The 115,343-nt window shown below is 71.6% G+C and carries 97 protein-coding genes, 3 tRNA genes, 1 pseudogene and 1 riboswitch (2 of these 102 cut by a window edge); of the genes and pseudogenes, 40 read left to right on the top strand and 61 right to left on the bottom strand.

The window, feature by feature from the left end; translation table 11 throughout:
* Positions 1-286: the 3' end of a DUF6716 putative glycosyltransferase gene (locus EDF47_RS08405; protein WP_133936819.1), read on the top strand. 1,298 nt of this gene lie to the left of the window's left edge; the window shows 286 of its 1,584 coding nt (coding positions 1,299-1,584); its start codon lies off the left edge, out of view; it ends in the stop codon at positions 284-286.
* On the opposite strand, the gene EDF47_RS08400 is transcribed toward EDF47_RS08405, so the two are convergent.
* Positions 230-490, bottom strand: a complete 261-nt coding sequence (locus EDF47_RS08400) for a thioredoxin family protein (RefSeq protein ID WP_133936821.1) — start codon at positions 488-490, stop codon at positions 230-232. The two genes, EDF47_RS08405 and EDF47_RS08400, sit on opposite strands and share 57 nt — an antisense overlap.
* A gap of 29 nt (positions 491-519) precedes the next feature.
* Positions 520-810: an oligoribonuclease gene (locus EDF47_RS08395; RefSeq protein WP_111086801.1), complete on the bottom strand. Its 291-nt coding sequence runs from the start codon at positions 808-810 to the stop codon at positions 520-522.
* An 81-nt stretch (positions 811-891) separates the two neighbouring features.
* On the opposite strand from EDF47_RS08395, the gene EDF47_RS08390 reads away from it, so the two are divergent.
* From EDF47_RS08390 to EDF47_RS08370, 5 genes are all read left to right on the top strand, one after another.
* Positions 892-1,332 (top strand): MarR family transcriptional regulator, encoded by a 441-nt coding sequence (locus tag EDF47_RS08390; RefSeq protein WP_123294015.1) that lies wholly within the window; start codon positions 892-894, stop codon positions 1,330-1,332.
* Complete coding sequence (locus tag EDF47_RS08385) at positions 1,329-2,570, top strand: MFS transporter (RefSeq protein WP_131878453.1); 1,242 nt, start codon at positions 1,329-1,331, stop codon at positions 2,568-2,570. The genes EDF47_RS08390 and EDF47_RS08385 overlap by 4 nt, the downstream gene beginning before the upstream one ends.
* 762 nt (positions 2,571-3,332) lie before the next feature.
* Positions 3,333-3,971, top strand: a complete 639-nt coding sequence (orn, locus tag EDF47_RS08380) for an oligoribonuclease (RefSeq protein WP_123294017.1) — start codon at positions 3,333-3,335, stop codon at positions 3,969-3,971.
* A 75-nt stretch (positions 3,972-4,046) separates the two neighbouring features.
* Positions 4,047-4,122, top strand: a tRNA-His gene (locus EDF47_RS08375).
* A 125-nt stretch (positions 4,123-4,247) separates the two neighbouring features.
* Positions 4,248-4,592, top strand: a complete 345-nt coding sequence (locus EDF47_RS08370; RefSeq protein WP_123341128.1) for a metallopeptidase family protein — start codon at positions 4,248-4,250, stop codon at positions 4,590-4,592.
* A gap of 137 nt (positions 4,593-4,729) precedes the next feature.
* Here the strand turns inward: EDF47_RS08370 and EDF47_RS08365 are convergent, their stop codons facing one another.
* Together EDF47_RS08365 and EDF47_RS08360 are read right to left on the bottom strand one after the other, a co-directional pair.
* On the bottom strand, positions 4,730-5,995 hold the full coding sequence (locus EDF47_RS08365; protein ID WP_133936823.1) for an acyl-CoA dehydrogenase family protein: 1,266 nt from the start codon (positions 5,993-5,995) through the stop codon (positions 4,730-4,732).
* Positions 5,992-7,425 carry an LLM class flavin-dependent oxidoreductase gene (locus EDF47_RS08360; RefSeq protein ID WP_133936825.1) on the bottom strand — a complete coding sequence of 478 codons (1,434 nt, stop codon included), beginning with the start codon at positions 7,423-7,425 and terminating at the stop codon, positions 5,992-5,994. Before EDF47_RS08360 ends, EDF47_RS08365 begins: the two co-directional genes overlap by 4 nt.
* Before the next feature lie 102 nt (positions 7,426-7,527).
* Here EDF47_RS08360 and EDF47_RS08355 point away from each other — a divergent pair, with 102 nt between their 5' ends.
* Positions 7,528-8,895 carry an MFS transporter gene (locus tag EDF47_RS08355; protein ID WP_133936827.1) on the top strand — a complete coding sequence of 456 codons (1,368 nt, stop codon included), beginning with the start codon at positions 7,528-7,530 and terminating at the stop codon, positions 8,893-8,895.
* 84 nt (positions 8,896-8,979) lie between these two features.
* Here EDF47_RS08355 and EDF47_RS08350 read toward each other — a convergent pair whose 3' ends face one another.
* The 4 genes from EDF47_RS08350 to EDF47_RS08335 all read right to left on the bottom strand — a co-directional run bounded on the left by EDF47_RS08350 (position 8,980) and on the right by EDF47_RS08335 (position 13,316).
* Positions 8,980-9,576, bottom strand: coding sequence for an ATP-binding protein (locus EDF47_RS08350; RefSeq protein WP_133936829.1), 597 nt, complete (start codon positions 9,574-9,576; stop codon positions 8,980-8,982).
* Positions 9,569-12,148 (bottom strand): ATP-binding cassette domain-containing protein, encoded by a 2,580-nt coding sequence (locus EDF47_RS08345; protein WP_208320940.1) that lies wholly within the window; start codon positions 12,146-12,148, stop codon positions 9,569-9,571. The genes EDF47_RS08350 and EDF47_RS08345 overlap by 8 nt, the downstream gene beginning before the upstream one ends.
* Before the next feature lie 2 nt (positions 12,149-12,150).
* Positions 12,151-12,789: an ECF transporter S component gene (locus tag EDF47_RS08340; protein ID WP_123294023.1), complete on the bottom strand. Its 639-nt coding sequence runs from the start codon at positions 12,787-12,789 to the stop codon at positions 12,151-12,153.
* A riboswitch (TPP riboswitch) is annotated at positions 12,785-12,896 on the bottom strand. Its footprint overlaps the gene before it by 5 nt.
* Positions 12,897-12,995: 99 nt before the next feature.
* Positions 12,996-13,316: a hypothetical protein gene (locus EDF47_RS08335; RefSeq protein ID WP_111086838.1), complete on the bottom strand. Its 321-nt coding sequence runs from the start codon at positions 13,314-13,316 to the stop codon at positions 12,996-12,998.
* A gap of 129 nt (positions 13,317-13,445) precedes the next feature.
* Here EDF47_RS08335 and glgX point away from each other — a divergent pair, with 129 nt between their 5' ends.
* From glgX to treZ, 3 genes are read left to right on the top strand one after another with little or no spacing between them, the layout of a single operon-like run.
* Positions 13,446-15,680, top strand: coding sequence for a glycogen debranching protein GlgX (glgX, locus tag EDF47_RS08330; protein WP_123294024.1), 2,235 nt, complete (start codon positions 13,446-13,448; stop codon positions 15,678-15,680).
* The gene (gene treY / locus EDF47_RS08325) at positions 15,677-18,178 is read left to right on the top strand and encodes a malto-oligosyltrehalose synthase (RefSeq protein ID WP_133936832.1); all 2,502 of its coding nucleotides are present in this window, start codon (positions 15,677-15,679) and stop codon (positions 18,176-18,178) included. Before glgX ends, treY begins: the two co-directional genes overlap by 4 nt.
* Entirely contained in the window at positions 18,175-19,929 is a 1,755-nt protein-coding gene (treZ, locus tag EDF47_RS08320; RefSeq protein WP_133936834.1) for a malto-oligosyltrehalose trehalohydrolase, read from the top strand. The genes treY and treZ overlap by 4 nt, the downstream gene beginning before the upstream one ends.
* 186 nt (positions 19,930-20,115) lie before the next feature.
* Here treZ and EDF47_RS08315 read toward each other — a convergent pair whose 3' ends face one another.
* From EDF47_RS08315 to EDF47_RS08280, 8 genes are all read right to left on the bottom strand, one after another.
* Positions 20,116-20,910, bottom strand: coding sequence for a polyprenol monophosphomannose synthase (locus EDF47_RS08315; RefSeq protein ID WP_133936836.1), 795 nt, complete (start codon positions 20,908-20,910; stop codon positions 20,116-20,118).
* A gap of 45 nt (positions 20,911-20,955) precedes the next feature.
* Entirely contained in the window at positions 20,956-21,672 is a 717-nt protein-coding gene (locus EDF47_RS08310; RefSeq protein WP_166673204.1) for a class F sortase, read from the bottom strand.
* The gene (locus tag EDF47_RS08305; RefSeq protein WP_133936840.1) at positions 21,669-22,823 is read right to left on the bottom strand and encodes a glycosyl hydrolase family 8; all 1,155 of its coding nucleotides are present in this window, start codon (positions 22,821-22,823) and stop codon (positions 21,669-21,671) included. The genes EDF47_RS08310 and EDF47_RS08305 overlap by 4 nt, the downstream gene beginning before the upstream one ends.
* A gap of 101 nt (positions 22,824-22,924) precedes the next feature.
* Positions 22,925-23,746 (bottom strand): DUF4397 domain-containing protein, encoded by an 822-nt coding sequence (locus tag EDF47_RS08300; protein WP_123294030.1) that lies wholly within the window; start codon positions 23,744-23,746, stop codon positions 22,925-22,927.
* A gap of 182 nt (positions 23,747-23,928) precedes the next feature.
* Positions 23,929-25,917, bottom strand: a complete 1,989-nt coding sequence (locus EDF47_RS08295) for a glycosyltransferase family 39 protein (protein ID WP_131878439.1) — start codon at positions 25,915-25,917, stop codon at positions 23,929-23,931.
* Positions 25,914-27,452, bottom strand: coding sequence for a glycosyltransferase family 2 protein (locus tag EDF47_RS08290; RefSeq protein ID WP_207913219.1), 1,539 nt, complete (start codon positions 27,450-27,452; stop codon positions 25,914-25,916). The genes EDF47_RS08295 and EDF47_RS08290 overlap by 4 nt, the downstream gene beginning before the upstream one ends.
* A complete protein-coding gene (locus tag EDF47_RS08285) occupies positions 27,449-27,919 on the bottom strand; it encodes a GtrA family protein (RefSeq protein ID WP_235036072.1) in 471 nt (156 codons plus the stop codon). Before EDF47_RS08285 ends, EDF47_RS08290 begins: the two co-directional genes overlap by 4 nt.
* Positions 27,920-28,201: 282 nt before the next feature.
* Complete coding sequence (locus EDF47_RS08280) at positions 28,202-29,206, bottom strand: aldo/keto reductase family protein (protein WP_133936842.1); 1,005 nt, start codon at positions 29,204-29,206, stop codon at positions 28,202-28,204.
* 495 nt (positions 29,207-29,701) lie between these two features.
* Between EDF47_RS08280 and EDF47_RS08275 the strand changes: the two genes are divergently transcribed.
* From EDF47_RS08275 to EDF47_RS08255, 4 genes and pseudogenes are all read left to right on the top strand, one after another.
* A complete protein-coding gene (locus EDF47_RS08275) occupies positions 29,702-30,634 on the top strand; it encodes a hypothetical protein (RefSeq protein WP_131878437.1) in 933 nt (310 codons plus the stop codon).
* A 109-nt stretch (positions 30,635-30,743) separates the two neighbouring features.
* Positions 30,744-31,304, top strand: coding sequence for a YceI family protein (locus EDF47_RS08270; protein WP_111086826.1), 561 nt, complete (start codon positions 30,744-30,746; stop codon positions 31,302-31,304).
* A 590-nt stretch (positions 31,305-31,894) separates the two neighbouring features.
* Positions 31,895-32,461, top strand: a complete 567-nt coding sequence (locus EDF47_RS08260; RefSeq protein ID WP_111086825.1) for a TIGR03086 family metal-binding protein — start codon at positions 31,895-31,897, stop codon at positions 32,459-32,461.
* A pseudogene (locus EDF47_RS08255) lies at positions 32,458-33,490 on the top strand (aldo/keto reductase). The gene EDF47_RS08260 and the pseudogene EDF47_RS08255 overlap by 4 nt, the downstream one beginning before the upstream one ends.
* A gap of 94 nt (positions 33,491-33,584) precedes the next feature.
* Here the strand turns inward: EDF47_RS08255 and EDF47_RS08250 are convergent.
* Positions 33,585-34,508 (bottom strand): oxygenase MpaB family protein, encoded by a 924-nt coding sequence (locus EDF47_RS08250; RefSeq protein WP_131878431.1) that lies wholly within the window; start codon positions 34,506-34,508, stop codon positions 33,585-33,587.
* A 126-nt stretch (positions 34,509-34,634) separates the two neighbouring features.
* On the opposite strand from EDF47_RS08250, the gene EDF47_RS08245 reads away from it, so the two are divergent.
* Positions 34,635-36,320 (top strand): long-chain-fatty-acid--CoA ligase, encoded by a 1,686-nt coding sequence (locus EDF47_RS08245; RefSeq protein ID WP_131878429.1) that lies wholly within the window; start codon positions 34,635-34,637, stop codon positions 36,318-36,320.
* Between the two features lie 29 nt (positions 36,321-36,349).
* Here EDF47_RS08245 and EDF47_RS08240 read toward each other — a convergent pair whose 3' ends face one another.
* From EDF47_RS08240 to EDF47_RS08225, 4 genes are all read right to left on the bottom strand, one after another.
* Positions 36,350-37,318 (bottom strand): EamA family transporter, encoded by a 969-nt coding sequence (locus EDF47_RS08240; protein WP_131878427.1) that lies wholly within the window; start codon positions 37,316-37,318, stop codon positions 36,350-36,352.
* The gene (locus EDF47_RS08235; RefSeq protein ID WP_243834035.1) at positions 37,315-39,216 is read right to left on the bottom strand and encodes an amino acid transporter; all 1,902 of its coding nucleotides are present in this window, start codon (positions 39,214-39,216) and stop codon (positions 37,315-37,317) included. The genes EDF47_RS08240 and EDF47_RS08235 overlap by 4 nt, the downstream gene beginning before the upstream one ends.
* Before the next feature lie 155 nt (positions 39,217-39,371).
* Complete coding sequence (locus EDF47_RS08230) at positions 39,372-39,644, bottom strand: hypothetical protein (RefSeq protein ID WP_131878423.1); 273 nt, start codon at positions 39,642-39,644, stop codon at positions 39,372-39,374.
* Between the two features lie 11 nt (positions 39,645-39,655).
* Complete coding sequence (locus EDF47_RS08225; RefSeq protein WP_165932312.1) at positions 39,656-41,059, bottom strand: PspC domain-containing protein; 1,404 nt, start codon at positions 41,057-41,059, stop codon at positions 39,656-39,658.
* Between the two features lie 114 nt (positions 41,060-41,173).
* Between EDF47_RS08225 and EDF47_RS08220 the strand changes: the two genes are divergently transcribed.
* The gene (locus tag EDF47_RS08220; protein ID WP_133936846.1) at positions 41,174-42,430 is read left to right on the top strand and encodes an ATP-binding protein; all 1,257 of its coding nucleotides are present in this window, start codon (positions 41,174-41,176) and stop codon (positions 42,428-42,430) included.
* Positions 42,427-43,089 (top strand): response regulator transcription factor, encoded by a 663-nt coding sequence (locus EDF47_RS08215; protein WP_131878417.1) that lies wholly within the window; start codon positions 42,427-42,429, stop codon positions 43,087-43,089. The genes EDF47_RS08220 and EDF47_RS08215 overlap by 4 nt, the downstream gene beginning before the upstream one ends.
* 70 nt (positions 43,090-43,159) lie before the next feature.
* Here EDF47_RS08215 and EDF47_RS08210 read toward each other — a convergent pair whose 3' ends face one another.
* The 9 genes from EDF47_RS08210 to EDF47_RS08170 form a co-directional block, all read right to left on the bottom strand.
* Positions 43,160-44,008, bottom strand: a complete 849-nt coding sequence (locus tag EDF47_RS08210) for an ABC transporter permease (protein WP_123294045.1) — start codon at positions 44,006-44,008, stop codon at positions 43,160-43,162.
* Complete coding sequence (locus EDF47_RS08205; protein ID WP_133936848.1) at positions 44,005-45,006, bottom strand: ATP-binding cassette domain-containing protein; 1,002 nt, start codon at positions 45,004-45,006, stop codon at positions 44,005-44,007. Before EDF47_RS08205 ends, EDF47_RS08210 begins: the two co-directional genes overlap by 4 nt.
* 61 nt (positions 45,007-45,067) lie before the next feature.
* Complete coding sequence (locus EDF47_RS08200; protein WP_243648888.1) at positions 45,068-45,889, bottom strand: hypothetical protein; 822 nt, start codon at positions 45,887-45,889, stop codon at positions 45,068-45,070.
* 430 nt (positions 45,890-46,319) lie between these two features.
* Positions 46,320-47,918 carry an inositol monophosphatase family protein gene (locus EDF47_RS08195; protein ID WP_133936850.1) on the bottom strand — a complete coding sequence of 533 codons (1,599 nt, stop codon included), beginning with the start codon at positions 47,916-47,918 and terminating at the stop codon, positions 46,320-46,322.
* Entirely contained in the window at positions 47,915-48,991 is a 1,077-nt protein-coding gene (locus EDF47_RS08190; protein ID WP_235036063.1) for an ABC transporter ATP-binding protein, read from the bottom strand. Before EDF47_RS08190 ends, EDF47_RS08195 begins: the two co-directional genes overlap by 4 nt.
* 26 nt (positions 48,992-49,017) lie before the next feature.
* Positions 49,018-49,830, bottom strand: coding sequence for an ABC transporter permease subunit (locus EDF47_RS08185; RefSeq protein WP_132099616.1), 813 nt, complete (start codon positions 49,828-49,830; stop codon positions 49,018-49,020).
* Positions 49,827-50,867 carry an ABC transporter permease subunit gene (locus EDF47_RS08180; protein WP_123294050.1) on the bottom strand — a complete coding sequence of 347 codons (1,041 nt, stop codon included), beginning with the start codon at positions 50,865-50,867 and terminating at the stop codon, positions 49,827-49,829. The genes EDF47_RS08185 and EDF47_RS08180 overlap by 4 nt, the downstream gene beginning before the upstream one ends.
* A complete protein-coding gene (locus tag EDF47_RS08175; RefSeq protein WP_131878411.1) occupies positions 50,864-52,021 on the bottom strand; it encodes an extracellular solute-binding protein in 1,158 nt (385 codons plus the stop codon). The genes EDF47_RS08180 and EDF47_RS08175 overlap by 4 nt, the downstream gene beginning before the upstream one ends.
* 285 nt (positions 52,022-52,306) lie before the next feature.
* A complete protein-coding gene (locus tag EDF47_RS08170) occupies positions 52,307-53,257 on the bottom strand; it encodes a hypothetical protein (RefSeq protein WP_131878409.1) in 951 nt (316 codons plus the stop codon).
* Between the two features lie 121 nt (positions 53,258-53,378).
* Here EDF47_RS08170 and EDF47_RS20045 point away from each other — a divergent pair, with 121 nt between their 5' ends.
* Positions 53,379-53,801 (top strand): DUF3054 domain-containing protein, encoded by a 423-nt coding sequence (locus EDF47_RS20045; RefSeq protein ID WP_235035981.1) that lies wholly within the window; start codon positions 53,379-53,381, stop codon positions 53,799-53,801.
* The gene (locus EDF47_RS08160) at positions 53,798-54,811 is read left to right on the top strand and encodes a LacI family DNA-binding transcriptional regulator (protein ID WP_131878405.1); all 1,014 of its coding nucleotides are present in this window, start codon (positions 53,798-53,800) and stop codon (positions 54,809-54,811) included. Before EDF47_RS20045 ends, EDF47_RS08160 begins: the two co-directional genes overlap by 4 nt.
* 108 nt (positions 54,812-54,919) lie before the next feature.
* On the opposite strand, the gene EDF47_RS08155 is transcribed toward EDF47_RS08160, so the two are convergent.
* The gene (locus EDF47_RS08155) at positions 54,920-55,573 is read right to left on the bottom strand and encodes a spermidine/putrescine ABC transporter substrate-binding protein (RefSeq protein ID WP_133936852.1); all 654 of its coding nucleotides are present in this window, start codon (positions 55,571-55,573) and stop codon (positions 54,920-54,922) included.
* 71 nt (positions 55,574-55,644) lie between these two features.
* Positions 55,645-56,589, bottom strand: coding sequence for a DUF3097 domain-containing protein (locus EDF47_RS08150; protein ID WP_123340804.1), 945 nt, complete (start codon positions 56,587-56,589; stop codon positions 55,645-55,647).
* Between the two features lie 78 nt (positions 56,590-56,667).
* Between EDF47_RS08150 and EDF47_RS08145 the strand changes: the two genes are divergently transcribed.
* The 7 genes from EDF47_RS08145 (at position 56,668) to EDF47_RS08115 (ending at position 64,920) form a co-directional block, all read left to right on the top strand.
* Positions 56,668-57,717: an alcohol dehydrogenase catalytic domain-containing protein gene (locus EDF47_RS08145; protein WP_123673174.1), complete on the top strand. Its 1,050-nt coding sequence runs from the start codon at positions 56,668-56,670 to the stop codon at positions 57,715-57,717.
* 137 nt (positions 57,718-57,854) lie between these two features.
* Positions 57,855-59,096 (top strand): ROK family transcriptional regulator, encoded by a 1,242-nt coding sequence (locus EDF47_RS08140; protein WP_133936854.1) that lies wholly within the window; start codon positions 57,855-57,857, stop codon positions 59,094-59,096.
* Positions 59,097-59,239: 143 nt separating this feature from the next.
* A complete protein-coding gene (locus EDF47_RS08135; RefSeq protein ID WP_243834027.1) occupies positions 59,240-60,598 on the top strand; it encodes an extracellular solute-binding protein in 1,359 nt (452 codons plus the stop codon).
* On the top strand, positions 60,598-61,638 hold the full coding sequence (locus EDF47_RS08130) for a sugar ABC transporter permease (RefSeq protein ID WP_207913218.1): 1,041 nt from the start codon (positions 60,598-60,600) through the stop codon (positions 61,636-61,638). The genes EDF47_RS08135 and EDF47_RS08130 overlap by 1 nt, the downstream gene beginning before the upstream one ends.
* Positions 61,638-62,528, top strand: coding sequence for a carbohydrate ABC transporter permease (locus tag EDF47_RS08125; RefSeq protein ID WP_133936856.1), 891 nt, complete (start codon positions 61,638-61,640; stop codon positions 62,526-62,528). The genes EDF47_RS08130 and EDF47_RS08125 overlap by 1 nt, the downstream gene beginning before the upstream one ends.
* An 8-nt stretch (positions 62,529-62,536) precedes the next feature.
* Positions 62,537-63,844, top strand: coding sequence for a 6-phospho-beta-glucosidase (locus EDF47_RS08120; RefSeq protein ID WP_123340745.1), 1,308 nt, complete (start codon positions 62,537-62,539; stop codon positions 63,842-63,844).
* On the top strand, positions 63,832-64,920 hold the full coding sequence (locus tag EDF47_RS08115; RefSeq protein WP_243692378.1) for a BadF/BadG/BcrA/BcrD ATPase family protein: 1,089 nt from the start codon (positions 63,832-63,834) through the stop codon (positions 64,918-64,920). Before EDF47_RS08120 ends, EDF47_RS08115 begins: the two co-directional genes overlap by 13 nt.
* A 177-nt stretch (positions 64,921-65,097) precedes the next feature.
* Here the strand turns inward: EDF47_RS08115 and gap are convergent, their stop codons facing one another.
* Positions 65,098-66,102 carry a type I glyceraldehyde-3-phosphate dehydrogenase gene (gene gap, locus EDF47_RS08110; RefSeq protein ID WP_133936858.1) on the bottom strand — a complete coding sequence of 335 codons (1,005 nt, stop codon included), beginning with the start codon at positions 66,100-66,102 and terminating at the stop codon, positions 65,098-65,100.
* A 111-nt stretch (positions 66,103-66,213) separates the two neighbouring features.
* Positions 66,214-67,164: a DJ-1/PfpI family protein gene (locus tag EDF47_RS08105; protein WP_133936860.1), complete on the bottom strand. Its 951-nt coding sequence runs from the start codon at positions 67,162-67,164 to the stop codon at positions 66,214-66,216.
* 93 nt (positions 67,165-67,257) lie between these two features.
* Here EDF47_RS08105 and EDF47_RS08100 point away from each other — a divergent pair, with 93 nt between their 5' ends.
* Together EDF47_RS08100 and EDF47_RS08095 are read left to right on the top strand one after the other, a co-directional pair.
* On the top strand, positions 67,258-67,701 hold the full coding sequence (locus tag EDF47_RS08100) for a prevent-host-death protein (protein ID WP_133936862.1): 444 nt from the start codon (positions 67,258-67,260) through the stop codon (positions 67,699-67,701).
* On the top strand, positions 67,694-68,140 hold the full coding sequence (locus EDF47_RS08095; RefSeq protein WP_208320941.1) for a cytotoxic translational repressor of toxin-antitoxin stability system: 447 nt from the start codon (positions 67,694-67,696) through the stop codon (positions 68,138-68,140). Before EDF47_RS08100 ends, EDF47_RS08095 begins: the two co-directional genes overlap by 8 nt.
* A 3-nt stretch (positions 68,141-68,143) precedes the next feature.
* Here EDF47_RS08095 and EDF47_RS08090 read toward each other — a convergent pair whose 3' ends face one another.
* The 9 genes from EDF47_RS08090 to mnmA all read right to left on the bottom strand — a co-directional run bounded on the left by EDF47_RS08090 (position 68,144) and on the right by mnmA (position 81,146).
* Entirely contained in the window at positions 68,144-68,866 is a 723-nt protein-coding gene (locus tag EDF47_RS08090; RefSeq protein ID WP_133936864.1) for a methyltransferase domain-containing protein, read from the bottom strand.
* The gene (locus EDF47_RS08085) at positions 68,863-69,942 is read right to left on the bottom strand and encodes a type III polyketide synthase (protein WP_133936866.1); all 1,080 of its coding nucleotides are present in this window, start codon (positions 69,940-69,942) and stop codon (positions 68,863-68,865) included. The genes EDF47_RS08090 and EDF47_RS08085 overlap by 4 nt, the downstream gene beginning before the upstream one ends.
* Positions 69,943-70,075: 133 nt before the next feature.
* Positions 70,076-71,581, bottom strand: coding sequence for an Asp-tRNA(Asn)/Glu-tRNA(Gln) amidotransferase subunit GatB (gene gatB, locus EDF47_RS08080; RefSeq protein ID WP_123340738.1), 1,506 nt, complete (start codon positions 71,579-71,581; stop codon positions 70,076-70,078).
* The gene (gatA, locus tag EDF47_RS08075) at positions 71,581-73,125 is read right to left on the bottom strand and encodes an Asp-tRNA(Asn)/Glu-tRNA(Gln) amidotransferase subunit GatA (RefSeq protein ID WP_111085022.1); all 1,545 of its coding nucleotides are present in this window, start codon (positions 73,123-73,125) and stop codon (positions 71,581-71,583) included. Before gatA ends, gatB begins: the two co-directional genes overlap by 1 nt.
* On the bottom strand, positions 73,122-73,421 hold the full coding sequence (gene gatC / locus EDF47_RS08070; RefSeq protein ID WP_111085021.1) for an Asp-tRNA(Asn)/Glu-tRNA(Gln) amidotransferase subunit GatC: 300 nt from the start codon (positions 73,419-73,421) through the stop codon (positions 73,122-73,124). The genes gatA and gatC overlap by 4 nt, the downstream gene beginning before the upstream one ends.
* Before the next feature lie 145 nt (positions 73,422-73,566).
* A complete protein-coding gene (locus EDF47_RS08065; protein WP_133936868.1) occupies positions 73,567-75,888 on the bottom strand; it encodes a transglycosylase domain-containing protein in 2,322 nt (773 codons plus the stop codon).
* Between the two features lie 201 nt (positions 75,889-76,089).
* A complete protein-coding gene (locus tag EDF47_RS08060; RefSeq protein WP_123938932.1) occupies positions 76,090-77,457 on the bottom strand; it encodes an alpha/beta hydrolase in 1,368 nt (455 codons plus the stop codon).
* Positions 77,458-77,639: 182 nt separating this feature from the next.
* Positions 77,640-79,973, bottom strand: a complete 2,334-nt coding sequence (gene ligA, locus EDF47_RS08055) for an NAD-dependent DNA ligase LigA (protein WP_132099604.1) — start codon at positions 79,971-79,973, stop codon at positions 77,640-77,642.
* A 66-nt stretch (positions 79,974-80,039) separates the two neighbouring features.
* Complete coding sequence (gene mnmA / locus EDF47_RS08050) at positions 80,040-81,146, bottom strand: tRNA 2-thiouridine(34) synthase MnmA (protein ID WP_133936870.1); 1,107 nt, start codon at positions 81,144-81,146, stop codon at positions 80,040-80,042.
* 56 nt (positions 81,147-81,202) lie between these two features.
* On the opposite strand from mnmA, the gene EDF47_RS08045 reads away from it, so the two are divergent.
* The 3 genes from EDF47_RS08045 (at position 81,203) to EDF47_RS08035 (ending at position 83,573) form a co-directional block, all read left to right on the top strand.
* Positions 81,203-82,495: an MFS transporter gene (locus EDF47_RS08045; RefSeq protein ID WP_133936872.1), complete on the top strand. Its 1,293-nt coding sequence runs from the start codon at positions 81,203-81,205 to the stop codon at positions 82,493-82,495.
* 177 nt (positions 82,496-82,672) lie between these two features.
* Positions 82,673-82,753 (top strand) — tRNA-Leu (locus EDF47_RS08040).
* A gap of 118 nt (positions 82,754-82,871) precedes the next feature.
* Positions 82,872-83,573, top strand: a complete 702-nt coding sequence (locus EDF47_RS08035; RefSeq protein ID WP_123294071.1) for a DedA family protein — start codon at positions 82,872-82,874, stop codon at positions 83,571-83,573.
* Positions 83,574-83,637: 64 nt separating this feature from the next.
* Here the strand turns inward: EDF47_RS08035 and rdgB are convergent, their stop codons facing one another.
* The 3 genes from rdgB to murI all read right to left on the bottom strand — a co-directional run bounded on the left by rdgB (position 83,638) and on the right by murI (position 85,870).
* A complete protein-coding gene (gene rdgB, locus EDF47_RS08030; RefSeq protein WP_133936874.1) occupies positions 83,638-84,228 on the bottom strand; it encodes an RdgB/HAM1 family non-canonical purine NTP pyrophosphatase in 591 nt (196 codons plus the stop codon).
* Complete coding sequence (gene rph / locus EDF47_RS08025; RefSeq protein WP_123340732.1) at positions 84,225-84,956, bottom strand: ribonuclease PH; 732 nt, start codon at positions 84,954-84,956, stop codon at positions 84,225-84,227. Before rph ends, rdgB begins: the two co-directional genes overlap by 4 nt.
* Before the next feature lie 74 nt (positions 84,957-85,030).
* Positions 85,031-85,870 carry a glutamate racemase gene (murI, locus tag EDF47_RS08020; protein ID WP_131878384.1) on the bottom strand — a complete coding sequence of 280 codons (840 nt, stop codon included), beginning with the start codon at positions 85,868-85,870 and terminating at the stop codon, positions 85,031-85,033.
* Positions 85,871-85,986: 116 nt separating this feature from the next.
* Here murI and EDF47_RS08015 point away from each other — a divergent pair, with 116 nt between their 5' ends.
* Complete coding sequence (locus EDF47_RS08015) at positions 85,987-87,276, top strand: nicotinate phosphoribosyltransferase (protein WP_133936876.1); 1,290 nt, start codon at positions 85,987-85,989, stop codon at positions 87,274-87,276.
* 98 nt (positions 87,277-87,374) lie between these two features.
* On the opposite strand, the gene EDF47_RS08010 is transcribed toward EDF47_RS08015, so the two are convergent.
* The 3 genes from EDF47_RS08010 to EDF47_RS08000 all read right to left on the bottom strand — a co-directional run bounded on the left by EDF47_RS08010 (position 87,375) and on the right by EDF47_RS08000 (position 90,584).
* Complete coding sequence (locus EDF47_RS08010) at positions 87,375-87,635, bottom strand: DUF3039 domain-containing protein (RefSeq protein ID WP_111033217.1); 261 nt, start codon at positions 87,633-87,635, stop codon at positions 87,375-87,377.
* Between the two features lie 61 nt (positions 87,636-87,696).
* Entirely contained in the window at positions 87,697-89,268 is a 1,572-nt protein-coding gene (locus EDF47_RS08005; RefSeq protein ID WP_133936878.1) for an ABC transporter permease, read from the bottom strand.
* Entirely contained in the window at positions 89,244-90,584 is a 1,341-nt protein-coding gene (locus tag EDF47_RS08000; RefSeq protein WP_243834026.1) for an ABC transporter ATP-binding protein, read from the bottom strand. The genes EDF47_RS08005 and EDF47_RS08000 overlap by 25 nt, the downstream gene beginning before the upstream one ends.
* 297 nt (positions 90,585-90,881) lie before the next feature.
* Here EDF47_RS08000 and EDF47_RS07995 point away from each other — a divergent pair, with 297 nt between their 5' ends.
* The 4 genes from EDF47_RS07995 (at position 90,882) to EDF47_RS07980 (ending at position 93,635) form a co-directional block, all read left to right on the top strand.
* Positions 90,882-91,577, top strand: coding sequence for a phosphocholine cytidylyltransferase family protein (locus EDF47_RS07995; protein WP_111085011.1), 696 nt, complete (start codon positions 90,882-90,884; stop codon positions 91,575-91,577).
* 68 nt (positions 91,578-91,645) lie between these two features.
* Entirely contained in the window at positions 91,646-92,446 is an 801-nt protein-coding gene (locus tag EDF47_RS07990; protein WP_123939022.1) for an ABC transporter permease, read from the top strand.
* Complete coding sequence (locus tag EDF47_RS07985) at positions 92,446-93,216, top strand: ABC transporter ATP-binding protein (RefSeq protein WP_133936880.1); 771 nt, start codon at positions 92,446-92,448, stop codon at positions 93,214-93,216. The genes EDF47_RS07990 and EDF47_RS07985 overlap by 1 nt, the downstream gene beginning before the upstream one ends.
* A gap of 116 nt (positions 93,217-93,332) precedes the next feature.
* Positions 93,333-93,635: a hypothetical protein gene (locus EDF47_RS07980; protein ID WP_111085009.1), complete on the top strand. Its 303-nt coding sequence runs from the start codon at positions 93,333-93,335 to the stop codon at positions 93,633-93,635.
* A 17-nt stretch (positions 93,636-93,652) separates the two neighbouring features.
* Here the strand turns inward: EDF47_RS07980 and EDF47_RS07975 are convergent, their stop codons facing one another.
* The 5 genes from EDF47_RS07975 to EDF47_RS07955 all read right to left on the bottom strand — a co-directional run bounded on the left by EDF47_RS07975 (position 93,653) and on the right by EDF47_RS07955 (position 100,024).
* Positions 93,653-94,885, bottom strand: a complete 1,233-nt coding sequence (locus EDF47_RS07975; RefSeq protein WP_133936882.1) for a CDP-glycerol glycerophosphotransferase family protein — start codon at positions 94,883-94,885, stop codon at positions 93,653-93,655.
* Between the two features lie 54 nt (positions 94,886-94,939).
* A complete protein-coding gene (locus tag EDF47_RS07970; RefSeq protein WP_243698044.1) occupies positions 94,940-95,848 on the bottom strand; it encodes a glycosyltransferase in 909 nt (302 codons plus the stop codon).
* Positions 95,849-95,919: 71 nt separating this feature from the next.
* Positions 95,920-96,741: a CDP-alcohol phosphatidyltransferase family protein gene (locus tag EDF47_RS07965; protein WP_123294078.1), complete on the bottom strand. Its 822-nt coding sequence runs from the start codon at positions 96,739-96,741 to the stop codon at positions 95,920-95,922.
* Between the two features lie 4 nt (positions 96,742-96,745).
* Complete coding sequence (locus EDF47_RS07960; RefSeq protein WP_123294079.1) at positions 96,746-97,789, bottom strand: glycosyltransferase family 2 protein; 1,044 nt, start codon at positions 97,787-97,789, stop codon at positions 96,746-96,748.
* A 183-nt stretch (positions 97,790-97,972) separates the two neighbouring features.
* Entirely contained in the window at positions 97,973-100,024 is a 2,052-nt protein-coding gene (locus EDF47_RS07955; protein WP_243698029.1) for a trypsin-like peptidase domain-containing protein, read from the bottom strand.
* Positions 100,025-100,215: 191 nt separating this feature from the next.
* On the opposite strand from EDF47_RS07955, the gene EDF47_RS07950 reads away from it, so the two are divergent.
* Positions 100,216-101,418, top strand: a complete 1,203-nt coding sequence (locus tag EDF47_RS07950) for an aminotransferase class I/II-fold pyridoxal phosphate-dependent enzyme (protein ID WP_131878376.1) — start codon at positions 100,216-100,218, stop codon at positions 101,416-101,418.
* A gap of 54 nt (positions 101,419-101,472) precedes the next feature.
* Here the strand turns inward: EDF47_RS07950 and EDF47_RS07945 are convergent, their stop codons facing one another.
* From EDF47_RS07945 to EDF47_RS07930, 4 genes are all read right to left on the bottom strand, one after another.
* On the bottom strand, positions 101,473-102,342 hold the full coding sequence (locus tag EDF47_RS07945; protein WP_131878375.1) for a carbon-nitrogen hydrolase family protein: 870 nt from the start codon (positions 102,340-102,342) through the stop codon (positions 101,473-101,475).
* A gap of 100 nt (positions 102,343-102,442) precedes the next feature.
* Positions 102,443-102,519 (bottom strand) — tRNA-Met (locus EDF47_RS07940).
* Positions 102,520-102,582: 63 nt separating this feature from the next.
* A complete protein-coding gene (locus EDF47_RS07935; RefSeq protein ID WP_207913217.1) occupies positions 102,583-105,552 on the bottom strand; it encodes a UPF0182 family protein in 2,970 nt (989 codons plus the stop codon).
* Between the two features lie 165 nt (positions 105,553-105,717).
* Complete coding sequence (locus tag EDF47_RS07930) at positions 105,718-106,827, bottom strand: S16 family serine protease (RefSeq protein WP_243649853.1); 1,110 nt, start codon at positions 106,825-106,827, stop codon at positions 105,718-105,720.
* Between the two features lie 152 nt (positions 106,828-106,979).
* Here EDF47_RS07930 and EDF47_RS07925 point away from each other — a divergent pair, with 152 nt between their 5' ends.
* Both EDF47_RS07925 and EDF47_RS07920 read left to right on the top strand, forming a co-directional pair.
* Entirely contained in the window at positions 106,980-108,446 is a 1,467-nt protein-coding gene (locus EDF47_RS07925; protein ID WP_243649851.1) for a zinc-dependent metalloprotease, read from the top strand.
* 75 nt (positions 108,447-108,521) lie between these two features.
* Complete coding sequence (locus EDF47_RS07920) at positions 108,522-109,379, top strand: hypothetical protein (protein WP_131878373.1); 858 nt, start codon at positions 108,522-108,524, stop codon at positions 109,377-109,379.
* On the opposite strand, the gene EDF47_RS07915 is transcribed toward EDF47_RS07920, so the two are convergent.
* Together EDF47_RS07915 and nudC are read right to left on the bottom strand one after the other, a co-directional pair.
* Positions 109,270-111,084 carry an ATP-dependent helicase gene (locus EDF47_RS07915; protein ID WP_243834025.1) on the bottom strand — a complete coding sequence of 605 codons (1,815 nt, stop codon included), beginning with the start codon at positions 111,082-111,084 and terminating at the stop codon, positions 109,270-109,272. The two genes, EDF47_RS07920 and EDF47_RS07915, sit on opposite strands and share 110 nt — an antisense overlap.
* A complete protein-coding gene (gene nudC, locus EDF47_RS07910) occupies positions 111,081-112,016 on the bottom strand; it encodes an NAD(+) diphosphatase (protein WP_131878371.1) in 936 nt (311 codons plus the stop codon). Before nudC ends, EDF47_RS07915 begins: the two co-directional genes overlap by 4 nt.
* Positions 112,017-112,145: 129 nt before the next feature.
* On the opposite strand from nudC, the gene EDF47_RS07905 reads away from it, so the two are divergent.
* On the top strand, positions 112,146-113,144 hold the full coding sequence (locus tag EDF47_RS07905; RefSeq protein ID WP_123938945.1) for a phosphotransferase: 999 nt from the start codon (positions 112,146-112,148) through the stop codon (positions 113,142-113,144).
* Between the two features lie 377 nt (positions 113,145-113,521).
* Here EDF47_RS07905 and EDF47_RS07900 read toward each other — a convergent pair whose 3' ends face one another.
* On the bottom strand, positions 113,522-115,343 hold the 3' portion of the coding sequence (locus EDF47_RS07900; protein ID WP_131878369.1) for an ATP-dependent DNA helicase. It continues 1,418 nt past the right edge of the window; the window shows 1,822 of its 3,240 coding nt (coding positions 1,419-3,240); its start codon lies off the right edge, out of view; its stop codon occupies positions 113,522-113,524.

Below are 115,343 nucleotides of genomic sequence, written 5' to 3'. Positions count from 1 at the left end.
CTGGGAGCGGAAGAACGCCCTGGGCGGATCGGACCGCTCGGCGCTGGGCTGGCTCGCGCTCGTGATCGGGGCGCCGATCCGGACGACGAAGCGGCTGGCGCGGAAGGCCAGGGCGCTGGTCGACCCGCCGGAGCCGGTCGTGGTGGCGGCGCCGACGTCGCAGCGGGCGGCGGGCGGCGCGGTCGGCGAGCGCGTGGCGGCCGCCGGCAGCGCTGCGGGCGCAGCCGGGTCAGAGGGCCTTGGCGATCGCCAGCAGGAGCTGGTCGCGGGTGGGGACCCCGGGTGAACGGAAGACCTCGACCCCGTCCTCCCGCCGCACGATGATCGTGGGCGTGGAACGGATGCCGAGGTCCTCTGCGTCGTCGGGGTACGACGCCACGTCGCGTTCGGTCACGGCGAGCCCGGGGACGAGCGCCGACGCCTCGGCCGACACCCGGCGGGCGGCGGCGCACGGCGCACAGAAGGCGGACGTCCAGAGGTCGAGCTGCATGTGACCGTGCAACGCGTCGGCGCGGGGTTCTACTCCCGGTCGAACTCGCCGCTGCGGTCGCCGCGGTCGGCGAGGTCGTCCACCGGGTCGGACTCCCCCGGCTCGTACGTGAACTCGACCGAGGTCTGGTCGAGGACCTGACGGGACTTGGTGGCGCGGTAGGTGAAGGCCGTCTGCAGGCCCTCGACGTCGGCGAACACCGTGACCTCGTCGTCCAGCGCGTCGCTCGTCGCGGTGCGGGTGTCGGTCGTGCCGTCGAAGGGTCCGCCGTGGAAGATCGCGGTGTACTCGTCGCCTTCGTGGATGGTGATGTCGCTCATGCGTCCCTTCTACCAGGCGGTGCCTGTTGCGGCCTGTTCCGGTCTGTTGCGCAATGCATAGCATTGCTATATAGTTCAGCTATGGAAACAACGCGTGCGCAGACGATCGAGACGCTCCTCGTCTCCGTCAACCGCCTGATCCGCAGCGCCGCGCAGTCGACGGGCAACACCACGTCGGCCGCGGTCTGGCGCACGCTCGGCATCCTCGAGTCCGACGAGCCGCTCCGGCTCGGTGAACTCGCGGCGGCCTCGCGCGTGGCGCAGCCCACGATGACCCGGCTCGTCACGGGCATGCTCGCCGACGGTCTGGTCACGCGGAGCGTCGACCCCGACGACTCCCGCGGCCAGCTCATCGAGATCACCGACGCGGGCCGCGCCCGGCTCACCGCCTGGCGCGCCACGCTCACCGACACGGTCGGCCCGTTGTTCGCCGACCTCACCGACGACGACTGGGACGTGCTGCACCACGCGTCCGTCCTGATCGCCCAGCGCACCACCACCAGAACGGAGACCACCGCGTGAACGCCCACGCACCTGCCGGCCAGTCCGGCTCCATCCTCAAGCAGTCCTCAGCGGTCTGGGCGATCGCCTTCGCCTGCGTCGTCGCCTTCATGGGCATCGGCCTCGTCGACCCGATCCTCCCCGCGATCGCTGGATCGCTCAAGGCGACCCCGGCGCAGACCGAGCTGCTCTTCACGAGCTACCTGGCCGTCACCGGCGTGGCGATGTTCTTCACGAGCTGGGTCTCGAGCCGCATCGGCGCGAAGCGCACCCTGCTCATCGGTCTGGCGCTCATCGTCGTGTTCTCGGTCCTCGCTGCGACGTCGAACAGTGTGTGGAGCATCATCGACTTCCGCGCCGGCTGGGGCCTCGGCAACGCGCTCTTCATCTCCACCGCCCTGGCGACCATCGTCGGTGCAGCGTCGGGCGGGACCGCCTCGGCGATCATCCTGTACGAGGCAGCGCTCGGCCTCGGCATCGCCGTCGGCCCGCTCGTCGGCGGCCTGCTCGGGTCGGTGAGCTGGCGCGGCCCGTTCTTCGGTGTCACCACCCTGATGGCCGTCGCGTTCATCGCCATCGTCGCGCTCCTCAAGACCGGCAGCCTCGAGAAGCCGACGCCCACGAAGCTCTCGGCGCCGTTCCGCGCACTCGGCCGTCCCGCGCTCGCCGCACTCGCCGCGACCGCGCTCTTCTACAACATCGGCTTCTTCGTCCTGCTCGCCTACACGCCGTTCCCGCTCGGCTTCGGTGCGCTCGGCATCGGCTTCACGTTCTTCGGCTGGGGCCTCGGTCTCGCGATCACCTCCGTCTGGGTCGCCCCGATGCTCACCGCCCGTCTCCGCAGGACGACGGTCCTGAAGATCGCGCTGCCCCTGCTGGCACTCGACCTCTTCGCCGCGGCCGTCGTCGTGGACTCGCAGGTCGGCCTCATCATCTGCGTCATCATCGGTGGACTCGTGCTCGGTGTGCTGAACACGGTGCTCACGGAGTGCGTCATGGAGGCCACGGACCTGCCCCGCTCGGTCGCCTCGAGCGCCTACTCGGCCGTCCGCTTCATCGGCGGCGCCATCGCCCCGCCCGTCGCGACCCTGCTCGCCGACGCGTACGCCCCCTCGGCCGCGTACGTCTTCGCCGGAGCGTCCGTCGCCGTCGCGTTCGTCGTGATCCTCTGCACCACGAAGGTCCTGCGCCGCGTGGACGACGGTGCCGAGCCGGAGCGAGTCGAGGCCGAGGCGATCGGCGCCGGCGAGATGTCCTAGCCGCACACCTTCCCGCCCCGCCCCCCTCCTGCGCGAGCGGGCGAAACACCCGGGTGCCTCCAGACGCGGCCCGGGTATTTCGCCCGCTCGCGCTCTGCGCACTGGGCGCACGCACGTCCGCCCTCCGTCGTCCGCCCAGCTGGCCGCGAGCGGGCGGAATGCCTGAGTCCCCTGCAACGTGGCCCGGGTATTTCGCCCGCTCGCGCTCTGCGCACTGGGCGCGACCAGCCTGGAGGCGCGGCGCCAGTCCGACGGACCGCCACCGGGCCTCCAGGCAGTCACCACCACGGTCCCCTCCGCCTCCGCCTCCGCGAGCGGGCGAAATGCCCGGGTGCCTCCCGCCGTGGCCGTGGCATTCCGCCCGCTCGCGGAAGCGCGGAGTGGCCGGAGCGCAGCCCCCTCCCGAGCGTCTCGCCGAGCGGGCGAAATACCCCGCCACCCCGCCGCGCAACCCCGGCATTTCGCCCGCTCACGGTGCGCGCGCTGGACGCGACCAGCCGGGAGGCCCGACACCCGCCCGACGGACCGCCATCGGGCCTCCAGGCCGTCACCACCACCGCCCCACGCGCCTCCGGCACGGCCGCGCCCGCGAGCGGGCGAAACACCAGGGTGCCTCGCGACGCGGCCCGGGCATTTCGCCCGCTCGCGGGTTCGGGGACGCGACCGCGCACCAGCCGCGGACGCAGCCGCGGACGCGCCCCCGCACCGGCCGCGCACCACCTGCGCACGGGGCGCGCGCGGGCCGGGAATAGGATCGTGCACATGGCAACCGCGAATGACCGCCTCGTCTGGATCGACTGCGAGATGACCGGCCTCGACCTCGAGGTCGACGAACTCGTCGAGGTGGCCGTGGTCATCACCGACTTCGACCTCGAGCCCGTGCACCCCGGATTCGACATCGTGATCAAGCCGGACCAGTCCGCGCTCGACAACATGAACGAGTTCGTGACGAACATGCACGTCACGTCGGGGCTCATCGAGGAGATCCCGAACGGCGTCAGCCTGGCGGACGCCGAGTACCAGGTGCTCGAGTACATCCTCGAGCACGTCCCGGCCGAGGGCACCGCTCCCCTGGCCGGCAACACCATCGGCACCGACCGTGCGTTCCTGTCCAAGTACATGCCCCGCGTCGACGGCCACCTGCACTACCGCAGCGTCGACGTGTCGAGCATCAAGGAGCTCTGCCGCCGCTGGTTCCCGCGCGTGTACTTCAACTCTCCGGAGAAGCACGGTGGGCACCGTGCCCTCGCGGACATCCTCGAGTCGATCCGCGAGCTCGAGTACTACCGCCGCGCGGGCTTCGTCGCCGAGCCGGGGCCGACCACCGACGAGGTGCGTGCCGTCCAGGCCGAGGTCGTCGAGAAGTGGGAACCGCGCCTGGCGCAGCCCGCAGCCGAGTGACGACACGGGTGGTCGGCACCGCCCGCAGCATGTACTACTATTGAGTGGTCGCGCCGGTCCGCCGGTGTGTGCATGGTGGATATAGCTCAGTTGGTAGAGCGCCTGGTTGTGGTCTAGGAGGTCGCGGGTTCGAGACCCGTTATTCACCCCAGTCGAGGGAGAGCCCCAGTTGCGTGTGACGCAACCGGGGCTCTCCCTCTGTGTTTGTCTGGGCGCCTCCGGCGCCGTGCGGCTTCGCCGCGAGTGGTCAGGGCGGTGTGGGACGATCCCTGCGTGATGGAGATGTCCGCCGACGACTTCGAGCAGCTCGTGACCGACGAACTCGACCTGCTCCCCGACGAGATGGTCGACGGGCTCGACAACGTGGTGTTCGTGGTCGAGGACGAGCCGGAGAACGGCGAAGAGCTCTTCGGCGTGTACGACGGCATCGCGGCGACCGAGCGCGGGCAGTACGGCTTCGGTGAGCTGCCCGACCGCATCGTGGTGTTCCGCAAGCAGCACCTGGCCGAGTGCGACACCGTCGAGGAGCTCAAGGACGAGGTGCACACCACCCTCGTGCACGAGATCGGGCACTTCTACGGCATCGACGACGAGCGCCTGCACGAGCTCGGCTGGGCGTAGCGGACGCCCCGAGACTCGTCGCGCGGGGGCCGAGACTCGGGCTCTGCGACACTTCTCGGCGCTCGGGACGCGAGAAGTGTCGCCCACGCCGAGTCTCGCCGCCGCCGCCCCCGCCCGCCGGACAGCCGCCGCCCCCCTCAGAACCGCGTCGGCCCCACCTCGTGGTACTTCTCCCACGCGCCGACGGGTCCGCGCCCGTGCAGCGCGTACTCCCCCACGAGCCGCTCCTTGTAGACGGCCGGGTTGTGGGACGCCACGACGCGGGCGTTCCGCCAGTGCCGGTCCAGCGCGCGCGTCCGGTCGGCAGCGGACGCCCCACCGACCTCGAAAAGCTCGGAGCACGACCGGAGTACCCGCGGCCCGATCTCGACCTGCGCCTGGTAGACCGCGTTCTCGGCCGCGTCGAGCAGCGCGCGGTCCACCCCGACCCCGGGCTCGTTCGTCGCGACGACCTGGTCGAGCAGCCCCGCGGCAGCGACGACGAGCGACCGGGCAGTGAACGCCCCGGCGGACAACCGACCGAGGACCGCCAGCACCTGCGGGTCCTCCCCCGGCGTCGCCGCGTTCGCGTGGATGTACGTCCGGGTCCGCGGCCGCACGAAGGCGACCGCATCGTCGGACACCGCCTGTCCGATGCCGGCCAGGACGGCCAACAGGTACAGCTGGAAGAAGGCCTGGATGTGCGACAACGGCGCGTCCTTGTACGCCGAGACCACGGCGGGGTCGACCGGCACCCCCTCGAACACGGTGGTACCGGAGGCGGTCAGCCGCTGGCCGAACCCGTCCCAGTCGTCGACGCTCGTCACGCCCGGTGCGTCGACCGGCACGGCGAACGTCACGCGGTCGCCCGAGCGGTCCGCGGCCAGGTAGATCCAGTCGGCGTAGAGCGTGCCGGTCGAGTAGAACTTCCGCCCGTCGAGACGGAGGGAATCGCCAACAGGCGTCACCGTCGTCGAGATGTCGGCCAGGGTCGTGCCGGTCCGCTCCGAGGTCGCGTTCCCCACGATCGCCCCGTCGACGATGCGCTGGAGCCATTCGTCCCGTCCGGCCGACGAGGGCCGGAGCAGCACGAGTTCGGTGTACCCGAAGTGCCCACGCCACAGGTGCGCGATGTTCGAGTCCGCGGCCGCCAGGTCCGCCACCAGCTGCACGAGTTCGACCAGGGTCACGCCGAAGCCGCCGCGGTCCTCGGGCACGCGCAGCCGGCCGAACCCGGCGTCGGCGAGTGCGCGGACCTCGGCGTGCGGCAACGGCCGGTCGCCGGGGGTGCCGGAGGCGAGCTCACGCTCGACCGCGCCCTCGCGGATGGTCGCGAACACGGGTGCGAAGCGTTCGCGCAGGGTCGCCAGACGATCGGCCGGGAGGCCCGTCACCCGTCCGTCGGTCGTCGTCGCGTTCGTCATGCGGTCACCTCCACGGCACGTGCCGCCTCCGCAGGCGCCGTCACGGTTGCGCTCGCGCCGCCCGTGAACGCGCCGCGCCACTGCCGGGCGGGGTGCGAGTCCGGCAGCTGCGGGTGCCCGAAGAGCTTCTCGCGCAGGGTGCCTTCGCGGTACTCGGACTGCATCAGCCCACGCTCCTGCAGGGTGGGCGCGATGTGGTCGACGAACTCCTCGTACGAGCCGGGCAGCGTCCAGTTGATGACGTTCACCCCGTCGACGCCGACGCGCTGCCAGTCCGCGAGTTCGTCGGCGATCTGGTCGGGCGTGCCGACGACCCGCGCACGGAGCTTGGCGGACAGGCGGGCGAGGTCGGCGATCGTGGGTTCGCGGTCACCGGCGGCCTCGCGGAGCCACTGCAGGTGCGACTGCCCGGCGTGGGTGCGGACCTCGGACAGCGGGGTGTCCGGGTCGAGGGCCTCGCCGGTGTCCGGGTCGAAGCCGAGGTTCGAGTGCACCAGGAAGCCGTCGGCGGCCAGGTACTCGTCGATCTCCGCTTCCTTCGCCTTCGCCTCGGCCTCGGTGGACCCGGTGACGAAGGTCAGCCCGAGGAAGAACGCGATGTCCTCCCGCCGACGCCCCGCGGCCTGGGCGAGGTCGCGGGTCTCGCGGATGAGCTGCTCGGTGGCGTCGCGGTTCGAGGTCAGGATGAACTGGGCCTCGGCGTTCCGCGCGGCGAAGGCCCGACCGGTGGGCGAGGAGCCGGCCTGGAACAGCACGGGCGTCCGCTGCGGGCTCGGTGCGCTCAGGTGCGGCCCCTGCACGTCGTAGCGCTTCCCGTGGTGGTCGATGCGGTGCACCTTGTCGGGGTCGGCGTAGCCACGCACCGGGTCCTTCAGGACGGCGCCGTCCTCCCACGAGCCCTCCCAGAGCTTCGCGCAGACCTCGAGGTACTCCTCGGCCCAGACGTAGCGCTCGTCGTGCTCCTCGAGCCGGTCGGCGCCGAAGTTCCGGGCGGCGCTGTCGAGGGCGCTCGTGACGACGTTCCAGCCGATCCGGCCCCGGGTGATGTGGTCGAGGGTGGAGACCTTGCGGGCGAAGTCGAACGGGTGCGACTGGATGACGCTCGACGTGAACGCCAGGCCCAGGTGCTCGGTCGACACGGCGAGCGCGGAGAGCAGCACCGAGGGGTCGTTCGAGGGGATCTGCAGCCCCTCGCGCAGGTTGGTCGAGTAGTCGCCGCGTCCCGGCCCGTAGGTCCCGACGACGTCGGCGAAGAACATCGCGTCGAACTTGCCGCGCTCGAGGGTCCTCGCCAGGTCGGTCCAGAGCGTGACGTCGTCGAAGTCGGCCTGACGGGCGTCCGGGTGTCGCCAGAGGCCGTGCTGGATGTGCGACGTCGTGTTCATGACGAAGGCCGCGAAGCGCAGCGGGCGGTTCGGTGCATCGCTCATGCACCCCATCGTGGTCGGCGGGCACCGCCCGACGACAGCGACGTGACCTTCCGTTACGCGCGGTGTTCCCCCCGGCCCTGGAGGCGACCATGCTCCTGAGGCATGCCGACCCCGAGCACCGTCACCGCGCCTCCCGGCCGTCCCGCCGCACCGTCGACCACCGCGACCCGTCGTCGGGTCGCCCTCGCCTCGTTCGTCGGCACGACGGTCGAGTACTACGACTTCTACCTGTACGCGACGGCGTCCGCCCTGGTGTTCGCGCCCACGTTCTTCCCGTCGGTGACGCCGGCGGTCGGCGTGATCGCGTCGTTCGCGACCTACGGGGTCGGCTTCGTCGCGCGGCCGCTCGGCGGGGTGATCGCCGGGCACCTGGGTGACCGCATCGGACGGAAGAAGCTGCTCGTCGCGTCCCTGGTGCTGATGGGCATCGCGTCGACCCTGATCGGGGTCGTGCCGTCGGCGGCGACCATCGGCGTCGGTGCCGTCGTTGCGCTGGTGTTCCTGCGGCTGCTGCAGGGCGTCGCCGCCGGCGCCGAGTGGGGCGGGTCCGCGCTGCTGTCCGTCGAGCACGCACCCGAACGGCACCGCGGGCTGTTCGGGGCGTTCACGCAGATGGGGTCGGCGGGCGGGATGCTGCTCGCGACCGGCGTGTTCACCCTGGTGCGGTCCCTGCTCGGCAACGAGGTGTTCCTGGCCTGGGGCTGGCGGCTGCCGTTCCTGTTCTCCGCGGTGATCGTGGCCGTCGGCCTGGTGATCCGGCTCGGTGTGCAGGACGCTCCGGTGTTCCAGGAGCTGCGGGCCTCAGGCGGGGTCGAGCGGTTCCCGGTCTGGCAGGCGATCCGACACCACCCGCGCGCGATCCTGGTGACCGCAGGGCTGCGGCTGGTGCAGCCCGCGCTGTACTCGATCCTGACGACGTACTCGCTGACCTACCTCGCAGCCGCACGGGGGCCGGCGGGCTCGGACGCCGGGCTGCAGGCGGTGCTCGTCATCTCGGCGGTGTCGCTCGTGTCGACGCCGTTCTGGGGGTGGCTGTCCGACCGGGTGGGACGCCGCGTGCTCACGATCTGGTCGGCCGTCGGCGTCGCCGTGCTCATCTGGCCGTTCTTCGCGTTCCTCGACGCCGGGCCGCTCGTGCTGCTGCCGCTCGTGGCGCTGATCGGGATGTGCGTCTTCCACGACAGCATCTACGGGCCGCAGGCAGCCTGGTTCGCGGAGCAGTTCCCGACCGGTCGGCGGTACTCGGGGATGTCGCTCGGGTACCAGATCGGGTCGATCTTCTCCGTCGGGCTGACGCCGCTGCTCGCCGCGGTGTTCGTGGAGCTCGGTGGGGGCTCGCCGTGGATCCTGTGCGGGTACCTCGGGGTGTACGCGGTGCTGACCATCGTGGCGGCGGTGTTCGCGGTGGATCCGGTCGCGCGGGCGCGGGGCGCGGGGCGGGGCGGTGCGCGGGGCCGAGTCTCGCGGTGAGCGACAGTTCTCGCGCTCGGGCGTCCGTGAACTGTCGCTCAGCCCGAGACTCGGCGCGGCCAGCTGGTCGCGCCGGCCGATCCGCTACGTCCGCAGCACCACGTCGGCCAGGGACGCCGGGTCCTCGGAGGCGATGAAGTCCTGCTCCTGCGCCGCCCACCGGTCCCACTCGCGCGCGAAGGTGTCGCCGTCGCGGCCGATCGCCCGGTCCCAGCGGACTGCGTCGTCGGCCTCGAGCCACACCGCCAACGAAGCCAGCGGCGCCGACGCCCGGGACACCGCCCCGCAGCCCTCGATCACGATCGGCAGGTCGGGGTCGACCGCGGTCCACTCCGCCGGGCCGTCGGCCACCCAGTCCCACCGGCGGTACCCGCTGGGAGGCCCGAGCACGTCGCGGACCACGGCGTCGGCCGCCGCGCGGAGTCCGTCCCACCCCGGGTAGACGTCGTCGAGGTGCACGACCTGCGCCCCCAGCGCCTGCGCGAGCTGGTTGCCGAGGGTCGTCTTGCCGGTGCCGGAGCGGCCGTCGACGAGGACCACGAGGCGCCCGCCCGATGCCGCAGCAACACCGGCCGCGGCTGCGGCGACACCCGCGGCGAGACCGTCGCCGCCCGCCCGGTCCGCCGGGTCCGCCGGGTCCGCCGGGTCCGCCGGGTCCGCCGGGTCCGCCGACTCACGCACGCCAGGTCCCCGCTGCCACGGCGACCGCGATCGACGCGACACCGATCCCGACGAGCACCGCGACCATCGCCCACTCCGGCCACGCGAACCGGGCGACCCGGGCCCACGTGCGTCGCCCGGGAGCCCCGAACCCGCGCGACTCCATCGCCACCGCCAACGTCGTCGCCCGTCGCAGCGCCAGGACCAGCAGCGCGAACGCCATCGACGCCCCGCGCCGCAGCCGTCCGGTGTCGGCAAGACCCCGCGCACGCCGCGCCATCGCGAGCTGCCGCCAGTCGTCCACCAGCAGCGTCATCATCCGGATGGCCGCGAGGGCCCCGAGCACGAACCGCGCCGGTAACCGCAGCACCTGCGCGAGCCCGTCGGCCAGGTCGGTGGGGTCGACGCGGATGAACAACGCGACCGCGGGCAGCCCCACCGCGAGCACGCGGAGCGCCGTCGCCAGGGCGAGCGTCAGCGACCCGTCGGTGACGTGGGCGAAGCCGAAGTCGAACCACTCCCGTCCGGAGGGTCGCCCGTACAGCGCGATGCTCACCGCCGTGAGCGGCACGGCCACCAGGACCGGTGACACCCGCAGCAGCAGGGTCCGCACCGGCAGCCGCAGGAGGGGCAGCAGCGCGAGCTCGACCGCGAGGGCGACGGCTGCGGACATGACGTCCAGGCTCAGCACGAGGCACACGCCGAGCGCGAGGACGCCGACGAGCGAGGCCACCGGTTGGACGGCGGCTCGGTCGGTTCGGCCTGGAGGCGCGGCTCGGCCCGCCGTCGTCGGCACCGTCTCCGGGGTGGTCGCCGTCGCACCCCCCTGGTCGCGTTCCACGCGCCCTTGGTCGCGGTCCACGCGCCGGGCGCCGTCCGCCGCGAGCACGACCTCGTCGGCGTCGAGCGCCCGGATCAGGTCGCGGTCGTGCGTGACGGCGACGACGGTGGTGCCGTCGTCGGCGAGTGCTCCGAGGTGCCGGACGACGGCGTCCCACGTGGACCGGTCCTGCCCGGAGGTCGGTTCGTCGAGCACGACGACCGGCGGCCGCGCGGCGACGACCGCGGCGATGGCGAGCCGTCGCTGCTCGCCGCCGGACAGCGTGAACGGGTTGGCTTCGGCGAGGTGGGCGAGGCCGAACTCGCCGAGGAGCACGTCCGCCCGACCCGCGGCGTCCGGAGCACCGATCGCGCGTGGGCCCGCCTCGACCTCCTCGCGGACGGAGCCGGCGACGAACTGGTGCTCGGGGTCCTGGAAGACGGTGCCGATGCGGGCGGCGAGTCCGCGGCTCGACCACGTGTGCGGCGCCGGCGGGAGGCCAGCGGCGAGGTCCGTCGTGGCCGCGAGCTCCCCCGCGACCGGAGGCAGGAGCCCCGCGAGCGTGAGGCCGAGCGTCGACTTGCCGATCCCGTTCGGCCCCGTGATCGCCAGGACCTGTCCGGCTCGGAGTTCGAGGTCGATCCCGCTGCCCACCCGCTGTCGCTTGCCCCGGGCGGTCCCGAGGTCCCGCGCTTCGAGCAGCGCGCCCGCTCCCGCCCCCGCCCCCTCGCCGCCGCCCGAGCCCGCCCCCGCGCCGAGCGGGCGAAATGCCGCGGTCCCCTCGGCAGCCGACCCGGGTATTTCGCCCGTTCGCGCAGCCGCACGGAACTCGTCGCCCGCCACCTCTCCGGCCGTTTCGCCGAGCGGGCGAAATGCCGCGGTCCCCTCGGCGGCCGACCCGGGCATTTCGCCCGTTCGCGCAGCCGCAGCCGCAGCCACAGCAGGCCGCCCGCGGGCCGCGCCACGCTCCGGCTCGGCGCCGGGCACCCACACCCCGGCCGCGGTGAGCGCGGCGCCGTGGCGGGCGAGCACCTCGGCAGGCGCGCCGTCCGCGACGACCCCGCCGCCGGGCTCGAGCAGCACGAGGCGGTCGACCAGGTCGAGCCAGGTGCCGATCCGGTGCTCCACCACGAGCAGGGTCGCCCCCGTCTCGTCGAGCAGTGCGCGGACGGCGTCGTGCACCTGGGCCACGCCGGCCGGGTCGAGGTTCGCGCAGGGTTCGTCGAGCACGAGGGCTCCCGGACGCATCGCGAGCACCCCGGCGAGCGCCAGTCGTTGCCGCTGGCCGCCGGAGAGCATCGCGGTCGAACGGTCGAGGGGCAGGTCGAGCCCGACGACCGCGAGCGCCGACCGCACCCGTGTCCAGGTCTCGGCGCGCGGGACGCCGAGGTTCTCGCACCCGAAGGCCACGTCGTCGCCGATCCGCGACATCACGGTGTGCGCCTCGGGGTCCTGCATGACGAGGCCGACACGCCCGCGGACCGCGCGGGGGTCGGCGCCGTCGACCAGGACCGAGCCCTGCACGGAAGCAGCGGTGTCGTCGGTGGGGTCGGGCTCGTCGGGCAGCACGGCGGCCACTGCCCGGAGCAGCGTCGACTTGCCGGAGCCGGACGGCCCGACGACCGCGACCCGCTCCCCCGGCTCGACGGTCAGGTCGACGCCACGGACGGCCCACTCGGCACGCTCGGGGTAGCGCCACCCCCAGTCACGGAACGCGATGCGCGCGGCGCGCACGCCGACGACGTCCGGGGACGTCGACGACGGAGCGGACACCGTCACACCAGTTCGCGCGGACGACGCCGGCTGTGCTCCCGGCCGGCCGCGAACGAGGACAGCACGCCGGTGCGTGCGAGCGCGCGGACGACCAGCCACGAGCCGGCGCCCGCGATGACGGCACCGGACACGATCGCGCACACGACGTAGACGACCTTGAACGCGGCGTCGAGACCCGGGTACCACAGCACGGTGTCGTTGATGCCGAGCGCGAGACCGGCTGCGGCGCCCGCCAGGACGACGACCGGCAGCCGGTACACGCGGTACAGGAACAGAGCGAGGACGATCTCGGCGCCGAGACCCTGGACGAGTCCGGCCTCGAGCGTCAGCCACCCCCACTGCGTGCCGAACAGTGCCTCGACGGACGCGGCGACCATCTCGCCGTAGAGCGCGGCGCCGGGCTTGCGGACGACGATCGCGACGAGCGGGCCGGCGAGCAACCAGACTCCGCCGAACAGGGCCTTCGTGCCCGGGAGGACGAGGTCCATGACGGCGCTGATGGGTTCGTAGCCGAACTCCCACAGCCGGAAGACGACGCCGAGCGCCACCGCGAGCACGCTCGCGACGACGATGTCGACGACCCGCCAGCGCAGCGACCGCCGCGGGGCGGTGTGGACGGTTGATGACGTGCCAGAAGACATGGTGCTGGACTCCTCCCTGCGCCGGCATGATCCGGATCAGGTTCGACGGTCGGAGCGCCACTCGCTCCCTCTCAGCCCGGCGGTCCCGGACTCCCGTGTGTGTCCCAGCAGTCTAGACGTGGTCGCGACCACAAGACGGGTCGCGACCACACACCGGACGGGAGGCCCGTGGCGGGTCCGCCACGGGCCTCCCGTCCGGTGTGTCGCTACTTCTTCAGGACGCGCACCAGTTTGCGGAGCACGGTGCCGGTCACCCAGACGAGCGGGATGCTCACCGCGACGAGCGAGATGAGGTTCGGCTCGAACTCGAGGTCCTTGCCGGGGCGACGGATGTACGCGCCGACCGGGATCGACGCGCCGCCGCCACCGCCGCCGCCGTTCTCGTCGTCCCCGCCGCCCCCGAAGCCGAACCAGCCGAGGGACACCGGGATGAGGGTCTGGTCGCCGACCTCGACGGGGTCTCCGTAGTTCGTGGAGACGCCGATCGGGCGTACCTTGTCTGCGATCTGCGTGACGATGTTGGCCATGCGCGCGACGCTACTCGTCCGTTCCTCCACAGGGCGGGCCACGCGCGCACGGGTACACAGCTGGTGCTTGTCTGCGGACGCGGACGGGTGTCACCGATATGTTGGCGCGACCATCACCTGGAGGACCGTTTGCACACCTGGCCCGGCAACCCGTACCCGCTCGGGGCGACCTACGACGGAAGCGGCACGAACTTCGCGCTCTTCAGTGAGGTCGCCGAGCGCGTCGAACTCTGTCTGTTCGACACCGACGGCAACGAAGAGTGCATCCCCCTCGTCGAGGTCGACGCCTACGTCTGGCACGCGTACCTGCCGAACGTCGGCCCCGGCCAGGAGTACGGCTTCCGTGTCCACGGCCCGTACGACCCCGACAACGGTGCACGCTGCAACCCGTCGAAGCTCCTGCTCGACCCCTACGCCAAGGCGACGAGCGGCGAGATCGACTGGGACCAGTCGCTCTTCGCCTACACGTTCGGCGACCCGGACTCGACGAACGACGACGACTCCGCGGCGCACATGATGAAGGGCGTCGTGATCAACCCGTTCTTCGACTGGCAGGGCGACCGCGCACCGCGCACGCCCTACGGCGAGACGGTCATCTACGAAGCGCACGTCAAGGGCCTCACCGAGACCCACCCCGACGTGCCCGAGGAGCAGCGCGGCACCTACGCCGGCGTCTCGCACCCCGCGGTCATCGAGCACCTGAAGCGACTCGGCATCACGACGCTCGAGCTCATGCCGGTGCACCAGTTCGTGAACGACTCGACCCTGCAGGACAAGGGGCTGTCGAACTACTGGGGCTACAACACCATCGGCTTCTTCGCGCCGCACTCCTCGTACTCGTCCTCGGGCGACCAGGGGCAGCAGGTGCAGGAGTTCAAGACGATGGTGCGGGAGCTCCACCGCGCCGGCATCGAGGTCGTGCTCGACGTCGTCTACAACCACACCGCCGAGGGCAACCACCTCGGGCCGACGCTGTCGTTCCGCGGCATCGACAACGCGGCGTACTACCGCCTGGTCGATGACGACAAGAAGTTCTACATGGACTACACGGGCACCGGGAACTCGCTCAACGTCGGGCACCCGCACTCGCTGCAGCTCATCCTCGACTCGCTGCGCTACTGGGTGACCGAGATGCACGTCGACGGCTTCCGGTTCGACCTCGCCTCCGCGCTCGCCCGCGAGTTCTACGAGGTGGACCGGCTGTCCGCGTTCTTCGAGCTCGTGCAGCAGGACCCGATCGTGTCGCAGGTCAAGCTCATCGCCGAGCCGTGGGACGTCGGCCCCGGCGGCTACCAGGTCGGCAACTTCCCGCCCCAGTGGTCCGAGTGGAACGGCAAGTACCGCGACACCGTGCGCGACTTCTGGCGCGGCGAGTCGTCGACCCTCGGTGAGTTCGCGTCGCGCATCTCCGGCTCGGCCGACCTGTACGAGCACGACGGCCGGACGCCCAAGGCGAGCATCAACTTCATCACCGCGCACGACGGCTTCACGCTGTACGACCTCGTCGCCTACAACGAGAAGCACAACGACGCCAACGGCGAGGACAACAACGACGGCGAGAGCCACAACCGGTCCTGGAACTCCGGCGCCGAGGGTCCGACGGACGACGAGTCCGTGAACGCCCTGCGGCTCCAGCGCCGCCGGAACTTCCTGGCGACCCTGCTCCTCAGCCAGGGCGTGCCGATGATCGCCCACGGTGACGAGCTCGGCCGTTCGCAGTCCGGCAACAACAACGTCTACGCACAGGACTCCGAGCTCAGCTGGATCGACTGGGACACCGCGGACGACGACCTCGTCCAGTTCACGGCCGACGTGGTCAAGCTGCGCCACGACCACCCGACGTTCCGTCGCACCCGGTACTTCAACGGGCGCCCGGTGCGCCGTGGTCAGGACGAGCCGCTGCCCGACGTCGTCTGGCTCACGCCCGAGGGCGACGCGATGTCGCCGGAGGACTGGGACTCCGGTTTCGGCAAGAGCGTCGGCATGTACCTGAACGGCGACGGCATCCGCGGGCGCGACTCCCGCGGCGAGCGCGTCACCGACGTGGCGTTCATCACGTACTTCAACGCCCACGACGACGTCGTGACGTTCACGCTGCCGCCCGAGGAGTACGCACCCGGCTGGACGGTCCGCATCGACACCGCCGAGCCCGGTGCCCGCGACGAGATCGTCGAGGCGGGCACCCCGCTCGACGTGCCCGCCCGGTCGATGATCGTCCTGCGTGCCGAGCCGAACCACGAGGTCTCGGTCACCCCGGTCGAGGTCCAGCACCACGACGGCGCCCCCGAGCCCCGGTCCCCGCAGGACGCCGTCACCCCGGCCAACCCGGCCGGTTCCACCGCACCGAGCGGCACCGCGCGATGACGAACGGCACGGCGGGGGCCGGGCGTCGCATGCCCGTCTCGACGTACCGGCTGCAGGTGTCGGCGGACTTCGACCTGGCCGCCGCACGCGATCTCGTCGACTACGTGCACGACCTCGGGGCCGACTGGCTGTACCTGTCGCCGGTCCTGCAGTCGGAGCCGGGCTCGAACCACGGCTACGACGTTGTCGACCACACGCACGTCGACACCGACCGCGGCGGCGACGAGGCCCTCCGGGTCCTCGCCGAGGCCGCGCACGCGGTCGGGCTCGGCGTGCTGGCCGACGTCGTCCCGAACCACGTCGGGGTCGCCACCCCGGCGGTCAACCCGTGGTGGTGGTCCCTGCTCGAACTCGGCCAGGGCTCCCCCGTCGCCTGGGCGTTCGACGTCGACTGGGACGCCGGCGACGGCAAGGTCCGGGTGCCGGTCCTCGACGACCGGCTGCTCGACGCGGTCACGCTCGACACGTCCGACGCCGAGCACCCGGTGCTCCGGGTCGGCGACACCGCGTACCCGACCGCGCCGGGCACCGCTCACCGGGGCGACTCGGTCGAGGCCGTGCACGCGTTGCAGCACTACGCGTTCGTGCACTGGAAGCGTGCGGACCACGAGCTGAACTACCGCCGGTTCTTCGCGGTGAACACGCTCGCGGCCATCCGGGTCGAGGAACCCGAGGTGTTCGCGGCGTCGCACGGCGTCATCGGCGGCTGGTTCCGCGACGGCCTCGTCGACGGCCTGCGCATCGACCATCCGGACGGACTGTACGACCCCGCCGGCTACCTGCAGGACCTCGCCGAGCTGACCGGCGGCGCGTACACCCTCGTCGAGAAGATCCTCGAACCCGGCGAGGAACTCCCGAGCTCCTGGCCGGTCGACGGCACGACCGGGTACGACGCCCTCGGTGTCCTGGACCGCGTTCTCGTCGACCCCGCGGGCGAACCCTCGCTGACCGCGGCATCGGGCGCGGAGCCCGCCGACTGGCAGCAGCTCACGCACGACACCCGCCGCGGCATCGCCGACGGGATCCTCGGCAGCGAGGTCGAGCGACTCGCCCGACTGCTCGCGCCGGTCACCGCCGGAGCGGACGCGATCACGCACGAACGGCTCGTCGACGCCCTCGCCGAGGTCGTGGCGTCGTTCGACGTGTACCGCACCTACCTGCCCGAGGGCGCGCACCACCTCATCGCGGCGCTCGAACGCGCGGCAGAGGCCCGTCCCGACCTCGACGACGTCATCGACCGGGTCGCCCCGGCGCTCGTCGACCCGGACAACGCCGCCGCGATCCGCCTGCAGCAGACGAGCGGCATGGTGATGGCCAAGGGCGTCGAGGACACGGCGTTCTACCGCACGTCCCGCTTGACGTCCCTGAGCGAGGTCGGTGGTGACCCGAGCGTGTTCGCGGTGTCCGTGGCCGACTTCCACCAGGCGCAGCGCGACCGGCTCGGCAGCTGGCCGCACACCATGACGACGCTCACCACCCACGACACGAAGCGCAGCGAGGACACCCGCGCACGCATCGCGGTCCTGGCCGAGCTCGCCAGCGAGTGGGCCGACACGCTCGACCGGTTGCAGTCCCTCGTCCCGCTCGAGGACCGCGTGTTCGCCGACCTGCTGTGGCAGGCGATCGTCGGCGCCCGACCCGCGAGTCGTGAGCGGCTGCACGCCTACGCCGAGAAGGCATCACGCGAAGCCGGCGACAGCACCACCTGGACCGAGCCGGACACGGCGTTCGAGGAGCGCATGCACGCCCTCGTCGACGCGGCGTTCGACGAGCCCGCCGTGGTGGCCGTGCTCGATGCCCTCGACGAACGGATCGACGCGGCTGGGTGGTCGAACGGGCTCGCGCAGAAGCTCGTGCAGCTCACGGCTCCCGGTGTCCCCGACGTCTACCAGGGCACCGAGTTCTGGGACCGTTCCCTCGTCGACCCCGACAACCGCCGAGCCGTGGACTACGCCGAGCGGCGCCACGTCCTCGCCGAGATCGACGGCCCGGACGACGACGGCCCCGAGCACCTCCCGGCGATCGGGATCGACGGCGCCGCGAAGCTCCTCGTGACCGCCCGTGCACTCCGTCTCCGGCGCGACCACCCGGAGCTCTTCACGCGGTACCTCGCGCTCGAGGCGACGGGCAGCGCGGCGGACCACGTCGTCGCGTTCGACCGCGGCGGTGCCGTGACGATCGCCACGCGGCTGCCGATCGGCCTCGAACGGGTCGGTGGCTGGGGAGACACCCTCGTGCACGCCGTCCCTGTCGACCGGGTCGACCTGCTCACCGGCAGGTCCTTCCCGGCCAGCCGGGGCATCGCCCTCGCGGACCTGCTCACCACCTACCCGGTCGCGCTGCTCGTGCCGGCCGCCACGGTCGGGGAACCCGGCCACGCCGACACGGTGACCGACGCGTCCGACGCGGAACGGGCCTCCCGGTCGACCGCCCGGACCACCTCGGCGACCGAGTCCGACGCGCAAGCGGAGATCGACATCCTGGAGGGTCACGCATGACCGCACCCGACCGTTACGCCGTCTGGGCGCCCGAGCCGGACCGTGTCCGGCTGGTCGTCGACGACGTCGAGTACCCGCTGACCCGGGGCGACAACGACTGGTGGTCGACCGACGCGATCATGCCGGTCGTCGGTGCCCGCTACGGGTTCCGCCTCGGCGACGACGACACGGTGCGCCCCGACCCCCGCAGTCGCTTCCAGCCGGACGGGGTGCACGGCACGTCCGCCGTCGCCGACCCCGCGCGCTTCGCGTGGACCGACGAGTCGTGGACCGGGCGTCCAGCCCGCGGCGCCGTGATCTACGAGATGCACGTCGGCACGTACACGCCGGAGGGCACCCTCGACGCGGCGGCGCAGAAGCTCGACCACCTGGTCGAGCTCGGCGTCGAGTTCGTCGAACTGCTGCCCGTGAACGGTGTGAACGGCGAGTGGAACTGGGGCTACGACGGGGTCGCCTGGTACGCGGTGCACGCCCCGTACGGCGGTCCCGACGCCTACGACCGCTTCGTCGACACGGCGCACTCACTCGGCCTGGGCGTCATCCAGGACGTCGTCTACAACCACCTCGGGCCGAGCGGCAACTACCTGCCGCTGTTCGGGCCGTACCTGGTGCAGGGGCTCGCGAACACGTGGGGCGACTCGGTGAACGTCGAGCACCCCGAGGTCCGTCGGTACGTCCTCGACAACGTGCGCATGTGGTTCCGCGACCACCACGTCGACGGGCTCCGGCTCGACGCCGTGCACGCGATCCGCGACACCACGCGGCCGCACGTCCTGGCCGAGATGGCCGACGAGACGGACGCCTACGGTTCCTTCGTCGGTCGTCCGCTGTCCCTGATCGCCGAGTCGGACCTCAACGACCCGGTGATGTTCCGCCCGCGGGAAGCCGCCGGGTACGGGCTCGCCGGACAGTGGTCCGACGACTTCCACCACGCCGTGCACGTGGCGCTGACGGGCGAGACGAACGGCTACTACGCCGACTTCGCACCGCTGTCGGCGCTCGCGAAGGTGCTCGACCACGGGTTCTTCCACGACGGCACGTGGTCGTCGTTCCGTGGCCGGCGCCACGGGCAACCGATCGACCGCGGGACTTCCCCGGCGACTGCCCTGGTCGTCACGAACCAGAACCACGACCAGATCGGCAACCGCGCGGCGGGCGACCGTCTGGCGGCGACGCTCGACGACGAAGGCCTCGTCATCGCTGCGGCGCTGACGCTGCTCGGTCCGTTCACACCCATGCTGTTCATGGGCGAGGAGTTCGCCGCGACGACACCGTGGCAGTTCTTCACGTCGCACCCGGAGCCCGAGCTCGGCAAGGCGACGGCCGAGGGCCGCATCCGCGAGTTCGCGGAGCACGGCTGGGACGAGTCGGCCGTGCCGGACCCGCAGGACCCGACGACGTTCACGAACTCGAAGCTCGACTGGGCCGACGTCAGTTCCGAGCGGGGTGCGGCGATCCTGCGTGCCTACCGGGTGCTCGTCGCCCTGCGCCGGACCGACCAGGCCTTCGTCGACCACCGGTACGAGGCGAACGCCGTGCGGTTCAGCGAGGACCGCCGGTGGCTGGTGCTCACGCGTGGGCTGCTCGGACCGGACGCGGCACCCGTGCACGTCGTGGTGAACTTCCTCGACGACGCAGCCGAGGTGCCGGTCCCTGGTGCCACCGGCGAAGAGCTCTACCGGTTCGGAGCGGCCGAGGTCGCGACGGACTGCGTGCGGTTCCGCGGGCGGGGCGTGGTGGTGCTGCGCTAGTCGCTGCGCTGCCGTCCGGGCGGGCCGGGCTTGCCCACGGGCGGGCCCGGGCTTGCCCACGGGCGGCCGATCCCCGAAAGCGACAGTGTCCCGCGAACAGTTCGCGGGACACTGTCGCTTTCGCGGTACCGACGCCGCGGGCCGACCGCCGACCCCGAGCGCCGACCCCGACCCCGACCCAGCGGGTCAGGCCGCGTGGTCGGCCACCGCGTGCGCGTTGGTGCGAACGGACGGCAGCTTCCGGTGGTCCTTGACCAGGGAACGGGTCTCGCGGATGCGGCGGTCGATGCCCCACTTCGTCACGAGGGCCAGGCTCTCGCGCACGATGTTGCCGCTCATCTTCGAGACGCCGAACTCCCGCTCGGTGAACGTGATCGGGGTCTCGACGACGCGCAGCCCGGCCTCGAGGGCACGCCAGCACAGGTCGACCTGGAAGCAGTAGCCCTTCGACGCGACGCCGGCCAGGTCGATCCGCTCGAACGCCCGCGAGGTGAAGACCCGGAACCCGCCGGTGGCGTCGCGGACGGCGATGCCGAGGGCCAGGCGCGTGTAGAGGTTGCCGCCACGGGAGAGCAGCTCGCGGTACCAGGGCCAGTTCTCGACCTTGCCGCCCTTGATCCAGCGGGACCCGAGGACGAGGTCGTTCGTGTCCGCGAGCTCGAGCATCCACGGCAGGTACTCGGGGTGGTGCGAGCCGTCGGCGTCCATCTCGACGAGCTTGGCGTAGCCGTGCTCGAGGCCCCAGGCGAACCCGGACAGGTACGCGCCGCCGAGACCGTCCTTCACCGTGCGGTGCATGACGTGCACGCGGTCGGTCTCACGGGCGATGGCGTCGGCGATGTCACCGGTGCCGTCCGGCGAGTTGTCGTCGACGACCAGCACGTGGACGTTGTCGTCGGTGGCGGCGAGCGTGCGCTCGACGATGGGACGGACGTTCTCCGCCTCGTCGTAGGTCGGGATGATGACCAGGGTCTCGCTCATGGTGCTCCTCGTGCTCCACATCGAATGTATCGGTCGGTGTTTGGGTCAGTCCGACGAGAGGTCTGCGAACACGATCAGATTGTCCGTGTAGTGCCCGGTGGCGGTGTCGAACACGCCGTCGCAGGTGATCAGTCGGAGCTGGGGGGTCGGGGTGGTGCCGTAGACGTCGCTCGTCGGGAACGCCGACTTGGCTGCGCGTTCCGAGCGGTCGACGGTGAAGGTGCGGGTGCTGCCGTCGGACATCGCGACGTGGATCTCGTCGCCGGCGACCAGTTCGTCGAGCCGGAAGAACACGGCGGCGCTCGTCGGGCTGTCGACGTGGCCGGCGATGACTGCCGGGCCGACCTCACCGGGGACGATGCCGTCGCTGAACCACCCGGCGCTGTCCCAGTCGACGGGCGGGTCGAGTTCGCCGGCCGTGCCGCGGTGCAGGTCCTCGAGGTTCGACTGCACGCCGATCGCGGGGATCGAGACGCTGACGGGGGTCGCCGCGGATCGGGCAGCGGGTGCCGCCGGGTCCTGGAACCCCTCGATGCCCGACCCTGCAGAAGCAGAAGCAGAAGCAGAAGCAGAAGCAGAAGCCGAAGCCGAACTCGACCGCGCCGAACCGGCCCGACCGTCCGCCCCGTCACTGCCGACGGTCGACGCGAGCGCCACACCGGTGACGCCGCCGCCCACGACGACCGCGGCGAGCACGGCCCCGATCACCACGCCACGGCGTCCGAACACCGAACCACGCCCGGCGGACCGTCGGCCGGTCACGATGCCCCTCCGGCCGTCGTCGCGCAGCCGCCGAGCACGTCCGAGGTGAGCATGGTCGAACCGAGTGCGGCCCAGGCGTCCCCGTAGTAGGTCGGCGTGGTGGCAGCCGTCCGGTCGGCCCGCTCGAGGTCGTCGGCGGCCGCACCGGAGGAACCGGCCGCGTACTCGGCGGCGGCCCGGGCGGTGTACGCCAAGGCGTTCGTGTCCCCGGTCACGGCGGTGCCGCCCAGGTCGAGCTGCGCCGCGAGCTGCGTCGTCCGACGCAGGGTCGGGGCGAGCGACCCGGCCAGGGCGCGGTCGTCGGCGGAGCAGGCCTCGGCGTAGCGGACGGGCGTCCGCATCGCGTCGTAGCCGTACAGCACGCGCTGGTCCCCACCGGTGGCGGGCATCGGGTCGACGGTGCCGTCGGCGTGCACCTGCGACCAGTCGCTCGGCAGCTGCGACTCGTCGAGCACTGCCGCGGTCGCCGCGCGGGACCCACGGTTCAGCGCGGTCCAGCGGTCGTCGCCCGTGGCCTTCGCCAGCACCGCGAAGGCGGCCGGCGACGCGTACGAGGCGTTGTACCGGTACGGCTCGGAGTCCGCCCACGGCCCGGGCAGCAGGATCGTGCCGAGTTCCGTGGTCGCGGTCTCGTGTTCCAGGATCGCCGAGGCGATGCGCTTGCCGGCTGCCGTGTAGCGGTCCTCGTTCCACGCGTCGCCGGCGAGCACCAGGGCCCGCGCGGCGTCGAGGTCGGCGTCGCTCGCCGGCTGCTCGTCGGCGACACCGTCGTCGGGCGTCCAACGCCAGGCGAGCAGGTCGTCGTCGGTCAGCATGTGCGTCTTCGTCCACGTCCAGATGTCGTCGAACCGGTCGCGGTCACCGTTCGCGAAGGCGATGAGCAGCCCGTAGGCCTGTCCCTCGCTGACGGTGTCGTCGCCCTGGTCGGTGCGGACGACGCGGCCGTCCTGCACGTACCGGTCGAGGAACTCCGTGCGGAGCTCCTTCGGGGAGCGTGCCGCGTCGGGCGCGCTGGTCGAGCTCGGGGTGGCGGCCGAGCCGCTCGAGGCCTCGGTGTCCTGCCCCCACGGGCGAACCGCGATGAGCGCGACGCCGACGGCGACGACCACCGCCGCTGCGGCGGTGACGGGTATCCAGGTCCTGCGGGTCATGCTGGCCTGCCTTTCCGTGGATGGTGACGATGGATCTGGACGGGAGGGGCGGATCACGTGAGCGTGTCGGCGCACGTGATCCGTGCCTCCCGGCCAGGGCGTCAGCGGTACAGCGAGCGGAGCGCTGCGATGGCCGTGTGGACGGCCTCCGTCATCGGGCGGTCGGCGGCTGCGCCGCCGCCACCCGTCTGCACGCCGCCGGTCGGCGTCGCGGCGGTGGCTGCGGCGTCCGTGACCGGCACGACCGTCAGGTCGCCCTTGCTGTCGTCGAGGACGAACAGGGTGGAGACCGTGTTGCCCGCGAGGTCGACGCTGGCGGTGCCCTGCTGGCCGCTGCCGGAGACGTCGAGCGTCCACTTGCCGGAGTCGACGGTGGCGTACTTGGTTGCGGTGCCGAACTTCGCGCCCTCGGCGATGGCGGTGCCCTCGGAGGTGCTCACGTCGACCTGCTTCGCCGTGGTGGCGGCCTGGACGAGCCGGAGCTTCGCCTTGCCGTCACCGGGCTGCTGCAGGTCGTCGGTGAACGCCGTCGTCTTGAGGTCGGTGTTCTTGCCGTACGCGACGACCGTGCTCGCGTCGCCCTTGTCGACCTTGACGTCGGTGGAGATCACCGGCGTGGAGTCCGGCGCGTCCGAGGCCCGCATCGACAGCACGTAGGTGCCCACCGGGAGCTCCTGGTACTTGCTGACCTGGCCGTACGTGACGTCGTCGAGTTCGAAGATCGTCTTGCCGCCGGACAGGCTGGACAGTTCGACGTCGACGCCCTTGGTGTCGGGCGAGAGGTGGCCGACGCGGAGCCAGCCCTCGTCGGCGGTGGCGGCGGAGGCGGTCTGGGGTGCTGCGAGTCCGACGGTCGCGGCGACGAGGGTCGCTGCGAGTGCGCCGACGACGACGGTGCGGCGTCGCTGGGTGTGTGCGGTCATGGTCGTGCTCCTTCGGGTCGTGGTGCTGGTCGAGTTGTGTGCGGTGGTGCTGCGGGCCGTGCTGGGGCCGTGGATGCGAGCGCCCCCGCGAGCGGGCGAAATGCCGGGGTCGGCGCCCGGAGCACCCGGGTGTTTCGCCCGCTCGGCGATCCGGGCAGCGCTCTGCTCGGCGGGGCGGCGGGTCACGAGGCGCTCGTCGCGGTCGTGGTCGGGTCCGCCGGGGTGTACGTGACGGTGAGGCGTTCGCCCTCACGCTCGACCGACGCCGGCCGGAACGAATCGGGCATCGCCTCGAGGGTGGAGGCCACGCGCTCCGCCGAGGCAGCGTCGCTCGTGTGCAGGACGGCGGTGCGGAACGGCTGCCCGGTCTCGCCCGTGAGCGGGGTGAACCGGTCGACGCGGACGTCCTGGTCGGCGAGCACCTGGCCGAGCGCGATCATCGCTCGCGAGTCGACCTGACCCGCACGGAACTGGGACTTCGTGCCGTCATCGGCCCGGAGCGCCGGGTTCGACGCCAGCTCGGTGCCCATGGTCTTCCGCAGGTCGCTGGCCCGGGTGATCGCGGTCTGTGCGGCCGTCGATCCCTCGGCGTGGATGCGTCGGACCTCGACCTGCTGGTCACCGGACCCGAAGGTCGCGACGGCCGTCGAGTTCTCGATCGCCTGGCGGATGTCGGACGACGAGTTGCCGCCGGTCCGCATGGAGTCCGTCGTGATGACGTAGTCCGAGTCCTTCCACCCGTTGGGCGACTGCCGCTCCACGGCTCCGTCAGTGTCGAGCTTGTAGTACCAGACCACGTTGTTCCGGGCGAAGCCGTCCTCGACGAGGTCGACCCACATGGCGTCGTCCACCAGCAGTCGGGAGGACTTCGAGACGTTGTCCCCGACCCACTGCTCGGCCTGCTGCATCGGCAGGTCGAGGTTGCCCAGGACGAAGCCGCGCAGCTGTGTTCCCCAGAGCGGCACCGCCACGACGAGTGCGACAGCGGTCGTGACGGCCCAGGTGATGCCGAGACCACGACGGGTCCCGGCGCCGAGGCGGGTACGGGTGCGGACCCGACCGGCGATCGCCAGGACGGCACGCTCGGCCGTGTAGGCGACCAGCAGGGCGGCGAAGGGGATGAGCATGATGACGTACGGCACCGGCAGGTACCCGTTCGGGCGGAACATCATCGCGAGCAGGAAGACGAGCATCGCGGCGATCGGACGGACCCGTCGCATGAAGAGCCCGACGACCGCGGCGGCCGAGCCGAGCACGATGAACACCGGGTCGAGCGCCCACCACTGCGACGCGGCGGCGTTGGCCAGGCTGCCCGGGTCGAACAGCGAACCCGATGCCGAGCGCGAGCCGAGCTGGTAGGTGATGCCCTCGAACAGGCTGACCCGACCGCTGCTCGGCAACAGCTCGCCCTTGACCGCGGCGAGCAGCAGGTACCCGCCGCCGATGATGACGAGGACGGCCCCGGCGACGCTCAGCGTGTACCGGCGGGTGCTCTTGTCGGCGCGACGGATCGCCATCCAGATGAGGAACGGCAGGGCGAGCAGGTACGTCTCCTTGGAGAGCACCGCGATGCCGAGGCACGCAGCGGCGCCGGCGAACCCGGCGAGTTGCTGGCGACGGCTCAGCACGAGGACGAACGCGGCGAGCAACCACGGCGTCGCGACGTTGTCGATGTAGACCGTGCGGTGGTACTGCAGGGCGAGCGGCGACAGCGCGAAGACGAGTCCGGCTGCGGCAGCGGCGATCCGGCTGGCACCGAGGCGGCGGGCCAGGACGAACAGCAGGATGCTCGAGACGGCGGAGAAGAAGACCATCGCCTCGCGGCCGGCCTCGACGGCGAACGGGTAGCGCGCGAACGCTCCGGTCAGACCGGTGTAGCCGGCGATCTGGATCCAGCCGAGTGGCGGGTGGTCGTACCAGTACGTGTAGTGCGTGATCTCGCCGAGGTGCATGATCGCCCAGGCCTGCGCCGTGTACGTGCCCTCATCATCGATCCGCTGCGGGGTGCCGGACATGTTCCACGCTTGCACGATGACGGTGACGGCGACGACGGGCAGCAGCCACGTCAGGCTCGCGGCGTGCCGGCGGAACCAGGCGCCGATGCCGGTGTGGTTCCCCGCGACGGCACCGCGGATCGGGATGCCGGTGGTGTTGGTGATGCTGGCGGTCATCGGGTCCCTCCTGTGGTCGTGCCGGCGAGCTCACGCTCGGAAGACGAAGACGAAGACGAAGACGAAGAAGACGAAGACGTCGCGCCCGCGGACCCGGACCCGGTCAACTCCGACGCGAAGCCGACGACCTCGGCGGGCTGCTCGGCGTTCCGGTGCTGGCCCGTGTGCTCCGTCTTCTCCCAGCCGTTCTGCCCCTTGGCGTGGCGGACGACGGCTCGGACGGCTGCTGCGGCGAGGAAGATCTGGTACGGCACGAGACCGAGCACGAGCTTCACGTAGTCGCGGAGCCGGACCTTCTCCTTGTAGATGCGACCGAACTCGTTGAGGCCGACGACCTCGACGGCCAGCAGCATGAGCGTCGGTGCCACCGGGATGAACGACACCAGGGCGATCGCCGTCGGCACCTTGACGAACAGGATCATCAGGACGCTGAGCGGGATGAGCAGACCGGTGGCCGCCTGGATGAACGGCATCGTCAGCATGTACCGGGCGAAGAAGCGCTGACGGAACGACGGCAGCTTCTTCCACTCCCCCTTGCCGAGCACCTGGAGGAAGCCCTGGTTCCAGCGCGTCCGCTGCTTGAGCAGCGAGGCGAAGGTCGGCGGGGTCTCCTCGCGGGTGACGGCCTCGGGGCTGTACGCGACGACGACCTTCGCGCCGTCGGCGGACAGCCGGACGCCGAGCTCGCAGTCCTCGGCGAGGCAGTGCGCGTCCCAGCCGTTCGACCAGTCGAGGCGCTCCTTCGTCACGAAGACGGTGTTGCCGCCGAGCGGGATGAACTTCGAGCCGGCGTGGAAGTGCAGGCGCGAGCGGAACCAGAAGTAGTACTCCAGGACGTTCCGGAGCGACCACCAGCTGGACTTGAAGTTCATCAGCTGCACGCCGCCCTGCACGACGTCGGCGCCGGTCTCCTGGAACCGCGAGTCCACCAGGGTGAGCAGGTGCGGGTAGACCTCGTCCTCGGCGTCGAACACGCCGACGACGTCACCGGTCGCGTACTGCAGCGCCAGGTTCATCGCCTTCGGCTTGTTCTTCGGCAGGGTGTCGTCGACGACCACCCGGATCAGCTCGGGGTGGCGGGCTGCGGCGGCGCGCACGACGGCATCCGTCTCCGGGTCGTCCTCACCGACGATCGCGATGATCTCGAAGTCGGGGTGGTCCTGCTTCGCGAGCATGTCGAGCGTCTGGCCCATGACCTCCTGCTCGTGCCGCCCGGGCACCAGCAGGGTGAAGCGGTGCGCGGCCGGGCGCGGGGTCTGGCTGAAGCTCGTCGACTTCAGCGCGTCCCGCGAGCGCCAGGCGTGCAGCATCCACCAGAGCGTCGTCAGCGCGACGATCGTGAGCAGCACGGAGATCGCGATGAGCGCGGAGTAGCCGATCCACTCACCCAGCGACCACGCGGCCTGCTGGACGGCACCGGAGCCTCCGGTCGGGACGTCGGTGGTCCCTCGGTTCGGGACGCTCGACGGAGCAGTCCCCTCGTTCGGCTGGAGCAGCGGCCCTGCGGCCGTCAGCAGCGTGGCGGAGATGGTCATGCGGCGAGCCCCTTCGTGCGACGAGCATCGGTGGAACGGAAGACGAGGGCCTTGTACGCGGCGAACCGGAAGGCGGTTCCGAGCACGAGGCCGACGCCGTTGCCGGCGACGTTGTCGGCGAGGGTCGAGGTGAACCCGAGGACGTAGTGCGAGACGAACAGGCAGGCCGCGGCGATGCCGAGCCCGATCAGGTTCGTGGCAGCGAAGAGCAGCCCCTCGCGCACAGTCTCGCGGCGGCCGGTCTGGCGCTCGGCGCGGAACGTGATGAAGCGGTTGCCGATCCACGCCACGGCGGTCGCCACGACGGCCGACACGATCTTCGCGGCGATGGGACCGTCGGGCATGACGGTGGCGCGCAGCAGGTTGTAGATGCCCAGGTCGATGACGAAGCAGACGGCACCGATCGTGCCGAACGACGCGAGTTGCCTCGCGGTGGCGAGCAGGCGCGAGACCGTGCCGGGTCGCACGGTCGGCACCGTACCGGTGTCGGGTGACACCAGAACGGGGGTATCAGTTCGGGTCATGCCCCCGATTCGGGGGTAACGCGACTGCGGTTTGGGTGGGGTACGGGCTTACCCAGGTGTCTGCCAGTTCCACGACACGTGCCGTTCATCCGGGGTACGGACGGCCGGTCTGTGCAGACCGGACCGGTCTGTGCAGGCCAACAGGGCTGTGCGGCCGACCGAAAAGCGGACGGGAGGCCCGTGGCGGCGTCGCCACGGGCCTCCCGTCCGATGGTGGGTCGCGTCTCAGGCGGGACGCTGCGCCGGGGACACGGTCTTGGCCGCGTCGCGCTCCGGGAGGTCACCCAGCGCCTCGTCGATGGCGGCGAGCGCGTCGGCATCGAGCGTGACGCCCGCGGCCTTGACGTTGTCGGTGACCTGCTCCGGACGCGACGCGCCGACGATGGCGCTGGCGACGTTGTCGTTCTGCAGCGTCCACGCGATCGCGAGCTGCGCGAGCGTGAGGCCGGCCTGGTCGGCGACGGGCTGCAGGCGCTGCACGGCCTCGAGGACCTCGTCGCGCATGAACCGCTTGATCATGTCGGCGCCGCCCTTCTCGTCCGTGGCCCGTGAGCCCTCGGGCAGCGGCTGACCCGGCTTGTACTTGCCGGTCAGCACGCCCTGCGCGATGGGCGACCAGACGATCTGCGACAGGCCGAGCTGCTTCGAGGCGGGGACGACCTCGCCCTCGATGACCCGCCACAGCATCGAGTACTGCGGCTGGTTCGAGATGAGCTGGAAGCCGAGCTCCTTCGCGAGCGCGGCGCCGGCGCGGATCTGCTCGGCGTTCCACTCGCTGACGCCGATGTAGAGCGCCTTGCCCTGGCGGACGACGTCCGCGAAGGCCTGCATGGTCTCTTCGAGGGGGGTCTCGTGGTCGTAGCGGTGCGCCTGGTAGAGGTCGACGTAGTCGGTCTGCAGTCGCGTCAGCGAGCCGTTGATCGACTCGAGGATGTGCTTGCGGGAGAGTCCGACGTCGTTGTGCTGCTTGGGGCCGGTGGGCCAGTAGACCTTCGTGAAGACCTCGAGCCCCGCACGCCGCTCGCCCTTGAGTGCTTCGCCGAGGACGGTCTCGGCGGCGGTGTTGGCGTACGTGTCCGCGGTGTCGAACGTGGTGATGCCGGCGTCGAGCGCTGCCCGCACGCACTGGGAGGCGACGTCGTTCTCGACCTGCGAGCCGTGCGTCAGCCAGTTGCCGTAGGTGATCTCGGAGATCTTGAGTCCGGAGTTGCCCAGGTACCTGAGTTCCATGGTCCCGACGCTACTGGAGCCCGCCGACACGTGAGGGGCCCCGCGAGTGCCTGCCGCCCGCCGCGGGGCGGGGCGGGGCGGGGGTGGGGGGGCGTGCGGTGCGGTCGGCCGCCGCGAGCGCGGATCTCGCGAGGGTGGATCCCGTCCCGCGAGCGGGCGAAATGCCGGCGTGCCCGACGGCGACACCCTGGCAATACGCCCGTTCGCGCCGTCGACGATGTCGCGACCGCGGCAACCTCCCCCCGACGGACGGGCTGACGCCGTCGCCGCGGTCCCGACCGCTGCGCGGACCAGCCGGGCGGGCAGCGCTGCGGTCCGCGCCGGCGGGCGCCCCCGCGAGCGGGCGAAATGCCGCGGTCGCCACGCAGCCGGACCCCGGTGTTTCGCCCGCTCGACCGCGGCGCGATTCCTCCACAGGGGCGCCAGGATCGCGGGCCGTCCACACTGGAGGCACGACTCGCCACCGTCGCGCCCGCTCGGCTCCACGATGTGGAGATGACCGCCAGACGCCGACTCCCGTTGGCGCTGCGGGACGCCTCGTTCCGCGTCCGTGACGCACTGCATCGAGGGGTGTCCCGCGGCCGCCTCGAGGCACGTGACCTCGTCCGCCCGTTCCACGGCACCCGATCCGCGGTTCCACCGCGAACCGTCGACGAACGCGCCCGCGCACTGGCTCCCCGGCTGCGCCCCGACCAGGTGTTCAGCCACGTCACGGCCGCCGCGATCCTCGGCATCCCGCTCCCCCGCCGGCTCGAGGGCTCGCCGCGGCTCCACGTCACGACGATCGGGGTCGATCAGGCGCTTCGCGTCCGCGGCGCCGTCGGACACCGCGCCCACCTCGGCAGGGTCCGTGCGACCACCTGCCGAGGTGTGCGTCTGACGACGCCAGCGGACACGTTCGTCGCGCTGAGCACGATGTTGACGCTCGACGAACTGATCATCGCGGGTGACGCCCTCGTCGGGTGGCTCGGATGGGCGACCCTCGACGAGCTGCTCCTGGCAGTCGGCCGGCGGCGCGGGCTCCGGGGCGTCGTGAAGCTGCGCCACGCTCTCGCCGAGATCAGGCCGGGTTCTCGTTCCCCGGGTGAGACCAGGGCACGGCTGACCCTCGTCCGCCAGGGACTCCCGGAACCCGCCCTGAACCACGACGTGATCGTGGACGGCAGGTGGATCGCGTGCGTGGACCTCGCCTACCCCGCAGCACGGGTGGCGATCGAGTACGAGAGCGATCTCCACCGCACCGACCCGGCCACCTTCCGGAAGGACCTCACCCGCGGTGAGCACTTGAAGGACGTGGACTGGTGGTTGGTCCGGGCCACGGCGGACGACGTCGGCCGAGGTGTCGATCGATTCGTACAGCGTGTGAGACGCCTCCTGCAGGCCGGGCTCAGCGCACCGCACGACCACCGCTTCGCGACGCTTCGGTGAACAATGGTTGACGCTTCAACCAAAAGGGTGCACACTGGCGTAGTATCAGGTTGATGCAGGCGCATGGATCGCGTCGCACCACAGACTCTCGTTCGGAAGAAGGACCACCATGACGCTCACCGCCACGACCATCCCCGGCTACCAGACCGGCACCTGGAAGATCGACCCCACCCACTCCGAGGTCACCTTCTCGGTCCGCCACCTCGCCATCAGCAAGGTCAAGGGCAAGTTCGAGACGTTCGACGCCACCGTCGTCACCGCCGAGAACCCCCTCGAGTCGACCGTCGAGGCGAACATCGACGTCGCGTCGATCAACACCGGCCAGGAGCAGCGCGACCAGCACCTGAAGACGAGCGACTTCTTCCTCACCGAGGAGCACCCGCAGCTCACCTTCCGCTCGACGAGCATCGAGGCCAAGGGCGACGACCTGCACATCGCTGGCGACCTGACCCTGCGCGGCGTCACCAAGCCCGTCGTCCTCAAGGCCGAGCTCGGTGGCTTCACGACCGACGGCTACGGCCAGGTCAAGTTCGGCGCCGAGGCGACCACGAAGATCGACCGCACCGAGTTCGGCGTGAACTGGAACGCAGCGCTCGAGGCCGGTGGCTTCACCCTCGGCAACGACGTGACGATCAACCTCGACGTCCAGTTCGTGCTCCAGGCGGCCTGAGTCCCTTCGGACTCGCTGCCTGACTGAGGGCACCGAACAGCACCACCCGAACCCGAGACACGCGCCCCGGCTCCCCACGGAGCCGGGGCGTTCGTCGTCCCCGCGGCGCTTCGGGGGTGCGTCCGTGCCCGCCGCCCGCCGCCCGCCGCTCGCCGCTCGCCGCCGCTCGCCGCTCGCGAGCGGGTGCTCCATGCGAGCGCAACCGGGCGAACGGGCGAAATGCCGGCCTCATCTCGAACTCGACCCCGGCATTCCGCCCGCTCGCTCAGGGACCACGCGCTGGCACGCCCCTCCGGTGTCAGCGGGTGCAGTGCGCACCGACCCCGCGCCGGCGTGAACGGGCGGAAACGTCCGGTGGGTACGCGCACGACCGCGGCATTTCGCCCGCTCGGCCGGGCTCCTCGGCGTAGCGTTGGGCAGCGGACAGGGGCACGCCCGCACGCCCGGGAATCCGCACACCGGCCCCCGAGTTACAACGACACACGCACGACACGCACGACACGCACGACACGCACCACCCGCACGACACGCACCACCCGCACCACCCGCACGAAACACCGCACGCCAGCCCGACGAACAGGAGCACCACCATGGCCACCGACTGGATCGCGATGCAGGCCCTCGCGGCAGCCGAGTTCGGCCGCCGCGTCGCCGCCGTGACGGACTGGGACGCCGCCACCCCCGACTCCGAGTGGACCACCCGCGACCTCGTGACCCACGTGGTCGACGAGCAGCGCTGGATCCCGAAGCTCCTCACCGGGTGCGACTACGCCCAGGCCGAGGCCGACCTCGAGTCCATCGGCGACGACCTCGTGTCCGAGTGGCAGCGCTTCGCGACCGCGGCGACCGATGCCTGGCGGAACGCCCCGCAGGACACCCCCGTCCACCTCAGCACCGACGTCGTTCCGGCCGGCCAGTACCTCACCGAGCAGACCAGCGACATCACCATCCACACGTGGGACCTGGCGCGGGCGACCGGTACGGACGAGTCCCTGCCGGACGAGCTCGTGCAGGCGGTGTGGGAGTACTTCGAGCCGCAGATCGAGGACCTCGCGGCCACCGGCTTGTACGCCGCCCCGGTCGACGTCGACGAGGACGCCCCACTCCAGGTCCGCCTGCTCGCCGTCACAGGCCGCGATGCCAAGGTGAGCGCATGACCAACGCAGCGCCGAGCAACGCAGCACCGAGCACCGCAGCGACAACCGACACCACCCGCCTCGGCGCCTCCGGCCTCGAGATCAGCACCGTGGTCCTCGGCATGATGTCCTACGGCGCCCCCGACCGCGGCTCGCACGCGTGGAGCGTCGGCATCGACGAGGCCCGCCCCTTCGTCCGTCGCGCGTTCGACGCCGGCATCACCACCTTCGACACGGCGAACGTGTACTCCGACGGCTCCAGCGAGGAGATCACCGGCACGCTCCTCAAGGAACTCGCTCCGCGTGAGGACGTCCAGGTCCTCACCAAGGTGTTCAACCGGATGCGCCCCGGTCGGAACGGCGCCGGGCTCTCCCGCGCCGCGATCATGCACGAGATCGACGCCTCGCTGACCCGACTCGGCACCGACTACGTCGACCTGTACCAGATCCACCGCTTCGACCCGGTGACCCCGATCGAGGAGACGATGGAGGCCCTGCACGACGTCGTCAAGGCCGGCAAGGCCCGCTACCTCGGCGCGAGCAGCATGTGGACGTGGCAGTTCGCGCAGATGCAGCACGTCGCCGACCTGCACGGTTGGACGCGCTTCGTCAGCATGCAGGACCAGTACAACCTGCTCGAACGCGAGGAAGAACGCGAGATGCACCCCTTCGCGCACGCGACCGGCGTCGGCGTGATCCCGTGGAGCCCCCCTCGCCCGCGGCAAGGTCACCCGGCCGTGGGACGCCGAGGGCTCCGGTTCGCGCGCGAGCACCGACGAGTTCGGTAAGACGCTCTACCGCCAGGACGAGGACGCGAACCGCGCGATCGTCGGCGCCGTCGAGTCCATCGCGAGTGACCGCGGCGTGAGCATGGCGCAGATCGCCCTCGCCTGGGTCGCGGGCAAGCCCGCGGTGAGCGCGCCGATCGTCGGTGCGACGAAGGAGCACCACATCGACGACGCGGTCGCGGCCGCCGCGATCACGCTGACCGACGACGAGGTGACGCGACTCGAGTCCGCGTACACGCCCCGGGTGCCGTCCGGTTTCTGACGCACCCACAAGCGGACGGGAGGCCCGTGGCCAGCTGGCCACGGGCCTCCCGTCCGTCTCCGGTCACGTCCACGACACGTGACACGCGGACGTTTCAGGCGACGGCGCCGCGCTCGCGCTCGAGGCGCGCGATGCGCACGAGCGCAGCGCGCTCGGTGCCCGTCTGGTTGCCGAGCACGCCGCCGATCCCATCGAGCACGAGTCCGGTCGCCCGGCCGACGGGCAGTTCGACGGGCCCGATCGCGGGGGCCCGCAGGCCGAGCATCGAGCGGTGGCGGGGGTCGAGCGTCGAGACGGCGCCCTGGAACAGCGCCCGGTAGCCGGGCCGCAGCATCAGCGCGAGCGGCGGGTTCTTGATGAACTTGACGACGTCGCGGGTGCGGGCCGTGACGGCCAGTTCGCCGCGGTCGAGGTACCCGTCCATCTGGGCGCGGAGCTCGGCCTCGGACTCCGGGGCGTCCTCGACGCGCATGAGCCGGCCGGCGGTGGCCCACTCGCGGACGTAGGCGTCGGCACCGCCGGGGATCGGCCCGCCCCAGCGCTGCGCAGCGCGGAGGAACGCGTCGGTGAAGGCGAGGTGCACCCAGCGCGCCAGGTCGGGGTCGTTCGCCGCGTAGTCGCGTGCGATGCCGTGGCCGTCGACGTACTGGCCGCGAACGCGCTCGTGCAGGCGCAGCACCCACTCGCTCGCACCACGGGCGGTCGCGGTGTCGCCGTGCGAGACCGTGTAGATCCACCGGATGGTGCCGGCCAGTCGGCCGAACGGGTCCTCGCGGTAGCGGGAGTGGTCGGCGACGCCGGCGAGGGCTCCCGGGTGCAGGGCCTGCACGAGGAGTGCGCGGACCCCGGCGACGATCGTCTGCTTGCCGCCGTGCACCGCCCACGTCGCGGAACCGGGGCCGAAGAAGCCGGCGTCGGTGCCGTCCTCGAGTTCGTCGATCCACTCCGGCTTGCTCGTCGCCCCACCGGTGAACGTGTCGTTGAGGCGGGAGCGGAAGGCGTCGGAGACGGAGGGCATGGCGTCATCGTCCGTCCGTCCCCTGGGAGCGCGCTCGGCTTCGTGCACCCCGATGGCGCCCGATGCCGCCCGATGCCGGCCGATGCTTCCCAGCGGGCGCCGGGGTGGCCCGCTAGGTTGGGACGCGTGAGCATCGACACGCCTCGTCCCTGGCTTGCCTCGTACGCCCCGGGGGTCCCGCACGACATCGAGGAACAGCACGGTTCCCTGATCGACCTGGTCGAGGAATCGGCGCGACGGTTCCCGGGCAGGGTCGCGCTCGAGTTCTTCAAGCGGACGACCAGCTACGCCGACCTGCAGGAGCAGATCCTCCGCGCGGCGAACGGTCTCCGCAAACTCGGCGTCGGTGCCGGCGACCGGGTGGCGATCGTGCTGCCGAACTGCCCGCAGCACATCGTGGCGTTCTACGCGGTCCTGCGCCTCGGCGCGATCGTGGTCGAGCACAACCCGCTGTACACGCCGCGCGAGCTCCGCCACCAGTTCGAGGACCACGGCGCCAAGGTCGCGATCGCCTGGGACAAGTCCGTCGCGACGCTGCAGGACTTCCCTGCCGACGTGAAGCTCGACGCGATCGTGTCGGTCGACCTGACCCGCGCGATGCCCCGCAGCACCCGGCTCGCCCTGGCCCTGCCGGTGGCGAAGGCCCGCGAGTCCCGCGCGAAGCTCACCACCGCGGTGCGCGGCACGACGAAGTGGGACGACCTGGTCCACACCCGCAAGCTGTCGAAGCGGCACCCGCGCCCGTCGACGGACGACATCGCCCTGATCCAGTACACCTCGGGCACCACCGGCACGCCGAAGGGCGCGGTCCTCACGCACCGGAACCTGCTGGCCAACGCCGCACAGGCCCGCGCCTGGGTCCCGCAGATCCGACGCGGCGACAACGTCGTGTACGCGGTGCTGCCGATGTTCCACGCCTACGGCCTCACGCTGTGCCTGACCTTCGCGATGAGCATGGCCTCGCGACTCGTGCTGTTCCCGACGTTCGACCCGGCGCTCGTGCTCACGGCGATCAAGAAGCACCCGCCGACGTTCCTGCCGGCCGTCCCGCCGATCTACGCCCGACTGCAGCACGCCGCCGACTCGGCGAAGGTCTCGCTCGAGGGCATCGAGATCGGCATCTCGGGCGCCATGCCGCTGTCGCAGGACATCGTCGAGCCGTGGGAAGCCCGGACCGGCGGGTACCTGGTCGAGGGCTACGGGCTGTCCGAGTGCTCCCCCGTGCTGATGGCGAACCCGGTGTCCCCGGAGCGTCGCCTCGGCTCCATCGGGCTGCCGTTGTCCTCCACCGAGGCCCGCGTGGTCGACCCCGACGACAGCACGAAGGTGCTCGGCGTCGACGAGCCCGGTGAACTGCAGGTCCGCGGGCCGCAGGTGTTCCGCGGCTACTGGGGCAAGGCCGAGGCCACGGACGAGGTCTTCACCCCCGACGGCTGGTTCCGCACCGGCGACATCGTGGCGATCGGCGCCGACGGCTACGTCCGGATCGTCGACCGACTGAAGGAGCTCATCATCACGGGCGGCTTCAACGTGTCGCCGTCCGAGGTCGAGGACGCACTGCTCAAGCACCCGAGCGTCAAGGAGGTCGCGGTCGTCGGCATCACGCAGGGCGGCAACGAGCAGGTCGTCGCCGCCGTCGTGCCGAAGGACCCGTCCTCGTTCGACGCCGCGGCGCTGCGGGTGTGGGCGCGCGACCAGCTGGCGGCGTACAAGGTGCCGCGTCGGGTCGTCGTGGTCGAGGACCTGCCGCGCTCGATGATCGGCAAGGTGCTGCGGCGGAAGGTGCGGGACCAGATCCTCGCCGACGACTGACGACTGACGACGTCGGTGCCTGACGCGCGTCAGCGCAGGCGTCGCCCCGGCACCGCGAGCACGGCGAGCCCGGCCACCACGAGTGCGATGCCGACCCACCCCGTCGCGCCGAGGTGCTCCCCGACGACGAGCACGGCGAGCACCGCTGCGACCACGGGCTCGAGCAACGACACCAGGGTCGCGACCGAGGCACCGACGGACCGCAACCCCACGGCGTACAGCGAGTGCCCGAGCACCGTCGGCACCAGGGCCAGGTACAGGAACACCGGCCAGTTGCCGCCCTCGCCGAGGTACGGTGCGCCGGCGAGGACCACCAGCACGACGAGCGGCACGGCAGCGATGCCGAACACGGCGCCGACGAGCCCGCGGCCGTTCGGCAGCCCCGCCGCGACGGCTTCGACCCCGGGCCCGCCGGGCACCGACACCGCCCCGGCCGCCGCGTGCAGTCCCCGCGCCACCGCCCACGAGTACAGCGCGTAGGTGAGTCCGGCGAGCAGGGCACTGGCGATCCCGAGCGCGAGTGCACCACCACCGCCGTCGTGCTCTGACCGCGCCAGGGTCACGACGACCATGCCGGCCACGCTCACCAGCGTGGCGACGATCCACCTGCCGGTGACGGGCCTCCTGTCCGACACCCACTCCACGAGCCCGGCGAACACGGGTGACGACCCGATGGCGATGGTGGTGCCGAGGGCGACGCCCGCGTCGGCGAGGGCCGCGTAGAAGGCGACCGCGTAGACGACGAGCGCCCCTGCGCCGAGCAGCGCCCACCCCCGCGTGCGACGCTCGGCGACGGCGCGGAGCGTGCCACGTCCGGCGACGGCGGCGAGCACGAGTCCACCGATCCCGAAGGTGACCGCGCCGAAGACGAAGGCGGGGACGCCCGGGGCGAAGTGCGTCGCGGTGCCGGTGGTCCCCCAGACCGCGGCGGCGACGACCACCGCGGCGAGCCCACCGGCGGGCGTCGGGACCCGGCGCGCGCTGGCGGGACCCGTCACGAGACGTGGATGGACGGCCGGCGGTGGACGTCCGGCTCGGCTTCGCGCAGGACCTCGCGCGTGACGGGCGCGACGTCACCGGCACCGGTGAACACGAACCGGAGGGCGTTCCGGATCGGGCTGCCCTCGTTCCACTCGAAGTAGATGCTCGGGACGACCCCGGCGGTGTCGCGGATCGCGAGCAGGGTCGAGGCGATGGTGTTCGGCACGTTGCCGGACCGGACCCGGAGCACACGGTGTCCGTGCACGACGTGCCCCTCGACCAGCAGGTCCTCTTCGAAGTCGGACGAGTCGGCGGGCAGCACCTCGAGGAACATCGTCGGGACGCGCGCCGGGATGCCGGAGTCGCGCCGTTCCTCGCGTCCCTTCGCCCGGTACGCCTCGGCGGTGCCAGCACCCGGCTCGTTCGCGATGATGCAGACCGCGCTGAACTGGTCGGCGTCGGCCTCGACGAACTGCCGGGCCGTGGCGTCCAGCTCGATCGACGACGCGCGGAGCTCGAACGACCGGCGCACCCGCGAGACGAGCGACACCACGACGATGGCGATGATGAAGATCGCCGCGATCCGGACGCCGTCGGGCCGCTCGATGACGTTCGCGACCGTCGTGTAGACGAACACGACCGAGATGACGCCGAACGCGATGGTGCGCTTCTTCTGCTGCCGGCGACGAGCCGACAGGGTGACCGCGACCGCGGCGCTCGTGATCAGGACGAGCACACCGGTGGCGTAGGCCCCGCCCTGGGCGTCGACGTTCGCGCGGAACACGACCGTGATCAGGAAGGCGATGAGCGTGAAGATGATGACGAGCGGCCGCGTCGCCCGCGCCCACTGCGGCGCCATGCCGTAGCGCGGCAGGAACCGCGGCACCAGGTTGAGCAGGCCGGCCATCGCGCTCGCGCCGGCGAACCACAGGATCGCGACGGTCGAGAAGTCGTAGATCGATCCGAACACCCCACCGAGGTACTGGTGCGCCAGGAAGGCCAGGGCCCGCCCGTTCGCACCGCCGCCGGGCTGGAACTCGTGCTGCGGGATGAGGAACGTCGTCGCGATCGACGAGGTGATCAGGAACGAGCTCATGATCACGGCCGCGACGGTCAGGAGCCGCTTCGTGCCGCGGATCCGACCCTCGGGCCGGGCACTCGTCTCGTCCGACGCGTCACCGCGCACCTGCGGCATCACCGCGACGCCGGTCTCGAACCCGGACAGGCCGAGCGCGAGCTTCGGGAACACGACGAGCGCGATGCCGACCATGACGAGGGGGTTGCTGTGCTGCGCGGTGAGCCCCGACCACCAGTCGCTGGCGACCATCGGGTGCTCGAAGACGTGCCAGAGCGCGACCACCACGACGACGGCGTTCAGCGCGAGGAACACCGCGACGAGTCCGACCGCGATGCCGATCGCCTCCTTGAAGCCGCGGAGGAACACGACGCCGAGCAACAGCAGCAGCGCGAGGGTGAGCGGGACGGGGATCTCGGTGAACCAGTGCGGCGTGTACGGGTTCTCGGCGATGTGCGCCGTGGCGTCCGCCGCCGACAGCGTCATCGTGATCATGAAGTCGGTGACGGCGAACCCGAGCAGGACGAGCACCAGGAGCTTGCCGGCCCACCACGGCAGGAGCTTCTCGAGCATCATGATCGACCCGGCACCGCGGAAGCTGTCGCTCGCGACCCGGCGGTACACCGGCAGCGCGCCGAACAGCGTGACGAGCACGAGCACGATCGTGGCGATCGGCGACAGCAGACCGGCGGCGAGCGCCGCGATCGCCGGCTGGTACCCGAGGGTCGAGAAGTAGTCGACGCCGGTCAGGCACATGACCCGCCACCACGGGTGGGTCTTCTCGACCTCGACCTGGTGCGGACCCTGGTGGGATGCCCCTTGGTGGGCGCCCTGCAGCATCCAGCGACGCAGTCGGGTGCTGCGGTCGAGGGGTGGCTCCGTGGCGTCGCGCTGGGCGGCCCGCTCGGCGTCTGTCGCGGTCACGTGGACGATGCTAAGCCGTCCGGGTGACGCACGCGCGCACCCGGACGGCCCCTGTGGACAACCCGGTCCGGCTACCGCGCGGGCCGGGTGAACACCGCCACCAGCCCCGCCACCACCAGCAGGGCCCCGGCCGCCAGGCAGGCCGCCAGCAACAGGGTGGTCGGGTCGACCGAGAACACCGGGATCGCGCTCACGGCCATCGCGATCGCGAACACGAGCAGCACCACACCCCAGAAGATCGTGCCGAAGCGTGCACCACGGCGCGCCCGCGCAGGTTCCGGTGCCGGTGCCGGTACCGGCGCCGCAGGTGGGAACGTCTGGGTCGTCTCGTCGTCGTTCGTCATCGTCTCGTCCTTCACTCGTTGACGGTCAGCGCACGGGGCACGTCGGCGGCGCCCCCGAGGATCCACAGGTGCACGGTCGTCGTCCCGACCGCATCGGTACCGGCGGACCGTGCCGCCCGGTTCTCGACGGTGGTCGTGCCGAACAGCCCGCCGCTGCCGTCGTCGCCGGAGTCGCCGTCGGTGTCGGTGTCGACGCCGTACCCAACGCCGCTCACCTCGACCCGGACCGGCACGTCGGTCGGCAGCAGCACCTCGGCCCCGCCGGCGCCGAGCCACAGGTTCACGTCCCCGCCGGCGTCGGTCTCGTCGAGGCCGCGCAGGTCGAGGGTCGGCCCGCCGACGAGCATCGCGTAGTTCCGTTCCGACCCGGCGGCGACGCTGTCGACCCGCCAGGTGGTCCCGCCGATCAGCGAGACCTGCGTGCCGGCGGGCAGCACCCCGGTGACGACCAGGGCGACGACCCCGATCGTCGAGAACAGGCCGAGGGCACCGTCGTCGCGTCCCCGGATCCCGGCGACGATGGTCGCGATCGCCAGCACGGCGACCGCCGCGGCGATGCCGAGCACCGCCACCGGCCAGGCCTCCGCCTGCGCCCAGACCGCGACGCCGGCCCCGGCGACGAGCGCCAGCCCGAGCGACACGGCGACGTACGCCGCGCTCGACCGTCGCTCGGCGCGGGTCGCGCGCCACGCGGCCGCCCGCTCCCGTTCGGCGCGCATCCGCTCGTCGTGTCGTCGCTGTCGGTCCTGCGGGGTACCGGGGGCGTTCCACTGCCAGGAGGCCCGGCCCGCGTCCGACGCCTCCCCCGCGTCCGCCGTCCACGCGGCTCCACCGGCCGGGCGCGGGTCGTCGGGGCTCGTCCAGAAGTCGCGCCGTGTCCCCGCTGCCGCGGCGGCGTCAGCGTCGGGCGCCGGCCCGTCGGTGCGACGACGCGCGACCACCACGGCCAGCCAGACGATCCCGCCGACGAGCGCGATGCTCCACGCCGTGCGCAGGGTCGCCTCGAGCCAGCCGGGCATCCCCCACGCCGAGGGCACGCCCTGCCACCAGATCCCCTGGACCGCGGGCACGAAGGTCAGCACCACGAAGACGCCGATCCCGATGAGCGCCGGGTCGAGCACGCCGCGGATCATCCGCTCGACGTGGATCCGTCCCGTGGTGTCCGGCAGCAGCGCCCACCCGACGGCGTACGCCAGGAAGACCGGACCGCCGAGCAGGGCGACGACGATCGCGACGCCGCGGACCACGAGCGGGTCGAGTCCGGTGCGTCGGGCCACGGCACCGCAGACGCCGGCGAGCCAGCGGTCGTCGGTGCGGGCGACGTCGAGTCCGCGGATCCAGTCGAAGAACCGGGCCGTCGAGTCGGCGTTCCCGGCAGCCGGGCCGGGAGCCGTGTCGTGCTGGTGATCGGTCATGGTCTCCAGCATCCCGGCCCGCGGTGGCCGACACCATCGGGGTTCCCCCTGACCGGTCCCTGATCCCTGCCCCGATCCCTGCTGGTGCGGGCGCCCGAGTGCCAGGATTGGCCCATGGCCACCGCTCGGATGACCCGCCCGACCCCCAGGGTCCTCGGCGGTGTCTGCAGCGGGTTCGCGACGCACACCGGTCTGCCACTCGGGGCCGTCCGGGCGGCGACGGCGGTCCTGGCCGTGTGCGGCGGGGCCGGGGTCCTGCTCTACGCGTGGCTGTGGGCCACCACTCCGAGCGCGACGTCGGCCGCGACGTCACCGCTCAAGGCCGTCCTCACGGCGCCCCGTGCGAACGGCGACGGCGACGCCGACGGCGACGGCGACGGCGACGCGACCGTGACCGTGAGCCGTCGAGCACCCGTCGTGGAGATCCTGCTCGGACTCGCACTGCTCGCCGCCGGGGGCGCGATCGTCGCTGTGCGCCTCGGCGCCCAGGTCCCGCTCGAGGTCGTAGTGCCCGGCGTCGTGGTCGCCACCGGTGCTGCCCTGGCCTGGCGGCAGTTCGACGCCCTGCGCACCGTCCGGGCCGCGGCGTCGTCGACCCTGGTCGTCCGGGCGCTCGGTGCACTGGTGCTCGTCGTGCTCGGCATCCTGCTGTTCTTCACCACGAGCGACCGGCCGAACGTGTGGACGGTGCTCAGCGCAGCGGTCGCGGTGCTGCTCGGCGTCGCCGTGGTCGTCGCGCCCTGGGTCGTCCGGCTCGTCCGGGACCTCGCCGACGAGCGCGCGGCACGGGTCCGCGACCTCGAGCGCGCCGAACTCGCCGCGCACCTGCACGACTCGGTGCTGCAGACGCTCGCGCTCATCCAGCAGAAGGCCGAGCCCGGCTCCGATGCCGCACGGCTCGCCCGGGCGCAGGAACGCGAACTGCGGTCGTGGTTGTTCGCCGAGCAGACCGAGCCGGCCCGTGACCTCGGCGCCGAACTGCGCGACGCCGCCGCCGACATCGAGGCCGAGTACCCGGTCCGCATCGACGTCATCGCGGTCGGCCCGTCGCGCACCGACCTGCCCGACGGTGTCGTCGCCGCTGCCCGCGAGGCGATGCTCAACGCCGCCCGGCACGCCGGCGGCACGATCAGCGTGTACGCCGAGACCGCGCAGGACGTCGTCGAGGTCAGCATCCGCGACCGTGGGCCGGGCTTCGACCCCGACGCCGTGCCCGAGGGACGGTACGGCGTGCGCGAGTCGATCACCGGGCGGCTGCACCGGCTCGGCGGCCGGGCGACCATCGCCCCGGGGCCCGGTCGCACCGGGACCGAGGTCCGGCTCCGGCTGCCGCTCGCGCCCACCGCCCCCCACCACGAGGAGGACGCATGACCGAGCCCGACCTGCTCACCGTCGCCGTCGTCGACGACCACTCCATCTTCCGAGCCGGCGTGCGCGCCGGACTGCCACCGGGCCTCCAGGTCGTGGGTGAAGCCGCCACCGTCGACGAAGCCGTGACGCTCGTGGCGACCACCGCACCCCGTGTCGTCCTGCTCGACGTCCACCTGCCCGGCGGAGCCGGCGGTGGCGGCGCCGAGGTGATCACGCAGTCCGCTGCCGAGCACCCGGGCACGCTGTTCCTCGCGCTGAGCGTGTCCGACGCGGCCGACGACGTCGTGCGGGTGATCCGGGCCGGGGCCCGCGGGTACATCACGAAGAGTTCGTCGAGCGCCGAGGTGGCCGAGGCCGTCCGACGGGTGGCGGAGGGCGACGCGGTGTTCTCGCCCCGCCTGGCCGGCTTCGTGCTCGACGCCTTCGGTGCGGTGAGCGGCGAGACCGCGCAGCACGACGCGGAACTCGACCGGTTGTCGGCGCGCGAGCAGGAGGTGATGCGCCTCATCGCGCGTGGGTACGCCTACAAGGAGGTGGCGGCGGAGCTCTTCATCTCGGTGAAGACCGTCGAGACCCACGTGTCGAGCGTGCTGCGGAAGCTGCAGCTGTCGAACCGGCACGAGCTGACGGCGTGGGCGCTGCAGCGCAAGCTGCTCTGAGCGCCCACGCGGTCACTTCGCGCTGATCCTGGCTGTGGATGGTGCAGTCTTGTTCACCGCCCCGACGGTCTCACTTCGCGCTGATGCGGGTGTACTTGTTGACCGCCCAAGGCACGAACACGACGAGCATCACGGCGATCCCGATCAGCACCGTCACGATCGGGTGCTGCATCGTCCAGATGTCCGGCACCGGCGCCGACCCGACGTTGCCGAAGAGTTCACGGGCCGCCTGCACGAGCGACGACACCGGGTTCCACTCCGCGAACACCCGCAGCACCAGGGGCAGCGTGTCGCTCGGCACGAAGGCGTTCGAGATGAACGTCAGCGGGAACAGGATCATGAACGAGGCGTTGTTGATGACCTCCGGCGTCTTGACGCTCATGCCGAGCAGCGCCATCACCCAGCTGAACGCGTAGCTGAACAGCAGCAGCAGGGCGATGCCGGCCAGGAACTCGAGCGGCGACGAGTTCACCCGCCACCCGACGGCCAACCCGGTGAGCATCATGATCGCCATCGAGATCGAGTTGAGCACGAGGTCGGAGTTGGTCCGGCCGACGAGCACCGCGGACGCCGACATCGGCAGCGTGCGGAACCGGTCGATCAGGCCTTCCTTCAGGTCCTGCGCCATCGCCGACCCCGAGAAGGTCGCCCCGAAGACGACGGTCTGCGCGAAGATCCCCGCCATCAGGAACTGCGTGTAGTCGGTGCCCTCGACCGCGATCGCGCCGCCGTAGACCTGGCTGAAGAGCAGGACGAACATGATCGGCTGGAGCACGGCGAAGACGAGCATGTCCGGCGACCGCTTGATCTTGATGAGGTTCCGCTTGGTGACGGTCCAGCCGTCCTCGAACCAGATGGCGACCGGCGAGGTGACGACGACGGGCAGCTGCCGACCCGGCGCGATGGTGGTGGCGGTCATCGGGCCGTCTCCTTCTGCTTGGTGGCGGCGGCTTCGTCGGCCTCGTCCTCCGTCGCGGCGTGGCCGGTGAGCCGCAGGAACACGTCGTCGAGCGTCGGTCGGCGCATGCCCGCGTCGTGCAGCTCGATACCGGCGTCGCCGAGGTCGGCGAGCACCCGCTGCAGCGCGGTGGGGCCGGCCTCGACCGCGATGGCGTGGGTGCGGCCGTCACCAGAGGCCTCGACGTCGCCGACACCGTAGCGCCGCAGGACGGTCGTCACGGCGTCACCGTCGGTCTCGTCCACCAGGGTCACGACCACCCGGTGGCCGCCGACCTGCGCCTTGAGGTGGTCGGCGGTGCCCTCGGCGATGACCCGGCCGTCGTCGATGACCGCGATGTCGTCGGCCAGCCGGTCGGCTTCTTCGAGGTACTGCGTGGTGAGCAGGACCGTGGCGCCCTCGGCCACCAGGTCCTCGATGATGCCCCAGAGCGCCAGCCGGCTGCGGGGGTCGAGGCCCGTGGTCGGCTCGTCGAGGAACAGCACGCGCGGGTTCATCACGAGGGCCCCGGCGAGGTCGATCCGTCGCCGCATGCCACCGGAGAAGCCCTTCACCGGGCGGTCCCCGGCCTCGGCCAGGTCGAACACGTCGATGAGCTCACGGGCACGCTCCCGCGACGTCTTCCGGCCCAGGTGGTAGAGCCGCCCGATCATCTCGAGGTTCTCGAAGCCGGTCAGGTTCTCGTCGACCGCGGCGTACTGCCCGGACACCCCGATGGACCGCCGGGTGGCCTGCGGGTCGGCGATCACGTCGATGCCGTCGATCGTAGCCGTCCCGGAGTCCGGGGTGATGAGGGTGGTGAGCACCTTCACGGTCGTGGTCTTGCCCGCGCCGTTCGGCCCGAGCAGCGCCTTCACGGTGTCCTGCGGCACGGACAGGTCGAGTCCGGCCAGTGCGTGCACCGGCCCGGACTTCGACCGGTAGGTCTTGGTCAGCCCGGAGGCTTCGATGATGGCCATGCCGCTCCCTTGTCGACCACGGAGAATATCAGTGGGTCGGTGGGAACTCGTGACCGGTCACTCAGATGCCGAAGTCACCACCGAAGTCACTGGAGCCACCGCCGAAGTCGGATCCGCTGTCACCCCAGCCCGCACTCTCGAACCCGCCGCCGTCGGACGCGCCACCGTCGGACGCACCGCCGTCACCGGAGTCGGCTCCAGTGTCCTCCGAACCACCGTCACCCGCAGCGTCAGTACCGCCATCGAACGATCCGGGGTCCGGCAGGAAGGCGCTCATGATCGCCGAACCGATGACGTAGCCGGCCACGGTGCCGAGGACCGAGGCACCGATCATGCTGCCGAACGACGGTCCGCCGCGCTGCCCACCGAAGCGGCCACCGCCGCCGACGCCACCGAGCGAGCGCTCCATGAAGCCCGGTTGGCGGATCTCGGACCGCGTCGCCGACTGCGCGAGCGAGCGGGGGTCGTCGCCGCGCGGGGCCTCGCCGGGAGGCGCCGTGCGGGTGAACTCGTCGTAGACCATGCGGCGCTGTTCGTCGGTCAGCTTCGCGAACGCCTCGGCGTGCACCTCTTCGATGCGCTCGGGCGGCGCCGTGCGGAGCAGGTAGCGGTACCGCTCCACCGCGCGCTCGTCGTCGGTCGCCGCGCCCTGCTGCTGCGCGGGTGCACCGCCCCACTGCGGCACGCCGTACTGGCCGCCCTGCTGCTGCCCGGCCGGCACCCCCGTCGGCGCGGGCTGGTGGTACGACTGCTGGCCGTACCGGTAGCCCTGCTGCTGCGGTTGCTGCGGCTGCCCCCACTGGTTCTGCTGCGCGTCGTACTGCTGCGCGTCACCGGTGCGGTCGCGGTCCGGACGTCCGAGCAGGCGGTCGAGGAATCCCATGGTCGATGCTCCTTCGGGTGCACGGGTGATCCGGTCGGACCGCCCGTGGCCTGCCACCCTATGGAGCGCGGTCGGCCGCTGACTGAGCGCCCGCTCAGAGTCAGCCGTGCGCCGCCGCGCCCGCAGGCGCACCGTGCGCACCTGCACGACCCGTGCCGGGTCGGCAGCACCGTGCGCGCCTACAGCACCGCACCCAGCGGCCGACCCCGCACCAGAACGCGGACCCCGCACCGTGCGCACCACCCACCCGACGGGAGGGCCGTACCCGACCCGCCCCGCGCCTCCAGTCCGCACCGTGCGCACCTGCACGACCCGTGCCGGGTCGGCAGCACCGTGCGCGCCTACAGCACAGCACCCAGCGGCCAACCCCGCACCAGAACGCGGACCCCGCACCGTGCGCCGGCCACACCTGCCGCGCGCACGCGCCGGCTCAGCCCGCCGCGGCGCCCACGGCGAGCGCGGCCGTCCACACCCCGTGCAGCTCGTCGGCGGCCCCGGGGTGCGCCACCAGGAACGGCTCCCCCACGGGCGGGAAGCCCTCGACCGGACCGGAGCGGGTCAGCACGATCCCGCCGGCCTCGTGCACGAGCAGCACGGCGGCCCCGTGGTCGACCGGGTTGAACGCCGACACGCACCCACCGATCCCCCGCCCGGCCGCGACCTGCGCGATGGTCAGCGTGCCGGAGCCCTGCAGCCGCAGCGTGCACGACCGGTCGGCCAGGGCGTCGAGGAACGCACCGAACCCGGGCCACGGCCGGTGCCCGTCGAGCTCGGTGCCGACAACCGCCCCGGCGAGCGGCCGCGGGGTGTCGTCCAGCTGGAGCGGACGGTCGCGCAGGGTGGCACCGCGTCCGCGCCGAGCCTCGAGGACCTCGCCCCGCCACGGGTCGGCCACGACGCCGACGAGCGGCCGGCCACCGCGGGTCAGGCAGAGCGACATCGACGTCCAGGGCACGCCGTTCGCCAGGTTCGTGGTGCCGTCGACGGGGTCCAGGTACCAGCGGTGCCGGTCGCCGGGTGCGTCGCCGTACTCCTCGCCGGTGAAGCCGTGCGTCGGGAACGCCATCCGGACGCGGGACCGGACGTGCTGTTCGACCAGTCGGTCCACGTCGGTGACGAGGTCTGCGGGGTTCGCCTTGGTCCGTACCTCGCTGACGGGGTGCTCGCGGGTGAAGGCGATGACCTCGTGCGCGATGCGGTGTGCCAGGGCTTGGGCGCGCGAGGCGACCTCGGTCTCGGTCGGTTCGCGGTCCCGTTCCGGCCAGCCGTCCCGCTCCGCCGACGACAGTGCGGCGCCGATCGCGCCGACGTCGTTCGTGGTGATCGAGTCGACGCCGAGCCGTGCCGCCCAGAGCGCCGGTTCGGCCTCGTCGACGGTCCAGACGGCGACCCGCAGCCCCAGGGCGTGCGCGACCTCGATCGTGCGCGGGGTGAGGAACGCGATGTCGAGGTTCAGGGTGGACGGGGTCAAGGCCTCCAGGTCGGCCGGAGCGGGCGGGTCGAGCGACTCCCACGCGAGCCAGACGTCGGCGTCGGGCAGCACCGAGCGGACCGCGGCCATCGCCGCCGGCGCTCCGCACCACGCCACGGTGGTGGACGCGGTGGAACCCACGACGGTGCGGGCGGCGACGAGTCCGTCGGCCGCGTCCGTCAGGTCGACCAGCAGCACCGAGTGGCAGCCGTCGAGCCGTTCGAGGGCGGCGTCGAGCCGCGGGATCCGGTCGAGGCCGTTGCCGAGCCGGGCGACGTCGCACCAGGCGACGTCGGACACCCGGCGGGCATCGCCCCACATCCGGCCGAGGGTCTCGTCGTGCAGCAGGACGGCGACATCGTCGGCCGTGCGACGGACGTCGACCTCGATGACCTCGGCGCCGAGCGCCTCGGCGACCGCGATGGCGGGCAGGGTGTTCTCGCGCCGGACGCGCGGCGCACCGCGGTGGGCGACGAGCCGTGGCGGACGCACGCCGGGCCTCCCGGTCGGGCTGGTGGCGACCACCTGGTCGGCGGGCGCCGACACCGGGGCGCTCATCGGGTGCCCTCGAGCAGGGCGCCGTCGCGGTACACGAGCACCTCGCCGAGGCGGACCCCGGTCTCGGTGCCGACCGTCGGGGGTGCTCCGGTGACGAACGCGCGGAGCTCGGCGCCGTCGGCGGCCAGCACGACCTCGGCGAAGTGCCCGCGCATCAGCACGCGGGCGACGGTCGCACGGATCGGCGAGTCGTCGGTGAGCACGACCTGCTCGGGTCGGATCAAGACCGTGTCCGCCACGGTGGGGCTGACCGACGTGCCGGCCAGGAACCGGCCGGTGACGGGGCTCGTCGACCCGATGAACGACGCGACGAACCCGGTCGCGGGGCGGGCGTACAGCTCGGTGGGCGTCGCGATCTGCTCGATGCGGCCGTCGTGCATGACCGCGATCCGGTCCGAGATGCTGAGCGCCTCGTCCTGGTCGTGCGTCACGATCACGGTCGTGATGCCGAGACGCTGCTGGATGCGCCGGATCTCGTCGCGGACACTCACCCGGAGCTTCGCGTCGAGGTTCGACAGAGGCTCGTCGAGGAGCAGCACGTCGGGCTCCTGCACGATCGCCCGCGCCAGGGCGACCCGCTGCTGCTCACCGCCCGAGATCGCGGTCGGTTTCGACCCGGCGTGGTGGCTCAGACCGACGAGGTCGAGCGCCTCCCGCACCCGCTCCGCCACCCGCTGCTTCGGCACGCGTCGGGTCCGCAGCGGGAACGCGACGTTCTGCGTCACCGTCATGTGCGGCCACAGTGCGTAGTTCTGGAACACCATCGCGCTCGGCCGACGCTCCGGACCGATCGACGTGACGTCGCGGTCCCCCATCGTCACGACGCCGCCGTCGGCGGGCAGGAACCCCGCCACCATCCGGAGCGTCGTCGTCTTGCCGCACCCGGACGGGCCGAGCAGCGAGACGAGCTCGCCCTTCGCGACGTCGAGGTCGATGCCGGCGACGACGTCGCGTCCGCCGAGCGTCTTGCGCAGTCCGCGGATGCTGAGTCCGCCGGATCGGGTCCGGTCCGTCGTGCTGCCATCGGCCGGGAGGCCCGTGGTGCGTTCCGCGACGAGCGTTGCGTCCGTCATCTGGTCGCCTTTCGTGCTGGTGGTGGTCATCGGATCTGGAAGCCGTCCGCCAGGCGGCCGCCCATGATGTGCTTCCGGGCGAGCAGCAGCAGGACCACGGACGGGATGCTCAACGCGATCGCGAACACGGCCGAGACCTGACGTGGGGAGTTGAGGACGAGCGAGTACACCGCCGTCGGCATCGTCATGTACGTCGGGGCTCCGACCAGGTACGTGCCCTGCGCCTCGTCGAACGACGCGAGGAAGGACATCACCATCGCGACGAGGATCCCCGGCCACGCGATCGGGAACGTCACCCGCCAGAAGGTCCGCCAGCGGCTCGCTCCGGCGTCGCGTGCTGCCTCCTCGAGGGACCGCGGCACGGCCGAGAACGCGGCGGCGGGCAGCCACGTCATGAACACGACGCAGCCCAGGACGTGCACGATCAGGATCCCGGTCACGGTGTTCATGAGGTTCAGCGCGGTGAACATGGCCGACATCGTGACGAAGAGGCCCATCTTCGGGAACGCGTTCGTGGCGAACAGCCCGACCAGGACGAGCCGTCGCCCGGGGAACTCGATGCGGCTGATCGCCCACGCGGCCGGCAGGCAGACCACCGCGGCGATGAGCACGGTCAGCGGGGCGAGGACGAGCGAGTTCTGGACGGCGACCGCCAGGCTCCGGTCCTCGAACACGGTGCCCCACCACTGCAGCGTCCAGCCGTCGGGCAACAGGTTCGGGTACGTCCAGGTCGTGGCGAAGGCACGAGCCGCCAGCCAGAGGAGCGGACCGAGCACGAAGACGGCCAGCACGACGGCGGTCGCCCAGACGAGGGTGTTCCCGGTGAGTCGCTTGATCACGGCTGCTCCTGCTTCTGCTGCTGCTTCCGCAGCTCGCCGGCGTTCGCCCGGACCGTCGAGCGCAGGTAGAACACGCTCGCGGCCGCGGCGAAGGCGAACACGATGAACGCCATCGCCGTCGACTGCTGCGGACGGTTGTAGGCCTGGAAGTACTTCGAGATGTCGACGCCGAGCATCGTCGGGGCGTTCGGACCGGTGAAGTACGGCACCGTGAACGACCCGAGGACCCCGATGACGGTGAACGTCGTCGCGATGACGAGCGGGGTCGCCGCCATCGGCAGGAGCACCTGCCAGACCACCCGCCACGTGCTCGCGCCGGCGTCCTTCGCGGCCTCGACCAGGGCGTCCGGAGTTCCCTGCAGCGCGCCGGCGATCATCAGCACCGCGAACGGCAGGCTCGTCCAGACGCTGCCGAACACCACGGCGACGAGGGTGTAGCCCCACACCGGGACGTCGAGGCCGAACTGGGCACCGAGGCTGCGGAGGAAGCCCTGCGCATCGGTGAACGTCAGGACCGACCAGCTCGCGATGACCACCGGCACGAAGAGCGGGACCACGGCCAGGACGCTGAGGCTCTTGCCGAGGAAACCACCGCGGAGCCGGAGGATCACCGCCACCGCCACGGCGAGCGCCACGGTCAGACCGGTCGACAACGCGGTGACCCCGAGCGTCGCGACGAGGTCGCGCAGGAACGTGGCGTTGCCGAGCAGGGTGCCGTACACCGCGAACGAGAAGCCGCGCACGGTGTCGCCGCCGATGTCCGCGAGTGCCTGGTTCAGGCCGCCGGTGAACCCGAGGCTGAACAGCGCGGCGTTCACCACCGGTACGCCGACGAACAGGACCACGACGAGGACGGGCGCCGCGACGAGGGCGAGGCCCTGCCACCGCCGACGGCGGTCGAGCCGCTCCTGGACGGACAGCCGACCTGCGGGGTCCGCGGTGCCGTGGGAGGGCGACGGGACGGGCGGGAGGCCCGTGGCGGAGTCGCCACGGGCCTCCCGGTCAGTTGCCGGGCCGTCCTGGACGGTCTGGGTCACTGCGGGACCTTCGCGTCCCACGCCGCGTTCATGTCGGCGGCGAAGTCGCTCTGGAACCCGAGGCGGAGCTGCGAGGGGTTCGCGTCGGCGAACTGCTCCGCGACCGACGCCGGCAGGCTGTCGAGCGGGATGACCGGGTAGCCGGAGACGGCGCTCGCGACGAGTTGCTGCCCCTTGGAGCTCAGGACGAAGTCGGCGAGCTGTTCGGCGGCGGCCTTCTTGGCCTTCGGCTCGGTCTTCGGGATGCCGAGGAAGCTCGCGCTGCCGGTGAACGACGGGTCGGTGATCTGGATCGCCTTGACGGTCTTCGGGATCACGCCGGTCTTCTGCGAGGTGATGAACTGGTCGCTCCACACCGGCGCCATCGCGATCTGGCCGCTGCCGAGCAGCTGCACGACCTGGTCGTTGCCGTTCGGGTAGACCCCCTTCTGGTACGTCGAGGGGCCGAGGTCCTTGAGCGCTGCGAAGCCCTTGTCCCACTTCGACTCGAGCGACTTGTCGTACGTCGTCTGCATCGTCGCCTGCTCCTCCGCGGTCAGGTACTTCGCGAGCACCGTGGCGACGAACGAGCCGCCGGAGCCGCCGGACGACGGGGAGTTGTACGCGAACTGACCGGGGTTGGCCTTGATCCAGGCGAGGAGGTCGTCGAGGCTCTCCGGCGGGTCCGTCACCTTGCTCGAGTCGTAGGCGAGCAGGACGCTCGAGGCGCGGTACGGGATCGCGCTGTCGCCGCCCTGCTGCTTCGTGGCCTCGGGGACGTCCTTCAGGTTCGGGATCGTGCTGTCGCTGACCGTGCTGAGCAGTCCGGCCTTGCCCGCGGTGCTGACGAAGCCGGCGTCGACCAGGTCGTACGCGACGGACTTGCCGGCCTTGACCGCGGTGGCCAGGTTCGCCTGGGTCTGCGCGTCGTGCTCGCCGTGCAGGTCGATGCTCGTGCTGACGTGGATCTTCGGGTTCGCCTTCTCGAAGGCGGGGATGAGCGACTTGTCCCAGAGGTCCTGGACGTTCGTGTCGCCGCTGATGAACACGGTGAGGTTCGTGGTGCCGCCGCTCGTGTCCGCGGCGTTCGAGGCGTTGGCGCTCTGGACGCAGCCGGACAGTGCGACGGTCGCGGCCGCCGCGATGGCGAGGCCGGCGAGGACTCGGGTCTTCACGTCGATGATCTCCCTGTTCCGTGGGGTGGGGTCGTCCGGGGTGGGGTGGTGCGGGGTGGGGGGGGGTTGTGCGGGTCGTGCGGGGTGGTGTGGCGCGGGCCGTGTGGGAACGTTCCCGCGCCGAGGTCGAGTGTGGCGCTGCCGGGTGAACGCCGGGTGCCGCGGGCGTCGCCGCCGGGTGAACTCCGGGGGCCGCGGCCGGCGCAGCGCCTGCTCTGGTGCGAGGTTGATCACCCCGTGCGCCGCAACAACCTCGCACCGAGTGGCGAACTTCGCACGGCGCGCTCAGCGTCGCATCCGAACGCCTGCCCGCCGCAGCTTCGCGCGCAACGTCGCCTCGTCCCAGAGATCAGCCCATCGCAACCGCACGACGTGCCGGACGCCGGGCAAGGACCGCAGCCGGTCCTCCCGGTACTTCTCGGCGATGACCACGTCCTCCGCCGAACGCCCGTTCCGCATCGTCGGGTCCCGGTACTTCACCTCGCCGTCGAACTCGACCACGACGCCGGCCGAGGGGAACCAGAAGTCCACCACGATGTCCGGTTGCCCGGACGACCGGAAACGGTGCTGCAGGACGGGCTCCTCCGTGCCGAACTGATCGAACCGGGTGCGCGCGATCGACTCACCCGGCGAGTCCGACGCGGAGTCGGCGAAGTCCACCGCACGGAGCGCGCGACGGCGCCCCTTGGGGCCACGTCGCGCGATCGTGTCGCGCACGGCTGCTCGGGGAAGACCCCGACGGAGCAGGTCGTCAAGCGCCACGACGGCGTCCATGAACGGGAGCGTGAGGGCCACGTCGGCAGCGATCCGAACAGGTCCGCTCAGCTGCAGGCCTTCCGGCGTGCTGATCCGGTTCGGGTCTGGTACCGGGTCGAGGTCGGCGTGGACGACGAAGGAAGCATTCGTGGTCCGCCGATCACTCCCGACCGAGGTCACGTGCACTCGATCGGGCGGCGGCGACACCGTCGGCACACCGAGTACGACCGCCGCCGAGACGTGTGAGACGACCTGGTCGGGTCCGATGCGATCGGCGGACGCACCGACGCGGACCAGGTGCTGTTCCGCTGGCCGGAGGGCTGCCCAAGCGGCAGCGTCGACGAACTTCCCTCGCCCGATGCGGACGAGCTCCTGCGCGTCCGCCCGCCTCCTGATCACCTCGGACTCGGCTGGATGGTGCGCCGAGGTCCGGAGGACGGTGACGGCGGGAAGTGGGGCGAGGGCGATCTGACGGTTCACCCCGACGATGGTGATGGTCGGGGAACGGGAGCCGTCGGGACGGCGGCGGATCTGTGGACAAGACGAGGGCGACGCCCGCCTGTGGAGAGGCCGGAGCCGTCCGGGCTGCGAGACTGTCCGGGTGAACACACGCACCTGGGGTTGGCTCGCAGCCGTCATCGACGTCGTCCTCATCGTCGTCTTCGCGCTCATCGGCCGTTCCTCCCACGGCGAGGGCAACACCGCACTGGGGATCTGGACCACCGTCTACCCGTTCCTGGCGGGCTGGGCGATCGGGTACGTGACGAGTGGAGCCTGGGCCCGCCCGCTGCGCTTCTGGCCGACCGGCGTCGTCGTATGGATCCTCACGGTGTTCGTCGGCATGGCGATCCGCGTCGCCACGGGTCAGGGCGACGTCGACGGCAACCCGCTGCCGATCTCCTTCGTCATCGTCGCCACGATCGTGCTCGGGGTGTTCCTGCTCGGTTGGCGCGCGATCGCCCGCGGGGTGCTGCGCTTCACCGCGTCGCGGTCCCGGCAGGACGCCGCCGCGACCGAGGCGTGAACGCCAGCCGCGGGTCCCAGCCGACCATCCTCGACGTCGCCGCACGAGCAGGCGTCTCGAAGTCCGCGGTGAGCCGTGTCCTCTCCGGCACCGGACGGTTCTCCGATGAGACTCGCGAGCGGGTCGAGCGCGCCGCAGCCGAGCTCGGGTACGTCGCCAACGCCATGGCACGCGGGCTCGTCAGCGGTCGGACGCACACCATCGGCATGCTCGTCCGCGATGCGTCGTCGATGGTCTACACCGCACTGCACGCCGTGATGGAGCGCCGCGCGTCCGAGCTGGGCTACCGCGTCGTCACCACCACGGGTGTCGGCCGTGTCGAGGACGAGAAGTCCGCACTCGCCGCACTCGTGTCGATGCGGGTGGACGGCCTCGTGGTCTGCAGCGGCTTGATGCCGTCGGCCGACATCGCCGAGTTCGCCCCGCGGATCGCCACCGTGGTCGCCGGCCGGCCCGAACTCCACCCGGCACTGTCCAGCGTGTACTGCGACGAGGTGGACGGTGGCGCGACCATCGCCGACACCGTCGCCGACGCCGGCCATAGCACGGTCGCCGTACTCACCGTCCCACTCGACAACGCGATCACGCAGCACGCCCGCTCGACGGCGATGGTCGAACGGCTCCGCGCACGTGGTGTCCGGGTCATCGACATCGACGCCAGCTTCGTGCGACCACCGGACGACCTCGCCGCCGACCTGGTCGACGCGATGCACGAGTCGGACGTGACCGCGGTGATGTGCCCGACGGACCGGCTCATGCTCGACGTGTGCGAGGCGCTCGCACGCCGCGGTGTCCGGGTCCCGCACGATCTGTCGGTCACCGGGTTCGACGGCGTGTACCCCCTCGCGAGCGACTGGATCGGGTTCACGACGCTCGAGCAGCCGATCGAACGCATCGGCCGCGAGGCGATCGACCTCGTCATCGGCCGGATCGACGACCCGACGCGTGCCGTCGAGCACCGCTCACTCCGGGGCACCGTCGTGCCCGGTCGCACGCTGCTCCCCCGCTGACCGACGGACCGCGCACGGTGCGAGGTTGACCACTCGGTGCAGCGCAACAAGCGCGCACGGCGTGGTCAACCTCGCACCGGGCGAAGCCCGCGCCCGCGCGCGTCGCCGCTAGAACAGCCCGCTGCGCGGCCCCTCGTCCGGTCCGTCGAACCCGCGGAACATGTCGGACACGAGCGCCTCGATCTGCGGTTCGACCAGACGCTCGACCGCCTCGGCGATGCGCGGCCGGTGGTCGATGAGCGCCAGGCACACCGCCGTCCCGGTCGAGCGAGCGCACTCGTCGGACAGCTCGATCTCGTGCCGGAGCGCCGCCTTCGCCTCGTCCGACAGCGGCTCCCGCGGTGCCTGCTCCCCCGCGCCCGTCCCCGCCAGCTCCCCGAGCGTGAAGAGGAACGGCGAACCCGGCGAGGGCTCGGGATCGACGTCGAGGCCCTGGAACTCGGGCGACAGCCCCTCGGCCGGCTGGTACCCGGCGTGCCGCTTCCGCGCCGCGGCCCGCTCGAGCTCCCGCTGCAGCAGCGGCAGGTTCTTGGCGGTGTAGTCGTCGACCTCGTCCTCGACGATGGTCGAGATCCGGCCGATCAGCGCGTGCTGGACGGCGTGCGGGACGTCCTGCCCGAAGCCGGCGGCACTCGCGATCGGGGATCCGGTGCACTTCCGGCAGATGCGGGTGCGCGGGCGGGCGGTGCCGATCTGCCAGCGCGGCAGCCAGCGCAGCCAGACGTCGACAGCGCTGCGCACGCGTCCGTCGATGCCGTCCATGCCCCAACGATACGGAGCGGAGGCGCGGATCACCCGCTCATTCCGCGCGCCTGCCCAGAACGGCCGGGTTCTCAGGCCTTCGGTTCCGTCACGAAGTCGATGAGCTCCTCGACACGGCCGAGCAGCTGCGGCTCGAGATCGGCGAAGGTGCGCACCTGCCCGAGGATCCGCTGCCACGCCCGGGCAATGTCGGCCTGCTCGGCGTTCGGCCACCCGAGCGCCTGGCAGATGCCCTTCTTCCACTCGATCGACCGCGGGATCGTCGGCCAGGCCTGCAGTCCGACGCGGGCGGGCTTCACGGATTGCCAGACGTCGACGAACGGGTGGCCGACGACGAGCACGTGCGCGCCCCACTTGCCGCGCATCACGGCCTCGGCGAAGCGGGACTCCTTCGACCCGGGCACCAGGTGGTCGACGAGCACGCCGACGCGACGGTCTCGCGAGGGCTGGAACTCATCGAGCACCGAAGCCAGGTTGTCGACGCCGGAGAGCTCCTCGACGACGACGCCCTCGACGCGCAGGTCGGTTCCCCAGACCTTCTCGACCAGTTCGGCGTCGTGCTTTCCCTCGACCATGATGCGCGAGGGCAGAGCCACCCGGGCACGCTGCGACTCCACCGCGAAGGATCCGGACGCGGTGCGGAGGCGACCACCGTCGGACGCCTGCCGCACGGCGGGCGCGGCCCCGGGCCTCCAGTCCGAGTGAACGGAACCCAGCGAGCCCGGCGAGCCGGCAGCGGCTGCGGCAGACCGGCCGACCGGCGCCTGCGGGCGGCCCAGCGTCACGAGCTCGCCCTCGAGCAGGAACTGCCCGGTGAAGGGGAAGGAACGGGTGCGGCCCTTCCAGTCCTCGAGCGCGATGTTGCCCGCCTCGAGTCCGACGACGGCGCCGGCCCACCCGGAGTCCGGGTCCTCGAGCACCATGTCGCGTTCGAGCGGCACCTGCCGCACCTTCTTCACCCCGCGGGAGCGCCAGTCTCCCGAGAGCACGTCCCCGCCGTACCGGTCGTCGTCCACCCGCACGAGGGTACTGTCGACGTCGGCCCGGACGACGTCGACCGCGCCGACACCCACCATCTCGACGGAAGGCCTCCCGTGCGCGCAGCGATCATCCACGCCCCCAACGACATCCGCGTCGAGGAGCGCGACCGCCCCTCGGTCCTCACCCCGAAGGACGTCGTCGTCAAGGTCGTCGCCGCGTGCGTGTGCGGCTCGGACCTGTGGCCGTACCGCGGCGTCACGAAGACGAAGGAGCCCCGGCCGATCGGGCACGAACTCGTCGGCGAGGTCGTCGCCGTCGGCGACGCGGTCACCGACCTGCACGAGGGCGACTTCGTGATCTCCCCCTTCACCATGAACGACGGCACCTGCCAGGCCTGCCGCCACGGGATGACCAGCGGCTGCGACCACCTGTCCGGATTCGGCGGGAAGGACGCGTACGGCGACCCGGTCGGCGGCGCGCAGGCCGAGTACGTCCGCATCCCGGATGCGTCCGCGACGCTGGTCGCGGTGCCCGGCCCCGTCGACCCGGCGCTCGTGCCGTCGCTGCTGACCCTGTCCGACGTCTTCTCCACCGGGCACCACGCCGCGGTGTCGGCGGCGGTCGGTCCGGGCAAGACCGTCGTCGTGGTCGGCGACGGCGCGGTCGGCCTGTCCGCGGTGCTCGCGTCGAAGCGACTCGGAGCCGAGCGCATCATCGCCATGAGCCGGCACGCCGATCGCCAGGCACTGGCACGCGAGTTCGGCGCGACGGACATCGTGTCCGAGCGCGGCGAGGAGGGCGTCGCGGCGATCCGCGAGCTGCTCGGCGGCGACCTGGCCGACTGCGCGGTCGAGGCCGTCGGCACCGAGGAGAGCATGGACCAGGCGCTGCACTCGGTGCGCGCGGGCGGCAACCTCGGCTTCGTCGGGGTCCCGCACGGCGTGCCGACGATCGGTACGCGCTACCTCTTCGACACGAACATCGCCGTCGCGGGCGGCATGGCGCCGGCACGGAAGTACATCCCGGAACTGCTGCCCGACGTGCTGTCCGGAGCGATCGACCCCGGGCGCGTGTTCGACCTGGAGCTGCCGCTCGACGAGGCCGCCGAGGCGTACCGGGCGATGGACGAGCGTCGGGCGATCAAGGTGCTGCTGCGGCCGTAGGCGCCGGTCGCTCGCGGGCACCCGGCCGGCGCTCGGCGGGCCTCCGTCGGGGCGGCACGTTTCGCGCAGCAGAACGCGTGTTTCGAATCGGTAAACAAACCTTTCAGTAAAGAAGGTTGTCCGTTACAGTCCTCGACATGACCACACGAGGACGCACCCCCGGCCAACCCGGTCTGCTGCGCGTCCTGAACGACCGCGCGGCGCTCGAGCTGCTGCTCGACGACGGCCCGCTCACCCGCAACGAGATCGCCCAGCGCACCGGGCTCAGCAAGCCCACCGCAGCCGAGATCATCCGCCGGCTCGAGTCGGCCGACCTCATCCGCCAGGCCGGCACGGACACCCAAGCCGGACGCCGCGGGCCGAGCGCCGTCGTGTACGAAGCGATCACCGACCGCGACCTCGGTGTCGCGGTGGACGTCCAGCTCGTCGACGTCCGGTCGACCGTGGTGGACGCCGCCGGTCGCACGTTCCCGGTCGCCACCCACCGGATGTCCGAGGCCGAGGTGCGCTCCCCCGGCGCCGACATCGTCGCCGCAGCGATCTCCCGCGCAGCCGCCGCGGCCGGTGTGGACCCCGAGCTCGTCACCGCGGTCGCGGTGGGTGTGCAGGCGAGTGTCGACCACGCCACCGACACCCTCATCTTCACCGACGGACTGCCCGGCTGGCCCCGCGAGCAGGTCAGCGCGACCCTCTCCGCCGAGCTCGGGGTCCACGTCGTCGTCGAGAACGACGCCAACCTCGCCGCCATCGCCGAACGCAACATGGGGGCCGGTCGAGCACCCGGGTCGTTCGCGCTCTTCTGGATGGCCGAGGGCCTCGGCATGGCCCTCGACCTGCACGGTCACCTGCACACCGGCGCTTCCGGTGCCGCGGGTGAGATCGGCTACCTCAGCGTGCCCGCCGACGCACGCTCCATCGACCCGACGGCCACGATCGTCGCGGACCTCATCTCCGAGTCCGCGATCATCGCCCTGGCCGCCGAGCACGGGATCACGGCACCGGGCGGCACCGCAGCCGACTGGCGCCAGGTGCTCCCGCAACTGCCCGGCCTGCCCGAGCAGCACCCCTTCACCGTCGCCCTCGGCGAGCGCGTCGGGCACAACGTGCTCCCAGCCCTCGCCGTGGCCGATCCCGAGACGGTCGTCCTGCACGGCCCGACCGGGATCGCCGGTGGCCCCGCCCTGGCCGCCGCCGTGACCGCCTGGCTCCGGACCCGCTCGCGCTGGTCCACCGCCGTGGTCGCGCCCGGCGTCCCCGACACCCCCGTCCTGCACGGTGCGCGGCACGTCCTCATCGACGTCGTCCGCACCGCGCTCGCGGACCGGCTCGAGCGCATCAGTGACGATGCCCCGACGCCGGACCCCGTCGAGCGCCCCTGAACGTTCCACCCGCACCACTCGAGGCACCATCACCCAGCCCTGTCACAGGGCTCTTCGTCGCGCCCGGAAACGGGCAGCGCCCGGAAACGGGCGGCGCCCGGAAACGGACGGCGACGGAGCGAGACCAGAGAGCGAGTACCGCCTTGTCCCTCCCCGAACCGAACGTCCCGCGCCGCCGGGTGTTCCGCCGCATCGCCACCGCCACGGCTGTCGCCGCCGCCGGTGCCCTCGTCGTCGCCGGCTGCAGCTCCGGCAGCAGCGCCGACTCGATCGAGAAGAGCGCCCCGAAGGAGCTCAAGGGCACCGTGTCCCTGTGGCACTTCTTCACCGGCCGTGAAGCCGGCGTCGTGAAGACCGCCGTCGAGGGCTTCGAGAAGGCCAACCCCGACGTCACCGTCGACATCCACGCCGGTCAGGACGACGAGAAGCTGCAGAAGGCGATCTCGTCCGGCCAGAACATCGACGTGGGCCTGTCGTACTCGACCGCCATCGTCGGCAGCTTCTGCTCCTCGGGTGCCTTCCGCGACCTGTCGCCGTACATCAAGCGCGACAAGGTCGACCTGTCCGACATCCCGAAGGCGGTGCAGTCGTACACGCAGTACAAGGGCACGCGCTGCACCCTGCCGGCCCTCGCCGACGTCAGCGCGCTCATGTACAACAAGCCGCTCCTCGAGAAGGCGGGCATCACGACTCCACCGAAGACCCTGGACGAGCTGAAGACCGACGCACTGAAGCTGACGACGTACAACGCCGACGGCTCCATCAAGCAGCTCGGCTTCAACCCGCTCATCGACTTCTACGAGAACTCGCCCGAGCACTGGGCGCCGATGGTCGACGGCTCGTGGCTCGACAAGGACGGCAACAGCGTGATCGGCACGTCCGACGCGTGGAAGAAGCTCATCACCTGGCAGAAGGGCTTCGTCGACGAGATCGGCTACGACAAGCTCAAGGCCTTCACGTCCGGCCTCGGGCAGGAGTTCGCGGCCGACAACGCGTTCCAGACCGGTCAGGTCGCGATGCAGATCGACGGCGAGTACCGCACGGCGTTCCTCAAGGACCAGAAGCCGGACCTCGACTACGGCACGTCCCCGACCCCGGTGATGGACGGCCTCGGCAACTACGGCTCGACGTACATCGCGGGCAACGTCGCGGGCATCGCGAAGGGGTCCAAGAACCCCGAGCTGTCGTGGGCGCTCCTGAAGTACCTGTCCACCAACACCGACGCGCAGGTCACGATGGGCAACGGTCTGAAGAACATCCCGACGCTCACCTCGGCGCTGGAGTCCCCCGACCTCGAGGTCGACGAGAACTACAAGACCTTCGTCGACGTCGCGGGCAACAAGGACACCATGACCTCGCCGGGCACCGCGGACGGTGCCGCCTACATCGGCACCTTCACGAAGTTCTGGCAGGCCTACCAGCAGAACGGCGGCGACCTCGACGCGAAGCTGAAGAAGCTGGATTCCGACATCGACAACGCGAACCAGCTGGCTGGTCCGTGATGAGCCTCACCACCAAGACGACCGGCCGGGAGGCGCGGCTCGCCCGCGCAGCCCGGCCCACGGGCCCGACGGGGTCCGGTCCGGTGCCCCCGACGGCTCCGCGACGTCGGCCCCGTTCCGCAGAGTCCCGGCGCCGCCTCGTCGCCCTGACGATGCTCGCGCCGGCCCTGGCGGGCCTGGTGATCTTCTTCGCCTACCCGCTCGTCGCGTCGATCTTCTACTCGTTCACGCGCTACAACCAGCTGCAGGAGCCCGAGTTCGTCGGGTTCCTGAACTACAAGTTCCTGTTCACCCAGGACCCGCAGATCGGGCCCGCGGTGGTGAACACGCTGTGGTTCGTCGTCATCCTGGTGCCGGTCCGGATCGTGTGCGGACTCCTGGTGGCCGGGCTGCTCAGCCGGGCCAAGACGGCCACCGGGTTCTGGCGGACGCTGTTCTACCTGCCCGCCCTGGTCCCGCCGGTCGCGAGCGTCGTGGCGTTCGTGTTCCTCTTCAACCCGGGCACCGGGCCGGTGAACCAGATCCTCCGGGTCTTCGGCATCGACGGCCCCCTGTGGTTCAACGACCCGGCGTGGTCGAAGCCGTCGCTCGTGATCCTGGGCGTCTGGGTGATGGGCGACATCATGATCATCTTCCTGGCGTCACTGCTCGACGTGCCGCGCGACCTGTACGAGGCCGCGTCGCTCGACGGTGCGAACGGCGTCCAGCAGGTCCGGCACATCACCCTGCCGACGATCGCCCCGGTGATCGGGTTCGCCGCCGTGACGGGGGTGATCGCCGCGCTGCAGTACTTCACCGAGGCGGCCGTCGCCTCGGGCGTCGCGAGCGGCAAGGCGACGATCGGTGGCGGGACCGCCGCCCAGCTCGGCTACCCGGGCACCTCGCTGCTCACCTACACCGAGCTGCTCTACCAGCACGGGTTCGCGAACTTCCAGTTCGGCTACGCGTCCGCCATGGCCGTGGTCCTGTTCGTGATCACCGCCGTGGTGCTCGTCTTCACGATGCGTCGGATCAGTGTGTTCCGGCCGGAGGAGTCCTGATGACCGCCGTCTCCCAGTCCCCGCTCGCCCGGGCGCCACGGGGTCCAGCGCCCCGCACCGGCAGGCCGCGTGGTCGCTCCCTGGTGTGGATCGCCGAGCACGCCGCTCTGGTGGCCCTCGGCGTCCTGACCATCGCCCCGATCGTGTTCGTGGTCCTGACCTCGCTGATGTCGAGCAACCAGGCCCTCACGGCGTCGATCGTGCCCCGGCCGTTCGACTTCTCGAACTACGCGCGGGTGTTCACCGAGCTGCCGCTCACGCAGTGGTTCGGCAACTCGTCGATGTACGCCGTCCTCGCCACCGCGTTCATGCTCCTCAGCTCGGTGCCCGCGGCCTACGCGCTCGCCCAGATCAAGTTCAGGGGCGCGAACCTGATCTTCACGGTGATCATCGTCGCGATGCTCCTGCCCCCGCAGGTCACCGCGGTGCCGGTCTACGTGATGTGGTCGCACCTGCACCTGACCGGCACCCTGTGGCCGCTCATCCTGCCGAACCTGCTCGGCGACGCGTTCAGCATCTTCCTGCTCCGCCAGTTCTTCATGACCATCCCGAAGGAGTACGGCGACGCCGCCCGCATGGACGGCTGCAGCGAGTGGGGCGTGCTCTGGCGCGTGGTCGTCCCGATGGCCCGCCCGGGCATCGCGTCGGCGGCGATCTTCATGTTCTTCCACTCGTGGAACGACTACTACGGCCCGCTCCTGTACGCATCCGAGAACCAGGCCGCCTGGCCGGTGGCGTACGGACTCGCCACGTTCCGCGGACAGCACGGCACCGACTGGTCGATGACGATGGCGATGACCGTCGTCGTCATGGTCCCCGTCGTCATCATCTTCTTCTTCGCACAGAAGGCATTCGTCGAGGGCATCGCGCTCACCGGCGTGAAGGGATAGCAGCTCCAGTGAAACTCACAGTCGTCGGTGGCGGATCCACCTACACCCCCGAACTCGTGGACGGCTTCGCCCGGCTCCGCGACCAGCTCCCCATCGACGAGCTCTGGCTCGTCGACCCCGACCCGGTGCGCCGTGAACTCGTCGGCGGTGTCGCCAAGCGGATGTTCGCGCACGCCGGACACCCCGGCACGATCCACGTCACCGACGACGTCGTCGCCGGGGTCACCGACGCCGATGCCGTCATGTTCCAGCTCCGCATCGGCGGGCAGGCCGCACGGCAGCAGGACGAGACGTGGCCGCACGAAGCGTGCTGCATCGGGCAGGAGACCACCGGTCCGGGCGGGTTCGCGAAGGCGCTCCGCACCGTGCCCGTGGTCCTGGAGTACGCCGAACTCGTCCGGAAGCACGCCAAGCCGGACGCCTGGATCGTCGACTTCACCAACCCCGTCGGCATCGTCACCCGCGCCCTGCTCGAGGCCGGACACCGCGCCGTCGGACTGTGCAACGTCGCGATCGGGTTCCAGCGCCGCTTCGCGAAGGAGTTCGGCGTCGCCCCCGACCACGTCCGGCTCGACCACGTCGGCCTGAACCACCTGACGTGGGAGCGCGGCGTGCACGTCACGGGCGCGGACGGCGTCGAGCGCGACGTCATGGCGGACCTGCTCGCCGAGTCGGACGGTGCCCTCGGCCGGACGGCGGAGAGCGTGCACATGCACCCGGACCTCCTCCGCCTGCAGCACGCGATCCCCTCGTACTACCTGCGGTACTTCTACTCGCACGACATCGTGCTGCAGGAGCAGCTGCACGAGCCCACCCGTGCCGAGGCCGTCATGGAGACCGAGCGGGCCCTGCTCGCGAAGTACGCCGACGAGTCCGTCGTGACGAAGCCCGCCGAACTCGAGCAGCGCGGCGGCGCCTACTACTCCGAGGCGGCGATCGACGTGCTGTCCTCGATCCTCGGCGACCGCGGCGACGTGCAGGTCCTCAACGTGCGGAACGACGGCACGTTCCCGTTCCTGCCGGACGACCACGTCATCGAGGTGCCGTCGCGCGTCACCCGCCAGGCGATCACGCCGTTGCCGGTCTCCCCGCTCGACCCGGACATGGTCGGTCTCGTGTCGCACGTCGCCGGGTACGAGCGGCTCGCGCTCGACGCCGCGGTGCACGGTGGCCGCGACCGGGTGCTCCGTGCGATGTGGGCGCACCCGCTCGTCGGGCAGGTGGACAAGGCGGAGCAGCTCACCGACCTGCTCCTGGCCGCGAACGCGGAACACATCCCGTGGGCGCGATCGGAGCAGGTGACGTGGGCGGGCTGAGCCGGACCGGCGCGGCGGGCCCGGCCCGAGCCTCCCGTCCGCCCGCGCCGGTCCCACCGGACGCGACCGACGTCGTGCTCGCCGTCGACGGCGGCGGGAGCAAGACCGACGTCGTCGCGATCGCGCTCGACGGGACCATCGTCGGGCACGCGCGCGGTCCGGGGTCGAACCCGCAGACGCGGGGCTGGGACCTCGCCGGCCCGATCCTCGACGACGTCCGTGCGCGGGTGGTCAGCGAGCTGGGTGACCGCCGCATCCGCACGACGCACGTGTACCTGGCCGGGCTCGACCTGCACGACGAGCTCGTCGCGGCGACCGCGGCCCTCGCGCACTGGGCCGATGACGGCGGCGAACCGCATGTCCTGGACAACGACCTGTTCGCGCTGCTGCGGGCCGGCACCCTGTCCCCCGACGCCGCGGCCGTGGTGTGCGGCACCGGGATCAACGCCCTCGCGGTGCGGGCTGACGGCACGACCGCACGGTTCCCGGCCATCGGGGACGTCTCCGGCGACTGGGGTGGCGGCGCGTGGCTCGGCAACCGGGCGCTCTGGCACGCGGCTCGGGCCGACGACGGGCGCGGCCCGGCGACGGCGCTGGTCGGCGCGGTGCCGGCGGCGGTGGGCCTGCGCAGCGTCCGCGAGGTCACCGAGGCCATCCACTTCGGCCGCTTGGACCAGCGCGTGTTCAACCGGCTCTGCCCGGTGCTGTTCGACGTGGCCGGAGCCGGCGACGCGGTGGCCCGGGGCGTCGTGGAGCGGCAGGCGGAGGAGATCGTCCTGCTCGCCGCGGTCGCGCTCGAGCGGTTGGGCCTCGGAGGTTCGGTGGCCGACCCGGTGCCCGTCGTGCTCGGGGGCGGGGTGCTCGCTGCTCGGCACCCGTTGCTCGTGGACGGTGTCGTCGACGGGCTCGCTGCCCGGGTCCCCGGAGCGGTGCCGACCTGGGTGACCGATCCCCCGGTGCTCGGCGCGGGGCTGGCGGCGCTGGAGTCGGTCGGTGCCGACGACGCGGCGCTCGAGCGGTACCGCGAGGCCGTGCGCTCCCGTGCCTTCGCGAGCACGACCGCGCTGATCCGCTGACGCGCGCGCGGCCCGGCGCGGCCGCCCGCGCCGCGCACATTTCGCGCTGAGCGACACTTCACGCGGCGATGAGCCCGTGAAGTGTCGCTCAGCGCGAAACCCGGCGGCGCCAGCCCAGCGCCAGCCCAGCGCCGGCCCAGCGCCCGCCCGCCGGCCCAGCGCCGACCGGCCCGCGGCCTACGCGCGCGCCAGCATCCCGAGCGTGTCGACCACGCGGTTCGAGAAGCCCCACTCGTTGTCGTACCAGGCGACGACCTTCACGTGCCGGCCCTCGTCGACGCGGGTGAGCAGCGAGTCGAAGATGCTCGACTCCGGCCGCCCGGTGATGTCCGTCGACACGAGCGGGTCCACCGTGAACGCCAGGACCCCGGCGAGCGGACCGGCAGCCGCGGCGCGGTAGGCCTCGTTCACCTCGTCCACGGTCACGTCCCGCGACACGACGGTGTTCAGCTCGACGATCGACCCGACGGGCACCGGCACGCGGATGGCGTCACCGGACAGCTTGCCCTCCAGGCGGGGCAGCACCAGCCCGATGGCCTTGGCCGCCCCGGTCGTCGTCGGCACGATGTTCACGCCGGCAGCGCGGGCCCGACGCGGATCACGGTGCGGCCCGTCCTGCAGGTTCTGCTCCTGCGTGTACGCGTGCACGGTGGTCATGAACCCGTGCTCGATGCCCGCCAGGTCGTCGAGCACCGACGCCAGGGGTGCGAGCGCGTTGGTCGTGCACGACGCGTTCGAGATCACCGTGTGCACGGCCGGGTCGAACGTGTCCGAGTTCACGCCGTACGCGATGGTGGCGTCCGCTCCGGTGGCCGGCGCACTGATGAGGACCCGTCGGGCGCCGGCGGTCAGGTGCCCGGCTGCCGCGTCGCGTGCGGTGAAGCGTCCGGTGGACTCGAGGACGACCTCGACGCCGAGTTCGGCCCACGGCAGGTCCGCGGGCGACGTCGACGCGAGCACGCGGACGCGGCGGCCGTCGATGACGAGCGTGTCGCCGTCGACCTCCACGGTGCCGTCGAACGGCCCGAGGGCGGAGTCGTAGCGGAACAGGTGCGCGAGCGTTTCGGGGGCGGTCAGGTCGTTCACGGCGACGACCTCGAGGTCGTCACCGCCCCGTGCGAGCAGGGCGCGGAGCGTGTTGCGGCCGATGCGGCCGAAGCCGTTGATGGCGATGCGGGTCATGTGGAGTTCCTTTCGTTCCGTGGTCCATGCTCACGGGCCGGGAGGCACGGCTCCAGTGGCAGGGAAGCCAGCGTCCGAAAGGATCTCGCCACCACCGCCGCGACGGCGCGGTCAGTCCTGGAACGTCCGGCGGTACTCGGTGGGCGAGGTCCCGAGGATCCGCCGGAAGTGCATCCGCAGGTTCGCGTCGGAACCGAGGCCCGCGCGCTCGGCCACCTGGTCGACGCCGAGGTCGGACTGCTCCAGGAGCTCCCGGGCGAGGTCGACGCGCGCCCGCAGCACCCACTGCATCGGCGTGTACCCGGTGTCCTCCACGAACCGGCGTGAGAACGTCCGGGTCGACACCGTGGCATTGCGCGCGAGCGCTTCGAGCGTGAGCGGCTCGGCGAGGTGCCGGAGCGCCCACTCCCGGGTGTCGGCGAACACGTCGCCGAGCGGCTCGGGCACGCTCCGCGGGACGTACTGCGCCTGGCCGCCGCTGCGGTACGGGGCACTGACGAGCCGTCGCGCGACGTGGTTCGACAGCGCCACGCCGTGGTCCTGTCGGACGATGTGCAGGCACAGGTCGATCCCGCTCGCGGCGCCGGCACTGGTCAGCACCGAGCCCGCGTCGACGAACAGCACGTCCTCGTCGACGTCCACCTCGGGGTACCGCTCACGGAGCACCCGCGTGTAGTGCCAGTGCGTCGTCGCCCGGCGGCCGTCGAGCAGCCCGGCTGCCGCGAGCGCGAACGCCCCGGTGGAGATCGCCGCGATGCGGACGCCGCGGTCGTGCGCCCGCGCGAGTGCCGCGACGACGTCGGCCGGGGGCGCCGAGTCCGACGGGCGGCGGTAGCCGGGCACGAAGACGGTCTCCGCCCAGTCCAGTGCCTCCAGCCCGTGGTCGACCGCGTAGGCCAACCCGTCGCCGCCGGTGATCCGACCGACCCGGGGGCCGCAGACCCGCACCTCGTAGGGCATGCTCGGCCGGTTCGAGAACACCTGCGCGGGGATCCCGACGTCGAGCGGTTTCGCGCCGTCGAGCACCAGGACCGCGACGCGGTGCAGTGGGGTCCGGGCCATACCGGCGACGCTAGCCGAACACGTCACCCTCGCGTTCTCCACAGATCTGTCAGCCCCCTCCCCTAGGATCAGCACACCACGTACGCTCCGTACGTGCCGTACTCACCGGAGGCCCTCGTGCCCATCGCAGCCGACTACCCCACGTACTCGCGCGCCCGCGAGCACTTCAAGGACATGCTCGACGCCACGGCGACCGGCCGCACCGTGACGGTCGCCCGCGACGGCGCCGTCTCCGCGATGCTGCCCGTCGACCGGCTTCGCGACCACTTCTTCCGGACCGTCTCCCCGCGGATCAGTGTCTTCCGCGAGGCCGGCGCGGTCGTCGCCCTCATGGAGGGGCGCCCGTTCGTCGCCCAGGGGACGGACGTCGACGACGCACTCGACGACCTCGCCCTGTCGCTGCGGGAGTACGCGGTCGACTGGGAAGACCGTCTCCAGCACGCCCCGAACCACCACGACGCGTGGGCGCTCGTCCAACTGGTCAAGCTGTCCACGGACGCCGAACTGCGCGACTGGTTGGAGCGCGGCGGTGAGTAGCCCGAGGCACCCTGCTCCGAACCGCGAGCACCACGACACGTTCTGCACGACCGAGCGCTGGACACTGGTGCGCGGCGCCACCGGTCAGCCCGTCCGGCACCATCGCACCTACGAGCTCGTGCTCTGGGACGCACGCGTCCTGCGCACCCGGATCTCGAAGCCCGTCGACCGGTCGACCTACGGTGCGCGCATGTGGGCGCACGTCCTGCGCCACCAGCTGCAGGTCGATGCACCGGCCTTCTGGCGCTGCGTCGACGACGGCACGCTGCCGGACCGGGGCAGCCCCGTGCACCCGGCGCCCGCGAACGCCCTCCCGCTGTACCTGGTGCGGGCACTCCACGACCTCGGTGTGCCCGAGTCGGAGATCCTCGACCTCGGACCCGCCGGCGCTGCCGAACTCCACGCCGAGCTCCTGCGCCGGGCGGCCGAGCAGTCCTGATCGTCAGGCGTCGCGGACGGCCAGCACCCGGTGCGGCGATGCCCGTTCCGCTCGCCACCCGGTCGGCAGCGTGTCCCGCAGTTCCGCCAGGGTGAAGGACCGACGGATCGACCGCAGGCCGTCGACCCGGACGAAGGTCCCCGCGGTCACCAGCGGCGACGCCAGCGCGTACGCCCGGTAGGCGTCGCGTGACCGACGGATGTCCGAGTGCACGCTGCGACCCGACGCGAGCGCCTCCGAGTCCGCCAGGAACCCGTTCCGCTCGTCGTCGCCCAGGTGGTGCAGGACGTGGTTCGACACCACGACGTCGAACCGCTCGCCCGCCGTGACCAGGTCACCGCTCGACTGCTGCCGGAAGGTGACACCCCGCGGTGCCCGTCGGTTCGCCGCGTCGATCGCCCGCGGGTCCGGGTCGACCCCGACGACCTCGACGTCGAACCCGTCGCTCGCCGCCCACCGCACGACGGCCCGGGCCAGGTCGCCGCCGCCGCACCCGAGGTCGAGGACCCGGGCGCGGCCGTGCACCGGCAGGGCCGGTACGACGTGGGTCCGCCACGCCGAACGCCAGCCGCTGACCAGGGCGTTGACGAGCGCGAAGCGCCGGAAGGTCCGCGCGAGCGCGCGCGGGTCGCAGTCCGGGTCGTCCATGAGTTCGGTCAGGTCGACCGCGCGCGTGCGCAGGTCGAGGACCGGGAGGCCCGTGGAGCCGCCGTCGGGACGGCTCACGTGCGCACCATGGTCAGTCGCGCACTCTCGACCGTGAGACCGGGGCCGAAGGCGAGCGCCACGACGGCAGCACCGTCCGGGATCCCGGCGTCGAGGGCCTCGCGGAGCACGAACAGCACGGTCGCGCTCGACATGTTCCCGTGGTCGCGCAGCACCGTCCGGCTCGCCGCGATCGCCGCGTCCGGCAGGTCGAGCGCCTGCTGCGTGCGGTCGAGGATCGCACGCCCACCGGGGTGCACGGCCCACACCGGCACGTCGGCGGCCGGTCCGTCGAGCAGCGACGCGACGGCCTCGGCGACGCTGCTGCCGACGAGCTTGGGCACGGCGGTGCTCAGGACCATCTCGAAGCCCTCGTCGCCGATGTTCCACGCCATCTCGCCGGCGCTCTCGGGCACGACGGCGGTGGCGAACGCGTCGAGGCGCAGGCCGGGGCCGTCGGCGGTGACCACGACGGCGGCGGCACCGTCCCCGAAGACGCTGTTCGCGACGATCTGGTCCGGGTCGTCGCTGGCGCGGACGTGCAGGGTGCAGAGCTCGGCGCAGACGACCAACACGACGGCGCCCGGGTCCGCCTCGGCGAACGCGGCCGCGATCCGGAGTGCCGGGAACGCCGCGCAGCACCCCATGAAGCCGATGTGGTGGCGGAAGACGTCACGGCGCAGGCGGAGCTCGATCACGATGTCCAGGTCCGGGCCGGGCTGCGTGAACCCGGTGCACGACACCGTGACGACGTGCGTGACCGAGGCCGCGTCGACGTCTGCGCGGGCCAACGCGTCACGAGCAGCCTCGACGAAGAGCGGCGGCGCGAGCTCGCGGTAGCGGTCGTTGCGGGTGCCCGTCGAGGGCGAGTGCAGCGCGCCGTCCGTGTCGCGGAACGCGCCCGCTGGACGGCTCCGGTCGAGTTCGGCCAGCACGGTGTGCCGGTGCTCGACCGCCGAGGCGTCGAAGGCTGCGGGGACGAGCCGCCGGCCGAGACGACCGAGCTCGGGCTGCGCAGCGAAGAGGTCTCGCACGGCAGCCTGCTCGAGCGTCGTCTCCGGGACGGCGGTTCCGATGGCGCGGATCGTTGCGGACACGACTCATCCTGTCACCGGGTCGCTGACGCGTCCCCAGGTTCTCCCACACCGCGGAACGGACACAGCACCGTGGTTTCCCACGGTGCTGTGTCCGGAACCTGGTTCCGCGGAACGGAACTGCACGGAACGGCGACTACGCCTGCTGCGCGCGCTCCAGCACCAGCTCGCGGACGCGGGCGGCGTCCGCCTGGCCCTTCATGGCCTTCATGACGGCACCGATGATGGCGCCGGCGGCCTGGACCTTGCCGTCCTTGATCTTCGCGAGCACGTCCGGCTGGCCGGCGAGTGCTTCGTCGACCGCGGCGGTGAGCGCCGAGTCGTCGGACACGACCTTGAGCCCACGGGCCTCGACGACCTGGGCCGGCGAGCCCTCGCCGGCGATGACGCCCTCGAGCACCTGGCGGGCAAGGCGGTCGGTCAGGTCGCCGGACTCGACGAGGGCGATGACCTCGGCGACGTGCTGCGGCGACACGAGGTCGCCGGGCTCGGCGTCCTGGGCGTTCGCGACACGGCTGATCTCGCCGGTCCACCACTTGCGGGCCGCCTGCGGCGCGGCGCCGGCGGCGACGGTGCCCTCGACCTGGTCGAGCAGCCCACCGTTCACGACGTCCTGGAACTCCAGGTCGGCGAAGCCCCAGTCGCCCTTCAGGCGACGGCGGCGAGCCACCGGGGCCTCGGGCAGGGACGCACGGAGCTCCTCGACGACCGCGGGGTCCGGCACGACCGGCAGCAGGTCGGGCTCGGGGAAGTAGCGGTAGTCGTCGGCATCCGACTTCGGACGGCCGGCCGAGGTGCGGCCGGTGTCCTCGTGCCAGTGACGGGTCTCCTGCGTGATCGAGCCGCCGTCGGCCAGGATCGCGGCCTGGCGCTGGATCTCGTAGCGGATCGCACGCTCGACGGCACGGAACGAGTTGACGTTCTTCGTCTCGGTGCGGGTGCCGAGCTTCTCCTGGCCGCGGGGGCGCAGCGAGATGTTGGCGTCGCAGCGCAGGTTGCCGCGCTCCATGCGGGCCTCGGAGACACCGAGTGCGCGCACGAGGTCGCGGATGACCTGCACGTACGCGGCACCGAGCTCGGGGGCACGGTGCTCGGCACCGAAGATCGGCTTCGTGACGATCTCGACGAGCGGCACACCGGCGCGGTTGTAGTCGACGAGCGAGTACTCGGCACCCTGGATGCGGCCGGTGGCACCACCGACGTGCGTCAGCTTGCCGGCGTCCTCTTCCATGTGGGCGCGTTCGATCGGGATGTTGAAGATCGTGCCGTCGGCGAGTTCGACCTCGACCTCGCCCTCGAACGCGATCGGCTCGTCGAACTGCGAGACCTGGTAGTTCTTCGGGTTGTCCGGGTAGAAGTAGTTCTTCCGGGCGAACCGCGACGACTCGGCGATCGAGCAGCCGAGCGCGAGCCCGAGCTGGATCGAGTACCGGACGGCCTGCGCGTTGACGACGGGCAGCGACCCGGGCAGCCCGAGGTCGACCGGCGTCACGTTCGTGTTCGGCTCGCCACCGAAGAAGTTCGGCGCGTCCGAGAACATCTTGGTCTTCGTCGCGAGTTCGACGTGCACCTCGAAGCCGAGCACCGGCTCGTAGCGCTCCAGTGCCTCGTCGAAGTCCATGAGCGCGTCCTTCTGCGCCATCAGATCACACCTTCCTGCGCAGCCGACTGCTGACTCTGGTCGAGGTCCGGGATCCGGTCGATGAGCGGGGCTCCCCACTGCTGTTCGAGCAGACGCTCGAGCGCCGCACCGTAGCGGTACAGGCGGGCGTCCTCGCGCTGCGGGGCCATCAGCTGGACGCCGACGGGCAGGCCGTCCTCTGGCGCGAGGCCGTTCGGGATGCTCATGCCGGGCACGCCCGCCAGGTTCGCCGGGATCGTGGTGAGGTCGTTGAGGTACATCGCGAGCGGGTCGTCGATGCGCTCACCGATCGGGAACGCGGTCGTCGGGGCCGACGGGCTGATGAGCAGGTCGACCTGGTCGAACGCGGCCTGGAAGTCGCGCTGCACGAGCGTGCGGACCTTCTGCGCCGAGCCGTAGTAGGCGTCGTAGTACCCGGCGCTCAGGGCGTAGGTGCCGAGGATGATGCGACGCTTCACCTCGGGACCGAACCCGGCTTCGCGCGTGGCGGCCATGACGTCCTCGACCGTCGCACCGTTCTCCGGCGTGACGCGCAGGCCGAAGCGCACCGAGTCGAACTTCGCCAGGTTCGACGAGGCCTCGGCCGGCAGGATCAGGTAGTAGGCGCTGATCGCGTAGGCGAACGACGGGGCGTCGATCTCGACGACGACCGCACCGGCCGACTCGAGCAGCGCGACGGTCTCCTGGAAGCGCTGGGTGACCCCGGCCTGGAAGCCGTCGCCCCCGGCGAGTTCCTTCACCACGCCGACGCGCAGGCCGCGCAGCGTGTCCGCCTGCAGTCCTTCGCGGGCGGCGGCGGCCATCGAGGGCCAGGCGTCGGGGATCGAGGTGGAGTCGCGCGGGTCGTGCCCGCCGATGACGTCGTGCAGGAGCGCGGCGTCGAGGACGGTGCGGGCGACCGGGCCGATCTGGTCGAGGCTGGACGCCAGGGCGATCGCGCCGTAGCGGCTGACCCCGCCGTAGGTCGGCTTCACACCGACGGTGCCGGTGACGGCGCCGGGCTGACGGATCGAGCCACCGGTGTCGGAGCCGAGGGCGATGGGTGCCTCGTGCGCGGCGACGGCAGCGGCCGAGCCACCGCCGGACCCGCCGGGGATGCGGTCGAGGTCCCATGGGTTGTGGGTCGGTCCGTACGCTGAGAACTCGGTGGTCGAGCCCATCGCGAACTCGTCCATGTTGGTCTTGCCGAGCGGCACGAGGCCGGCGGCGCGGAGCTTCGCGACCGGGGTGGCGTCGTACGGCGGCATCCACCCTTCGAGGATCTTCGAGCCCGAGGTGGTCGGCATGTCCTGCGTGCACAGGACGTCCTTGATCGCGATCGGGACACCGGCGAGGGGCCCGAGGTCGTCGCCGGCCGAGCGACGCGAGTCGATCGACTTCGCGACGGCGATGGCGTTCTGGTTGACGTGCAGGAAGGCGTGCACGTCGCCGTCGACGGCGGCGATGCGGTCGAGGTGGGCCTGCGTGGCCTCGACGCTCGAGACGTCGCGCGCCACGAGGGCGTCGGCGAGCGCCGCGGCGCTCATCCGCGTGATGTCGGTCACTGTTCTTCTCCCAGGATGGCGGTCACTCGGAACCGTTCGCCGTCGGAGTCCGGCGCTCCGGAGAGCGCCTGCTCCTGCGTCAGCGTCTGGCCGACGACGTCGGGTCGGGTGACGTTGCCGAGCGGCACGGGGTGGCTCGTCAGCGGGACGTCGTCGGTCGCGACCTCGGCGACCTTGGCGACGCTCTCGACGATGTGCGACAGCTCCCCGGTCAGCTTCTCGATCTCATCGGGCGTGAGTGCGATACGTGCGAGGTTCGCCAGGTGCGCGACCTGCTCGCTCGTGATGTCAGGCATGGTGCTCCGTCGATCGGTTCGTGGACGTCCGACAGTCTATTGGCTGCGGTCGATCACGCAGGCGCGGCTGTGGACGGCTGCCTGGAGGCCCGTCACCGGTCCGGCGGACCGGTGACGGGCCTCCAGTCGGCGTGGACCCGAGCCGTCACTTCCCGTTCTGGTCACCCGCTGTCGGAGCCGCCGTGGCGGCGGGTGCCGCCGGTTCCGCCGGAGCAGCCGGTGCAGCGGGTGCAGCGGTCTGCGTCGGCGTGGTCGGCGTCGACTGGTCGGCCTGCGACGCGCCGGATCCCGACGACGCCGAGGACTGCGACTGCGACGACTGCGACGGGTGGCTCGCCTGCCCGATCATCGCCTGGCTCGGCGTGGGCAGGGCGTCCCCGCCGACCGTCTGGTCCAGGTAGGCCATCATCGACTTCCCGACCCCGAACTTCGCGCTGTACCCGGTGGTGCCCTGCAGGAACGGCCAGTTCGCCAGGCTCACGCTCCCCTGCACGTTCCCGATCCAGGTGGCGTTCGTGTACTTCGTCGACGACGCGACGAGCCAGTTCTGCACGTCGCCGTCGGTGGTGCCGGTCTTCGCGAACTTCGGCACGCTGTCGCCGGGGTTCGCACTGGCGGCGGTGCCGGAGCCGGACAGCACGCCCTGCAGCGCGTAGTCGACGGTGCCGGCGACGTCCGCCGATACCCCCTGCGTGCAGGACGACGGCGTCGGGGTGATCTTCGTGCCGTCCGACTCGGTGACCGAGTCGATCGCGGTCGGCGTGCAGACGACGCCGCCGTTCGCGAAGCCGGCGTAGGCCTCGGCCAGGTCGATCGGCGACAGCTCGTTGACGCCGAGGATCGACGAGGGGGTCTGCCCGAGGGCACCGCCGTCGGCGCGGTGGATCCCCATCGACTGTGCGAGCTGCGCGATCTTGCAGAGGTCGAGCTGCTTGCCCATCGCGCCGAAGGCGGTGTTGATCGACTCGACGGTGGCGGCCTGCACGGTCATCGACGCCGGCACGGACTCGGCGTTCGCGACCGGCCACGTCCCGCCGCTGACGTTCTGGCAGGAGTTCGTGAACTCCGAGTTCTGGAACGTGTGCTCGGTGGTCGACACCGACTCGGAGAGCGTGTGGCCGGTCGCGAGCCACTCGGCCAGGGTGAACACCTTGTAGGTGGAGCCGGTCTGGAACCCGCCGGAGTTGCCGTAGCCGGAGTCCGCGCTGTAGTCCACCGCGGTCGACCCCGCTGCGGCGTTGTCGCCCTGCGTGTACGACGTGTTCTGCACCATCGACATGATGCGTCCGGTGCCGGGCTCGACGGTGACGTTGGAACCGCCGACGTCGACGCCCGCCATCGTGGCGGGCACGTAGGTCGACAGTGCGGTCTGCGCCTGGCCCTGCAGGTCGAGGTCGAGCGAGGTGTGGATCTGCAGGCCCTTGGTGTCGAGCGTCGCGATGCGCGCCGCGGCGGTCTTGCCGAACGCCGGGTCCTGCAGCACCTGGTCGCGGACGTAGTCGCAGAAGTAGCCGGCGTCGTAGTTCGTCGCCGCGGTCGAGCAGCCGTTCGCGGTCTCGGTGATCTTCGGCGTGACCGGGGTCGCGATGGCCTTCGTCATCTCGGCCTTCGTGATCGACCCGTGCGCCTGCATGCGGCGGAGCACGTAGTCGCGTCGCTCCTTGGTGAGCGCGTAGCCGTTCGCCTGGCCGTTCGCCTTGTCACCGGGCACGTCGATGCGCAGGTTCGAGGGGTTGTTGAGGATCGCCACGAGCGTGGCCGACTGCACGAGCGACAGGTCCTTCGCGTGCACGCCGAAGTAGTACTCGGCACCGGCCTCGGCGCCGTACACCCGACCGCCGAGCCCGACGATGTTCAGGTACCCGGTCAGGATGTCGTCCTTCGAGTACTTCTTGTTCACCGCGATCGCGTACCGCATCTCCTGCAGCTTCCGCTGCGGGGTGACGCCGGCTGCGTCCTCGTAGCAGGCCTCCACCTTCTTCGCCGTGGCGGCCTGGTCCTTGCCGGTGAGCTCCTCGCACTGCTGCACGAGGACGTTCTTGACGTACTGCTGCGTGATGCTCGATCCGCCCTGGACGTCGCCGCCGACGACGGTGGCGGCGACTCCGCGCAGCGTGCCGAGGACGTCGATGCCGCCCTCGTCGTAGTAGCGGGGGTCCTCGGTGTCGATGGCGGCCTGCTTGAGCGTGTCCGCCATCTGGTCGGCCGTGACGTTCGTCCGGTTCTCGGCGTAGAACGACGCGATCTTGACCTGCTTGCCGCCCTTCGTCGCGTACACCGACGAGACCTGCTGCGGCGTCTGCACGTCGAGGTAGCTCGGGAGGTCCTCGAAGAACGCGACCGCACCCGAGGTGCCCTCACCCGCGACGGCGACCGCGGGCGTCACCGCGACGGCGACGAGCATGCCGGCGAGCACGGACATCACCACGAACATCAGGAGAGCACCAGGCCATCGCACCACACGCATGCCCCGAACCGTAGGGAGGCGGGCTGTACTGGTTCTGCCGTGGAACCGACTGAGGCTGCGCCGTCGCTCAGGTTGCCGCTCAGGCACCACCTGTCGCGGGTCGCGATCCGCGCGGGGTCGCGGATCCGGCCGGGAGGCCCGGTGCGGCCCCGGCACGTCGGCCGCCGGTCACGATCCGGTCACGCCCAGGGCCTCGCCCCGTCAGTCGCGCGGCTGCAGGTCCTGCGGACGGACCAGGTACATGTCGACCGACGCACCGACGACACCGTCGTCACCGGTGCTGCCGCGTCGGACCTGCTCGCGGACGAGGTCACCGCGGCCGATCCCGATCAGGGCGACGTCGTGCAGCGATGCGGTCCCCGGCTTGAGGTAGTCGTTGTGCCCGACCGGACGGCGGAACAGGTCGCCGGCGGCCAGCGCGTCGGCGCCGCCGGCCAGGTTCATCACGGTGGCGCCGAACGACGAACCACCCGGGTCCGTGCCGTAGTACCCGGACCCCGCGATCGGGTCGCTGTGCGCGACACCGACGAACACCTCGTCCGAGGCGACGTCCAGGTCCGCCGCCGACCGGACGTCACTGCCCGGTGACCCGAGCACGGTGAGGGTGTCGGCGCTCATCCGTCCGGAGGCGAGCGCCATGAGCGCCGTCGTCGACCCGTACGAGTGCGCCACGATGTTCAGCCGGGGCTGGTCGCCGTCGCGGATCTGCCGCAGGCCGTCGACGGTGCGCTCGAGTCGCTGCGCCCCGGAGTCGGCGAGGCTGAGCGACATGATGTTCGACAGGTCGGGCGTGCGGTAGCCCATCCACGCCACGACGGCGACGCCCGTCCCGTCGCCGGAGCCACCGGCGGCCAGCGGCGCGAGGGTCGCTTGCTCGCTCGCCAGGTCGTTGGCGGTGTTCGTGAAGTCGGCCATCTGCCCGGTCACGGTGAAGAACATCCCGGGGACGATGACGGTGACGTCCGCCGCGGTGTCGAGGTCTCCGATGCTGATCGCCGCTCGGCCCGCCGCCCGGGTGTCGAGCGTGATGAGGAACCGCTGCGGGTCACCGGGTTCGCGCCGCAACGAGTCCCGGACCTGTCCGAGCATCGCGGCGTGCGCGGCTCCGGTGTCGGGGTCGGCGAGTCCCGTGGTCAGGGTCGACCGGTTCGCGCGGTCGCGGACGGCGTACGGCACGCCCTCGAGGTTGCCGATGATCGACGGCGCGTGGACCAGGAGCGTGCCCTGTTCGTCGGCGCCGAGTCCCGCCCACCACTGCGCGACGACGGCCGCCGCGGGCGGGTCGTCCTGCGCGGTCGCCACGACACGGCGGTCGTCGGCCGCGCGGCGCAGGTCACCGGCGCCGAGGACCCCGAGGTCGTCGAGGAACGCCCGACCGTGCGCGTCGGCGACGGTGTCGACGTCGATCTGTCCCCCGGTCATGACCGGCTGGGGCACCGCGTGGCGCTCGGAGACGAGCGCGACCGTCACGGTGGCCGTGGCGGCATGGGTCGGAGGCGCGACGGGGGCCTCGATCACTCCGAGCGAGTGCATCGAGGCGGTGAGCAGAGCCGCGGCGATGAGCAGCAATCGGGTCTCCCCCTGGAAGGCCGTCCCGCCGTCTCCCTGCAGACGACGGGTGATGCTCTGTCGAGTGTAAGGAGAATGCCCGAGGATCGGTCATGCGCGATGCAACTTGTCCCCCGAACTGGGTGCGTCGCGCGGCGCGCCGCGGTGTGCGCCCTTGTCGCCGGCGTGCTCGTTGCCCCGGCTCACCCCTCGGGCGCGGCGACCTCCGGCTCGGGGAGCGCGCTCGGCCCCTCGGTCACGAGCAGGTGGAACTGCTCGGCGTCGATGATCCGGAGCCCCAGCTGCTCGGCCTTCGTGAGCTTCGACCCGGCCCCGGGACCCGCGGCCACGAAGTCGGTCTTCTTGCTGACGCTCGACGCCGCCTTGCCGCCGGCGGTGATGATCGCCTCGAGCGCGCCCTCTCGCGTGTACCCCTCGAGGGACCCGGTCGCCACGACCGTGACGCCGCTCAGGACACCGCCCTCCACCGCCGCGCCCCCGGGGCCGGGGTGGTCCGGCGTGGTGAACTGCACGCCCGCCGTCGTCCAGCGGTCGATGATCTCGCGGTGCCAGTCGACCTCGAACCACGCGAGCAGGGCGTCGGCGATGATCCCGCCGACCCCGTCGACCGCCGCGAGCTCCTCGCGCGAGGCGCTGCGGATCCGGTCGAGCGACCCGAAGTGGTTCGCGAGCGCCCGCGCCGCGACCGGTCCGACGTGGCGGATGCTCAGCCCCACCATGATGCGCCAGAGCGGTTTCGTCTTCGCCGCGTCGATGTTCGCGAGCATCTCGAACGCGTTCTTCGACGGGAAGCGGCTCGGCTCGCCGGTGTAGTCCGCACCGCGCGCTTCGGGGTCGAACGGCGGGTCGGTCTTCTTGCGCGCGCGGCTGAACGGGGTCACGCGCTTCGGGGCACCGGCGTCGTCGACCTTCTCCATGCCGGTCTCGGCGTCGCGGACGATCACCTCGATCGGGACGATGTCCTGCATCGTCAGGTCGAACAACCCGGCCTCGGTCACGAGCGGCGGGGTCTCCGGGTGCAGCGGCTGCGTGAGCGCTGCGGCTGCGACCTCGCCGAGGCCCTCGATGTCGAGGGAACCGCGCGATGCGATGTGCTCGACACGACCGCGGACCTGCGCGGGGCAGCTCTTCGCGTTCGGGCAGCGGAGGTCGATGTCGCCTTCCTTCGCGGGGGCGAGCTCGGTGCCGCACTCCGGGCAGTGCGTCGGCATCACGAACTCGCGCTCCGTGCCGTCGCGCAGGTCGACGACCGGCCCCAGGACCTCGGGGATGACGTCGCCGGCCTTCCGCAGCACGACGGTGTCGCCGATCAGGACACCCTTCGCCTTGACCACCTGCTGGTTGTGCAGGGTGGCCTGGCGGACGACCGACCCGGCGACCTCGGCCGGGGCCATCACCGCGAACGGGGTCGCTCGCCCGGTCCGCCCGACGCTGACGACGATGTCGACGAGCTTGGTGTGGACTTCTTCCGGCGGGTACTTGTACGCGATCGCCCACCGGGGTGCACGAGACGTCGAGCCGAGCTCTTCGTGCAGGGCGAGGTCGTCGACCTTGATGACGACGCCGTCGATCTGGTGCTCGACCGAGGCACGGCGGTCGCCCGTGGAGCGGACGAAGGCGTTCACCTCGTCGATCGTGTCGAAGACCCGGTAGTGGCTGCTCGTCGGCAGGCCCCAGGTCTCGAGCAGCTCGTACACCTCGGACTGCGAGCGGACGTCGGTCTCCTGCTCGAGCTCGCGCACGGGCCACGCGCCGATGCCGTGCACGAGCATCCGCAAGCGCCGGAGGCGGTCGACCATGAGCGCGCGCTTCGCCTCGGACTTGCCCTCTTCCTTCTGGCGGAGGGACCCGGCGGCGGCGTTGCGCGGGTTGGCGAAGACGCGCTCCCCCGCCTCGCGCTGGTTCGCGTTGAGCTCGTCGAACTCGGCGACCGGGAAGAAGATCTCGCCGCGGACCTCGACCAGGGGCGGGTGGCCCGTCCCCGACAGCCGGTCCGGGATCGTGCCCATCGTCCGGACGTTGCCGGTGACGTCCTCGCCCACGACGCCGTCACCACGGGTCGCCGCCGACACCAACCGGCCGTGCTCGTAGCGCAGGTTGATCGCGAGGCCGTCGATCTTCAGCTCGGTCAGGAACCGGACACGCTCGGCACCGGCGTCGCGCTGCACCTTGACGGCCCACTCGGTGAGCTCGTCCGGGCTGAACACGTTGTCGAGCGACAGCATCCGCTCGGCGTGCTCGACCGGCGCGAACTGCGTGGTCTGCGCCTGCCCGCCGACGGTCTGGGTCGGGCTGTCCTCGGTCAGGAGCTCCGGGAACCGCTGCTCGATCGCGGCGAGCCGTCGGACCAGCACGTCGTAGTCGGCATCGGCTTCCGGTGATCCGTTGTCGCCCTGGTAGTACGCCTGTCGCAGCTCGTTGATGCGGGCCCGCAGCCGGTCGACCTCGCGCCCGGCCTGGGCGGCGTCGAGCCCGTCGGGGTCGATGGTCTCGAACGTGGCGTCGGTCTCGCTCATGCCATCAGTTCTACCGTGTGCCACCGACGGCGCGTGCAGCGGACCCACCGCCCGGGAGCGGCGGTCTCAGGCGTCGACGGGGACGGCGCTGACGGTGCTGTCGATCGTGCACTGTCCGAGCACCCGGGTGCCGACGTAGACCACGGCCGTCTGCCCTGGGGCGACCCCGTGCAGCGGCTCGTCGACGTCGATCACGAGCGCGTCGTCCTGCACCCGCGCGGTCGCCGGCACCGGGTCGGCGTGCGCCCGGATCTGCACGTCGCACGCGAACGGCGTCTGCGGCTCGGCCGGTGCGGTGCCGGCCCACGTGAAGCGGGAGCCCGACATCGACGACACGGCCAGGGCCTCCTTCGGACCGACCACGACGGTGTTGTCCTTCGGGCGGATCTCGAGCACGAACCGCGGCTTGCCGTCGGCGGCGGGGCGCCCGAGCGACAGTCCGCGGCGCTGCCCGACCGTGTAGCCGTGCGCGCCGTCGTGGGAACCGACCACGGTGCCGTCGCGCTCGACGACGTCGCCGGTCTCGCTGCCGACACGGTCGGCGAGCCAGCCGCGGGTGTCGCCGTCCGGGATGAAGCAGATGTCGTAGGAGTCGGGCTTCTGGGCGACCGTCAGCCCACGCTCGGCGGCCTCGGCCCGGACCTCGTCCTTCGACGGGGTCGCCCCGAGCGGGAACATCGCGTGCTGCAGCTGCTCGGCGGTCAGGACCCCGAGCACGTAGGACTGGTCCTTCGCCCACGCGGCCGATCGGTGGAGTTCGCGGGAGCCGTCCGGGCCGGTGACGATCGAGGCGTAGTGCCCGGTCGCGACGGCGTCGAAGCCCAGGGCCAGCGCCTTCTCGAGCAGCGCCGCGAACTTGATCCGCTCGTTGCACCGCATGCAGGGGTTCGGGGTGCGGCCGGCCTGGTACTCGGCGACGAAGTCGTCGACGACGTCCTCCTTGAACCGGGCCGAGAAGTCCCACACGTAGTAGGGGATGCCGAGGGCGGACGCGGCGCGCTGGGCGTCCATCGAGTCCTCGATCGTGCAGCACCCGCGACTGCCGGTGCGGAGCGTGCCCGGCATCCGGCTCAACGCCAGGTGCACACCGACCACGTCGTGCCCGGCGTCGACCGCCCGGGCAGCAGCCACCGCCGAGTCGACCCCACCGCTCATCGCCGCCAGAACACGCATGCCTCCAGGGTAACCCGCCGACGAACCCGTACCGCTGGCGTACCGTTGGTCGAGCGATGGCCACGACGGGGAACGACTCATTCGACTTCCGGTCCGTCCTGTTGTCCGGGTTCCTGCCCGCGGCACTGTTCGCCATCGGCGAGGGCGCGATCATCCCGATCATCCCGATCGCCGCGGACTCCCTCGGCGCGACCCTGGCGTTCGCGGGCTTCGTCGCGTCGCTGATCCTGGTCGGCGAACTCATCGGCGACGTGCCGTCCGGCATCGTCGTCGCGCGGATCGGCGAGCGGAACGCGATGATCGGCGCCGCCCTGGTGTCGGTCGGCGGCCTCGTCGTCTGCACGACCGCGGCGAACGCGTGGGTGCTCGCCCTCGGGGTGTTCCTGGTCGGCGTCTCGACCGCGGTGTTCGCCCTGGCGCGGCACGCGTACATGACCACCGCGATCCCCGTCCGCATCCGGGCCCGGGCGCTGTCGAGCCTGGGCGGGGTGTTCCGCTTCGGGTACTTCGTCGGGCCGTTCCTCGCCGCCGGCGTGATCCACCTGACCGGCACCACCGCGAGCGCCTTCTGGATCCACGTCGTGTGCTGCCTGGCGGCGGCGACCGTGCTCCTGGTGCTGCGCGACCCGGCGACGGGCGCACGCGGTCTGCGGTTGCCGCCACGGGCCTCCCGGTCGGGGTCGGACGCGACCGGCGTGACCGAGCCGTCCACCGACACCGGAGCGGTCTTCGTCGGCAAGGAGGCGCACGGCCTCTTCCGCACCCTGCGCACGAACCGGGCCGTGCTGCTGCGGCTCGGCAGCGGCGCCGCGCTCATCGGCGCGATGCGCGCCGGACGCCAGGTGATCCTGCCGCTGTGGGCGGTCAGTGTCGGGTTGAACGACTCGACGGCCGCTCTGATCATCGGCATCGCCGGTGCCGTCGACTTCGCGCTGTTCTACACGAGCGGCCAGATCATGGACCGCTGGGGGCGGTTGGCGAGCGCACTCCCCTGCATGCTCGGGCTGAGCATCAGCTACTTCCTGCTCGCCTGGAGCGGGCACCTCGACGCGCGGGTCGGCTGGTTCGTGGGGATCGCGATGGGGATGTCGCTCGCCAACGGCGTCGGCTCCGGCATCCTCATGACGCTCGGTGCCGACCTCGCCCCGCGCGACGACCCGGCGCCGTTCCTCGGAGCCTGGCGCTTCACCGGCGACTTCGGGTCCGCTGCTGCGCCGCTCGTGATCTCCGGGGTGACGGCCGTCGCGACGATCGCGGTGGCCAGCGGCGTGATGGGCGTGCTCGGCCTGATCGGTGCCGGTGTGCTGCTGCGGTACGTGCCGCGGTACCTGCCGCGCGAGCTCCGCTGACGCGCGCCGCGCGCTGCGCGCAGCCGTTTCCCACGACTCGGTGCGAGGTTGCCCACTCGGTGCGCGCTTTCTGCGCCGCACGGAGTGATCAACCTCGCACCACCGACGTCCACCGACGTCCGCCGACGCCGGCCGACGTCCGCCGACCAGGCGCCGCTCGGTAGACTGCCGCTGCTCGCGGGAGTGGTGGAATCGGTAGACACGCAGGATTTAGGTTCCTGTGCCCCAGGCGTGAGGGTTCGAGTCCCTCCTTCCGCACCGACCGTTGCGTGCTCGCGCATCTCATACCACCGAGGGACGTTCCGGTCACGCGCGGACGGTACCCTCGTCGTGCGGGTGACCCTCCCGTCACCGCATCTGCACGACCGGAAGAGACATGCACTCCGTCGCACTCGCCCTGATCCCATGGCTGGATCCGCAGTACATCCTCGACCACTTCGGGGCAGTCGCAGTGCTCGTCGTCTGTGCGATCGTCTTCGCCGAGACCGGTCTGCTGATCGGCTTCATCTTCCCGGGCGACAGCCTGCTCGTCATCACCGGCCTGTTCGCGTTCGACCGCGGCGGCGAGATCGGCGGCATCCCGATCTGGGTCGCGGCCCTGATGATCGGCGCTGCGGCGTTCCTCGGCGGGGAGCTCGGCTACTACATCGGCAAGAAGGCCGGCCCGCCGATCTTCGAGCGCAAGGAGAGCGGTCTGTTCTCCAAGGCGAACGTCGAGCGGACCAACGCGTTCTTCCACCGGTTCGGCCCGCTCGCGGTGATCCTGGCGCGCTTCGTGCCGGTCGTCCGCACCTTCGCGCCGATCGCTGCCGGCGTCGGCCGCATGGACTACAAGAAGTACTCGCTCTACAACGCGATCGGCGCCGTCGTCTGGGGCGTCGGTGTGACGTTCCTCGGGTACTTCATCGGGCACATCCCGTTCGTTGCCCACATCGTGCGCGAGTACATCGACATCATCCTGCTCGCCGCCGTCCTGGTCACCGTCGTGCCGATGGCGCTGACCTACATCCGGAACGCCCGCAAGGCGAAGAAGCGCGAGCACCAGGCCGAGTCGACGGCCGTCGACCCGCAGCTGTAGCCGGACCGAACACGACAGGCCCACACCGTTCGGTGTGGGCCTGTCGTCGTCGCAGGTGGGCAGTTCAGAGCCCGAAGTGCTCCCGCACGACCGGCGCGATGCCCCGGAACGCCTTGCTGCGGTGCGACAGCGCGTTCTTCTCCTCGCGGGTGAGCTCGGCCGACGAGCGGTCGGCGTCGTCCGGCCGGAACACCGGGTCGTAGCCGTGTCCGCCGTCGCCGACCGGCGCGGTCAGCACCTCGCCGCTCCACACCGCCTCGACCACGTGCTCGAACCCGTCGGGCGTGACGAACGCGGCCGCGCACACGAAGGCGGCGGTCCGCTCCACGACGCCGTCGAGGTTCTGCAGCAGCAGCGCGATGTTGTCGGCGTCCGACCGGGTGCCCGCGTACCGCGCCGAGTGGATGCCCGGGGCACCGTCGAGCGCGTCGACCGCGATGCCGGAGTCGTCGGCGAGCGCCGGCAGTCCGGTGTGGGCGACCGCGGCACGGGCCTTGATCAGGGCGTTCGCGGCGTAGGTGTCGCCGTCCTCGACCGGCTCGGGGCCGTCGTACCCGACCAGCTCGACACCCTCGCCAAGCGCCGACCCGAGGATCTCGCGGAGCTCGACGACCTTGCCCTGGTTGTGGGTGGCCAGGACGACGGTGCCGGTCACGCCAGCCCCAGCACGGTCTTCTGGATCGCCGCGAGCGACTGGTTGCCGGCCAGCCCCAGGTCGAGCAGGACGTTCAGCTCGTCGCGGTCGAAGGGCGCGTGCTCGGCGGTCCCCTGCACCTCGATGAACTTGCCCGACCCGGTCGTGACGATGTTCATGTCGGTGTCGGCGGCGGAGTCCTCGGTGTACGCCAGGTCGAGCATCGGTTCCCCCTTGACGATGCCGACCGAGATCGCCTGCACGCTGTCGGTGAGCGGGGTGGCCTTCTTGCCGATGAAGCCCTTGCCCCGGCCCCACTCGATCGCGTCGACCATGGCCACGTAGGCGCCGGTGATCGACGCCGTGCGGGTGCCGCCGTCGGCCTGCAGCACGTCGCAGTCGATGACCAGGGTGTTCTCGCCGAGGGCCTTCGTGTCGACCACGGCGCGGAGCGAACGCCCGATCAACCGGGAGATCTCGTGGGTGCGGCCGCCGACCTTGCCCTTGATCGACTCGCGCTGCATGCGCTCGTTCGTCGACCGCGGCAGCATCGAGTACTCGGCGGTGACCCAGCCGGTGCCCTTGCCGGCGAGCCAACGGGGCACGCCGTTCGTGAACGAGGCGGTGCAGAGCACCTTGGTGTTGCCGAACGAGATGAGCGCGCTGCCCTCGGCCTGCGTGCTCCACCCCCGCTCGATGGTGACGGGACGGTGTTCCTCGGCCTGGCGGCCGTCGATGCGGGTGGTCATGGTGTCCTTTCGGTCCGGCCTGGAGGCGCGGTGCGGGTCATCGGGGCGGGCGGCGGCTGGCGGCTGGTCGCCGCTCAGGCCCGCCCACGGGGCAGCGTGATGGCGCCGGTCTCGAGGTGGCCGACGCGGACGATCTCGGGGCCGAGGAACCGGCGGGCGAGCCGCAGGAACCCGTCCTCGTCGTCGCCGGTCGACTCGAACGAGTACGTCGGGGCGGTGGTGGAGGTGCGTTCGAGGCCGTGTTCGACGAGCCGCCGGTACACGTCGTTGGCGGTCTCCTCGGCACTCGACACCAGGGTGACGTCCGGGCCCATCACGTACTGGATGGCGGCGGACATCAGCGGGTAGTGGGTGCAGCCGAGCACGAGGGTGTCGACGTCGGCGGCGCGGATCGGGTCGAGGTAGCCGGCGGCGACCTCGCGCAGCTCCGGCGACGAGGTGTCCCCCGCCTCGACGAACTCGACGAACCGCGGGCACGCCGCCAGGGTCAGGCCGACGTCGGAGGCCACCGCGAAGGCGTCCTCGTAGGCGCGCGAGGTGATGGTGCCGACCGTGCCGATGACGCCGATGCGCCCGGTCCGGGTCTGCTTCACGGCGGCGCGGGCGGCGGGCTGGATGACCTCGACCACCGGGATGCCGTACGCCTGCTCGTACCGTTCACGGGCGTCGCGGAGCACGGCCGACGACGCCGTGTTGCAGGCGATGACGAGGGCCTTGACGCCGAGTTCGACCAGGTCGTCCATGACCTCGAGCGCGTAGCGGCGGACGTCGGCGATGGGCTTCGGGCCGTACGGCGAGTGCACGGTGTCGCCGACGTACCGGATGCTCTCGCGCGGCAGCTGGTCGATGATCGCGCGGGCCACCGTGAGCCCGCCGACCCCGCTGTCGAAGACTCCGATCGGTGCATCCGTCACGGTGACCAGCGTACCGACGCGCGCTGCGGACGTCGGGACCGACCGCCTGCGCGCCGCGGGCCGGGCGCCCGAGGCGATCCGGGCCTCCAGGAGGTCACGTCACTAGTGTCGACAGCGTGACCAGCGCGCTCCTGACGGACCAGTACGAACTCACCATGGTCGACGCGGCCCTGAAGGACGGGACCGCCCACCGGCGGTGCGTCTTCGAGGTGTTCGCCCGGCGACTGCCCGACGGTCGTCGCTACGGCGTCGCGGCCGGCCTCGGCCGGTTCCTGACCGCCCTCGGCGACTTCCGCTTCGGCGACGACGAGATCGGGTTCCTGCGCGACCGCGGGGTCATCGACGAGGGCACCGCAGCCTTCCTCGCCGACTACCGGTTCACCGGGGACGTCCGGGCGTACCGCGAGGGCGAGGTGTACTTCCCCAACTCCCCGATCCTGCAGGTCGAGGGCACGTTCGCCGAGGCCGTCGTGCTCGAGACGCTCGCCCTGTCGGTCTTCAACGCCGACTCCGCCATCGCCTCGGCCGCCGCGCGCATGGTCTCCGCCGCCGACGGTCGTCCGCTCGCCGAGATGGGCTCCCGCCGCACCGGCGAGTGGAACGCCGTCGCCGCAGCACGGGCCGCGTACATCGCCGGGTTCGGCGCGACGAGCAACCTCGAGGCCGGCCGCACCTGGGGCATCCCGACGATGGGCACCGCGGCGCACGCGTTCACCCTGCTGCACGACTCCGAGGAAGAGGCGTTCCGGTCGCAGCTCGACGCCCTCGGCAACGGCACGACGCTGCTCGTCGACACCTACGACATCGAGCAGGCCGTCGAGACCGCCGTCCGGCTGACCGACGGCAAGCTCGGCGGTGTCCGCATCGACAGCGGCGACCTGCCCTCGGTCGTCGCGGCCGTCCGGGCGCAGCTCGACCGGCTCGGCGCGACCGACACCAAGATCACGGTCACGAACGACCTGGACGAGTACACGATCGCGGCCCTCCGTGCGGCCCCGGTCGACTCGTACGGCGTCGGCACCTCGGTTGTCTCCGGCTCGGGGCACCCGGCCGCCGGCATGGTCTTCAAGCTCGTGGCGCACCAGTCCGCCGACGGCGACGACTGGGTCGCCGTGGCGAAGAAGTCGGCGGACAAGGCCTCGATCGGCGGGCGCAAGGAAGCCGGCCGACGCCTGCGCAACGGTGTCGCCACGGCCGAGGTCGTGCTCACCGCCGGACAGGTCGGCCCCGACGAGCGCCCGCTGCTCGTGCCCGTGGTCACCGGCGGCGAGGTCGATCCGGCGTTCCTCGGAGCACAGGGTGTCGAGGCCGCGCGGGCGCACCACAAGCGGGCGAAGGCCGAGCTGCCGGCGGACGCCGCGCGCATCGGTCGCGGCGACCCCGCGATCCCCACCCTGGTGATCTAGCGCGCCGCTGCGCGCCGCAGCGCATCGCTTGGTGAGCAGAAATGGTCGGGACCCCGAAGGTGACCCGACCATTTCTGCTCACCAAGCGCAGGCTGCGCCTACTCGGACTTCATCTTCTCGTAGATGGCCTTGCAGTCCGGGCACACCGGGAACTTCTCCGGGTCGCGGCCCGGGATCCACTTCTTGCCGCACAGCGCCTTGACCGGCTTGCCGGACAGGGCGGACTGCAGGATCTTGTCCTTCTTGACGTAGTGCGAGAACCGCTCGTGGTCGCCGGGTTCGATCGCTTCGTCTTCGAGGAGCTTCTCGAGCTCCCGGTCCATCACGTCGAGGCCGCCGCCTGGTTCCGTCATGCTCATGGGTCCAGGGTACGACGGTCTGCGCACGTTGGTCTGCGCACCTCGCGCTCGTTCCGGAACGCTAGTTGCGCTGCGCCGCGGCCAGCAGGTCCGGGCCGCGCCGGTCGAACAGCCGCCCGCCCGCGAAGATCCCGATGACGAGCACGACCACGCCGACCCCGATGCCCACCGCGAGCGTCAGCATCGACCACGGCTCGGCGCCGCGGACGAAGGCCAGCACCGCGAGCCACGCCGCCGGGACGGTGCAGAGCACGATGCCGATCACCATCATCGACTGCGCGACCGTCGCCGTCACACCCGCGGCCTGTGGCTGCTGGAACGGGTGGTCGCCCGGCCGCACGGTCGGGTAGGGCAGCAGGACGGACACGACGCTCGACAGCCCGAGTCCGGACAGCAGGGCGCTGGCGCTCACGCCGATCAGCAGCGGGAACACCGTCCAGTCGTCGAACAACCAGGCGGACACCGCCGAGCCGGCCACGATCGCCGGCGCACCGACGACGAGGACCGGGACGACACGGCCGAGACGGTCGCTCCACCCGGGAGCCCCGGAGGCGACGTGCAGCCACACCGCGGTGTTGTCGTACGAGACGTCGTTGTGCGGCAGGAACCCGGCGATCAGCGCCATGAGCGGCAACGGCACGAGCGCGGTCCAGTGCCACGGCACCCCGGCGACCCCGAGCGGGATGACGACGAGCGGGACGAACAGGATGATCAGGTACGAGGTGCGGTACCGCGGGTCGCGCACCCAGTAGGTCAGGGCGCGGGCGGCGACGGCGGCGACCGGTGTCGAGCCGAGCCGGTCGAACCAGCCGAGCCCCTGGTAGCGCCGGGTCCGGGTGCGACCGTCGACGGTGTCGAGCGCCCGACCGACGAGCGTCCACCACGCCCAGGTGAGCAGGGCGACGACGGCGATCGCGACGAGCAGCTTGAGGAACCCGGTGCCGACGTGGCCGCTGGCGACCTCGGCGGGCACGGCCCAGGCGGCGCCCCACGGTGTCCACCCCGCGACGTCCGCGACGCGTTGCATCTCGGTGCCCTCGGGGTCGAGCCAGTCGACGCGGAGCAGCAGCGAGACCGCCGGGATCGCGAGCACGATGATCACGAGCGCGACGAGCCACCCGGCGTCGCGGGACCGGTGCGGACCGATCAGCCGCGAGCCGACGGTGCAGCACACGCGGACCAGGAGCGCGCAGGTGGCGATCGCGAGCAAGCCGCCGATGACCGCGAGCACACCGGTGCCGGCGTCACGCGCCCAGGCGATCGACTGGGCGACGGCCACGACGACGACCCCGATCACCGGGACGCCGATCAGCCCGGCGACGACGAGGCCGATCGCGAGCCCGCGACGGCCGATGCCGAACACCGCGAAGCGCCGCGGGTCGAGCTGGTCGCTCCGTCCGACGACAAGCGGGACGACGGTGAACGCGAACGCGATGAGCGTGCCGACCGGCACGGTGACCGCACGGGCCGTGTCGGGGTCGGCGGAGCGCAGCGCGACCGTCTGCGTCGCGACGAACACGGCGGCGAGGAGCCCGACGAGGCTGCCGAGCACGACGAGCACGGACCGGCGGGCGCTGCCGCGGACCTCGCCCGCGAGCAGGTCGGCCCTCAGCCGGAGAAGCTGTGCAACCATTCCATGCTCTCTGCCACGACGCGGCCGCCCGCGAGTTCGACGAACTTGTCCTCGAGGCTCTTGCGACCGCGCACCTGGGCCATGGTCCCCGAGGCGAGGACCTTGCCGCCGACGATGATGGCGACGGAGTCGCAGGTGCGCTGCACGAGCTCCATGGAGTGGCTGGAGAGCACGACGGTGCCGCCACCGCGCGTGTAGCGGCGAAGGATGTCGGTGATGGTCGCAGCGCTGACGGGGTCGACCGACTCGAACGGTTCGTCGAGCACGAGGACCCGCGGCGAGTGGATGAGCGTGGCGGCAAGGGCGATCTTCTTCGCCATGCCCACCGAGTAGTCGGCGACCTGGCGACCGAGCGCCTCGCCGAGCCCGAACGCCTCGGCCAGGTCGGTGCTGCGCTCACGAGCCGTGGCACCGTCGAGACCGCGCAGGGTGGCCGAGTAGTAGAGCAGCTGCGCACCGGTGAGGCGGTCGAACAGCCGCAGGCGGTCCGGCAGCACGCCGAGGCTGCGCTTGGCGGCCGTGGGGTCGGCCCAGACGTCGTGGTCCAGGACCGTCACGGACCCGGCGTCGGGACGCAGCAGACCGGTGATCATCGACAGGGTGGTCGTCTTGCCGGCGCCGTTCGGGCCGACCACGCCGAAGATCGAGCCCTGGCGGATCTCGAGGTCGACCTCGTCGACGGCGAGGGTCTGCCCGTACCGCTTGACGAGGCCGTCGGCGGCGAGCACGACGGGCTGCAGCTTCTGCGGGGCCTTGGGCGCGGTGGCCCGGGGAGCACGCTTCTTCGCGGCGGGGCTCGTCGCGGCGTCCGCCTCCGGTGCGTCCGTCTCCGGTGCGCCCTGCGCTGCGTGCACGGTCGCGTCCGTCGCGGACGTCGCGTCGCTCGACGCGGGGCCGGGAGGCACGGTGCCGGTCGTGCCGGCGCCCTTCGCCGGTCGCTTGGTGCGTTGCTTCGTGGTGCGCGCCTTGGCGGGTCGGGCGCCGGTGGTCGTCGTCGGGGCCGCTGCCGCGGCACGGGCCGCGGGACCGGGCACTGCGGTACCGGGCACTGCGTCCGACTGCGGCTCGGTGACCGGATCGGTGTCGGCGGCCGTGGTGTCGGCAGCCGTGGTGTCGTCGGTCATCTCGTCATCAACGGAGGCGTCGCGCGCATCCGGTTCCCCCATGTCGTCGTCGTCGGCGTCGTCCCCCGCCGCGGCGTCCACCCGGTCGGCGGCACGCTCGTCGGCGTCCTGCTCGTCGGTGTCACTCGCTTCGGTCATCCAGGCAGCGTCGGTCGTGGCGTACACGTCCTCGTTCTCTGCTCTGGCGGCCATCGCCCAACCGTACCAACGCTCTCCGGACAGCGGGGAACCGCCCGCTCCAGTGTCACGAAATGAGTACGAAGCGCGGCGGACCTACCCCTTGAGCGGGTGTTTCCGTATCATTCACCAGGGCACGAAGAAGTGTTCACCACTTGGAAACCTGCTCCGGCGGGCTCTCCGACACCGTGCAGCGGCCGCCCTCGTGGCCCGCGGCGTCCGGTTCTCGGCGAACTCGGACGTTCCGCGAGCAGACTCGACGAGGCCCGCCCGTGCCCCAGGGCGCGCGGGCGGACACCAGAAGGGACCAGCATGACCACGCAGATCGTGATCCTCGCAGCGGGGATGGGCAGCCGGCTCGGCCGCAGCCTGCCGAAGCCGCTCACGGAGCTCAGTGACGGCCGCACCATCATGCAGCAGCAGTTCGACAACATCCGCGCCGCGTTCGGCTCGAGCGCCCGCGTGACGATCGTCGTCGGCTACAAGTCGGAGCACATCGTCGAGGCCTTCCCCGACGCGTCCTTCGTCTACAACGAGTCCTACGACTCCACCAACACCTCGAAGAGCCTGCTGCGCGCCCTCAAGGCGACCGGCAAGAGCGGTGTCCTCTGGATGAACGGCGACGTGGTCTTCGACCCGATGGCGCTCGTCCGAGCGGCCGACATGATCGACGAGGACCACTCGTTCGTCAGCGTCAACACCGACAAGGTCTCCGACGAAGAGGTCAAGTACACCGTCGACGCCGAGGGCTTCATCCACAAGCTCTCCAAGCAGGTCGTCGGCGGGCTCGGCGAAGCCGTCGGCATCAACTACGTGTCGGCGAACGACAAGCAGGCCCTCATCCGTCAGCTCGGTCGCGTCGACGACCAGGAGTACTTCGAGGGCGGCATCGAGGCTGCCATCGCCGAGGACGGGCTACGCTGGTCCCCGATCGACATCTCCGACCTGTACGCGGTCGAGATCGACTTCGCCGAGGACCTCGAGCGCGCGAACAACCTGTTCGCCTGAACCTCCGTCAGGACCCCTTCGGCGGTTCCGCCCGAAGGGAAACCGTGACCACAGCGAGCGCGCCGACCGTGCCCGCGGCTGCCGCACCAGCGGCGACCCGGAGCGCCGGTCGGCGCTACCGTCATGCCCTCTGGCTGCTGACCGTCCGCGACCTCCGGGTCCGGTACTCGACGTCGGCGCTCGGGTACGTCTGGTCGATCCTCGACCCGCTCGTGATGTCGGCGATCTACTGGTTCGTCTTCACCCAGGTGTTCCACCGCGGCTCGGTCGGTGAAGACCCGTACATCGTCTTCCTGCTCTCCGCGCTGCTGCCGTGGATGTGGTTCACCGGGGGCGTCTCGGACTCCACGCGGGCGTTCATCAAGGAGTCGAAGCTCATCCGCTCGACGACGATCCCCCGCACCATCTGGGTCGCGCGGATCGACGCGTCGAAGGGCATCGAGTTCCTGCTGAGCCTGCCGGTGCTGGCGGCGTTCGCGATCGCGACGGGTGCGCACCTGCACTGGCAGGTCGTCTTCTTCCCGCTGGCGATCGTGCTGCAGTGCGCGCTGGTGTACGGCCTCGGCCTGATCGTCGCGCCGCTCGTCGTCTTCTTCCGCGACCTCGAGCGGGCGACCAAGCTCGTCCTGCGCTTCCTGTTCTACGCATCGCCGATCATCTACGGCACGCACGCGCTGCCCGACGCCCTGCGCCCCATCGCCGCGGTCAACCCGCTCACCGGCATCTTCGGGATGTACCGCGCCGCGTTCTTCCCGAGCCAGCTCGACTGGCTCGAGGTCGGGGCGTCGGTGGTCATCACGGGCATCGTCCTGGTCATCGGCTTCGCGGTGTTCCGACGCAGCGAGCACCGCGTGCTGAAGGAGCTGTGATGACCGCCACCGACCAGACCCGACGTACCGAGACCGTCGCGCCGGTGATCACTGTGCGCGACGCCGGCATCTGCTTCAAACGCAACCGACGGGCGAGCCGCAACTTCAAGGACCTCTTCGGCGGACGCGGCCGCCGCAAGCGTGCCGACGAGTTCTGGGCGCTCCGCAACGTGTCGTTCGACGTCCGTCCGGGCGAGGCGATCGGCGTCGTCGGTCGCAACGGTCAGGGCAAGTCCACGCTCCTGAAGCTCGTGGCGCAGGTGATGCTGCCGGACGAGGGCCGGATCGACGTCGGGGCCGGCGTCGCGCCGCTCATCGAGATCACCGGTGGTTTCGTCGGCGACCTGTCCGTCCGCGACAACGTCTACCTGACCGCCGGCCTGCACGGCATGTCGCGCGCCGAGATCCGTGCCGCCTTCGACGAGATCATCGACTTCGCCGAGATCGCGGACTTCGTCGACACCCCGTACAAGCACCTGTCGAGCGGCATGAAGGTGCGCATCGCGTTCGCGGTGATCTCGCGGCTCGACGAGCCCGTCATCCTGGTGGACGAGGTCCTCGCCGTCGGTGACAAGGCCTTCCGCGAGAAGTGCTACAAGCGGATCGAGGAGCTCCTGGCCGGCGGTCGGACGCTCTTCTTCGTGTCCCACAGCGACAAGGACCTGCGCCGCTTCTGCGACCGCGGTCTGTACCTCGACAAGGGCCGGCTGCAGCTCGACGGCACCATCGAGGAAGCGCTGGCGCAGTACTCCGCCGACTACGGCGTCTGACCGGTCGGGTACTCCCCCTACACAACCAGGGCACCACGGTGCCCCCTCCACAGCGACGGGTTCCCGGGTGCTGCGCCGGGGCCCCACCGTCGGACCCTCCCCCTAGCGTTCCCCCCATGCACCACCCAGCACCCGCGTACGCCGTCCCGTTCACCATCGACCGCTCGCAGGCCCCGCGCCGGTACGACCTCGTCAACACCGGGGACGAACCGGTCGACGGCCTGACCCTCACCCACCTCGGCAACGGCTACAGCCCGCCGCTGGCGGTGCACCGGCTCGAACCGGGTCGACGTCTGTCCGTCGCCGTGTTCGGCGCGGATCCGCAGGACACCGGCGTCGTGATCGTCCGCTGGCGCCGTCCGGACCGCTCCGAGTACGTGTGGCGGATGTCACTGGTCGGTCAGGGGCTGCACCCGTGACCGTGTCCGGACGGGGCTCAGCGTTCGCCGCGCTCGGCAGCGACGGTGCGCCAGCGCTCCAGCAGCCACTCGACGGCAGCGTGGAACCGGGCCGTCGCGGCACCGGGCGTGGTGTCGCCGAAGTAGCGCGCCACCCACTGCTGCAGCTTGGCGAGCTCGGCGGCGTCCCCCACGGCGGCGTCGATCCGCGCGAGCACAGTCGGCGCGTCGGCCGCGGTCAGCCAGTTGGCGTCGCTCAGGTAGCCGCGTTCGTCCACATCGGCCTCCGGCGACACCGGGCGGGTCACGATGAGGGGCTTCCCGACCGCCAGGCGGTCGTAGATCATCGCGCTGATGTCGGTGATCGCCACGTCTGCGTCGGCCAGCTGCCAGCCGAGCTCGCCGCCCTCGTCGTGGACGTGGTGCGCGGTGGGGTCGGCCGCGTTCGCCGCCGTGATCGCCGCGACGATCCGCTCGTGTGCCGTTCGGTACGCCGGGTCGAGCACGCCGCTCCGCGGGTGCGGGCGGTACACCAGGCGGTGGCGGGGCGACGCGAGCACCTGCTCGGCGATGGTGGTGCCGTGGGACGCGATCGAGCCGTACGCTGCGGCGCCGCGGTCGCCCTCCCACGTCGGTGCGTACAGCACGACGGTCCGGTCGTCGGCGGGGTACGGTGCCGCGCCGGCGAAGTGGTCGGCCTGGGGGCGGCCGATCGCGATGGTCCTGGCGTCGAGGTCGTAGTCCCACAGCGCCTCGGCGAGCCGGCCACGTGCGGCGTCCCCGGCGATCAACGCGTAGTCGTACGCCTTGAACTGGTTCGTCGTCATGTACATCTTGTCGCTCTCGCCGTGGTTGACGAAGACGTGCCACATGCGCCCGTACCGCATCATCTGGAAGTTGCGGGCGTTCTGGTTGACGTAGAGCACCACCTTCGGCGCCTGGGTCTCGACGAACTGCTCCAGGTCGACCACCTGACGGGCGTACACGGCGGGGACCGGCGACTCGTCGATGAGCGTGGTCATCGTGCCCGGGCTGCGCGCGATGATCGCGACCGGGTGCGTCTTCGCCAGTTCGGCCAGCGGCGCGTACCACTGGCGCACCTGGTACATGTTCACGGGGCCGTCGGCGAAGTAGACCGCGATCTCGATCGTGCCGGGCGCCGGCGCCGCGACCGACGGCAGGCGACGGGCGAGCTCCCGGCGGCTCCGGCGCGAGGCGAGCAGGCGCTGGGCCAGGCGCACGGCGGTCCGCACGTCACTGGTGATCGGCATGGACTGTCTCCCGTTCTGCGGTGGCGGTGGCGGTGGCGGTGGGGTTCGGGGTGGTCAGACGACGGGCGGGCGCCCGGCGAGCGTCATCCGGGCGACGGTCAGCCAGCTCATCGGTCGGGTCGGTCCGCAGTCGGTGGTCCGTCCTTCGCGGATGCCGGCGAACCACGTCGTCAGGCGTCGCGGGTGTCGCCACCAGCGCGCGACCTGGATCGCGGCCCACGAACCGACGTAGAGCGGTCGGAGCGGTGCCGGCAGGTTCCGTCGGGCCAGCCACACCCGGTTGCGGGCGTTCAGGCGGTAGTACTCGGTGTGCCGCGCCGGGTCGATGGCCGGGTGGTGGGCGACCAGGTCGCCGGCGTACCAAGCACGTCGACCGGCGTCCCACACGCGCCACGCGAGTTCGATGCCCTCGTGCGCGTAGAAGTACTCCGCTCCCCAGCCCCCGACGATCCGGTACACGTCCATCGGCAGCACGACGGCGCCCTCCCACACCGAGAACACCGGCGACGAGTGGTCCGGCTCGCCCTTGCGGATGCGCGGGACCCAGCGCCGCGGGTTGGCAGCGCCGGTCGGGTCGACCACGCGGGGCTGGAGCAGTCCGAGCGAGGGGTCGCGTTCGAAGCGGCCGACGGCGTCCTGCAGGAACGTCACCGAGGGGATCGAGGCGTCGTCGTCCAGGAAGAACACGTAGTCCCCGTCGACGACCTCGGCACCGGCGTTGCGGCCGGCCGGGATCCCGAGGTTCTCCGGCAGCGCCAGCGTCCGCACCCCGTCCGGCAGGCCGGTCGGCTCCCAGCCGTTGCCGACGCAGACCACGTCGAGTTCGACGCCCTGCTGCGCGAGCACGCTGTCGAGCCCGCGGCGCAGGTCGTCGGGCCGGGTGCCCTGCGACAGGCTCACGACGGCGACACGGGGTCGCTTCGGGTGCGCGACCGCGTGGCGACGAACGGTGCTCGGGGTCACGGTGCCATCGGTCACCGCGCCGTCGGGCACCGCGTCGTGGGGCACCGCGTCGTGGGGCACCGCGTCGTCGGTCACGCCTTGACCCGCTTGGACGCGATGATCGCCAGGAAGTGTCCGACGGTCGCCAGCACGGCCAGCGGCAGCAGCGCCCCGACCAGGATCCGGCTGGCGAGCGTGTCGCCGATCGCCAGTCCGATGAGCGCGAACAGGAACGCGAGCATGCTCAGCTCGACCGAGTGGTACAGGCGGTGGAACGGCAGGAACCGCGCCAGGCGGCGGAGCGAGGCGAGCTTCCGGCCGGACGGCGCGGTCGAGGCGTCGCGTCGGTCGACGAGCTTGTCGAGCCCCGCGTTCGCCCGGGCGACGTGCACCATGTCGTTGAGGGCCTTGTTCAGCACGATCACCAGGCCGAGTGCGCAGCCGATCGTGGTCCACATCCAGTCGGCGCCGTGGATCGGCCAGGTGGCGGCTCGGATGCCCAGCGCCACCGGGATCAGTCCCTCGGTCGTGTAGTGCCCGACCTTGTCCAGGAACACCCCGGCGGGCGAGCGGGTGCCACGCCACCGTGCGACCTCGCCGTCGCAGCAGTCCACGAGCATCTGCAGCTGTCCGAGCACCAGGGCGAGCGCTGCGCCCCAGATGCCGGGGATGAGCAGGGCCGCGGCGATGCTCCACCCGACCAGGATCATCAGGCCGGTCACCTGGTTGGCGCTGACGCGGGTCTTCAGCAGCACCCAGGTCAGGTACGGCGAGACGTCGCGCAGGTACAGCGACGCCGTCCAGTGCTCGGCGTTGGCGCGGGCGCGGACCTCGTCCGGCTGGGCGACGGCCCGCAGCTCGGCGATCGACGTCGGGCGTGCGGATCCGCGGCCGTGGGTGGCGGGGTCGGTCATGGGGTCACCGTCCGGTGTGGGTGGTCAGCTCGGAGGTACGGGTGAGGAACCCGATGATGAAACCGAGCCCCCATCCCACGTGGATGCAGGGCAGCACCACGAGCAACCAGAGGAAGGTCGCCACCCCGGACCGGCGCGCGACGGCGACCGACCCGAGGACGACGAAGAGCAGGTACACGGCGGGCACGGCGAACCCGAGGAGCGCCCAGGCGACCGGGCTGCCGAGGGCTGCGCCGACGACACCGACGACGCCGGCGAGGATTCCGACGGCCATGGCGGCGACCATCGCGGGCGGCACGAAGTACCGCAGGCCGTTGTTCGCGGGGAACCGACGGGCGAGCTCGCCTCGCCACAACCCGGTGGCGACGAACTGCCGCACCAGGCGCTTCAGGCTCGGTCGCGGGCGGTAGGTGACGACCAGCTCGGGCGTGAACCACACCGTGCCGCCGGTCTGGCGCAGGCGTCGGTTCAGTTCCCAGTCCTGGCCGCGCTTGATGCCCTCGTCGAACAGGCCGACCTCGAACAGGCGGTCGCGGCGGAAGACGCCGAGGTACGCGGTCTCGGCCGGGCCGGCGGTCCCACCGACGTGGTGCGGGGTGCCGCCGAGGCCGACGCGGCTGCCGTACGCCAACGCGACGGCCCGCTCGAACGGGCTGCGGCCCTCGGCGCGCATGATGCCGCCGACGTTGTCCGCACCGGACTCGAGCAGGGTGCGGACGGCGATGCGCGTGTAGTCCGGTGGCAGCACCGAGTGCGCGTCGACGCGGACCACCACGGGGTGCACCGACGCCGTGATCGCGACGTTCAGGCCGGCCGGCGTGGACCCGACCGGGTTGTCGATCGCCCGGATGCGTGGGTCGGCCGCGCTCATCTCGGCCACGAGTTCGTTCGTGCCGTCGATCGAGGGGCCGAGCGCGAGGATGACCTCGAACACGCCGGTGTAGTCCTGGTCGAGCAGGCTGGCGACCGCAGCGCGGACCTCGGTGACCTCGTTGAGCACGGGCATCACGTACGAGACGCCCGGCAGGGGCTGTCCGTCTGTCTGCATGCGTACCTCGGGGTGCTGGCTGGGTGCACGGGACGCACCGGGGCGGTGCCGCCCCGCAGAGCGACCATGAGCCTATCAAGACCCGAACCCGGAACCTGCGGGGCGCCCGCGACGCGACCCGCAGACGGACGGGAGGCCCGGCGCACGTCGTGCACCGGGCCTCCCGTCCTGTCCGTGGTGGCGTCAGCCCTTGCTGTCGTACGTGCCCAGGGTCACGTCCGCCTCGCGGGACTGCCCGTTCCGGAGGTAGCTGATCGTCGTCGACGCACCGCCTGCGAAGTAGCGGACCTGCGCCGTCAGGTCGGTGGCGTCCGAGACGGTCGCCGAACCGATCTTCGTGACGACGTCACCCTTCTGCAGACCGGCCTTGGCCGCCGCACCGCCGGACGAGACCGACTTGATGAGCGCACCCATCTGGGTCGCGCTCGCGTTCTCCGAGGCGTCGCCGACCGTGGCACCGAGCAGGCCGTGCGTGGCCGAGCCCTTGTCCTTGATCTCGTTCGCGACGCGCTTCACCAGGTTCGACGGGATCGAGAAGCCGACGCCGATGCTGCCGGCCGCCGAGTCCGACGACGACGAGCTGCCGGCCGAGGCGATGGCCACGTTGATGCCGATCAGCTTGCCCTTCGCGTCGAGCAGGGCACCACCGGAGTTGCCCGGGTTGATCGACGCGTCGGTCTGGATGACGGGCAGCGAGACCGTGGTGTTCGCGGACGAGCTGCTGCCGTTGTCGCCGTTGCCCCAGAAGTCGAACGGGCCGCTGCCGCCGTTGCCGCCCTCGTTCGAGTCGCCGCCCTCGCTGGGAGCGCTCGACGTGACCTGGATGCTGCGGTTCAGGGTCGAGACGATGCCGTCCGTGACCGTGTTCGACAGGCCCAGGGGCGCACCGATCGCGACCGCGGTGTCACCGACGTTGAGCTTCGTGGAGTCGGCGAACTCCATCGGCTTGAGGTCGGTCGCGTCGATCTTGATGACCGCGAGGTCGACCGTCGGGTCGGTGCCGATGAGCTTGCCCTCGTAGATCTTGCCGTTCGAGGTCGTCACGGTGATCGAACCGTTCGAGCTGTCGCCGTCGAGCGTCACCACGTGGGTGTTCGTGACGATGTAGCCGTCCTTGCTCATCACGACACCCGAACCGGTGCCGGCCTCGTTGCTGGACGACACGTTGATCGTCACGACCGACGGCGTCGCCTGAGCAGCGACCGCGGTGACGACCGTCGCGGAGTCGTAGTCGTTGACCGTGAGGTTGCCGCCCTGCGACGAACCGGAGGACGACGTGACGGTGCCGCCCTGCGACGACCCGGCGAGCCACCCGGCGCCGCCGCCGACCAGACCCGCGACGACCAGTCCGGCGATGATCGGCAGGACGAGCTTGCTGCGCCCGGAACGGGTGGTGGTCGTGGTGGCAGCGGCACCCGCTGTTCCGTCGGCGAAGTAGTGGCCGTTGCGCTGGTTCGCGCCGTCCACGTCGCCGAAGGCGCTCGTGGCGGACTGCGGTGCCTGCGCCGACGCCGTCGCGTACTCCGACGAGGACGCGGGGGCAGCGGCGGAGGCCGGCTGGGCGTACTCGCCGTACCGCGGCTGGCCCGCGGTCGGCTGCTGGCCGTACGGCGGCTGCTGGGCCTGGCCGTACTGGCCCTGCTGGCCGTACTGCGACTGCTGACCGTACTGGGACTGCTGGTTCGGCTGGTTTTGACCGTACTGGGACTGCTGGCTCTGGCCGTACTGGGACTGCTGGCCCTGGCCGTACTGCGACTGCTGGCCGTACGGGCTCTGCTGGGCCTGCCCGTACTGCGGCTGCTGGTTCTGCCCGTACTGGCTCTGCTGGGCCTGCCCGTACTGGCTCGTCTGGTCTGCGGCGGGCTGCTGGCCGTACTGGGACGCCTGCCCGTACGGGGAGGTCTGCTGGCCGTACCCGGCCGGCTGCTGGCCGGCATCGCGCTGCTGGTCGCCCGAGAGCGTCGGGTACGGGGCCGTGTAGCGGTCCGTGGGGTGGTCGGTCGCCGACGGGATCACGTCGGTGTGGTCGGCGCTCGTGGCGTCGTCGGACCGCTCGGCGTTCTCGGGCTGCTCGGCGTCGTTGGACTGCTCGGAGTCGTTGAACTGCTCGGAGTCGTTCGGCATCGACGTGTTCCCCTTCGTGGCCGCTGCGGCGGCGTCCTCACTGGCGGCAGGCGATGCCGCATCGTCCGGACGGCGGTCGTCGCCCTGCCCGTTGGGCGTGGTGTCGGTCATGCTGGACGTGCTCCTTTCAAGCTCGTGCAGTCTGTCGCAACCACCTGAGCGGTGCTTCTGGCGACGCTGGAAGCATCCTCTGCCGATCTTATGCGTGGGCTGTGGGTCCGTCCCCGGATCGCCGTCGGACGGCCAGCTAGGTTGGGGTCCGTTCAGCGCGACACGTCGTCGCCGTCACCGGAGGGAACCACATGCGGCAGGCAGGACCCTGGTTGCGAGCAGCCGAGGGAGCGATGCTCCTGGGACCCGACGGCGTCCCGGCGCCCACCGTCTTCGCCGAGATGAGCGCCCTCGCCGCGAGCACCGGCGCGATCAACCTCGGGCAGGGCTTCCCCGACCAGGACGGCCCCGCCGAGGTGCTCGAAGCCGCGGTCCGCGCCATCCGGGACGGCGTCAACCAGTACCCGCCCGGACGCGGGACGGTCGACCTCCGCACCGCCGTGGCCGAACACCAGCAGCGGTGGTACGGCCTCGAGGTCGATCCCGACCGGCAGGTCCTGGTCACCGCCGGCGCCACCGAAGCGCTCTCCGCGACGCTCCTCGCCCTGGTCGAACCGGGCGACGAGGTCATCACGTTCGAACCGTTCTACGACGCCTACGGTGCGCTCGTCCGGCTCGCCGGCGGCACCCACGTCACCGTGCCCCTCACCGCTCCGGACTTCCTGCCGGACGAGGACACGCTGCGCGCCGCGTTCACCGACCGCACCCGCGTCGTGCTCGTCAACACGCCGCACAACCCGACCGGCCGGGTCCTGCCCGACGAGGTCCTGCGCACGATCGTGGAACTCGCGACGCAGTACGACGCCCTCATCGTCACCGACGAGGTCTACGAGCACCTGACGTTCACCGTCCCGCACACGCCGATCGCGACAATGCCCGGAGCCGCCGAGCGGACGGTCTCGATCTCGAGCGCCGGCAAGACCTTCAGCACCACCGGCTGGAAGATCGGCTGGCTCACCGCTCCCCCGACGCTCGTCGACGCGATCACGACGGTGAAGCAGTACCTGACCTTCGTCAACGGCGCACCGTTCCAGCCGGCCGTCGCCGTCGGACTGCGGTTGCCCGACGCCGTCTTCGCCGGGATCGCCGCCGAACTCGCCGCCAAGCACGAACTGCTCGCCTCGGGGCTCCGGTCAGCGGGCTTCGACGTCATGCGGCCGGACGGCGGGTACTTCGTCATCGCCGACACCGCGCCGCTCGGGTACGACGACGCACGGGCCTTCTGCCTCGAGCTGCCCACCCTGGCCGGGGTCGTCGGCGTGCCGGTGTCGGCCTTCGTCCGGCCGGAGCACGCCGCGGGCTACCGGTCCCTCGTGCGCTTCGCGTTCTGCAAGCGGCGTTCCGTCCTCGAGGACGCCGCCGGCCGCCTGGCACGCCTCCACGCGCCGTCCTGAGCCCGATCCCGCCACCGGCGCAGTCGCGACCACGGATCGGACGGGACCTGCCGGTCAGGGGCGAGCCGCGCCTCCAGGCCGGGCGCGCAGCGCGACGTCGTACCGGCGGAGTGCCAGCGACGGGTTGACCTGCCGGACCGCCTCGGTCACGGCGGTGTCGACCGTCGCGACGAGCGTGCCGGGCGCAGAGCCGGCCGACGCCACGGCGACACCGGAGGGGTCGAGCACCACCGAGGCGCCGATGCCGATCGGCGGCGTCTGGCCGACACCGACGACCCACACGGTGTTCTCGATCGCCCGCGCGGTGAGCAGGGTCCGCCAGTGGTGCTCCTTGCCGGGGCCGCGCACCCACTCGGCCGGCAGCACGACGACGTCGGCCGCACCGTGCTCGGGCGCTGCCAGCCGGCGGGTGACCTCGGGGAAACGCAGGTCGTAACAGGTCTCGAGCCCGATCCGGAGGCCTTCGAACTCGAAGACCGGCAGCTGCTCCGGGTCTCCGGACTCGATGCGGTCGGACTCCCGCGACCCGAAGGCGTCGTAGAGGTGCACCTTCCGGTAGGTCGCCGCGAGCTCGCCGGTGGGGAGCACTGCCACCAGGGTGTTGCGGAAGCGCGTGGGGCCTGCCGGGGTCGCTGCGTCGGACGTTGATACGTCGGTCGTCTCGGCGATCCCGACGACGAGCGCGAGTCCGGTGTCGCGGGCGATGTCCTGCAGCCCTGACACGAAGGGGCCGTCGAGCGGCTGCGCTGCGGCGACGAACCGGTCGTCGATGTCGGCGGTGAAGTACGACGAGTACTCCGGCGTGACGAGCAGCGCCGCTCCCCGCGCCGCTGCGTCGACCGCCGCGGTCCGGACGGTCTCGAGGTTGGCCACCGGGTCGTCCACGGGAGCGAACTGCGCGGCGGCGATCGTGAGGGTGCCCATCCGCCGAGCGTACCGGCGCACTGCGGAGCGTTCCGGCGTGGAGGATCCCGGGAACGAGGAAAGCCCCGGTCCTTCCGGACCGGGGCTTTCGTGTGACGCTTGGTTGCGGGGGCAGGATTTGAACCTACGACCTCTGGGTTATGAGCCCAGCGAGCTACCGAACTGCTCCACCCCGCGGCACATTGAATAGCCTACACACGGTCGTGGCGGGGCACAAATCGTGTGCCCCGCCACGGCGTGTCAGCTGCCGTCTTCGGCTGCGGTCGCGGCCTCGATCGCCTCTTGCAGGCGCTTGTCGGCCTCGGCTGCAGCGACCAGGTCGTTGTCGGCGTAGGCCTGCTGACGGTCCTGCAGGGCGTCGTTCGCGTCGGACAGCGCCTGCTGCAGTGCGTCGTTGTCCGTGGTGCCCGAACCGGTCGAGCCGTCGGTCGACCCGGAGCCCGAGTCGGAACCGGAGTCGGACGAGCCCGACCCAGACGAACCGGAGTCGCTCCCCGAACCACTGGCATCGGAGTCTCCGGCAGCAGCACCCGAGTCACCGCCGAACAGCGAGTTGAGTGCCTCGTCGAGGGTGTCCTCGAACGCGATCTTGTCGCCGAACGCGACGAGCACCTTCTGCAGCAGCGGGTACGAACCGCTCGACGTCGACTGCACGTACACGGGCTGCACGTACAGGAAGCCGCCGCCGACCGGAAGGGTGAGCAGGTTGCCCTGCTTCACCGTCGAGTTGCCGCGCTTCAGGATGTTCAGCTCCTGCGACACCGTGGTGTCCGAGTTGAACAGGTTCTGCACCTGCGCCGGGCCCGGGATGTTGTCGGTCTTCGGCATCGTCAACAACGTGAGCTTGCCGTAGCCCGACGCCTTCTTGCCCTTGCCCGCACCTCCCGCGTCGGAGTCGGCGGCCAGGTAGCCGGTCAGCACGTTGCGGTTGTTCGCACCGGCGGACTGCTGGGGGATGTAGGTCGTGTACAGGTTGTACGCGGTCTCCTGCCCCGGCACCTTCATCGTCAGGTAGTACGGATCCTGCAGGTTCGCCTTGCTCGCGGTCGTCGTCGTCTGCGCGCCCAGGGCGTTGGTGGTCGTCGACGTGTCGGCGGCGCTCGCATCCGTGTCGGTCGACCCCGTGGTGGTGGGCTCCTGTGGTGTGTTCCACGCGTCGTCACCCGAGTAGAACGAGTTCGCGTTCGTCACGTGGTAGGTGCCGAGGATCGACCGCTGCACCTTGAACAGGTCCGTCGGGTAGCGGACGTGGTCCAGCAGCTCGGCGCTCATGCTCGACACCGACTTGACCGACGTCGGGAAGATCTTCTCCCACGTCTTCAGCACCGGGTCCTTGGTGTCCCACGCGTAGAGGGTCACCTTGCCCGTGTAGGCGTCGACCGTGGCCTTCACCGAGTTGCGGATGTAGTTGACCTGGTCGGTGCGGTACGCCGAGGACTCCGAACCGGCGATGCTGTCCGACAGGCTCTGGCTCTGCGAGTACGGGTAGGCGTCGCTCGTCGTGTAGCCGTCGACGACCCACTGGATGCGGTGGTCGACGATCGCCGGGTAGGCGTCGCTGTCGACCGTCAGGTACGGCGCGACCTTCTGGACACGCGTGATCGGGTCGCGGTCGTAGAGGATCTGCGAGTCCTTGTTGACCGCGTCCGACAGCAGGACCTGCTCCGACTGGAACTTCGCCGCGTAGACGAGTCGGTTGAAGAAGTTGCCCACACTCGGTCCGCCGTCGCCGGAGTACGTCGTGGTGGCGTTGCCGCCGTTGTCGTCGTCGGATCCGGACGGGTAGTCGAGCTCGACGTCCTTCGAGCCCTTCGGCGCCCCGACGATCGAGTACGCCGGCGAGGTCTCGCCGAAGTACACGCGCTGCTGGAAGTCACCCAGCGCACCGTTCGAGGGGATGCCCGACTCGAGGAACACCGGCTTGCCGTCGCTCGCGCGCTGGTTGCCGAAGGCCGCGGTGACGCCGTAGCCGTGGGTGTACACGAACGCCCGGTTGTACTGGGTGTTCGCGGCCGAGCTCAGACCGTCGAGGTCGATGTCGCGCACCGCGATGACGGTGTCCTCGGTCTCGCCCTTGACGTCGTACCGGTCGACGTCGAGCTCGTCCGGGAACTGGTAGTACTGCCGGTACTGCTGCAGCTGGCTGAAGGTGTCGGAGACGATCTTCGGGTCGATGAGGCGGATGTTCGCCGTCGTCTGGGCGTCCTGCGCGAGGGCGCCGGAGCTGGCCTCGGTCGTGGCGTCGTAGTTCTGTTCCTTGACGTCGGAGACACCGTAGGCGTCACGCGTGGCCTTGATGTTCCGCTCGATGTACGCGGACTCGTAGGTACGCTCCGAGGGCTTGACCTGCAGGCGCTGGACGATCCAGGGGTAGATGCCCCCGATGACGATCGCGGCGACGAGCAGCAGGCCGGTGCCGACGATCGAGATGCGCCAGCGGCCGATCACCGCGGTGACGATGAACAGGATCGCGACGATCGCCGCGATGCCCGCCATGATCTCGCGACCCGGGATGACCGCGTTGACCTCGGTGTACTGCGCACCGGTGATGAGCGAGTTCGACTTGGTGAGCGCCGCGTACTGGTCGAGCCACAGGCTGACGGCCTGCAGCGCGATGTAGAGCGCAGCGGTGACGGCGAGCTGGATGCGCGCGGCACGGGAGATCCGGACTTCACGTCCCCCGAAGCGCAACGCGCCGTACAGGTAGCAGGCGGCGAGGGCGGCGAGCCCCGCGATCAGCACCACGGCCGACGAGTACGCCACGATCGAGCGCCAGAACGGCAGCTCGAAGACGTAGAAGCCGATGTCCAGGCCGAACTGCGGGTCCGTCTTGCCGAACGGGGTCCGGTTGAAGTACTCGAGCACCATGCTCCAGCGCCCCGAGGTCGACAGCCCGGCGAAGATGCCGAGCACCACCGGGATGCCGATCATGACGGCGCGGCGCAGCGGTTCGATGACCTGCTGGTACCGGTCCAGCTGCGAGTTGAGCTTCGCGTAGACCGGGCGGTACCGGAAGGCCAGTCCGATGCTCAGGAAGACCGGGATCGCCATTCCCAGGAAGCCCGCGAGGAACATCAGGGTCCCTGCGATCCACCGCGTCGTGAGGACCTGCTGGAACCCGAGCTGCGCGAACCACGCGTAGTCGGTGTACAGGCTGGCGAAGATGAAGAAGCCGATCACCAGTGCGGCCAGCACGATGATCGTGACCACGATCGGGACCCGCGGCGAACGCCGCCCCGAGGTGGACGAGGTTGTCGTCACTTGATGTGCTCCAGACGTGTCGGACCGGCGGGCCCGGCTCGCGGCGGGCCGTCAGTGCACTGATCCTATTGGACCGGGCGGACTGTGAAACTGTGCGAGGACTCAGGAACTCGGTCAGGAACCGCAGCGGGCGAGCTTCGCGGTGCTCTTCCCGTCGGCGATGGTCTGCAGGTCGGTGACGGCCTGGTCGAGCGTCGACACCTTGTAGACGTCGAGCCCGTCCGGCACGTGCCCGACGACCTCGCCGCAGTTGTCGGCCGGGGCGAGGAACACCGTCGCCCCCGCTTCCCGCGCGCCGTAGAGCTTCTGCCGGATGCCGCCGATGGCTCCGACCTCGCCGTCGGCGGTGATCGTGCCCGTCCCCGCGACGTGCTTGCCGCCGTTGAGCTTGCCTGGTGTGATCTCGTCGATGATCCCGAGCGCGAACATCATGCCGGCCGAGGGTCCACCGACGTCCTGCAGCTTGATCGAGACGTCGAACGGGAAGTCGTACTTCTCCGTGACGCCGACGCCCAGGAGCGCGGTGCCCTGCTCGTCGCGCGGGGTCACCCGGACGTCCTTCGTCGCACCGTCGCGCTCGATGGTGACGGTGGCCGGGGTCGACGTGCCGTGCTTCGCGACGAGCTCGCGCAGCGAGGTGGCGTCGGCGTTCGTCGTGAGCGGGGTGCCGTCGAAGGCCGTGATGACGTCGCCCTTCTCGATCGGACCGTCGGCAGCCGAGCCGGGCTGCACGGTTCCGACCTCGAGTTCGGTCGGCAGGTCGTTCCCCTGCTGGATCAGTGCTGCGGCCACCGCGGACTGCTGCGACGCCTGCATGTCGGCGGAGTCCTGCTGGTTCACCTGCTCGGTCGTGGTGCCGGTCGGGTAGATCGCCTCGACCGGGATCACGGCCTCGGACTTCGTGAAGATCGCCCGGACGACGCTGGTCCACGACGGACGGTTCGTCGCGTCGCCCTGGATGCCGACCGTCAGCATGTCGAGCGCACCGGCGGTGGGGTAGGTCTCGTGCCCGGAGACCTGGATCAGCTTGACGTCCTTCGCGTCCTTGCCCGTCCCCTGCTTCTGGGTCCCGATGGTGTTGTAGACCGGTCCGGGGACCTCGATCAGGTACGGGCTCGGCAGCACGCTCGCCAGGATCCCCAGCACGACGGCACCGATCACGAACGCCCACCCGACGGTCCTGGCACGCGAACGACGACGGGGCGCGGGGGTGAAGAGGGTCACGCGGGGTCCTTCCAGGGGCGGTCGCCGGGCCTGACGGCGGGGCGGTCGTCCGCGCCGTGCGGCGGGACTGTTCGCCCTCGGCGCAGCGGTTCGGGCGTTCCCACGGGGGCATCCCAGGTGCGGCCCCGTGAGCAGCGATTAGCGTAGTCGGCATGCCTGATGAACCACAGCCGGGGCCGGACGACGACTTCCAGGAGATGCTGCGCAAGCTGCTCTCGGGCGAGGGCCAGATCGACCCGTCGCAGCTCGCCGGTGCAGCCGGCCTGCCGAACGACCCGGCCTTCGTCGCGAACCTGATGAGCCAGCTGCAGCGTGCCGCGCAGTCCGGCGGCGACGGCATCGACTTCTCCGCGACCGCCGAGCGCGCCACCGCGATCGCCCGCGAGGGCGGCCACGCCGTCGACCCGGTGGCCTCGCAGGCGGCCGACCAGGCGTTCCAGGTCGCCGCCCTCTGGTTGGACGAGGTCACGACCGTGGCCGAGCTCACCGCGACCCCGAGCCTGTACACGCGGGAGCAGTGGGCGAAGGCGACGGTTCCGGTGTGGACCCAGATCGCCGAGCCCGTCGCGTTCAGCATCGCCGATGCGCTGACCGAGGCCATCGACCAGCGTGCTCCCGAAGAACTCAAGGCGATGCTCGGTGACGTCTCGAAGGCGATGCGCGGCGTCGGCGGTGCCCTCTTCGCCATCCAGCTCGGCCAGGTCGTCGGCCAGCTGTCGAAGGAGGTCGTGTCCGGCGGCGACGTGGGTGTCCCGCTGCTGGACGAGCAGGTGGCCGCACTCCTGCCGCAGAACGTGGCCGAGTTCGCCGAGGGCCTCGACGTCTCCGAGGACGAGGTCCGCATCTACCTGGCGGTCCGCGAACTCGCCCACGCACGGCTCTTCCGCTCGGCGCGGTGGCTGCGACTGCACATCATCTCGTCGATCACGGACTACGCACGGGGCATCCACATCCCCTTCGACCGCGTCGAGGAGCTCGCCGCGGACATCGACCCGACCAACCAGGAGCAGCTGCGGGACGCGCTCGCCTCCGGTGCGCTCATCCCGCCGCGCACGCCCGAGCAGGATGCTGCGCTGGCACGACTCGAGACCATGCTCGCGCTCGTCGAGGGCTGGGTCGACACGGTGACCGCCGCCGCCACCGTCCGGCTGCCGAAGAGCGGTGCCATCGCCGAGATGGTCCGTCGTCGCCGTGCAGCCGGAGGACCCGCCGAGTCCGCGTTCGCGACGCTCGTCGGCCTCGAACTGCGACCCCGCCGTCTGCGCGAGGCCGCCGCGATGTGGCAGCGGGTGACGGACGAGCTCGGTGCCGAGCAGCGTGACGCACTCTGGTCGCACTTCGACCTGGTCCCCACGTCCGACGACGTCGACGCACCGGACGCTCTGGTCGCCCGTCTGCGGAACCCCGCGCAGACCGAGGAGGACGACGCGTTCGACAAGGCGCTCGAGGACCTGCTCAACGACGCCACCGGCGCCCGTCCGCACGAGGACGAGTCCGGCCGGATCGACGACGGCGCCCCGGGCACCGACGGAACGGGCACCGGCAAGACGGCCACCGACGGAACGGGCACCGACGAGACAGGCACCGACGAGGACCACCCCGGCGACCAGCCCCGCTGAGTCCGGCACCGCCGAGTTCTCCACAGATCCACCACCCGGCCCCACGCGTGCCCCCGACTCGGGCACCGTGGGGTCATGGGCATCCGCATCGATCCGACACTCGAGTTCGTCTGGCGCGACCCGACGACGGTGCAGCTCGGGGTCGATCCGCCTCGTGCCGTCGTCGACGTCCCGACCACGGGCGAGGAACGGTTCCTCAGTGCACTGCGGCGTGAGACGGGGCGCGAAGCGCTGAGCGGCCTCGCCGTCACCTCGGGCTGCCCACCGGACGTCGCCGCGCGCGTGCTCGGTGCGGCATCCCCCGCCGTGATCGACGTCCTGCCCGAACCGCTCGAACGGGTCGAGGTGCACGGCGCCGGCGGGTTGGCGGACACGATCGCGGCACACCTGTCCGGCGAGGGCGTGACCGTCGCCCGGACCTCGTCCCCGCCGGGCGGCCCCGTCGACCTGCCGGAGCACGAACCCCGGCTCGCCGTGGTGGTCGCCGACCACGTCGTCGACCCGGCGCTCCGCGCCGCCTGGACCCGCAGGGGCGTGCCGCACCTGGCGGTCGTGGTGGGCGACGGCCGCATCCGCCTCGGGCCGTTCGTGGTCCCGGGGGCCGGCCCGTGCCTCCAGTGCGCCGAGTTCGCACGCGTGGACGACGACCCGGCGTGGCCGGCGATCGCGTCGCAGCTGTGGGGACGACCACCGTCGCCGCTGTCACCGTGGCGGTCCGCCGCGGTGGCCGCGGCCACCACCCGGCTGCTCGTGCGGCGCCTGCCGCTCCGGTCGCAACGCGCCGACCCGGACCAGGTGGTGTTCGACCGCGACGACCTGGCCGTCAGCCGGTGGTCGGTGCCGCTCCATCCGCGGTGCGCGTGCCGAGCGCTGCCAGGAACCGACTCGGAGCGCGGGCTCCCCCACGCGTGGAACCCTGTCTCGACCACGTGATCGTCACGGTCCGCCGGGCGCGGGTCAGGCCGACGTAGAACAGGCGACGTTCCTCGTCCACCTCGGTGTCGGTGGTGGCGTGTGAGATCGGCAGGAGTCCCTCGGCGGCACCGGCGATGACCACGTTCGGCCACTCGAGCCCCTTGGACGAGTGCAGGGTCGCCAGGGTCACGGCGTCGACCTCGGGCTCGTGGTGGGTCGCGGCACGGTCCACCAGGTCCTGGGTGAACTGCTGCATGGTCGTGCCGGCAGGGGCGTCCTCGGCCAGGCCCATGATCGCCTGCAGGGCTTCCCACTGCTCGCGGACGGCGCCGGTGCCCTCGGGGGCGGTCGACGTCCACCCGCTGACCTGCAGCACGAGGCGGACACGGCGGGTCAGTTCGTCGTCGGTCTGCCGGATCGCCTCGCCGCGCATGTGGTGCACCGCGAGCTTGACCTCGGGCCGGTTGAAGAAGCGCGTGCCGCCCTGCACCCGGTAGGGGATGCCGTTGCGGCCGAGCGCGGACTCGAGGGCCGCGGACTGGGCGCCGACGCGGAACAGCACCGCGCAGTCGCCGTACGACGCTCCGCCGGCGACGAGTTCCGCGATGCGCCGGGCGATGGTCTGGGCCTCGTCGCCGTCGTGCACGCACGGCACGACGACCGGGTCCGGACCGGGCTCCTGCGTCTGCGCGACCAGGTCGAGCGCACCCGGTTGCCCGCGCATCAGGGCGTTGGCGGCGTGCACGACCTCGCGGGTGGAGCGGTAGTTCCGCTCGAGTCGCACGACCGATCCGCGGGGGAACTCCGAGCCGAAGCCGAGCAGGTAGTCGCTCGACGCACCGGCGAACGAGTAGATCGTCTGGCTGGCGTCGCCGACGACGCACAGGTCGTCGCGGCCACCGAGCCAGGCCCGCAGCAGGTCGTGCTGCACGGGCGAGACGTCCTGGTACTCGTCGACCACGAAGAACCGGTACTGCTGCCGCACGTAGGACGCCACCCGCGGCTCCGACTCGACCATGCCGAGCGTGGCGAGCAGGACGTCCTCGAAGTCGAGCTGTCGGCGGTCGTCCTTCAGGCGCTCGTAGGCCTTCATCAGGTCGATCACCCGGCGGGGCGAGGTGTCGCGCGGCATCACCCGTTCGGCGGCGGCGGCCTCGTACTCCTCGAGCGAGAGCATCTGCACCTTGCGCCACTCGACCTCGGCGGCCAGGTCGCGCAGCACCGGGGTGTCGACCGACATCCCGACGGTGTCCGCGGCGTGCGCGATCATCCGGCCCTTGGACTCGACGATCTTCGGCGCGTGCCCGCCGACGGTGTCCGGCCAGAAGTAGCTGAGCTGCGCCATCGCCGCGGCGTGGAAGGTCCGCGCCTGCACCGTGCCGGCGCCGAGCGAGCGCAGCCGCGACCGCAGCTCCCCGGCGGCGCGGGTGGTGAACGTCAGCGCGAGGACGTGGTTCGGTGCGTAGGTGCCGGTCGCGACGCCGTAGGCGATGCGGTGGGTGATCGCACGGGTCTTACCGGTGCCGGCGCCCGCCAGGACCGCGACGGGGCCCAGCAGGGTCCGGGCGACGGTGCGCTGCTCGGTGTCGAGGGCGGCGAGGAGTTCATCGGGCGACGGCGGACGGACCTCGGCCGAACCGGCCGAACCGGCAGAACCGGCCGAACCGGCCGAACCGCCCGGACCAGCGCCAGCCGGCACCGGCCCACCACCAGCACTGCTCACGGCAGGTCCAGCGGCCCGCCGTACCACTCCTCGATGATGGCGCGGGCGATCGAGGTCCGACCGGGCAGCAGCAGGGTGTCCCCCGCGCGCTCCCGGATGTCCTCGCGCGAGAACCAGCGCACGTCGAGGATCTCGACGCCGTCGGGCCGGGCAGTGGACGGGTCGCCGTCCACTGCGCGGGCACGGAAGCCGACCATCAGCGACGCGGGGAACGGCCACGGCTGCGAGCCGAGGTACTCGGGCTCCTCGACGTGCACGCCGGACTCCTCGAAGACCTCGCGGCGGACGGCGTCCTCGAGCGACTCCCCCGGTTCGACGAACCCGGCGAGCAGCGAGTAGCGGTTGGCGTCCCACGCGGCGTTCGAGCCGAGCAGGATGCGGTCGTCGGCGTCGACGACACCGACGATGATCGCGGCGTCGGTACGCGGGAAGTGCTCGTGTCCTTCAGGGTCGCGGCGCACCCACCCGCCGGTGACGACGTCGGTCGCGGACCCGGTGCGGGGCGAGAAGCCGTGGACGGCGTGCCAGTTCGCCATCGCCACGGCCTCGACCGCCAGGCCCTGGTCGCGCGGGGACAGCTCGGTGCCGAACATGCGCAGGCTCTCCCACGCGTCGTCGGACGGTTCGATGGCCGACGCGGTGGCGTCGTCGACGAGGGCCGCGACGAAGCGGGTGCCGGCGGGGGCGTCTGCACCGTCGGACACGGCGCGGCCGAGGTACAGCGTCACGGTGCCGTCCGGCACGTCGGCCGCGGTCACGAACCGCAGGGTGCCGTCGGCGTTCCGGAGCATCTCCGAGCCGTGCACCGGCAGGTACCGGGTCGCGGAGTCCTCGCGCAGGACCCGGTCGAGGTCCGGCGTCGTGCGGAACTCGGCGTCGCGGTCGAGTTCGTTGCGGGACAGCGGGAGCCGGGAGGCGAACTCGACGGTCACGGCAGAGGGCTCCTCGGTTCAGGTGCAGGCGAGGCCTGCGGGCGGGGCGTGCGGCAAGGCGTACTGGGAAGGCTTCGGGAACAGCGTGGCGTGCACCGGTGCAGGCGTCACGCACCTACCCTGAGGGGCATGGCGGGATCCCAGTTCACTCTAGCCGCGTTGGCGACGACGGCCGTGCCCGGTCTCGTCGTCACGGGCACGCGCACGCTCGGCTCGGCCGCGGCCGGCGACTACGAGTCGGCTCTCCTCCGCGACGCCGACGGCGCCCTGACGGTCATCCGACGTCCCCGGAACCAGCGGGCGGAAGCCCGGCAGTCGGCCGACCTCGTCGCGATCCGTGCGCTGAGCGCCGGGATCCGCACGCGCCTCCCGTTCGGTGTGGCCGAGTACCGCGGTCAGGCGCCGATCGGATCGACCCGCGCCATCGTCACCACCCGGCTGCCGGGCGCGCACCCGACGCTCGCGTCGTTCGCCGAGCGCCCCGAGCTCGCCACGAGCGTCGGCCGCGCCCTCGCCGCGATCCACCAGCTGCCGACGAGCTTCGTCTCGGACGCCGGCCTGCCGTCGCTCACCCCGTTCGAGGTGCTGCGCTCCGCCGTGTCCGTGATGGACCGCGCCGTCGCCACCAAGCTCGTGCCCGCCGCCCTGGTCGAACGGTGGGAGGGTGCCGCGCGCGACCAGCAGCTGTGGCAGTTCACCCCCACCGTCGTGCACGGATCGATCGGCACCGGCGTGCTGCTCGTCGACGGCGACTCCGTCAGCGGGATCCTCGACTGGGGCGAGCTCCGACTCGGAGACCCGGCGAAGGACCTCGCCTGGGTGCTCGCCGGCCGACGCGACGCCTTCGACACCGTCCTGAGCGCCTACGAGGCGAACGGCGGCGGACGCGACCGTCAGCTCGCACAGCGCGCCCGGGTGCACCACGAACTCGAGACGGCGCACTGGCTGCTGCACGGCGTCCAGGCGAAGAGCACCGAGGTCGTCGACGACGCGGTCGCGATGATGCACCGGCTGGTCGACGCGGTGCACGCGCCGAGCGCGGAGCCGCTGCAGTCGGTGTCCCCCGAGACGATGGAGATCGGCGAGGTCGAGCAGTTGCTGTCGTCGACCGAACGCCGACACGGCTGATCTCCGCTCCGACGTTCCGGCTCGTGCGCCGCGCTGACCTCTGCCGAGCGGTCACGCAACGTCGTCCGCCCCGCGTTCGAGCGACCGTCCACGACCGGTCCGCAGCCGCCGACGGGCTGTCGTGACCAGTGGCGGTCGCGCTGGGCGGTGGGCGCGACTGCCTGGAGGCCCGGTGCCGGTCCGCGAGACCGGCACCGGGCCTCCCGGGTGGCCGGCTGGGGCGCGGCGCGCTCCCCGCCCGCGTCCGGCCCCGAGCCGTCACGACTCCCCGCCCTCCGAGCACCGACCGGCCGCGAGCCGTCGGCCGTCGAGCCGCGCACTGACGGCCTGTGACCGGTGCGCCGTGCACGCCGCGGGGTGTCGCGACCCCTCGTCCGTCAGCCGATCGCGGCCGTCCAGGCGCGCTCGAGTCCAGCACGGTCCAGCAGCTCGGTCGGACGGACCTCGAGGTCGTCCGCGACGAAGTAGAACACGGCGTCGACCTGGTCGAGCGGTCGACCGGTGAACTCGGCGTACGCCACCCGGTACAGGGCGAGCTGCAGCGTCCGTCGGGCCAGGTCGTCGGCACCGGACGGTGCCTTGCCCGTCTTCCAGTCGACGACCTCGGCACGCCCGTCGATCTCGTAGACGGCGTCGAGCTTGCAGACGACGCTGTGCCCGAGGAACGGGATGTGGATCTCCCGCTCGACCTCGACCGGCGTGCGGCCGGCCCACCGTGAGCGGGCGAAGGTGGCCTGGAAGTCCGCCAGCCGTCGGGCGTCGTCGTCCGTGACCACAGCGTCCGGCGAGGCGTCGACCAGGTCGTCGGCGTCGAGGTCGAGCTCGTCGCCCCACACGTCGAGCGTCTCGAGCGACCCGCCCGTCCGGGCACGCTGCTCCACCCACTGGTGGAAGAGCGTGCCGAGCCGGGTCGCTCGGTACGGACGCTCCGGCATCGGCCGCCGCAGGCGTTCGGCCACCTTGTCCGGCTCGGTGAGGTAGTCCTTGAAGCCGGAGGCCGGCACGCGGTGCGGGACCACGACCGCGTGCTTCGCGTTCCGGGTCGCGCGTCGTTCGGCGAGCAGCAGGTCGATGTCGGCCGCGTACCGGCCGGAGGCACCGGGGTTGGCGTTCCGGACCCGCTCGGCCGCCGCCAGCACCCGGGGCGCCCGCTGCCCGAACGGCACGTGCGGCCAGAGCTGCTGGGCGCCGTCCTCGCCGAGGGGGTTCTCGTCGTGCACGGTGGTCTCCGGGATCGCGGTGCCGTCGACGACCCCGGCCTCGACCAGGTCGTGCAGGTACCGGCTCGGCTCGGTGGGGCGCACGCCGCCGGCCCAGAACGAACCGGACACGAGCAGGTCGTGGCGGGCACGGGTCAGCGCGACGTACGTGAGTCGGCGTTCCTCGTCCTCGTTGCGGGCCTTCACCTGCTCCTTGAAGGCGTCGATCGCGGTCGTGACGTCCTTCTGAGTCTCCTGCCCGCGCCACGCCAGGCTCGGCAGCTCGGCGCCGTCCCCCCGGAACTCGTACGGCAGACGGCCGAAGCCGAGCCACCCGGACGAGCCCTCCTGCGGCCGCGCGGGCAGGCCGCCCTCGACCATGCGCGGCACCGCGACGGCGTCCCACTCGAGGCCCTTCGACCCGTGGATCGTCAGGATCTGGACCGTGCCGGCTTCGGGTTCCTCGGAGCGCGGGCCCATGTCGTCACGACGGGCGGCTGCGTCGATCCACCCCAGGAACGACCCGAGGTCGGCACGGTCGTCGGTGGACACGAACCCGGCGAGCTCGTCGATGAAGGCGTCGAGGTACGCCCCGCTGCCCTGCTCGTGCGCCGCGACCTCGATGTCGAGCCGCATCTCCTGCACCACGAGCGTCACGAAGTCGACCAGGTCGCTGCCGGCCCGCGACCGCAGCATCGCGAGCTGCGTGCCGAGCGCCCGCATCCGGCTCCGGCCGGCGGGCGTGATGCCCTCGAGCGCGCCGTGCTCGTCCGGTGCGGTCGCCACGAAGTCCAGGGCGTCGACGATCGAACCGTGCTCCCCCGCGGCCACCGAGGCGCGGAACGCCGCCGTCAGTTCGTCGTCGAGCCGCTGCTGGGTGTGGTCGCGCTGGAACAGCCACCGCGCGAGGTGGTGGAGGGCGACGACGTCCGCCGCGCCCACCCGCCACCGGGCACCCGCGAGCAACCGGATGAGGTCGTTGCCGGCAGCCGGGTCGTGC

This window comes from Curtobacterium sp. PhB190, assembly GCF_004365385.1.
Classification (GTDB): domain Bacteria; phylum Actinomycetota; class Actinomycetes; order Actinomycetales; family Microbacteriaceae; genus Curtobacterium.
This window is presented reverse-complemented; position numbering and strand designations above follow the sequence as displayed.

Coding starts and splice junctions, on each gene's coding strand:
- orn (WP_123294017.1), top strand. CDS start 3,333: ATGGCAACCGCGAATGACCGCCTCGTCTGGATCGACTGCGAGATGACC.
- EDF47_RS08295 (WP_131878439.1), bottom strand. CDS start 25,917: ATGACCGCCAGCATCACCAACACCACCGGCATCCCGATCCGCGGTGCC.
- ligA (WP_132099604.1), bottom strand. CDS start 79,973: ATGAGCGAGACCGACGCCACGTTCGAGACCATCGACCCCGACGGGCTC.
- EDF47_RS08005 (WP_133936878.1), bottom strand. CDS start 89,268: ATGGTTGCACAGCTTCTCCGGCTGAGGGCCGACCTGCTCGCGGGCGAG.
- EDF47_RS08205 (WP_133936848.1), bottom strand. CDS start 45,006: ATGGCCATCATCGAAGCCTCCGGGCTGACCAAGACCTACCGGTCGAAG.
- EDF47_RS08365 (WP_133936823.1), bottom strand. CDS start 5,995: ATGACGAACGCGACGACGACCGACGGACGGGTGACGGGCCTCCCGGCC.
- EDF47_RS07980 (WP_111085009.1), top strand. CDS start 93,333: ATGCACCACCCAGCACCCGCGTACGCCGTCCCGTTCACCATCGACCGC.
- EDF47_RS08000 (WP_243834026.1), bottom strand. CDS start 90,584: ATGGCCGCCAGAGCAGAGAACGAGGACGTGTACGCCACGACCGACGCT.
- EDF47_RS07995 (WP_111085011.1), top strand. CDS start 90,882: ATGACCACGCAGATCGTGATCCTCGCAGCGGGGATGGGCAGCCGGCTC.
- treY (WP_133936832.1), top strand. CDS start 15,677: ATGACGAACGGCACGGCGGGGGCCGGGCGTCGCATGCCCGTCTCGACG.
- EDF47_RS08395 (WP_111086801.1), bottom strand. CDS start 810: ATGAGCGACATCACCATCCACGAAGGCGACGAGTACACCGCGATCTTC.
- EDF47_RS08065 (WP_133936868.1), bottom strand. CDS start 75,888: ATGCGTGTGGTGCGATGGCCTGGTGCTCTCCTGATGTTCGTGGTGATG.
- EDF47_RS08260 (WP_111086825.1), top strand. CDS start 31,895: ATGGCCACCGACTGGATCGCGATGCAGGCCCTCGCGGCAGCCGAGTTC.
- EDF47_RS08225 (WP_165932312.1), bottom strand. CDS start 41,059: ATGACCGATCACCAGCACGACACGGCTCCCGGCCCGGCTGCCGGGAAC.
- EDF47_RS08190 (WP_235036063.1), bottom strand. CDS start 48,991: ATGACGGACGCAACGCTCGTCGCGGAACGCACCACGGGCCTCCCGGCC.
- EDF47_RS08125 (WP_133936856.1), top strand. CDS start 61,638: ATGACCGCCGTCTCCCAGTCCCCGCTCGCCCGGGCGCCACGGGGTCCA.
- EDF47_RS07905 (WP_123938945.1), top strand. CDS start 112,146: ATGGCGGGATCCCAGTTCACTCTAGCCGCGTTGGCGACGACGGCCGTG.
- EDF47_RS07975 (WP_133936882.1), bottom strand. CDS start 94,885: ATGCCGATCACCAGTGACGTGCGGACCGCCGTGCGCCTGGCCCAGCGC.
- EDF47_RS08210 (WP_123294045.1), bottom strand. CDS start 44,008: ATGACCGCCACCACCATCGCGCCGGGTCGGCAGCTGCCCGTCGTCGTC.
- EDF47_RS08215 (WP_131878417.1), top strand. CDS start 42,427: ATGACCGAGCCCGACCTGCTCACCGTCGCCGTCGTCGACGACCACTCC.
- EDF47_RS08300 (WP_123294030.1), bottom strand. CDS start 23,746: ATGACCGCACACACCCAGCGACGCCGCACCGTCGTCGTCGGCGCACTC.
- EDF47_RS07920 (WP_131878373.1), top strand. CDS start 108,522: ATGGGCATCCGCATCGATCCGACACTCGAGTTCGTCTGGCGCGACCCG.
- EDF47_RS08105 (WP_133936860.1), bottom strand. CDS start 67,164: ATGGCCCGGACCCCACTGCACCGCGTCGCGGTCCTGGTGCTCGACGGC.
- gatC (WP_111085021.1), bottom strand. CDS start 73,421: ATGCCTGACATCACGAGCGAGCAGGTCGCGCACCTGGCGAACCTCGCA.
- EDF47_RS08275 (WP_131878437.1), top strand. CDS start 29,702: ATGACCGCCAGACGCCGACTCCCGTTGGCGCTGCGGGACGCCTCGTTC.
- EDF47_RS07965 (WP_123294078.1), bottom strand. CDS start 96,741: ATGACCGACCCCGCCACCCACGGCCGCGGATCCGCACGCCCGACGTCG.
- rph (WP_123340732.1), bottom strand. CDS start 84,956: ATGACCACCCGCATCGACGGCCGCCAGGCCGAGGAACACCGTCCCGTC.
- EDF47_RS08400 (WP_133936821.1), bottom strand. CDS start 490: ATGCAGCTCGACCTCTGGACGTCCGCCTTCTGTGCGCCGTGCGCCGCC.
- EDF47_RS07950 (WP_131878376.1), top strand. CDS start 100,216: ATGCGGCAGGCAGGACCCTGGTTGCGAGCAGCCGAGGGAGCGATGCTC.
- EDF47_RS08250 (WP_131878431.1), bottom strand. CDS start 34,508: ATGCCCTCCGTCTCCGACGCCTTCCGCTCCCGCCTCAACGACACGTTC.
- EDF47_RS08305 (WP_133936840.1), bottom strand. CDS start 22,823: ATGACCCGCAGGACCTGGATACCCGTCACCGCCGCAGCGGCGGTGGTC.
- EDF47_RS08035 (WP_123294071.1), top strand. CDS start 82,872: ATGCACTCCGTCGCACTCGCCCTGATCCCATGGCTGGATCCGCAGTAC.
- EDF47_RS08010 (WP_111033217.1), bottom strand. CDS start 87,635: ATGAGCATGACGGAACCAGGCGGCGGCCTCGACGTGATGGACCGGGAG.
- treZ (WP_133936834.1), top strand. CDS start 18,175: ATGACCGCACCCGACCGTTACGCCGTCTGGGCGCCCGAGCCGGACCGT.
- EDF47_RS07960 (WP_123294079.1), bottom strand. CDS start 97,789: ATGCAGACAGACGGACAGCCCCTGCCGGGCGTCTCGTACGTGATGCCC.
- EDF47_RS08195 (WP_133936850.1), bottom strand. CDS start 47,918: ATGAGCGCCCCGGTGTCGGCGCCCGCCGACCAGGTGGTCGCCACCAGC.
- gatB (WP_123340738.1), bottom strand. CDS start 71,581: ATGGCGCAGAAGGACGCGCTCATGGACTTCGACGAGGCACTGGAGCGC.
- EDF47_RS08230 (WP_131878423.1), bottom strand. CDS start 39,644: ATGACGAACGACGACGAGACGACCCAGACGTTCCCACCTGCGGCGCCG.
- EDF47_RS08130 (WP_207913218.1), top strand. CDS start 60,598: ATGAGCCTCACCACCAAGACGACCGGCCGGGAGGCGCGGCTCGCCCGC.
- EDF47_RS08340 (WP_123294023.1), bottom strand. CDS start 12,789: ATGTCTTCTGGCACGTCATCAACCGTCCACACCGCCCCGCGGCGGTCG.
- EDF47_RS08370 (WP_123341128.1), top strand. CDS start 4,248: ATGGAGATGTCCGCCGACGACTTCGAGCAGCTCGTGACCGACGAACTC.
- EDF47_RS08280 (WP_133936842.1), bottom strand. CDS start 29,206: ATGGAACTCAGGTACCTGGGCAACTCCGGACTCAAGATCTCCGAGATC.
- EDF47_RS08235 (WP_243834035.1), bottom strand. CDS start 39,216: ATGCTGCAGGGCGCCCACCAAGGGGCATCCCACCAGGGTCCGCACCAG.
- EDF47_RS08270 (WP_111086826.1), top strand. CDS start 30,744: ATGACGCTCACCGCCACGACCATCCCCGGCTACCAGACCGGCACCTGG.
- EDF47_RS08315 (WP_133936836.1), bottom strand. CDS start 20,910: ATGAGCGAGACCCTGGTCATCATCCCGACCTACGACGAGGCGGAGAAC.
- EDF47_RS07945 (WP_131878375.1), bottom strand. CDS start 102,342: ATGGGCACCCTCACGATCGCCGCCGCGCAGTTCGCTCCCGTGGACGAC.
- EDF47_RS08360 (WP_133936825.1), bottom strand. CDS start 7,425: ATGAGCGATGCACCGAACCGCCCGCTGCGCTTCGCGGCCTTCGTCATG.
- EDF47_RS08390 (WP_123294015.1), top strand. CDS start 892: ATGGAAACAACGCGTGCGCAGACGATCGAGACGCTCCTCGTCTCCGTC.
- EDF47_RS08335 (WP_111086838.1), bottom strand. CDS start 13,316: ATGGCCAACATCGTCACGCAGATCGCAGACAAGGTACGCCCGATCGGC.
- EDF47_RS07925 (WP_243649851.1), top strand. CDS start 106,980: ATGCCTGATGAACCACAGCCGGGGCCGGACGACGACTTCCAGGAGATG.
- EDF47_RS08045 (WP_133936872.1), top strand. CDS start 81,203: ATGGCCACGACGGGGAACGACTCATTCGACTTCCGGTCCGTCCTGTTG.
- EDF47_RS08155 (WP_133936852.1), bottom strand. CDS start 55,573: ATGGACGGCATCGACGGACGCGTGCGCAGCGCTGTCGACGTCTGGCTG.
- EDF47_RS08220 (WP_133936846.1), top strand. CDS start 41,174: ATGGCCACCGCTCGGATGACCCGCCCGACCCCCAGGGTCCTCGGCGGT.
- EDF47_RS07985 (WP_133936880.1), top strand. CDS start 92,446: ATGACCGCCACCGACCAGACCCGACGTACCGAGACCGTCGCGCCGGTG.
- EDF47_RS07955 (WP_243698029.1), bottom strand. CDS start 100,024: ATGACCGACACCACGCCCAACGGGCAGGGCGACGACCGCCGTCCGGAC.
- EDF47_RS08200 (WP_243648888.1), bottom strand. CDS start 45,889: ATGGGATTCCTCGACCGCCTGCTCGGACGTCCGGACCGCGACCGCACC.
- EDF47_RS08140 (WP_133936854.1), top strand. CDS start 57,855: ATGACCACACGAGGACGCACCCCCGGCCAACCCGGTCTGCTGCGCGTC.
- EDF47_RS08355 (WP_133936827.1), top strand. CDS start 7,528: ATGCCGACCCCGAGCACCGTCACCGCGCCTCCCGGCCGTCCCGCCGCA.
- mnmA (WP_133936870.1), bottom strand. CDS start 81,146: ATGCGTGTTCTGGCGGCGATGAGCGGTGGGGTCGACTCGGCGGTGGCT.
- EDF47_RS08290 (WP_207913219.1), bottom strand. CDS start 27,452: ATGACCATCTCCGCCACGCTGCTGACGGCCGCAGGGCCGCTGCTCCAG.
- gap (WP_133936858.1), bottom strand. CDS start 66,102: ATGACCCGCATCGCCATCAACGGCTTCGGCCGCATCGGCCGCAACACG.